The organism is Hyphomicrobium methylovorum (genome assembly GCF_013626205.1).
Classification (GTDB): domain Bacteria; phylum Pseudomonadota; class Alphaproteobacteria; order Rhizobiales; family Hyphomicrobiaceae; genus Hyphomicrobium_B; species Hyphomicrobium_B methylovorum.
Genome location: NZ_QHJE01000001.1, coordinates 1,536,964 through 1,650,690, shown reverse-complemented (window position 1 = coordinate 1,650,690; position 113,727 = coordinate 1,536,964). Strand labels below are relative to the sequence as shown.

Here is a 113,727-nt window from a genome sequence, read left to right as displayed (position 1 = left end):
CGAGCTTTTCCGCGCCTTTTTGCCTTTCGCAATATGTGCGGTGCAATACGATCCGCTAAATACCGGGCGGAAAATGAATATAGTCAGTCGGGCACGACGTTTGCCCGGCCAATTAGGCGGCGGCGCGCGCGGCCCAGGCAATGGCTTGGTCCAAACGGTCATCGCCCCAAAAGAGCTCGTTGTCGTCCGTCGTGAAACTCGGCGCCCCGAAAATACCCCGAGCCTGAGCGTCTTCGGTGTTTGACCGCAGCGCCCCCTTCACATCGTCTCCGAGGCTCTCGGCCCAAACGCTTTCCACCGGAAGCTGCGCAGCGGCAAGGCAACCCCGCAACACATCATCGTTGCCAATATCCAAGCCACGCCCGAACGCAGCCCCATAGACGGCGCGCGAAAAGTCCGCCGTGCCATCCCAATGCGAAGCCGCGATTGCAAGCCGCGCCGCTTTTAACCCATTCGCGGGAAAGACCGGCGGCATTTGAAACTCGAGCCCACGCGCGGCCGCAACGCGTTCGATATCCCGAACCATGTAGCGGCCCTTGAGCGGGTAGATATTGAAAGGCGACGTCGTCCACCCCTGCGATTTGAATATCGGCCCGAGCAGAAATGGCCGCCAGACAACGCGAACGCCACTGCGTTTCGCCACCGCCTCGATCCGCATCGCGGCGAGATAGCTATAAGTCGAAGCAAATTCATACCAGAACTGAACCGTGGGCTGCATTTGACCCTCATAATCCTGTCATGCATCTGTCTTAACGGCTGAGCCGTGTCGCGTTGCCGCTTTCGAGACTCTTGCGAGGCGCGGCTCTCTCCCTATAGTGCCGCGCGTTTCCCTTAAGCCATTCGCGAAAGTCAGATCACCTATGAGCGCCGCCTCCAAATCCGTAAAGAAAGTCGTTCTCGCCTATTCGGGCGGCCTCGATACGTCGATTATTCTGAAATGGCTGCAGGAAACCTACGGCGCCGAAGTCGTAACCTTCACGGCCGATCTTGGTCAGGGCGAAGAACTTGCCCCCGCCCGGGAAAAGGCCCTGATGCTCGGCATCAAGGAAGAGAACATCTTCATCGAAGACCTGCGCGAGGAATTCGTTCGTGACTACGTGTTCCCGATGTTCCGCGCCAACGCCGTCTACGAGGGCGTCTACCTTCTCGGCACCTCGATCGCCCGGCCGCTGATCTCGAAAAAGCAGATTGAGATCGCCCGCAAGGTTGGCGCCGATGCCGTCTGTCACGGCGCGACCGGCAAGGGCAACGACCAGGTTCGTTTCGAACTCGGCTACTATGCGCTGGAGCCGGGCATCAAGATTATTGCCCCCTGGCGCGAATGGACGTTCAAGGGTCGCGATGACCTGCTGGACTTCGCACGCCGCAATCAGATTCCCGTTGCCAAGGACAAGGAAGGCGAAGCGCCGTTCTCGGTTGACGCCAACCTGCTGCACTCCTCCTCCGAGGGCAAAGTGCTGGAAGACCCGGCCAAGAAAGCGCCCGAGATCGTCTATCAGCGCACCATCTCGCCGATGGACGCTCCCGACAAGGTGACGACGATCCGCATCGGCTTCTCGAAGGGCGATGCCGTCTCTATCGACGGCAAGAAGCTCTCGCCCGCGACTTTGTTGAAGGCCCTGAATGACCTCGGCCGCGACAACGGCATCGGCCGCCTCGACCTCGTCGAAAACCGCTTCGTCGGCATGAAATCTCGCGGCGTGTATGAAACCCCCGGCGGCACGATCCTTTTGACGGCGCACCGCGCCATCGAGTCCGTCACGCTCGACCGTGGCGCGGCCCATCTCAAGGACGAGATCATGCCGCGCTACGCCGAGCTGATTTACAATGGCTTCTGGTTCGCCCCCGAGCGCGAGATGCTTCAAGCCCTCATCGACAAGAGCCAGGAGCATGTCGAAGGCGAAGTTACCCTCGAACTCTACAAGGGCAACGTCATCGTCACCGGCCGCGAAAGTCCGAAATCCCTTTATGCGCCAACGCTCGTCACGTTCGAGGACGACAAGGGCGCCTACGACCAGAAGGACGCCCAGGGCTTCATCAAGCTCAATGCGCTCCGCCTGAGGACGCTGGGAAAACGCGATCGTTGATCGTCTCTATGCGTCACAAATTAGTCGCGCGAGAATAATTGCGTAACCGGTTGCAATCGTTACGCGCGTAATGAAGAGTGTGCGTCTTCCTATTGGAGACGCACAAACCCTAATGGTGCACGAAACACCGCTAGTCGCTACAATTGTCGCCGGATTGAGCCTCGCGTTCATTTTCGGGGCTATCGCTCAGCGGCTTCGTGCATCTCCACTGGTCGGATACCTGCTCGCAGGCGTCGTCCTGGGGCCAAGAACCCCCGGCTTCGTTGCCGACCAGGCCATCGCGTCAGAGTTGGCCGAAGTCGGCATCATCCTTCTGATGTTTGGCGTCGGCCTGCATTTTTCGCTGCAGGAGCTTTGGTCGGTCCGCAAAATCGCGATCCCCGGCGCCATCGTTCAAATCTGCGTCGCCACCATTCTTGGCGTCCTACTTTCGTACTTCATCGGCTGGGACCCGGGCGCTGGCTTCGTGCTTGGCCTCTCGCTCTCTTGCGCCAGCACAGTCGTTCTGCTGCGCGCGATGCAGGCCCGGCGCCTGCTCAACACCGACCGCGGTCGCATTGCCGTCGGCTGGCTGATCGTCGAAGACCTCGTCATGGTTCTGACGCTGGTCCTTCTGCCCGCGATCGTCGGCCTGCTCGGCGCTGGAAAATCTGCCGGAAAGATGCCCCAGAGCGACGTCCTGATGACGTTCGCATTCACGATGGCTCAGATCGTGACGTTCTTTATCGCGATGCTGTTTATCGGCCGTCGCGTCATCCCCTGGATCCTCCACTACGCCGCGCACACGGGATCCCGCGAGTTGTTCCGCCTCGCCGTGTTGGCCATCGCGCTCGGAACGGCGTTCGTGTCGGCTCACCTGTTCGGCGTGTCGTTTGCGCTTGGTGCGTTCTTCGCCGGCATGATCCTGAGTGAATCGACGCTCAGTCAGCAGGCCGCCACCGAGACGCTGCCTCTGCGCGACGCGTTTGCCGTGCTCTTCTTCATATCCGTCGGCATGCTGTTCGACCCCGCGATCCTGGTGCGCGAACCTCTCATCGTGCTCGCGACGCTAGGGATCATCCTGTTCGGCAAATCGATAGCGGCCTTCGCCATTGTGCGCATTTTCGGCTACAGCACGATGACGGCGCTGACGATCTCCGTCAGTCTGGCGCAGATCGGCGAGTTCTCATTTATCCTCGCAGGCCTTGGCACCGCGCTCGGTGTCTTGCCGGATCTCGGCCGCGAGTTGATTCTCGCCGGTGCGCTCGTGTCGATCATGTTGAACCCGTTCCTGTTCCATGCACTCGATCGCTATCAAGCCTACAGGGCCAAGCACGCGCCGCCCGAACTCGCGGCGCCCGAGCCGGACGATCCGGTCGTCAAAATCGATAAGTCGACGCTGACCGGGCATGCGGTTTTGGTTGGTTACGACCGGGTTGGTCATCGCATCGGCGACGCACTCGAAAGTCGCGGCATAGCGCTTTACGTCATCGACGAAAACGACGGCGCCGTTGCCAAGCTCAACGAGCGCAACGTCGAAGCCGTGGCTGGAAACGGCGTCGAACTGCTGCAGTATTCCAACATCGAGCAGGCAAGGTGGCTGCTGGTGGCAGTGCCCGACGGCTTCGAAGGCGGCCAGATCGTGGCTCAGGCGCGAGCCGCCAATCCGACGCTGCCGATCATCGCCCGCGGCCGCTCCGACGACGAGGTCGACCATCTGACGGCCTGTGGCGCAACTCATGTGGTCCAGGGACCGCAGGAAATCGCTGACGCAATGGTCGTCATGGTAACCTGATAATAAATGCCTTGAGCCGTTGGGCTTGACACCTCGCGCGCGGTCCACGACATGCGGTCACGCGGCACCAGGCGGCGCGCGTTGCGCCGTGCTACGCCCACCAAAAGCCGAAGACCCGCTGAAGTCATGGAGACTGCATTGTCCAGCGCCGCCGTCACGACCCCCGCCGAATGGGCGCCGCAGAAAGCAATCTGGACGGCATGGCCCGCGAACGCCGACGAATGGAACGGCGACCTCGAAACGCCGCGGCGTGACGTGGCGGCCCTCGTACGCGCGCTCAGCGTGGCAGGCAATAAAGTTCGCATCCTCGCCAACGGCCCTGAGGCCGAGGCGACTGCACACGCCGCGTTCTCAACCGACATCGCCGAAGTCATCCCGGCCAAGTACGGCGACATCTGGCTACGCGATACGGGTCCGATTTTCGCGCACGACGGCGCAGCGCCCGTCGCCCTCCGTTTTGCGACCAATAGCTGGGGTGGCAAATACGATTTGCCGGACGACGCGACCGTGGGCGACGACATCGCTCGCTTAGCGAAAACGAACGTCCGCCGCTTTCCGTTCGTGCTCGAAGGCGGCGCGGTCGATCATGACGGCCAGGGCACCATTCTAACGACGCGACAGACGCTGCTGAATCCCAATCGCAACGGATGGTCCAACGCGGACGCGGAAGCGGCCCTCACCGAAGCCTTTGGTGCGAAAAAGATCATCTGGATCGACGAAGGACTTCAGAACGACCACACCGATGGTCACATCGATAACATCGCCCGCTTCGTCGCTCCGGGTCGCGTTGTCTGCCAGGCGCCCGCCGGTCCCGATGACCCCAACGCTGCGACGCTCGACGCGATCGCTGCAACACTTGAACGCGAAACCGATGCAACCGGCCGCAAGCTCGAAGTCGTGCGCATTCCGGGCGTCGGACTTTACCGCAATGCTTTGGGCGACATCTCACCGGCCTCGCATATGAATTTCGTCATCGCCAATGGCGTCGTCGTCGTTCCAATCTATGGCACCGAAACGGAAGCCGCAGCGCTTCAAGCACTGCAAACCGTCTTCACCACCCGCGCCGTCGTCGGAGTATCTTCGCGCGGCCTTCTTGGATGCGGCACAGCGGGCGGCGGATCTTTTCATTGCATCACCCAGCAGGAGCCGGCCTGATGTCGAAGCGGACTCGTGAGATCACCGTCGGAGCGATTCAAACCTCCTACGGACATGATCTCGAAGCCAACATCGCCAAGACCGAGCGCCTCGTTCGCGACGCTGCGAAGAAGGGCGCGCAAGTCATTCTGCCGTCGGAACTGTTCCAGGGCATCTACTTCTGCACGCGCCAGGATCCGAAATGGTTCGCAACGGCTCACGCGGCCGCCGAGCATCCCTGCGTCCTGAGATTCAAGGATCTCGCCAAAGAACTCGGCGTCGTCATTCCGATCTCGTTCTTCGAGAAGGACGGCCCGCGTTATTACAACAGCATCGCAATTGCCGACGCTGACGGCACGATCCTTGGCATCTATCGCAAAAGCCATATTCCTGATGGCCCGGGCTACCAGGAGAAATATTACTTCCGTCCTGGCGATACCGGCTTCAAAGCCTGGACGACGAAGCATGGACGGATCGGCGTCGGCATCTGCTGGGACCAGTGGTACCCGGAATGCGCACGCGCAATGGTGCTCGAAGGCGCGGAAATTCTGTTCTATCCAACCGCGATCGGATCGGAGCCTTACGACTCGACACTCGATACCCATCTGCAATGGCAGCGCGCCATGCAGGGCCACGCTGTTTCAAACGCAATTCCGGTCGTTGCAGCCAACCGCCTCGGCGAGGAAGACAACGACGGCGCGCGTCAGAAATTCTACGGCCACTCGTTCATCGTCGATCACACAGGCGAAGTTGTTGAGTCGCTCGGCGCGACCGACGAAGGCACTCTCGCGCACACCTTCAATCTCGATGAGATTGCGAACTACCGCGCCGACTGGGGTTTCTTCCGCGATCGCCGCACAGACCTCTACGCAAAAAGCATCATCTAGGATCTGATGGAAAACTCAGGAGCCAATTCGCGAATTCTTTGCTAGCCTGCCGTTCACAACTGATGAGACCTGGAGTCCCCCATGAAGATCAGCGCACGAAACGTCCTCAAAGGCACAATCGTCGACGTCGTCAAAGGAACGACGACGGCTCACGTCCGCATTGATGTTGGCGGCGCAATCGTAACCGCGTCGATCACCAATGAATCGGTTGATGACCTCGGCTTGAAGAAGGGCCAGACCGCCTCTGCTATCATCAAGTCGTCGGACGTTATGGTTGCGATCGACTGATGAAACACAATACCGTTTGCGCGCGGATCATCTGCGCAGGTTTGTTCGCCCTTCCGCTCAGCGTCGGCACGTTTGCTGCCGAGCCGGGCGGCTGCGCGTCATTTGCCTGGCCCGTTACAACGGAAATCGAATGGTTGAAGGCGTCCGACGCCGAGCCCGCCGCGTCCGGTGCCACGCTTGCCACCTTGCCGGGCAAAGCCATCGCGCTGAGCCTCGTGCCAATTGCAAAGGCGGGCTTAACAGCGGCGGATTCCGACAAAGCCAAGGACGCGCCAGCGGACGCCTTGGGCGGTGTCGTGCATTTTGCAGGCCTGTCAGACGCAGCCACGTATCAAATCTCGCTGCCGAAGAAGGGCTGGATCAACGTCGTCCAGAACGGCAAAGCGCTTAAGTCGTCGTCTTCACTCAGGCAAAACCGATTGTGAGGGCCTGCGAAAGAGTGTCCGCTTTGAGATTGCGCCCGGCCCCTTCGCGGTCGAATTGAGTGGCTTCGGCGAAGACGCGATCAAGTTCACGATCCGCCGCGCCGAGTAGCGGAGGATCGAATTTGATCCCGGATCGGGCCGGAGTTCAGGCCTTCAGGCCGCGGAGGGTTGCTCTGCGGCCATAACGCGGCCTTGAAACGTCCGTCAAACTTGACCCGACGCCCCCGCTCCCCTCGCGAGAGGGCTAAGGTGCGCCATCACGGCCAATCTCGATGGCATCCCCAACGGCGAACCCATGACCCGCGTTTCCGTAAACCGCACGCTGACGCGCCTTTACTGGCTGCTGGCGATCGTATTGATACTTTTGCTCGCGTCGAAGTTCGCCGAAGACGTCCCCGGCCTGCCGCCGTTCGTCATTTCCGCAGCCAACAAAATCTACGACTTCATGCGCGATATGTCGTTGCTGATTGCCACCGGCGGCGTCGCCTACATTTCCAACATTTTCCAGAAGCGCTCGAAGTTCGTCGAAAGCCTCGAAGAGGAATGGCGCAACATCGTCCGCACCAAATCGCTGCTGCTCAGCACCTGCGAGAAGCCTTATCTCGCGACCGATGACTATCTCGCGGCCTTCTACAAGGTCAGCGAAACCATCGACACGATGCGCATCGTCTACCGCAACGCGGGCGAAACCGGCGGCCTGATCGGCCTCTACCCCTATGCCCCGCTGCACGACATGCGCCGGGCGCTTGAAACGCTCGATCCGCGCCGCACGGCGGGCGAAGTGACGATCGAGCAAAAGACCCTCGTCCGCGACGCGATCCTCCAGGCGTTCTATGCCCTGCGCGAAACGTTCCTCGAAGAACTGGACCTCGAAGAGCCAAACCACCCTCTGCTGATTTCGGGAGCACGGCGCCTGAAGACCGCTGGGGCGGACGTGTCCGCTCGCGTGATGGAAGAAAACCAGCGCCGCCGCTTGGAGCGCGATCCGACGTCCAGACCGGACTTGGACACCTTTTTGAACGGACTTCGGGCCAACGAGCAGGATGAGCGCCCCCGGAGCTGACCCTGCGACAGATACGCCGCAGGGCGCGTCTCGCACGCGCGCCTAGCCGCGCACCCATTGGCTGTGCTAGTTGCCAACCCTTATTGCGCCGCAGCAGCTGGCGCTTCTGAATTCGGGATAAAGATGGCAGCCCTTCGCAACATCGCGATCATTGCACACGTCGACCATGGCAAAACGACACTCGTCGACGAACTTCTGAAACAGTCCGGCTCCTTCCGCGAGAATCAGAAGGTCGCGGAACGGGCCATGGACTCCAACGACATCGAGCGCGAGCGCGGCATTACCATTCTCGCCAAGTGCACGAGCGTCGAGTGGAAAGGCACGCACATCAACATCGTTGATACGCCGGGCCACGCCGACTTCGGCGGCGAGGTCGAACGCATCCTCAACATGGTCGACGGCGTCATCGTTCTGGTCGACGCTTCGGAAGGCCCGCTTCCGCAGACGAAATTCGTCGTCTCCAAAGCGCTGAAGCGCGGTCTCCGCCCGATCGTCGCCATCAACAAGATCGACCGCCCCGACGAGCGCCACCTCGACGTGCTCAATGAAGTCTTCGACCTGTTCGCCAATCTCGACGCCACCGACGAGCAGCTCGACTTTCCCATTCTCTACGGATCCGGCCGCAACGGCTGGATGGCGCGCGATCCTTCGGGTCCGCAAGAAAACCTCGCGCCGATGTTCGATCTCATCCTCGATCACGTGCCGCCGCCGGCAGTCGACGACGGTCCGTTCCGCATGCTTGCGACGACCCTCGACGCCGACCCGTTCCTCGGTCGAATTCTGACCGGCCGCGTCACATCGGGAACCGTCAAGCCGAACCAATCTCTCAAAGCCCTCGATCGCGACGGCAACGTGCTTGAGCAGTTCCGCGTGCAAAAAGTGCTTGCGTTTCGCGGCTTGGAAAGAAGTCCGGTCGAATCCGCTGGCGCTGGAGACATCATCGCACTGGCCGGAATGAGCTTGGCGAACGTCGCCGATACGTTGTGCGATCCTTCTGTCGAAGAGCCGCTTCCCGCGCAGCCCGTCGATCCGCCGACGCTGTCGATGAACTTCCGCATCAACGACGGCCCCTTTGCCGGTCAGGAAGGCGACAAGGTTCAGAGCCGCGTGATCCGCGACCGCTTGCTGAAGGAAGCTGAGCGCAACATCGCCATCCGCGTTGTTGAAAATGAAGACAAGGACAGCTTCACCGTCTCCGGCCGCGGCGAGCTTCAGCTTGCAATTCTGCTTGAGAACATGCGCCGCGAAGGCTTCGAGCTGACGGTCTCGCGACCCAAGGTCGTGTTTGAAATCGATCCCGAATCCGGGCAGCGCCTCGAACCCATCGAAGAAGTCATCGTCGACGTCGACGACGGATATACCGGCGTCGTCGTATCGAAGCTCTCCGAGCGCAAAGGCGACTTGCTGGAAATGCGCCCGTCAGGCGGCGGACGCACGCGCATGGTGCTTCATGTTCCGACGCGCGGCCTGCTTGGCTATCAGGCAGAGCTGCTGTCGGACACGCGCGGCACTGGCATCATGAACAAGCTCTTTCACGCCTACAAACCGTTCAAAGGCGACATCGCCGGACGCCGCACAGGCGTGCTTATTTCGAACGGAACAGGCGAAGCAGTTGCTTACGCGATCTTCAATTTGCAGGACCGCGGCCCCTTCATGGTCAGCCCGCAAGATCGCGTCTACGAAGGTATGATCGTCGGCGAGCACTCGCGCGAGAATGATCTCGAGGTCAACGTTCTCAAAGGCAAGAAGCTCACGAACGTCCGCGCTTCCGGCAAAGACGATGCTGTGTTGCTGACACCGCCGATGCGCCTCACGCTTGAAAAGGCAATGAGCTACATCACCGACGAAGAGTTGGTGGAGATCACGCCGAAATCGATCCGCCTGCGGAAGCGTTGGCTCGATCCCAATGAGCGCAAACGTCAAGAACGCAAACGTGAAACGGAACGCGGCGCAGCTTAATGCGCCGCCGTGCCTCATGAGTGAGTCTCGCTAGGGAACTTATAGAAACACGTCGGGAACTTGTTCCCGCTCCATGTGTTAAACTTCGAACCCTACCGAAGGAGACCTCCATGAACCGTTCTGCAATTGCAGCTTGTGCTTTGTTCGCTCTGTCTGCCCCTGCGTTCGCAGACACACCACTCAGCGATGAGGAAGCGAAAAGCGCAACCGCAGCGGCTGCAGCCTGGGGCTGCGAAGGCGGCAAGTGGGAAAAGGAAACCGAAGGCACCGGCGTGTATGAACTTGACGACGCCAAGTGCAAGGACGGCCGCAACTACGACCTGAAGTTCGACAAGGACTTCAAGTTGATCGTCCTCTCGGCTGACTAATCTCTCCGACAGTCATTTTCGCGGGCGGTCCCAATCGGGCCGCCCGTTTTGTATCGCGTCCAGCCACTCTCTGGATTTGACTTCTCCGGGCTGCTTTGTTTCTCTTTTGACAATCCAACTGAATCGGCCGCTGGGCCATTGCCCGGCGAGCGCCCAAGGCCAGCTCCGCTTCCATGACCCAATTTTCCGGATGGTAGCGTGATCGCTTGGCCAAAAGACGTGACGCCCACTCCCGCATTCGAGCGCGCGGCGGCTTTTCTTGAAGAGCGCGGCGGCGGCAATCTATTCGTGACGGGACGCGCGGGCACCGGCAAATCAACCCTGCTGAAAGCGCTCCGCGACGCCTATGCCGAACGCATGGTTGTTCTGGCGCCGACCGGTCTCGCCGCGATCAACATCGGCGGACAGACGATCCATTCGTTTTTCGGATTTCCACCGCGTCTCGTGCAGGAAAGCGACATTCGCCGGAGCCGCAACGGCCGCGTGATGCGCAAACTCGAATACCTCGTCATCGACGAAGCATCGATGGTCCGCTCCGACCTGATGTGGGCAATCGACAAAGCACTGAGAGTAAATCGCGGACGCGCGCGCGAACCGTTCGGCGGCGTGCGAATGCTGCTATTTGCCGATCTGCATCAACTGCCGCCTGTCGTGCAGGAACCCGAAGTCCTGACGCACCTGATCGAAACCCATGGCAGTCCCTTTTTCTTTCGCGTGCCCGCTCTGCAGGAAGGACCTGGCACGGCACTGCTGGAACTCGAACAGATCTTCCGCCAGACGGATTCAAGCCTGATCCGTGTCCTTAACGCCGTCCGTGACGGCAACGTCAGCGACGAAGATCTCGCTTTCATCAACAAACGCGTCAGCCCGATCCGAACGCTTTCGGAAGGCGAACCTTATGTCATCCTGACCACCACCAACGCCGCCGCGCGCCGCATCAACAGCCGCTATCTCGCAGCCCTCGAAGGGCCCGTCCAGCGTTTCGACGCGACGGTAACCGGCGACTTTTCAACCACCGTCGAACCGGCCGAAACAGCACTTGAACTCAAGCCCGGCGCCAAAGTGATGTTGCTGCGGAACGATCCCGACAAGCGTTGGGTGAACGGAACGATTGCCCGCATTTCTCGCCTCACACACAATCAGGTGTTCGTTGAGATTGGTGACCGCGAGCATGAGGTCGAACCCGCCGCGTGGGAACATCGGCGTTACGCCTTCGACCAAGCGTCGGAAAAAATTGTCGAGACGGTCGCCGGCACCTTCAAGCAGTTTCCGCTGCGCCTCGCTTGGGCTCTCACGATTCACAAGGCGCAGGGGCTGACGCTCGACAAGGTCTATGTTGATCTGGGCGGGGGAACCTTCGCGCATGGCCAGACTTATGTAGCTTTGTCGCGGTGCCGGACCCTCGAAGGCCTCGCTCTGGCCCGTCCGCTAACCCGCCGCGACGTCATGTTCGATCCAGAGGCACTTGGGTATCGTGATGTATTTCCGAGACTTGCAGCTGCACATTGAGTCGCAGACTCCGTTTCGCAAATGCGAAGCGTGGGGTAGGGACAAACCTGCCCAGAAGAGTTAATATAGGACTATAGTCGAGACATAATGTCTTAAAAATCGGCTTCCGCAGACCGCTTTTTGGAAGGCACCGCAAAAAACATATTGCGCTGCACAACGGACTGAGCTATATCACGGGCATGGTTTCGCCGCAGGGCGTCCACCCGCAGCATTCAAGACACAAGCCGCTTTTCAGAGATTAGGAGTGTCCCCCATGAACGACGTCTTCACCCGTCAAGTCCAAGACTTTACCCGTCAGGCTCAAGAGATGTTTACCGCTGGCAAAGACGCCAAGGTTCCGGAAAACATTTCGGCTTTCGCAGAAGACGCGATCGCTAAGTCGCGCGACGCGTACCACAAGTTCGCTTCGCTCGCGAAAGACAACGCCAAGGTCGCTGAGGAAGTCCTCCTGACGACGCAGGCTGGCGCTAAGTCGATCAGCGAGAAGATCGTCGCCAACACGTTCGCAAACACCGAAGCCGCTTTCGAAGCTGCTCAGGCAATTGCTCGTGCACGCACGTTCCCGGAAATCGCCCGTCTCCAGGCCAACTACTGGCAGCAGCAGTTTGCAGTCGCCGGTTCGCAGTCGAAGGAACTCTTCGAACTGTCGAGCAAGGTTACGAAGCAGGCTCTCGAAACGGTTGGCGCCGCGACGACGAAGTCCTTCGACCAGTTCAAGAACGCCGGCTGATTTCGACGCTCCCGCTCTGCGGGGGCTTCGTAACGGGGCACTCCACGACGTTACTCGACGCGAGGCTAATATTGCCTCGCGTTTTTTATTGCCGATCCCTCGATACGAGAGATGCACAAAGCTCAAGTTGGCGCTAGACTGCGCCCATGTTGAACCAACGTCTCGATGTTTCAGTCCGACATGCACTCCCGAGCGACGCTTCGGCACTCGCCCGCATTTTTTCCGAATCCTGGCGCCTTGCCTACACTGGCATCCTCCCCTCCCAGCATATCGAGCATGAGATCCTGCGGCGCGATCCCGCCTGGTGGCGGCGCACGATCTCGACCGAACGCAACCTCATCGTGCTGCAGCATGGCGAGTTCGTCGTCGGTTACGCGTCCTGCGGCCGCGCCCGCGGCGGGCGGCGCGATACCGGGGAAATCTATGAGCTGTATCTTGCTCCCGTTTACCAAGGCTTTGGCCTCGGAGAGCATTTGTTCGAGACCTGCCGCGCCACCCTGGACGACCTTGGGTTCGAACGCCTCGTCGTCTGGGCTCTGACCGAGAACGAAGGCGCGCGCAATTTTTACCTTCGATGCGGCGGCCGCCCCGGCCGCAGCTCGTGCATACGCACCGGAAAAGTCATCACCACACGCATTTCCTACGAGTGGTAAGAACGACGCCCTTGTGACACGGCAGCGCCCCCTCCAGGGTGCGACTTAAGCTCGGTTGTACGGGATGGCGTTTCGCTGCATTCCATCGCTCAAGCACACCACCAGAAACATGAAGAAGGCCAGCCATGCGTCTCGACGCGATCAAAGTCGGCATCACGCCCCCCGAAGACATCAATGTCGTTGTCGAAGTACCCGTCGGTGGCGAGCCGATTAAATATGAGATGGACAAAGCATCCGGCGCGCTCGTCGTCGACCGCTTCCTCTACACGCCAATGCGCTATCCCGGGAACTACGGCTTCGTACCCCACACCCTCTCCCGCGACGGCGACCCGATCGACGTTCTCGTCTGCAATACGCGCGCAATCGTCCCGGGCGCGGTCATCAATTGCCGGCCTGTCGGCGTCCTGGTGATGGAAGATGACGGCGGCGGCGACGAGAAAATTATTGCCGTACCGTCAAGAGCCCTCACGAAGCGCTACGACTCGATCAAAACCTTCACCGATCTGCCGCCGATTTCGCTGGAACAGATCGAGCACTTTTTCGCCCACTACAAAGACCTCGAACCCGGCAAGTGGGTGAAGATCAAGCACTGGGGCCATGTCGACGAAGCCAAGTCGCTGATCGTCGAGGCGATGGGCCGCGTCTCGGGGCAGAAATCCCCGGTTTAAAGCGGTCGCGCGAGCGCTGAAACACTCTGAACAGACAATTTCAGCGCCGCCAGCCTTCCTCTCACCCGGTAGCATTGCTATATCGGCTCGCCGGGGTTGCCGGTTCACGACACGAATGGAGCAGCAATGAAGATTGCCGTCATGGGCGCGGCCGGCCGTATGGGTCGCGAACTGATCTTGGCGATCGCAGCTGAGCCCGGCTGTACCGTTAGTGGCGCAACCGAAAGCGCTGGCTCTCCGGAGCTTGGCAAGGATGCGGGCGAGCTCGCCGGCACCGAACGTCTCGGCGTAACCGTCACGAGCGACGCGGCCGCTGTCATCGCCGCCGCCGACGCCATCGTCGATTTCACGGTTCCGAAAGCCAGCGTTGAATTCGCGCGCCTCGCCGCGCAATCGCGCACCGCGCATATTTTGGGAACCACAGGTTTCGATGCGGCAGGCGAGCGCGCAATCGCAGACGCTGCGAAGCAGACAGCGATCGTCAAAGCCGGAAACATGAGCCTCGGTGTCAATCTGCTTGCCGCGCTGACGAAGCGCGTCGCGGCCGTGCTCGGGAACGAATACGACATCGAAATAGTAGAAATGCATCACCGGATGAAGGTCGACGCGCCCTCCGGAACGGCGCTTATGCTCGGAGACGCGGCGGCTGCCGGACGCAACATCGGCCTTGAAGACCATTCCGTCCGCGTCCGTGACGGGCATACGGGCGCACGCAAACCCGGAGACATCGGGTTCGCCACCTTGCGCGGCGGCAATGTCGTCGGCGAGCACACCGTTTATTTCGCCGGGCCGGGCGAACGGATCGAACTCACGCACCGCGCCACCGACCGCGGAATATTCGCCCGCGGTGCCGTGAAAGCCGCCGTCTGGACGAAGGACCGGCCGCCCGGTCTCTACAGCATGGCTGACGTTCTCGGGATCTGATCGACGTAGAAACACAACGCTGAGGTAATAACTGACTGCGATATGACAGACGCGCTCACAGACAATATCCTCGTTCTTGTTCGCCATGGCGAAAGCGAATGGAATCGCCTCAACCTTTTCACCGGTTGGCGCAATCCAGATCTCACCGAGAAGGGTGTCATCGAAGCACGCGTCGCAGGCCGCATGATCCGCGACCATCGCGTCAAATTCGATATCGGCTTTACGAGTTCGCTCAAGCGCGCCCAGCGCACACTCGACATCATCCTGTCCGAACTTCATCAGACGGATCTTCCCATCATTCGAAACGAGGCGCTCAACGAACGCGACTACGGCGAACTGTCCGGCTTGAACAAAGACGAAGCGCGCAAGAAGTGGGGCGAACCGCAGGTGCAGCTCTGGCGCCGCTCGTACGACATTCCCCCGCCCGGCGGCGAAAGTCTGAAAGATACGCTCGCGCGCGTGCAGCCTTATTACGACAAGGCGATCTGGCCGCAGATTACGCAGGGCAAGAACGTCATCATCACCGCGCACGGCAATTCGCTGCGCGCACTCCTCATGATCCTCGAGGGCTTGTCAGGCGACGAAATCCTGCAGCGCGAACTCGCGACTGGGGCCCCCATTCTCTATCGCCTCGGCGCCGACGGCCGCGCCATCGACCGCAAGGATCTGCTGCCCGCGCGATCACTCGCGGCGCCACCGGAAGATCGCATCATTTAAAAGCTGTCTGAGAGGGGGAAACGCGAGATGGCTTTGGAGGAATTGGGGCTCGACTCAGACCGCGAGAACATGAGAACGCGCGACCGGCTCGTCGGCGTCTATATCGGCATTCTCGCCGTCATCCTCGCGATTTGCAGCTTAGGCGCCAGCAACGCCGATCAAGACTCCAATCGCCAGAACATCGCCGCTTCGAACGTCTGGGCCTTTTTTCAAGCCAAGAATGCGCGCCGCCAGGCTCTCCGGCTGCACGTTGACGAACTCGACATCCGCTTGAAAGCGACGCCGGGAATGCCCGAAGACGTCCGCAAACTCATCGAAGCAAAAATCAGCGACTACAAAGAGCAGGACAAGAAGCTCACGTCCGATCCCGTAAGCGGCGAGGGCCTCGACGAACTCTTCAATAAGGGCAAGGCGCTCGAGGGCGAGCGCGATGAAGCGATCAAACGCGGACCGTATTTCGATTACGGACAAGCGCTGTTGCAGATCGCAATCGTGTTGGCATCCGTGGCGATCATCTCGGGCGGAAACTTCCTGCTATTTGGCAGCTTCCTTCTCGGTGGGTTGGGAATCCTCTCGACGGTCGGCGGCTTCACGCTGGCCTTCCCCTTGCCGTTCGCGGGCTAGGCACGGCGCACCCCGCTGTGCCACATCCCGCACATCACGCCGCCTTCACCGTGACATGCGCCAAAGTGTTCTTTTTTCCCTGAGCCGCTTGCTCGGCGCGGGTCGGAGGGCTAGCACTCGGACCACTCCATTCCTCCGCAGCCCTGCCAGAGGCTTTCCTCCATGACCACACACGCGCTTCTTCTCCTTCCAGGTGACGGCATTGGCGTCGAGACCATCGCCGAAGTCGAACGCGTGATCGCGTTCTTCAACGCCCGCAGCAACACAGCGCGCTTTGAAATCGATCGCGATCTGGTCGGTGGTGCCGCCTATGACGCGCACGGCGTGGCGATCACTGACGCAGCGATGGCCAAGGCCGAGCGTGCCGGGGCCGTCATTTTCGGCTCGGTCGGTGGACCGAAGTGGGCCGGCGTTCCCTATCAGCATCGCCCGGAAGCGGGTCTTCTGCGCCTGCGCAAGGATCTCGGTCTCTTCGCCAACTTGCGCCCGGCAATCTGCTATCCGGCCCTCGCGGACGCATCGAGCCTGAAGCGCGAACTCGTCGAAGGCCTCGACCTGATGATCGTGCGCGAACTGACCGGCGGCGTTTACTTCGGAGAGCCGAAGGAAATCGTCACGCTCGAAAACGGTGAAAAACGCGCCGTCGATACGCAGATCTACAGCACGCATGAAATCGAGCGCATCGCCAAGGTCGCCTTCGACCTCGCCCGCAAGCGCGGCGGCAAGGTGCACTCCGCTGAGAAGCACAACGTCATGCGCACCGGCGTCCTCTGGAAGGAAGTCGTGACGGCCGTACACGCGGCTTACGCGCCGGACGTGCAGCTTGAGCACATCTTGGCTGATAACTGCGCCATGCAGCTCATTCGCAATCCGAAGCAGTTCGACGTCATCGTCACCGACAATCTCTTCGGCGACGTGCTGTCCGATGAAGCCGCGATGATGACGGGCTCGCTCGGCATGCTGCCGTCCGCTTCTCTCGGTTCAGTTGATCCCGAAACGGGCCGCCGCAAAGCACTTTACGAGCCGGTGCACGGCTCCGCTCCCGACATCGCAGGCAAGGGCCTCGCCAATCCGATAGCCACCATTGCCTCCTTCGGCATGGCCCTGCGCTACTCCTTCGATATGGGTGCCGAAGCCGATCTCGTGGATCAGGCCATCGCGCGCGTGCTCGATAAGGGGCTTCGCACGAGCGACATCATGCAGGACGGCATGACCAAAGTCGGCACGAGCGGCATGGGCCAAGCGATCGAAACCGAGCTCAAGGCACTCGCGGCCTAAGCCCACAATCCGCGTTCGCGCCTTCCGGCTGGCTCTCTCTAAGAAGGTCGGAAGGTCGGAAGGCGCAACCGAAAACTCGACCATCAAACCGACGGTTCGTCCCGGCACGCGCTTGGGCGGCCTTGGATGGCTCCCCGCGCCGTCCAGCGTGGTTTGCCACCCGGCGGACCCGGCGCCGCTTCCTCGGTGCGGGATACGAAATAGAACTCGAAGCAGTTGGTATCGACACGCGCCACCCGGTAACAGCCGCCGGACGCGTCAGACTGGTAGATCGTGCACAGCGTGCCTTCGGTGGCGGACCAATGGCCCGTCATCGTCACCCCGCGCTCGATGTATGTCAGCCGCCCATCGCGATCATAGCGCTCCGTAAACGCCCGTCCGCTGGCATAGCGGCCATCGATCGTCGTATCGGCGAAATGCTCGGTTATCTCGCTGTCGGTCAGCCAAACGGTCTGCACCGCCTGCGCCCGCTGGCTCAACCCAGCGCCAACAAGCGCCAACGCAAGAAAAACGGCAGCTAGTCTCGGCAGCATGGCATCCCTCGCGATCACTGTGATTGGAGCGCCAAATGGTGAATAGAATGTGACGCGTGACGCTGGCGACACCCGCGCTGACCTTGAATCTCGAACCCGGGCCGCGTATGTGATCGAACCGGAACTATGCGTCGCGCGGATCGGACGTCCGCGCACCCCGGCAATTCAAGGACATGCACTTATGGGCTACAAGGTCGCCATCGTCGGCGCTACCGGTAACGTCGGCCGCGAAATGCTGAACGTGCTCGCGGAACGTAATTTCCCGGTTAGCGAACTCTATCCCCTCGCCTCGCGCCGTTCCATCGGAACGGAAGTCTCCTACGGCGATAAGGTTCTCAAATGCCGCGACCTTGAGACGTTCGACTTCAAGGGCGTCGACTTCTGCCTCATGTCGGCCGGTTCGACCGTCTCGAAGGAATGGTCGCCGCGCATTGGTGCGCAGGGCACGATCGTCATCGATAACTCGTCGTGCTGGCGCTACGACCAGGACGTGCCGTTGGTCGTGCCTGAGGTCAACGCCGACGCGCTGGCTGGCTTCACGAAGAAGAACATCATTGCCAATCCGAACTGCTCCACCGCGCAGCTCGTCGTCACGCTGAAGCCGTTGCACGATGCTGCAACGATCAAGCGCGTCACCGTCTCGACCTATCAGTCGGTGTCAGGTGCGGGCAAGGACGCAATGGACGAACTCTGGCAGCAGACCAAGGGCAAGTATGTGCCCGGCCAGGAAGTCGAACCGAAGAAGTTTCCGAAGCAGATCGCCTTCAACTGCATTCCTCACATCGACGTCTTCATGGAAGACGGCTACACGAAAGAGGAATGGAAGATGCTGGTCGAGACGAAGAAGATTCTCGATCCCAAGATCAAGCTCACGGCCACGTGCGTGCGCGTGCCGGTGTTCGTCGGCCATTCGGAAGCGGTCAACATCGAATTCGAAAAGCCGATTTCATCGGATGAGGCCCGCGAGATTCTGCGCTCGGCGCCTGGCATCATGGTTGTCGATAAGCGTGAACCCGGCGGCTACGTCACGCCGGTCGAGTCGGCTGGCGAATTCTCGACGTTCGTGTCCCGCATCCGCGAAGACGCAACGGTCGAGAACGGCCTCTCGATGTGGATCGTATCGGACAACCTCTTGAAGGGCGCCGCCCTCAACGCGGTGCAGATCGCCGAAACGCTCATCAACCAGCGTCTTGTGCGTCAGGCCGCTTGATACGTTTACGGCGCCGGATCGTCAGATCGGCGCCGTATGAAAGCATCGCTAAATATGCTGCGAGGCTGGTGGTGACACCAGCCTCAATACTTTGCCTTCCCGTCAACTTTCGTCTTCGTCCGACCCGTCGCCTGAACAATCGCGTTCAGGTTTTTGACGAAACGATCGCGATCCGAAGCGGACAGCGTCGAAAGCAGGCGCTCGTCGACACGACGCGCCAGCGGATCATGGCTCTTCAGCGTCTTAACGCCGAGCTCCGTCAGCTTCACAGCGTAAGCTCGCGCATCGTCCCGCGTCCGTCGCCGCTGTAGCAAACCCTTCTTCATCATCCGCCGCACCACGTCGGCGAGCGTCGAACGATCGATACCGGTCAACTCGACAAGCTGCGTCTGGCTCAAGCCCTCGTTATTGGCGACAACCACCAGCAACGCATACTGCCGAGGTGTCAGCGTCTCGCCTGCAGTCTCCAGCTGAAAAAGCTCCGCCGCGCATTGTCCTGCCCGATGCAACAAATGCAGCGGCGAACGCTCCAGACGGTTGTTCGGAGAATCTCGTCCCATTCATGTGCCCCACACGTTTCGCTCACGCGCCCAGAATCCCTGCGAGCACCCGCCCGTCCCGCAGGTTTCGCAAAGTGAAACGCTTCTTTTGAGAAGTTTTCCTTCAGCTCAAAAACACGATGAGCAGCATCTCGTCTAGTCGAATTTCTATTCTACAAGAAAAAAAATCTAATGCGCAAGGGAACCCGACGCATACTGATAAACGCCAAGTTAAATACGTAAAATACACTTACAATTATCTGCTTCCTGAGGTTGAAAGCTCATATTTTTTCAGTATCCCAACTTGTGCTAGCGCAAAAACAAAGGTGATCGGCATAATCGCGAACACCTTGAAGGCGACCCACGTATCGGTGGTGCACGTCCGCCAAACCACTTCATTCAGCCCGGCGAGAAACACGAAGAACAGCGCCCAGCGCACGGTAAGAATGCGCCAGCCTTCCTCTTCCAAACGCATAACGTCGCCAAATACGATTTTGAGAAACAGCCGGTTGGCCAAGAGCCCGCCAAACAGAATGGCAGCAAACAAGCCGTTCACGATCGTCGGCTTCACCTTGATGAAGTGATCGTCCTGCAGCCATAGCGTCAGCGCGCCGAACACCATGACAAACACGCCGGTGACCAGCGGCATCGTTGCGATCTTGCCGAGCAGCGACCACGACGCAATCAGCGACACCACGGTCGCCACCATAAACGCCGCGGTTCCGGCGAAGATGCCGTACTGACTGTTCGCGAAGAAGAACACCACCAGCGGCCCAAACTCGATCGCCATCTTGAGGAGTTGCTTGCGATCGAACTGCGGCCCGCTGTTCTCCTCGGCCTCGGCGCCGGACGGTTTGTCTTGCTCGCTCATAGCCGCTCAGCCTCGCTCTTGGGACGGATCGGGAATCCGATATTTCTGAAGGTGCCGCGTCATGACCCAGGCATAGAGTCCCGTCACCGGCAGCACGATCGCAACCTTGAACAAAATCCAGACGTTCACGCCATTCATTTCATGTCCGAACAGGTTGTAGAACTGATCGTCGTGATAGACGCGGCGCACATACTCATTCGCGATGGCTGTCAGGAAAAAGAAGATCGCAAAGCTCCAGGTGAACTTATTCCAACCTTCGTCGGTGTAGTGGAACGTCTTCTCGAAGACATACTTGAAAAAGTTCTTCTTCAGCCAAAGGCCCGAAACCAGGAACGCACCGAACAGCGCGTTGAAGATCGTCACCTTGATTTGGATCCACATCGGATCCTGCGTCGCGATCGTGAGCGCGCCAAACACCACCGTCACGGTCGATGCGATGAGCGGAAAGATCGGCGGGCGGCGGAACATATAAAACATCACCGCGATCGCCATCACGGTCGTGACAATCAGCGCCCACGTGCCCGCGTTGATGCCGTAGAAGGCATTTATGACGAACATCGTCACGAGCGGGCCGAACTCGCTCAGCAGGTTGATCGTCTGCTCAGCATTGAAGGGAAACCAGCGCTTGCGCGCGGGCCTGTTCGTGGTCGTCCCCATGTTGGCGTCTTGCGTCATTCGAGCCTCAGTTCCCCTCGTCATCTCAGGTGCCGGCAATAGCCTGCGCGAACTCACCCGCCGCGAATGGCTGCAGGTCGTCCACGCCCTCCCCAATACCAATGGCATGCACTGGCAAAGCAAACTTCTCCGCAATAGCGACCAGAATTCCGCCGCGCGCGGTGCCGTCGAGCTTCGTCATAACCAACCCGGTGACACCCGCGCGATCGCGGAACACCTCGACCTGCTGCAGCGCATTTTGCCCGGTGGTCGCATCAAGCACGAGAACGACGTCATGCGGAGCAGTTGAATCGAGCTTTTTTAGAACGCGGATGACTTTTTCAAGTTCTTCCATAAGTGCTTGTTTGTTCTGGAGCCGACCTGCGGTATCGAGCAAAAGCACATCGGCGCCAGAGGCTTGCGCGGATTTCAGCGCGTCATACGCGAGCCCCGCGGCGTCACCGCCAACCTCGCGCGCGACAACTGGACACCCCGTGCGCTCGCCCCAAACCTTGAGCTGGTCGATCGCTGCAGCGCGAAAGGTATCGCCCGCCGCCAGGACCACAGACTTACCCTCGGCCCGAAGTTTCTGCGCAAGTTTGCCGATCGTCGTCGTCTTGCCGGTACCGTTCACGCCCACCATCATCACGACGTGCGGCTTGCGCTCTGATGAAATCGATAAGGGCTTCGCCACCGGCTGCAGCACGCGCTCAACTTCGCGCGCCAGAATCCCGCGAACCTCTTCGGGCGGGATCCCCTTTTCAAAACGGCCCTTGCCGATGGCCGCCGTGATGCGCGACGCCGTCGCGATGCCAAGATCCGACTGGATCAGCAGATCTTCGAGATCGTCGATCGTCTCCGCGTCGAGCTTCTTCTTGGAAAACAGATCCGTGATGCCGGTCGTCAGCTTCGACGACGTCCGGCCGAGGCCAGATTTCAGCCGTTGAAACCATCCGCCAGACGCCGCTGCAGGAGCAGCGGGGACGGTAGCCGCCGGAGCGACAACAACGGCTTTCACCGGCTCAGTCGGCGTCACCGTCTCTGCGGGTGTATCCGCGGCAACTTCCGGCGTCTCTTGCGCCGGATCGGGAGCCGTCGAACGTCCGACGCCAAGAAGCCGCCCGAACAATCCCTTCTTTTCACGCGGTTCCGTCACTGCACGGCCTCACCCATCAAGCGCGTCGCCGTTTTGCCGGTGATGCGCGCTCGAACTACGGCGCCAACGCGGTACGCGTTGAGACCTGGCATTTCAACTTCCGCAAATTGCGGCGTGCGTCCTTTGCCGCCTTTTTCCATCAGAATGTCGGCGACCTGGCCAATTTGCCCAGAGAAATAATCCCCGAGCACCCGCTCACCTTCAGCACGAAGCCGCATCGCACGCTCTTTGATTACCGGACCAGGAACACGCGGCATGCGCGCCGCGGGCGTTCCCTCGCGCGCTGAATAGGGGAAAACGTGAAGGTAGGTCAAACCGCACTCATCGACGATACGTCGCGAATTTTCAAACATCTCATCCGTTTCCGTCGGAAACCCTGCAATCAGATCCGCGCCAAACACGACGTCTGGTCGAAGCGCTCGAGCGTCTCGGCAGAACGCAATCGCTTCGGCGCGGCTATGGCGGCGTTTCATACGCTTGAGTGTCATGTCGTCGCCTGCCTGAAGCGACAAATGCAGATGCGGCATAAACCGGTCTTCCTCGGCAAGCGCGCGCATCAGATCGGCATCAACTTCCACCTGATCGATGGACGATAGCCGCAGGCGCGCAAGCTCCGGCACATGCTTCAGAACCTGGCGCACGAGCGTTCCGAGCGTCATCTCGCCGGGAAGCTCTCGCCCGTAGGATGTAACATCGACGCCGGTCAATACAATCTCTGCGTAACCGTTCTGGACCAGCCGCCGCACCTGATCGACGACGGCGCCAGCCGGTACGGAGCGCGACGGGCCGCGGCCGAATGGGATGATGCAAAACGTGCAACGGTGATCGCAACCGTTCTGAATTTCGACGTAGGCCCGCGTCTGCGATCCAAATCCGTCGATCATGTGCAGAGCCTGCTCACGCACGCGCATGATGTCGTTGACTTGCACCCGCGCGCTCGTTTCCGTTGAAAGCCCCGCGAATGTTTCCGCCCGCATCTTCTCCGCGTTGCCGATCACATGATCGACCTCCGGCATAGCCGCGAACCGCTGCGCTTCCGTCTGCGCCGCGCATCCCGTCACGATGATCCGCGCGTTCGGCTTATCGCGCCGCAGCCGCCGGATTGTTTGCGCGGCCTGACGCACCGCTTCGGCGGTAACGGCGCAAGTGTTGACGATGATCGCATCGTCGAGCCCCGCTTCGCGCGCGTGTCGGCCCATCACCTCCGACTCATACGCATTGAGCCGGCAACCGAGCGTTATGACTTCTGGATCACGCATGACGTGAATTTCGCGTGTGCAATGTAGTACCTATGCGAGATGAAGCCGAACGCGTGAGCATGCGCTGATGCCGCGATTAAACCGCTGCGGCCAACTTCGAAAGATCGATAGCGCCTTCGTACTCGAATTCGACCGGTCCGGTCATGAGAATATGATCGTCGGGCCGCCACTCGATAGTAAGCGATCCACCCGGCAGCATCACATTTACCTTGCGATCGGTCAGCCGCTTGCGCGCCGCCGTCACCGCACTTGCACAAGCCGCCGATCCACAGGCCTTGGTGAGGCCCGCTCCGCGTTCCCATGTCCTGACCCGCAACGCATCGCGCGACAACACTTGCGCAAGCGATATGTTCGCTCGCTCCGGAAAGATCGGATGATTTTCCAGCAGCGGTCCGAAGCGCTCAAGATCGTAGGCCTCGACGTCATCGACCCAAAAAATCGCATGCGGATTGCCGACATTCACGACAGACGGCGAATGCAGCACGGGATCATCAATCGGACCAACCTGCAGCTCAATCGAGCGCGTATCGCGAAACTCTTCTGCGAGCGGAATATCCTGCCAATCGAACCGCGGCTTCCCCATGTCGACCGTGATCGCGGTTTCGTCAGCGACGACTGCAGAAAGCCGCCCTGCCCGCGTCTCAACCGCGAACGTCTTGCCGCTGCCCGCGCGCTCCAGCATCCAGGCGACACAGCGCATGCCATTTCCGCACGCACCAGCCTCCGATCCATCCGCATTGTAGATGCGAACGAACGCCTCGGTGCCGGAGAGCTTTGGATCGTGCAGCACCATGAGCTGGTCGAACCGCGACCCGCGATCCGCGGCGATCGCCGCCGCTTCGCCCGGCGCAAAAATCTTCGAGCTGCCACGCAGATCCACGACGACAATCTCGTTTCCGAGGCCGTTCATTTTCAGAAAGGGAAGGGGCGGGGTCGGGCTCATGTCGCCATATATGGCGAGAAGCGTTGCAATTGACAATTCGCTGCGGCCCCAGAGCGAATTTCTTGTAATCCCATGGCTGCGCCACCGTAAATCGGAACAATCGTCAGCAACCCGCCGTTAGCCGATCATCCCCACGCCTTCCTTGAGCCCAACGCCTTTTTTGAGACCGCAATCGCGAGCAGCCGCATGGCCCTACCTCCCGCCCGTCAATCTCCCCTGCGCGACCGCCCCCGGTCACTGCTTTTCCGCGTTGCCTATGCCCGCGCCCGGCCGTGCTACTGCTACGGCTGCATCTGCCTCACGCGCGAAGAACGCCGCTACGAACGCCGCGTATTCCGGCTGGCCCGCGCATGGAGCCGGGCATTGAAATACGAAGCCGATCGCCTCGCGCACGAACGTCTCAAACACGCCTCCTGAACACGACAATCTCTGGCTGTGGCGTGCACCCCACGCGGCCGAGATTTCGATTGGCGCCGCTTGTGACCCGCTAAAAATGGGCGCACATCTTCCTGCGCGTCTATTAGGGGAAACGGCCGCCAATGATCGCGCTCGCTCGGCTTGTCATCGGGATCGCGGTTCTAGTTTGCCTCATCGCAGTCCCTGCCGAAGCGGGTGATTTGCTGTACGCCGTAAAACTCGGCGCACTTGCGCACGATGTTCCCGATCTTTGGAGCGGCTTCCAAGTCGAACACGACACGGTCGACATCAATATCGAAGCGCAGTTCGCGGCCGCCTGGGCGCTTCCCTGGGGTGCGATCCGCCCCGTCATCGGCGGCACGATCAACACCCGCGGCGACACCAGTCATGCCTACATCGACGCCCGGTGGCAGGGCGACTGCCCATCCGGCCTGTTTTTCGGCATAGGCCTCGGCGCGGCCGTGCATGACGGCGAGACCGGCGGCGTCAATGCCGATCCAGACAGCAAATGGCTGGGCTCACGCGTGCTCTTCCATATCCCCGCCGAAGTTGGCTATCACCTTGATGAGCACAACGATCTCTCGGTCTATTTCGAGCACACCTCGAACGCCTACACCCAGAAATACAACGAGGGCCTGGACCGCATTGGTGTCCGCTACGGATACCGCTTCTAGGCACGTGTCGACCGGGCCCCGTTAACCGCTGTTAACCCTCTTGGGCAGCCTTGGGCGGGGGAAAACCGGCGACCGGGCGCGCAATTGACTTTCCGCCCTCCTTCCCGCATATCCACGCCATTCCGACGGCCCTGAACCCAGAGCCGCCGCCCTGCACATGGCCAGAACTGGTCCGGGAGGCAGGGGGGTTAACATCCGGCAGCGCGTGGCGCCCCCGGGTGCGTTCGTGTTTTGCGCGGTCTTGAAGGAGCAGAGTGACGACATCACCTCGAAAAAATGCCGCCCCAAGCGGGCAGCCAAGTGATCTCGGCATAAGCGGATAATATGTTTCAAAGCCTCTCAGACCGACTTTCTGGTGTTCTCGATAAGCTGACGCGCCGCGGCGCGCTCACAGAAAGCGACGTCGCGGAAGCAATGCGCGAAGTTCGCCGCGCGCTGCTGGAAGCCGACGTGGCGCTCGACGTCGTCAAAGACTTCACCGAGAAGGTCAAAGCCAAGGCTATCGGCTCGGAAGTCCTGCGCTCGGTCACGCCAGGCCAGATGGTCGTCAAGATCGTCAACGACGAACTCGTTGCGGTTCTGGGCTCCGAAGCGGACCCGATCGACCTGCGCGCCACTCCGCCCCTCGGCATCCTGATGGTCGGCCTGCAAGGCTCCGGTAAAACCACGACCACGGCGAAAATCGCTTACCGCCTGACGAACCGCGACCGCAAAAAAGTTCTTATGGCGTCGCTCGACACACGCCGCCCGGCTGCGCAGGAGCAGCTTCGCGTTCTCGGCGAGCAGACCAACGTCGCAACGCTTCCGATCATCGCCGGGCAAACGCCGCTGCAGATCGCGCGGCGCGCTGAAGACGCTGCAAAGCTCGGCGGCTTCGACGTTATCATCTACGACACCGCAGGCCGCGTAACGGTCGACGACGAGTTGATGGATGAGGTTCGCGACGTCAAAGCCGCAACCCATCCGCACGAAGTACTGCTCGTCGCAGACTCGCTAACCGGCCAAGACGCGGTCAACACCGCGAAAGCATTCGATGGCCGCATCGGTGTCACCGGCATCGTGCTGACCCGCGCCGACGGTGACGGACGCGGCGGCGCCGCGCTTTCGATGCGCGCCGTCACCGGCAAGCCGATCAAGCTGATCGGTACCGGCGAACGCTGGGACGCACTCGAAGACTTCCACCCAGGCCGCATTGCTTCGCGCATCCTCGGCATGGGCGACGTCGTCAGCCTCGTCGAGAAAGCCGCACAAACGATCGACGTCGAAAAAGCGACGAAGATCGCCGAAAAAATGAAGAAGGGGTCGTTCGACCTCGAAGATCTTTCCGAGCAGCTCAAGCAGATGCAGAAGCTCGGCGGCATGGGCGGCATCCTCGGCATGATGCCGGGCGTCTCGAAAATCAAAGGCAAGATCAACGAAGCGGGCCTCGACAAGAGCCTCGTGCACCAACGCGCCATCATCTCTTCGATGACGCCGCAGGAGCGCCGCAGCCCGAAAGTTCTCGACGCCAAAAGGAAGCGGCGCATCGCGGCCGGATCCGGAACCAAAGTCGAGGACATCAACAAGCTTCTGAAGATGCACCGTCAGATGGCGGACATGATGAAGACGATGGGCAAGAACGGCGGCATGCTGAACAAGTTTCTCGGCCGCACCGGCGCTGGTCCTTCGGAAGCCGACATGCAGTCGATGCAGGCCGAACTCGCCAAGATGGATCCCAAGGCGCTGGAGCAATTGCCGCCAGAACTCAAGGATCAGGTGGCTAAAGGACTGGGCGGCTCACTGCCGTCCATCGGACGCGGCCTTGCCGGTCTTGGCGGCGGACTTCCCAAAGGATTACCGGGCCTCGGCGGCTCACTACCGAAATTCCCAGGGCTGCCTGGGAAGAAGAAATAAACGCATACGCATACACAGAACAAACTGATCATCAGGAGAAACGAGAATGGCCGTAAAAATTCGTCTTTCGCGCGGCGGCGCCAAGAAGCGCCCTTACTATTACGTCGTCGTTGCACACGCCACGAGCCCGCGTGACGGACGCTACATCGAGCAGATCGGCACGTTCGATCCGATGCTCAAGAAGGACGATCCCAACCGCGCGAAGTTTCTCGAAGACCGCGTGAAGCATTGGATCAGCGTTGGCGCGCAGCCGACCGATCGCGTGCTGCGTCTGCTCGACGCGCAAGGCCTCGCAAAGCGCACGCCGTCCAACAATCCGAACAAAGCAAAGCCGAAGAAGAAGGCTCAGGAACGCGCCGCCGCTGCCGAAGAAAAGGCAAAGGCAGCAGCAGAGGCCGCCGCAGCACCGGCCGACGCCACCTGATCGAATTTTATTACAATTGCAAATGTAACCTCTCGGATAACTTCCGAGGGGTTTTTTGCATTTAACGACCCAATTGGCCCGAGACTTGGAGATATCGATTCAAAAGGATACTATCCAAAAAGGATACGGAATTGACTCGGACCCAGGACATTTACGGGCTATATGAAATAGCAATTCGAAAAAGCCCCACATCGAATAGGCCAAAGCGATACGTTATTATCGCATGTCGCGGCGGGCAGTTGTTCGGAGCCGATTACAGCGGTCGTATATATAGCGGCAAACTGAAGCGCGGCAGCAGCCTCAGTGCCGTATGTGAGCAGCCCCGCTGGAGATCGCCTCAAAGTGTGGGAACGCCCGCCTCGGTCACGAGAATTCCGATTTCTGGTGAAATCGATCTTTCCGAACCCAAACAAAATACACGGGAAGCACGATAAAATGGCAAATGAACAAAAGGCCAAACTCATACTTCTCGGCGAAATAACGGGCGTGCATGGAATTCGCGGCGATCTAATGGTTCGCAGCTATACCGACCCTTTAGACGCAATTGCGACATACGGTCCGCTTTTGGATGGAATGGGGAATAAGAAACTTTCGCTCACCGTCCATCGCGTGACGGACAAAGGCATCGTCGCACGCGTCGAGGGCATCAAGGACCGCACGGCCGCGGAGGGCCTGCGCGGCACGAAGCTCTATGTCGAGCGCAGCCAATTGCCGGAAGCCAGCGCGTCGGAATTTTATCATGCCGATCTCATCGGCCTCAAAGCGCTTAATCCGGATGGGTCCGCGCTCGGCGAAATCGTATCGATGCAGAACTTCGGCGGCGGCGATCTTCTGGAACTGAAGCCAGCCAGCGGCGCGCCGTCAGAGTTCATCCCCTTCGAAACTCAGTGGGTGCCCACGATCGATCTCGAACAGCGCACCGCCGTCATCATCATACCCACCACGACAGGCAATGATGAAAACGACGAAGGCGAAGTCGACGCTTCGAGTGACGACGAAAATTGAAAGTCGTGCCTCGCGCCGTTGCTACACCGGCAATCCGCGCGCCAGCTTCGGTAACTCACCCGTTAGTCCGGCAGCTTCGGCCAGGATCGTTTTCTTGACCGCTCCAAGCCGGTCAACAAGTCCCAGCGCAGCCCCACGCCCAGCACGCAGCATCATATCGTCGACGCCGAATACCCGATTGATTCCGTCGTAAATCGACGCCGACATCAGAGAGTCAAACCGGCGCCACCGCTGATAACGCTCGAGATGCACGCCATCTCCGAAATCGCCACCGACACGCGCCGCATCCGACAAAACTTCAATCAAAGCAGCCGCATCACGTAACGCAAGGTTCACACCCTGCCCGGCGACGGGATGCACACCGTGCGCCGCGTCACCCATCAGCACAAACCGGCGCGCGATGAGCGCACGCGGAAGAACAATATCGAGCGGCCAAGACTGACGCGGCCCGGCAAGCGAAACCGCACCAAAGCGTCCGCCGATGCGCATATCGAGTTCGGCCTGGAAAGCCGCGTCGTCGAGGGCGAGCACACGCTCCGCATCGCTCCGCGCTGCACTCCAGGTGATGCACGCGCGATTGTTCTGCAGCGGCAGAATGGCAAACGGTCCACCCGGAAAAAAATGCTGAATCGCAACGCCGTCATGCGGCTCGCTGAATGCGACGGTGGCCACGATGCCCGTCTGCTCATAGCCATGCCCGACGGTCTTGATGCCCGCGGCGTCGCGCAGTTTCGACGTCTTTCCGTCCGCCGCCACACAGAGCGCCGCCTCGATCACGCGGCCATCACGCAAACCGATCCGCGCACCGCGCTCACCGAGCGTCAGCGTCTCGGCCTCCGCCGGTGCGATCCACGTAATCGACGGACGATCGGCAATGCTTGCGCGCAGCGCTTCGCTCAACACCGAGGCCGGGACCATAAAGGCCGCCGGCTCTCCGCTCTCCGTTTTAGCGTCGTATGTGAGGCGCGTTTGCTTGATGCCGTCCGAGACAACCGAATCCGAAATCTCGATGGACGTCAGCGGCTGCGCGACATTTGCAATCGCGCTCCACACGCCAAGGCTATCGAGCGTTGCCTTTGCACCGGCCCAGACGGCAAACGCCCGGCCATCGTTGATCGGTGCAGCGGGCGCCGCGGAACGATCCACGATAGCGATCCGAACATCCGGTCCGAGCGCCTGCAAAAGCCCGCGCGCCAACGCGAGGCCAGCGAAACTGCCCCCGGCAATCGCAACGTCATATCTTGTGGTATCAGCGCCGCCTGGCACGTGGCATTACCTCAACTTGCATTTCACGATATCGGTGCCAGCTTAGGCGGTCCGACGCGCACTGTCTCCGCCTGCCGCAGTCCACCCCGAACGAACCGGAACATCGATTATGACCGCAACGCCCGCTCCCGGCCGCTCGGCTCTCGATACGCTGCTGGCAACGCTGACGCTCGAACCGCTTGAAGACAACCTTTTTCGCGGCCCGAAGTCGAACGAAGGCTGGCAACGGGTATACGGCGGGCTCGTTCTAAGCCAATCCCTTGTCGCCGCGGCGTTAACGGTCGACCCCACGCGAACCATCCACTCGTTGCACGGCTACTTCCTGCTCGCGGGCGATCCGAAGCGCGAGATCATCTACGATAGCGAACGCATCCGCGATGGCGGCAGCTTCACGACGCGCCGCGTCCGCGCGATTCAGCACGGGCAGGCCATCTTCTCGATGAGCGCCTCGTTCCATAAGACTGAAGACGGCTTTCAACACCAATCGGCGATGCCGGAGGTGCCCTCGCCGGAATCCTTGCCCAGCGCCAAGGATCTCATGACGGGCATGATGGCCAATCTTCCAGAGAACATGAGCGCCTATTGGCGCCGCGAGCACCCGATCGACGTCCGCATCGTCGACCCCTCGCGCTACATCAGCCGCCGCCCGCAGGCCGCCGCCCAGTCCCTATGGCTGAAAGCAAACGGAACCCTGCCGGACAGCCCCTACCTGCACCAGGCCGTCCTGGCCTATGCGTCGGATTTCACGCTGCTCGACACCGCGCTGATTGCGCACGGGAAGCTTCTTTTCGACAGCGACGTCCAACTGGCGAGCCTCGATCACGCGATGTGGTTTCATCGCAGTTTCCGGGCCGATGATTGGCTTCTGTACGTCCAGGACAGCCCCAGCGCCGATGGCGCCCGGGCCTTCTGCAGGGGCTCTGTATTCGATCGTGAGGGCCGCTTGATCGCGTCCGTCGCGCAGGAAGGTTTGATGCGCCGCCGCGAGACCGCCTTCATGCTGAAATAATATGCACACCATTTTCATTGCATAATTTTCAAGCATAAATCGCGCTCATCGCGCCCGCCCAAAATTCCAAGAATCTATTTTCTATATTATATTTCAATAGCTTGCTGAGATATCTCTCAGTTGGCACGCGATTTGACTCCCTCTTAACGTTTCGTCGCCCAACCGCGCGGCGGAACCGTTCGTCAGGCACCCGGCAATGGCCGGTCCAAAGAGGGGACGCTCATGAAGCTCATCACTGCGATTATCAAACCGTTCAAGCTGGAAGAGGTGCGGTCGGCTCTCACGGACCTCGGCCTCCAAGGGATGACGGTCACCGAAGTCAAAGGCTACGGCCGCCAGAAGGGCCATACGGAAATCTACCGCGGCGCCGAATACGCCGTCAGCTTCCTGCCCAAACTCAAGATCGAGGTCGTCGTCACGGCCGGCGAAGTCAACAAGGCGCTCGCTGCGATCCAGCGTGCCGCGAAAACCGGTCAGATCGGCGACGGAAAAATCTTCGTGTCGCCCATCGAGAACACCGTGCGCATCCGCACCGGAGAAGTCGATGACGACGCACTCTGACCCCACCCCACCGAGCTTTCATGACATCAATCAGGGAGAACACCATATGAAGTTCAGAAAGATAGCGCGATGCGCAGGGGTGCTAGGGGCCCTCGGCGCGATCGCGTTGGTCAGTCCGGCTTTGGCTCAGGAAGCCGCTCCGGCAGCAGCACCCGCTCCAACGCTCGATAGCGGCGACACGGCATGGATGCTGACATCATCCGTCATCGTGCTGATGATGAGCTTGCCAGGACTGGCGTTGTTCTACGGCGGCATGGTCCGCAAAAAGAACATCCTCAACACCTCGCTGATGGTCTTCGCGACCGTCTGTCTGATGTCGATCATCTGGACGTTCTTTGGTTATTCGCTCGCCTTCACGGATGGCGGCGAGATGAACGCCTACATCGGCGGCCTGAGCAAGGCCATGCTGGCAGGCGTCACCAAGGACAGCCTGCAGGGAACGATCCCGGAAGCGCTGTTCGTCTTCTTCCAGATGACGTTCGCAGCCATCACACCGGCACTCATCATCGGTGCCGTTGTCGACCGCATGAAGTTTTCGACATTGCTCGTCTTCATGTGCCTTTGGCTCGTGATCGTTTACCTCCCTGTTTGCCACTGGGTATGGGGCGGCGGCTTCCTGAGCAAGGACGGCGTCCTTGACTTCGCAGGCGGCACAGTCGTGCACATCAACGCCGGTATCGCCGGTCTCGTGGCGTGCATCATGGTCGGACGCCGCAAGGGCTACGGCCACGAAAACATGATGCCGCACAATCTCGTGCTCACGATGATCGGCGCCTCGTTGCTGTGGGTCGGTTGGTTCGGCTTCAACGCGGGTTCTGCCGTCAGCGCAGGAACCTCTGCATCGATGGCCGCGCTCGCCACCCAGGTCGCGACGGCGGCAGCAGCTCTCGGCTGGATGTTCACCGAATGGCTGATCCATCGTAAGCCGACGATCCTCGGCATCACGTCGGGTGCGGTTGCTGGCCTCGTCGCCATCACGCCTGCAGCTGGCTTTGTCGATGCCAAGGGCGCGATGCTCATCGGCCTCGCAGCAGGCGTCGGCTGCTATTTCGCAGCGACGACTCTCAAGAAGGCCCTGGGTTACGACGACAGCCTTGACGTCTTCGGCGTCCACGGCGTCGGCGGCATCATCGGCGCACTTCTCACCGGCGTCTTCGCCGTCAAGGAAATCGGCGGCACTGCCGGCGTCCTGGAAGGCAACGCGGCGCAGTTTGGCATCCAGGTCTACGGCGTTCTGGCCACCATCATCTGGTGTGCGGTCGCGACGTTCGTGATCCTTCTGGTGCTGAAGGTCATCATGGGCTTGCGCGTACCGGAAGACGTCGAGATCGAAGGTCTCGATGCTCGGCTCCACGGCGAAACCGTTCCGTAACGCACAAATCCAACGCGGTCGCATTCGCAAATCGGATGCGGCCGCGCTGCCCGCCCTCCCGAGCACGCATCTCGACAACACGTGCTCAACTTGCCCGGCGCTTTCCCAAGTGCCGGGTTTTTTATACGCTCAAACCGCTATGACGATATCGCTGCCACGATGAAGGTTGCACAGCATACGTCGCAAATCGCTGGCACGAAGAGCAACGCACCCTTCCGTCGGCGTAAATCCCTCGCGAGCAACATGAATGAAGATCGCACTGCCGCGTCCACGCACGCGCGGCACATCGTTGTATCCAAGCACAACGATAACGTCGTAAAGCCGATCCGCGCGCCATAGCGGTTCCGTGCTTTGCGGATACGGCAGCGAAACACGGCGATTGTAGTTGCGATCATTGACGCTATCGCACCATCCATCCATCTTGCGGATGGCCCTAACCGGCAAACCCGAGCGCGGCCTTTTGCCATCGGGCCGGTAAAAAACGCTGAGCAATCGAAACCGCCCGCGCGGCGCAGCGCCATCGCCTTCGCGCTTGATCGCCCGAATTCCGCCGGTCCCAAGCGCACACGGCACCAAATTCGTGCCAAACTGCAAATATCCGCGCTGCGCGGACGCATTCAGGGCTCTAACGATGAGCCGCCCCGCCGTTCGTTGTTGGTGTTCCGGCTTGGGACGGATCATCGGAACCGCCAATCCTCTTGTCTGTTCGCCATCAAAGCCTATGTTGCCCTCGCACGCGATGCTAGTGTTTGGCGTTGCGAACGACCGCAAAAGAAAATGGAGTTTGATCCATGAGCACGGCCCGCAAGGTCCTCCTCGTAGACGACGATGAAGATCTCCGCACCTCGCTGAAGGATCAACTGGTCTTACACGACGAATTCGAAGTTTCCGAAGCGGGCACGGCCAGCAAGGGCATGGAAGCCGCAAAAGCCGGACGGTTCGACCTCGTCGTTTTCGATGTCGGCCTGCCGGATATGGACGGTCGCGAAGCCGTCAAGCTGCTCCGCAAATCCGGATTCAAAACGCCGATCGTCATGCTGACCGGCAATACCTCCGACGCCGATCAGATCCTCGGCCTTGACGCCGGTGCCAATGACTATGTTCTGAAGCCTTTCAAATTCGCAGTGTTTCTCGCACGAGTGCGTGCTCAGTTGCGTCAGCACGAGCAGAGCGAAGACGCCGTATTCGCGATCGGCCACTACACGTTCCGTCCCGCATCGAAACTTCTCGTCGATCACTCCGGCAACAAAATCCGGCTGACCGAGAAAGAAACATCGATCCTGAAATACCTCTATCGCTCAGGCGACAAGGTGGTATCGCGCGATGTGCTGCTGCACGAAGTTTGGGGATATAACGCGGGCGTGACGACACACACGCTCGAAACCCACATCTATCGCCTGCGCCAGAAGATCGAGAAAGATCCGTCGAACGCAGAGCTCCTGATCACGGAAAGCGGCGGCTACAAACTCGCGCCTTGACGCGCGTGTTGCGCACGCCGCGCGATGTAGTCTCTCCACACGCCATCCAAGTCCGTCCACAGGCCGACACCCTTCGATTGGTTATGGGTGTCTCTCGTCGCGCAGTTGGTGTATGAAGTGCGCGGCCCGTATGGCTTCTGTTTCGTTGTGTTTGAGTCCGGTTTTAGTCATCCATGGATTCACCCAATGGCGATAGAAGCCCTGGTCAAACCATTTTTAGCGCTTCCGATTTTTCGCAATTTGAAGCCAGCACAGCTCGAAGCGATCGTGAACAGTGCTGAGCGCATCGTGTATCGTCCGGGCGATATGATCGTTATGGAAAATCACACAAGCGAAGCGGCAATTCTCGTTGTGTCAGGACGGTGTGTGCGATTGAGTGAAGACGCGGAGATGCGGGAAGACATCGTTCCGGAAGGCTCGCTGATTGCAGAGCTTGCAATGGTTGTCGAAACGGTTCACCCCGCAACGATCATTGCGAAGGATCAGGTGCGAGCGCTCAGATTGACTCGGGAAAAAATGCACGACGCGATGATGCAGGACCCAAGCCTCGCGAGGCATTTCTCGTCCTGCATACTTTCGCGATTACAACTGTTGGCTGAAGACCTGACGACGATCGATGCGGTGCTCGCGAATGCAGCCGACCCTGCACGTCTGCCACGCGTTTCTGAATTGAGCAGTCTTTCTCTATCCTGAGGATTACGACACCACGCGCAACGTCATCGGATTTTACAAACTGCGTCTCGGAAAAAATTCACGAGAGCACGCTGCGAAAAAAAATATCAAAGGGGTGCCTGAAAAGAGTGCGCCCAGTCCCGGGGGGAGGGACTGGGCGCTATGCGCTTATCGCGCTCGGTATCGGGAGGGAAACCGATACCAGAGGCGGCGTCTTCGGCTAGACGGGGGGCACTACCGAATACAGGGTGACGCCGCCTGCATGCTCATGAGTTAAGCGCAAAGCCCGCAAATTCAATAGGGGGCCTTTGAGGACTTCACGAAATTGTGATCGGCTACACAAAAATATCCACAGATTGCGCATTGCCAAGCGGCAAATACGCAACGGACTGATTTCGCTCACGAATCGTCAGTTTGGCGTCGTGCGATGCGGCCCAAGCGGTTGAATTTTAAATAAATTTCCGTCGAGATCGTCTGTTTGAACCAGACCCGACACTTCGATTCGCGTGTCCAAGCCCTGGGCGTCCGTCGTCACCCACTCCTTCAATTCCATCGTCGGCTTGGTCGCGATGAAGAGCTTGATGTGGCCCGGCGCGTCGGGATTTTTATCTTCGAGACCCAGCACGATCAGGTCGTCCGAGTGCTGCACCTCGGTGATTTTCGCATCGCGCAACAGATCGACGTCTTTGCGCAAGAGCAGCCGGAAAGGAGTCTGATCGATCGACACACGATCTTCGTTGTTCAGATCGAGATCCTGAATGGCTAGATTTTGACCATCGGAAACGATGACCTGGCGCGACGGCAATGCGTAGTCAAAACGGAATCGGCCTGGCCGTTTGACGAAAAATTTTCCGCGCATCCGCTTGTTCGCGGAATCGATCTGCACGAACGCACCCTTCAGGTTCGTCAGCGACCCAAAGTACGCGCTCACATCATGAACGAGTTTCGTTTGGCTATCGTCGAGCACGATGCCTTCGTTCTTGGCGGTGGCGACCTTTCCGGTCCATCCCTGCACGGCCGTCGCCTTGACGGCGGGCACTGATTTCAATGCTTCGCTTGGACCATTCGCATCTTCGGCCAGCGTGGCACCCCCGCAGAGAGTCACAAGTGCTGCGGTCGCCAAAAGGCGCTGACAAAATCTCATGCTTGATCCCATTGCGTGGCCCCCACAGCCCCCCGAACCCTCACGGGCTCAATTCGCAGATTACCGTTTCAACAAAGATTGCGTCGAGAACTTGGCAAATCAGCGTGCTCGTTGCCTGCCTAGCCCGGCAACCATCGAAATGGCAACTCAATCTGTGTGTCATCGGTGTGAGTTATCCGCGAACGCGACTACGCGGATGACTCTTCGCGTCAGGCAGCAAGAATTTCCCGCTTGCCCACGCTGTTCGCCGCCGAGATCAAACCCTCACGCTCCATGCGCTCAATCAAGTCGGCGGCGCGATTGTAGCCGATCGAAAGACGACGCTGGATGTAGCTCGTCGAGGCTTTGCCATCTTTGAGCACAATGGCAACGGCGCGATCATAGAGATCCTGATCGCCCCCTTCGCGTCCGCTCGGCGCAATCTCTGATTGCGGCGGCGCGTCGGTGATGCCTTCGACATAATTAGGCGGCGCCGCAGCGCGCAACGCATCCGAGAACGCAACGACTTCCTCGTCCGACACGAAGGCACCGTGTACACGCACAGACTGCCCCGCCCCGTTCGAATAGAGCATATCGCCCTGACCGAGCAGCTGCTCTGCGCCCTGCTCGTTGAGGATCGTCCGGCTATCGATCTTCGACGTGACCTTGAAAGAGATGCGCGTCGGGAAATTCGCCTTGATCGTACCGGTGATGATATCGACCGACGGACGCTGCGTCGCCATGATGAGATGAATGCCCGCCGCCCGCGCCATCTGCGCCAACCGCTGCACGGAACCTTCGACTTCGCGCCCTGCAACCAGCATCAGGTCGGCGAACTCATCGACGATGACAACGATGCGCGGGAACGGCTCGAGTTCCATCTGCTGCGTTTCGAAACGCGCCTGTCCCGACTTATCGAATCCGGTCTGAACCGTGCGAGACAGAATTTCGCCGCGCTTCTTCGCGTTGCGAACGCGGTTGTTGAAGACGTCGATGTTACGAACCGAGATTGCCGCCATGCGCTTGTAGCGCTCTTCCATCTCGCGCACGACCCAGTTGAGTGCGGCCACCGCCTTGTGCGGGTCGGTGATGACGGGCGTCAACAGATGCGGAATTCCATTGTAGACGGAAAGCTCCAGCATTTTCGGATCGATCATCAGCATGCGGCAGTCTTCCGGCGCGTGCCGATAGAGCAGCGAAAGCACCATCGAGTTGATGCCGACCGATTTACCGGAGCCGGTCGTACCAGCCACCAGCAGATGCGGCATGCGTGCGAGATCGACAACGACGGGATCGCCACCGATCGACTTGCCAAGACCAAGCGGCAACCCAGCGCCATCCGATTTGAACGTATCGGACTCAAGAATTTCGCGTAACAGAACCGTTTCGCGCCGCGCGTTCGGCAATTCCAATCCGATCGCATTCCGGCCCGAGACAACAGCCGCACGCACGCTTCCGATGCTCATCGAGCGCGCAATGTCTTCTGCAAGACCAATGACACGCGATGACTTCGTTCCGCGCGACGGCTCGAACTCGAACAGCGTCACGACCGGACCCGGCCGAATATCTCTCACTTCGCCCTTGACGCCGAAATCCGCCAGCACGTCTTCAAGCAGCCGCGCATTGCCGCGCATAACCGTCTGCGAAAGTTCGGGCTTCGGTTTCGATGGGCCTGGCCGCTTGAACACATTCAGCGACGGCCGCTTCCATTCCGACTCCGCGCGACCGCGCACAAATCCACCAAGTAATCCGCTCGCTTTTGCGAGAGCTGCCTCAGGTGGCGGCGGAGGAGGAGGAGGCGAAGGCGGCTCCGCAGCGCGCGGCGCGGGGCGTGGTGTCCGAACCGGGGCTGCAATCGGCAGCGACTCTTCTAACGGCGCATGTGGCCGCGCATTCTTTGCCGATTCCGGCGCAAAGCGGCGTGCAATTGCGATGCTACTTGCGTCTGAGCCAAGATCCACTTCGATCTCGTCGTCAACGAAGTCTTCCAGGCCATCGTCGTCGGAGCGACGACGCTCGACCGTCTGCAGCCCGGCGGACAGGCTAGGTCTCGCCTTTGGCTGAGGCGCAAAAGTCTCGACGGGATCGTCGATCGACAACGTAGGACGCGAACTGCTTCGACGCTCGAACGCAGGCTCCTGGCGATCGGTTGCCGCCTCATGTTCGATGGACGGCTCCGCCAGCTCAAGTGAGTCGAATGACGAACGATGCACGCGAGCCGCAACAACGCTTTCCTTGGCCGCCGCCTGCGAGCGCGTAACCAGAGAACGAAGAGCACTCAAAAGACCCTTGATGAGAGACTCGCCCTCAAAGCCGATGGCCTTTCCAGCCATCTGCACCGCCGCCGCGCCGAGAATAACGCCCGCCGCCAATCCCGCGCGGTCCGCATTGATGAAGGAGAAGACTTTCGTAAAGAGATGCAACACGCCGTCGCCCAGCAGCCCGCCGTAGCCATGACGCAGCGGCCAACCCTCAAACAGAGGCAGCGCCGATATCGCTCCCGAAATAGCAAGCACAGAAAGCGGATAAAACCCGAGCTTCGTACGGCCGCCGGACACGCGCTCCGAGCGCAGCATCTCAACGCTCCACACCAGCGGGGCAACAAGCGCCAGCACCGCAGCAAAGCCCAGCATCTGAAAGAGAAGGTCGGAGATAATTGCTCCGACCGGCCCAGCGAAATTGCGCGCTGAGGCTGTCGTCGTGTGCGTCAAGCTTGGATCGAACACAGACCAGGAGACGAGGCTCGCCCAGATGGCGACCGTCGCGACGAGGAGCGCCGCGCCGCCGCAGCGGCCCAGCCAACCTAAAAGCCGATCTTCCAAGGACTGCGGAAGCAGCCGCTGGGGATCGATCCCTCGTGCATCAAGCGACATCGCAGCGAACGTACTCTTTGGACGCGGCACGAAAATCGTGCGTTCGAGCGCTGTCCAACCACTACGACGGACCGTTGAAGCGCGCGCCGATCATGCGCGCAGGAGCTACGGAATCGCAGCAGCCGGATAGGCAACTACGGTAACCTTGACGGGAGTGGGTTGCGATAAGGTTACCGGCCCAAGCAGAAAGCCGGATGACGTTGAGAAAAACGGAATATCTGGTGTTTCAGGACCAGAAAGTCGGCCGAGAGCCCGCAACTTTGGCCGAACATGCGTTGTGCCAGCACCCATAAGGGGCACGCAACGGCCGAACGCGTAGCAAAGCTGGATGAAAAAAGATCAGGGAGGCCGGGCAGGCCACATGGCCTGCCCCCGTAACCACCCGCACTTAGCCGACGCGGAAGACGGCTCCGGCAACAGAGCGTGCGCGCTCACGAACGGCGTTGCCGTCGTTGCCCGACTTAACGATCCATTTACCGTTGGCAGCACGTCCCGTGATGATGCCGACGTGATGCGGCCATACGACAACGGCTCCAACGCGCGGGCCGCTTGCGCGACCGTAACGCCGCCAGTTCGCGGCCAGATTGAATTCAGGACCGCCGCCAAGCTGGGTGCGCATCCACCATCCGCACCAAGCGCGCGGACGTCCACCACTGGCGTACCGGCGACCCGTGTGCTGGGCGTAGTGCCGCTGTCCACGGTACTGGTTTCCATATCTGCGATGGGAACTCGAGCGTGATGCGTAGCGGTTTGAATAACGATGTCCACGCTGCGAATAACGATTGCCACGTTGCGAATAGGCGCGGTTCGAATAGCGCCGCTTTCCATTCCAATTCGCTGGAGTGCCATGGGCCCGGGAATGTTTATACCCATGGGACGGATGCGCTTCGACGGACGGCGCGCCGGCAAGTCCTGCCAAAAGCGCTGCAGCCGCGAACAAGCTCAGTCGCATAGTAACTCTCCTTAACTGTCTTCACAAACGGCGCGCATCCAGCCGTCTAATGCGGCGAAAACAAGAGAGGATTCGCCGCGCGACATATCGTCATTCGCGGCCGCAACCGTTGCGAGCTGGGAGATTCGTTCTGGAATTTTCAGGGGTTAGTTGCGAGCAATCCGTATCCGGAAAGTCCGTTCGCTACCAATAAGCGAAAAAATTGTGAAGATTGAGAGCGATTTTATTCGTTCTGTGATCGGCTTTTGCCGAATACCACGTGCTTAATATCGATATAGATGCGGCGATCCTACACATCGAATGCGCATTGGCATTCATCCGGAATTCATATCGCAATTAGAGGGAACCCGAATGGAATATCGCCAACTGGGAGCGTCCGGACTAGCCGTTCCGCTCCTGAGTTTCGGAGCCGCCACATTCGGCGGAACATCGGAGTTCTTCAAAGAATGGGGCGCGACGGGACCGGCGGAAGCCCGTCGCCTTGTCGATCTGTGCCTCGATGCCGGTGTCACACTGTTCGACACCGCTGACATCTATTCGGATGGCGCTTCGGAATCCGTTCTTGGCGAAGCGCTGAAGGGACGCCGCGATAAGGTTCTCATTTCAACGAAGGCCACATTCCGCTTCGGTAATGGTCCAAACGCCGTCGGCTCCTCGCGTTTCCACCTCATCAAGTCTTGCGAAGACGCATTGAAACGCCTCGCAACCGATCACATCGACATCTTTCAGCTTCACGGCTTTGACGCGCGCACACCAGCGGAAGAAATGTTGTCGACGCTCGACCAGTTGGTGCGCGCCGGTAAGATCCGATACGTCGGCGTATCGAACTTTTCCGGCTGGCACATTATGAAGTCGCTCGCCGTGGCCGACCGATACGGCTACCCGCGCTACGTCGCCAATCAGACATACTATTCGTTGCTCGGCCGCGACTATGAATGGGAGCTGATGCCTCTCGGGCTCGATCAAGGGCTCGGCGCGATTGTCTGGAGCCCGCTTGGATGGGGTCGCTTAACAGGCAAAATTCGGCGCGGCAGTCCCCTGCCCAAAGTCAGCCGTCTTCATAAAACGGCCGACAAAGGACCGCCCGTCAGCGACGAGCACGTCTATCGCATCGTTGACGCGCTTGATGAAATCGCGAGCGAGACCGGCAAAACAATCCCGCAGATTGCGCTCAATTGGCTGTTCCAGCGCCCAACTGTTGCAAGCGTCATCATCGGCGCGCGCAGCGAAGCGCAATTGAAGGAAAACCTCGGCGCGATCGGTTGGAACTTGAACTCTGAGCAAATTAAAAAACTCGACGAAGCAAGCGCAACCACGAAGCCCTATCCATACTGGCACCAGGACGGCTTTTCCGAGCGCAACCCCCCGCCCGTCTAGCGCACGACAAGCAAAGTGGGGAACTCCGCCCACGGCCAATTTGTTGTGTTGGATTAAGCAACGCAAATACCGGGAGGCCACCGTGTCGCGTATTGCAGCAATGTCATGGGCCGCGGGATTGGCATTTTTGATTACGAGCCCCGCCGTAGCAGAAACGCGTTACGCGCCAGGCTTCGGACCGAATCCCGAATTGCCAGCGCCCCAATCGACATTCCTCCCGACGATGAAAGTCGCGCGCGCGACCGGCTGGCCAGATGGGGTGAAGCCCGCCGCTTCCGCCGATCTCACGGTGACGTCCTACGCATCGGGACTATTGCACCCGCGCTGGCTCTATGTTCTGCCAAACGGGGACGTTCTCGTCGCCGAAACAAATGCGCCAGAGCGTCCGAAAGACGGCACCGGGCTGAAAGCCTGGGTCGCTAGTCTTTTTCAGAAGCATGCCGGCGCCAAAGTTCCGAGCGCAAATCGCATAACACTCCTCCGGGGTTTGAAGCCCGACGGGAGCGCAGAGATGCGCACGACATTCCTTGAAAATCTGAATTCGCCCTTTGGCATGACGCTCGTCGGCAATACGCTTTACGTCGCGAACGCGGATGCACTCGTCAAATTCAATTATCGCCCCGGCGACACGCAGATCACGGCGCCGGCTGTGAAAGTCGCAGACCTTCCCGGCGGCCCGATCAATCATCACTGGACCAAGAACGTCATCGCCAATGCCGACGGAACGAAACTTTACGTCACCGTCGGATCGAACAGCAACGTCGCCGAGAACGGAATGGATGCCGAAGTCAATCGCGCGGGCATTCTTGAAATAGATCCCGCAACAGGCGCTTCGCGCCAATTTGCGTCCGGCTTGCGCAATCCAAACGGTCTTGCTTGGGAACCGGAAACCAAAAGCCTCTGGACCGTTGTCAACGAGCGCGATGAAATCGGTGACAACCTCGTGCCCGATTATCTGACGTCAGTAAAAGACGGCGCATTCTACGGTTGGCCTTATAGCTACTTCGGTCAGCACGTTGACGAGAGGGTCAAGCCTCAAAAACCCGATCTCGTCGCGAAGGCGATTCCACCCGACTACGCGATCGGCGCGCATACCGCGTCACTGGGGCTCGCATTTTCACCGGAGCATTCCGCACTTCCGGCTCGGCTGGCGCACGGCGCATTCATCGGCCAGCACGGATCCTGGAACCGCAGCGAATTGAGCGGATACAAAGTGATTTTCGTTCCGTTCGCGAACGGCAAGCCCAGCGGTCCGCCCGAAGACATTCTCACCGATTTCGTCGATAGCAAGAGTGACGCCCGCGGACGCCCGGTTGGCGTTGCGTTCGGCAAGGATGGAGCTCTGCTTGTCGCTGATGACGTCGGCAATAAGATTTGGCGCGTTGTGTCCGCCGATCGCAAGTCGAGTTCGGTGAAGAATCCAGTCGCCGTCGAATAGAGCGTTCGAATGAGCGAAAGCGTTCAGCGCACGCGGCGCGGATTGAGATAGAGATCCGCTTCCTGCCGCTCGATATCGGGCGTCACGACACCGTCGCGGATATCTCGCGCCATCTGCTTCACATGCTTCCGCGCCTGGCGATTGAACGCGATCATCCCGACGAACAACTTCAGCACCATGATGAGCCGCGGATCGGCATGATCGCCGCGCACCTTGCAGCGCCACTTCCCGCCAATCGTTAGGATCGCGCCATCAAGATGGCCAACGTGTTCGCCCCGGGCGTCGATCAGCGTGTAGTCACCGCCGATATTTATGAAGTCACGCCGCAAGCGATAGAACTTCGGCTGACCGCGCTCCATCAGAAAGAACGAAAAGTTTTCCGGCATGAACGGCCACTTGTTCGCGGAGCGTTCGAGATAGACGATGTAATCATCCGGACTGGTATTCACGGAATAGGCCGTGACAGGCAAGCCGCGCGCACCAAGCGTCTGCTGGATAGAGCGGCCCAGCATCAAGTCCATACTCGCGCGCCAATTGAGCGTTTCGGAAAAGAGCTTGAGCACGAGGCGCTTCTTCATGCCCTCCGCATCTTTCCAAAGCTCTTTGCGATATCCGAGCACGCCGGTGCGCTGCCCGTTCTCCACCACCTCCGCGAAGATATCCATATCGCTGGTGAACTGCCGCGACTTACCGCGATTGCGATCGCGCTTCCAGAAACCGAATTCGATCGAATTGAAATTCGTGAGCCAGACTTGAATATCGAAATCATGCCACTTGGTGCGCGCGGCCTTTGAAGCGTCCCCCGCTGACTTCTCGAGCTTCGAAACAGCAGTCTTCGCCGCTGTCGTCTCCGCCTTCTCTGTCTTCGCTTTCTCCAGCACTTCGGCACGTGCATCGCGCGCTGCTTCGGCAGCTGCGGCGTTCGCTTCTGCCACCAACGGATCTTTCTTCTGCGAAGACGCGGTCATATCGGAACCCCTGTCGTGCGCTTACGACGCTTCATGGCGAATCAGCGTGGAAGGCTAACACCGCCAATCAGGCTCCAAGTGGCGAAGAGAAATTTTGTGGTGGGAAACGCCTCAACGGTGACCGAAAATCGCTGAGCCGACGCGAACATGCGTCGCACCGAGCGCGATGGCAGCTTCAAAATCGCCGCTCATGCCCATGCTCAACGCGTCAAGTCCGGCTTCACGCGCCAGCTTCGCCAAAAAGGCAAAATGGACGGAAGGCTCTTCCTCGACCGGCGGAATACACATCAATCCGCGAATCGTGAGCTGCAGATCGTTGCGGCAAAAATCGACGAACGCCTTCGCTTCGCGCGGAAACACACCGGCCTTTTGTGCCTCCTCGCCCGTATTCACTTGAACGAATAGGTCGAGCCGGCGCTGCTGGCTTGCAACTTCAGCGGCAACCGCACGCGCAATCTTTTCACGATCGATCGTATGGATGGCATCGAACAGCGCCACCGCATCTTTCACCTTGTTCGATTGCAGCGGCCCGATGAGATGAAGTGTGACGTCGGGAAATTTGGAACGAAGACCGGGCCATTTACGTTCGGCTTCCTGAACTCGGTTTTCGCCGAACTGGCGATGTCCCGCTGCGAGAACGGGTTCGACAGCATCCGCATCGAACGTCTTGGAAACAGCAATCAACGTGACATCCGAAGCGCTCCGCCCAGCGCCTTTAGCCGCGTCCGCAATCTCGACTTTAATGCGCTTTAACCTCTCGGGCGCTGTTTCCTGGTATTCGTCGCCGGTCACGGTATCTCCTAAATCTACTCCTGACGTCTTTATACGCCCTTCGTATCAGGCCCGAGCGAACAAGTGTCGCAATTTATAAGGCCTATAGGGCACCTACATGCTGCATCTCGAATACAGAGGACACATTCATGCTGACACTCGCTGACGCCCGCCGCATCATTGACGCCGCAGAAAAGAAGGCCGCCGAAATCGGTCAGCCGATGAATATCGCCGTTGTCGACGAGGGCGCGAACCTCATTTCCCACATTCGCATGGATAAGGCCTGGATCGGTTCGATCAACATCGCAATCAACAAGGCTTTCACCGCGCGCGCGTTCAACATTTCGACCAAGGAGCTTGCTGAGAACAGCCAGCCCGGCGACCAGTTCTATGGCATTCATGTATCGAACCATGACCGCGTAATGATCTTTGCTGGCGGCATTCCGCTCAAGGATCAGCACGGTGTCGTCATCGGCGCGATCGGCGTATCGGGCGGAAGCGGCGTGCAGGATCAGCAAGTCGCCGAGGCAGGCGCGAGCGCGCATACGTGTTGATCGGACGCTCGTCGTTACGATCAGATCTCACGAAGGGTCGCGCTTAGGCGCGGCCCTTTTTGTTGCGCGCGCGATCGACCTGCGTTTGCTTGATCTCCGGAAACGGCTCCCACGTATTGGCATCATTGCCGAGAAGAGCCGCATATCTGACATTGAGGAAGAGCTTTTCGCGCCCGACTTTGATTTCACGCAGCACGCCGATCGACACGAGCTGCTTCAGGTCTCTCGACGCCTTTTCCCGATGCGCAAGCCCGCGCTCGACAACGTTTTGAATGCGGCTGTATGGCTGCATGAAAATCACGTCGACAAGTTCGCGCGTGTAGGTTTTCGGCGCTGCATCCCGAACGTATGAAACCGTCACATCCATGAGATCGTGAATCGCGCCGATCTTGGCAGCCGTCCATCGCGCCGTATTCTCGATACCGTCGAGCATAAAGAGCACCCACGGCTCCCACGCTTGCTTCGTCGTCACCTCGAGAAGAAGGCGGTAGTAATCCGCGCGGTTCGCCAAAATATACCGGCTGAGATAGAGCGTCGGGAGCTCGAGCAATCCCTGTTCGATCAGAAACAGAATGTTGATGACCCGGCCTGTGCGGCCGTTTCCGTCAATGAACGGATGAATAGCTTCGAACTGATAGTGTCCGACGGCCATCCGAACGACAGGATCGAGTTCAGTCGCATCGTTCAGGAAGCGCTCCCAATTTGTCAGCAGCTCGCGCAGCAGCGTTTCACCTTCAGGCGGCGTATAAATAACGTCGCCGGTATTCGCATTTCTCAGCTTGGTCCCTGGAACACTCCGCACGTTGAGATCGACGCCCTTGAGATCGGAGCAAATATCGACGGCGGTGCGAGTCGTGATCGGCCGATGTGCGAGCGCATGAAAACCGAGTTGAAGTGCTGATCGATAACGCGATGCCTCCTTCGTCGCAGGGTCCGCGTCGCTGTCATCGCTAAGACTCTGGTCGCGAAACAACGCGTCGCTCGTCGTGACGATGTTTTCAATCGCCGAGCTGTCTTTGGCTTCCATGATGGGGATGGCATTGATGAGCACGGTCTGGTCGGGAATGCGGCGGCCTCGCTCCTTCAGAGCGGCAAGCGCGGCATGGACGGAAGCGCACTTCTTCAAGACGGCCTTCGTCTCCAGATCACCCGGAGGCGGCAGCTTGGGCAGGCTATTGTGCGGAATTGTAGGATCGAAGACTTTCATCTGTCGCAAAATCCGTGGTTTGGCGACACCTCACGCGGATATGTCGGCAACGGCGACATATAGCAGGAATATGTCGCAAAATATGAATTTCTACGACATATAAACCGAAACGTGTCGCCACTCACGACATGTTCTCAAAACATGTCGCAATAATCAGATTTTTACGACATGTGTCAAAAACGCGGGCGACTTGACCCTCTCGACCTTTCAGGCTTCTTACGCGCTAACCAATTCAAATTTCCCAGAAAGAACGGGCCCCATGGCCATAGAACGCTACAACGCCCCCGACCGTGAACGCCATTGGCAACAGGTGTGGGAAAAAAATCAGATCTTCCGCGCAACAGAAGATCCTGCAAAGCCAAAGTGTTACGTCCTTGAGATGTTCCCGTATCCGTCGGGACGCATCCACATGGGGCATGTGCGCAACTATGCGATGGGCGACGTTTTTGCCCGCTACAAGCGCGCTAAGGGCTTCAACGTTCTCCATCCGATGGGATGGGACGCATTCGGCATGCCGGCGGAAAATGCCGCCATGGAACGCAAGGTCCATCCGGGCAAGTGGACCTACGCCAACATCGACACAATGCGCGGCCAGCTCAAGTCGATGGGCCTGTCGCTCGATTGGTCGCGCGAGATCGCAACCTGCTCGCCCACATACTACCGGCATCAGCAGAAGCTGTTTCTCGATTTGCTGGCCAAGGGGCTCGCCTACCGGAAATCTTCGAAGGTCAATTGGGACCCGGTCGACCACACCGTGCTCGCCAACGAACAGGTGATCGACGGCCGCGGCTGGCGGTCCGGCGCGCTCGTTGAAAGCCGCGAGCTGACGCAGTGGTTCTTCAAAATCACCGACTACGCCGACGAACTGCTCACCGGCCTCGACACGCTCGTCAACTGGCCGGAAAAAGTGCGCCTGATGCAGGCGAACTGGATCGGTCGCTCGGAAGGCCTCGCCGTCCGTTGGGCGCTCGACAAGGACGCCGCTCCGAAAGGCTTCACCGAGCTCGAAGTCTACACGACACGCCCCGACACACTTTTCGGAGCGTCATTCCTCGCAGTCGCCGCCGATCATCCGCTCGCGAAGCAGGCCGCCGAAAACAATCCCGAACTGGCAGCCTTCTGCGACGAATGCCGGCGCATGGGAACGTCAGTCGCTGACATCGAGGCCGCCGAAAAGCGCGGCTTCGACACCGGCATCCGCGCCGTCCATCCATTCGACAAGAGCTGGCAGCTTCCGGTTTACGTCGCGAACTTCATCCTGATGGATTACGGCACCGGCGCCATCTTTGGCTGTCCCTCGGGCGATCAGCGCGACATGGATTTCGCGACTCGCTACGAACTGCCAACCGTCCCCGTCGTTCTACCGCCCGGCGAAAAGGCGGAAACATTCGACCTCAAAGGCAAAGCCTACGAGGACGAAGGAACGATGATCAACTCGCGCTTCCTCGATGGGCTGACCACCAAGGCCGCGTTCGAAGAAGCCGCATCGCGTCTTGAAAAACAAAAGCTTGCCGGCCGTCCGCAGGGCAGCCGCAAGGTCAACTTCCGCCTGCGCGATTGGGGCATTTCGCGCCAGCGCTATTGGGGCTGCCCCATCCCGATCGTTCATTGCAAAACGTGCGGCGTGGTTCCGGTTCCGGCGAAAGATTTGCCGGTCGTCCTTCCCGAGGACGCAACGTTCGACAAACCCGGCAACCCGCTCGAACGTCATCCGACGTGGAAGCATGTGCCCTGCCCGAAGTGCGGAGCGGAAGCGACGCGCGAAACCGACACGATGGATACGTTCGTCGACTCGTCTTGGTATTACGTTCGCTTCACCGCACCCGAAGCGACAACGCCGGTCGATCAGGACGCGGCGAAATACTGGCTGCCGGTCGATCAATACATCGGCGGCATCGAGCACGCGATTCTGCATCTGCTCTATTCGCGCTTCTTCTCCCGTGCGATCTCCGACACGGGCCATCTCGCGTTTGCAACGAACACGCGCGAGCCGTTCAACGCGCTCTTCACGCAGGGAATGGTGACGCACGAAACGTACAAATCGGAAGACGGCTTCTGGCTCCTGCCGGGCGACGTCACGCTCGAAGGCGAAGGCGCAAACCGGCGCGCGATCGAAACGTCAACAGGCCGTCCCGCTTCGATCGGCAGCATCGAGAAGATGTCGAAATCGAAAAAGAACCTCGTCGACCCGGACGACATCATCGCCCACTTCGGTGCCGACTGCGCGCGCTGGTTCATGCTGTCCGACAGCCCCCCGGAACGCGACGTGATCTGGACCGAAGCAGGCGTGACCGGCGCTGGCCGTTTCATTCAGCGTCTCTGGCGCATCATCGAAGACATTGCTGAAACAGCACCGGACAAGACGGCCGCCAAGCCGACAACGTTCGGACCCGACGCGTTGGCGATCCGCAAAGCGGGCCACCGCGCCATTGATCAGGTCGGACGCGCCATCGAAGCCCTCAGGTTCAACGTCGCGGTCGCTCACATCCATGAGTTCTGCAATGTTCTCCAGACCGGCCTAACGAAGAGCGGTCCCGACGTGCAGTGGGCGGCCCGGGAAGCGGGCGGCTACCTTTCCATCCTCATCGGCCCGATGATGCCGCATTTGGCGGAAGAATGCTGGGCGCGGCTGGGATACAACACGCTGCTCGCGAACGAACCCTGGCCGGCCGTTGAACCGGACCTACTCGTTGACGATCAAGTGACCATTGCCGTACAGGTGAATGGTAAGCGACGGGACGAACTTGTGGTTTCGCGAACAGCGAAATCCGAAGAAGTAGAAGCGGCGGCATTGCAGCTTGATTCGGTCGTGCGTGCACTTGATGGGCGCACTCCGAAAAAAGTCATCGTCGTTCCGCAAAGGATCGTGAATGTCGTTGGCTGAGGGGCTTTACGGACGGACAAGCAACTGCAGGGCGCAGAGCCGGAGACTGGTTCTCTCGGCTTTGGGGCTCGCGGCGCTTTGCGTCCTGGGTGGATGCGGCGACGCCGGGTTCCGTCCGCTTTACGGCACCGCCAGCCTTGGCGGCGTCGGCGCTCAGGAGAAGCTGGCGACGGTGGATATCGCGCCGATCCCGGGCCGCGTTGGTCAGCGCATCCGCAACGAACTCATCTTCCAGACGACGGGCGGCGGAACGCCAGCCCCGCCGAAATACCGCCTCGACATCGCAATCCGTGAAACCGTCATCTCGACGATGGTTCGCAAAGACGGCAACGCTGGCGGCCAGATCTACAACATCGAAGCGGCGTACAACCTGATCCGCATCGAAGACAAAACTGTCGTCGCCTCGGGCAAGAGCTTTGGCCGCGCGTCCTTCGACCGTGTGTCGTCGGTTTTCGCCAACGTCGAAGCCCGTCAGGACGCGGAGAACCGCGCTGCACAGACGGTTGGCGAAGAGCTGAGAACCCGTCTCCTTGCAATCCTGTCGACGACCGCCTGAGTAATCGCCAGCCGCATCGTTTCTCGTAAGCGGACTTGACGCATGGTCGCCATCAAAGCCCATCAAGCGCACGCCTTTCTGCAAGCGCCACCCGCAAGCCTCGTAGCAGTGCTGTTCTTCGGCACCGATCCCGGTCTCGTCAGCGAACGCTCCGCCGTGCTCGCGCGCACGCTTGCCCAACGCGAAAACCCGCCCGGCGAAATCTTGCGGCTTGATGATACGGACGTCGACCAAACCCCCGACCGCCTCGAGACCGAGTTGCAAATGCGGCCGATGTTTTCGTCGCGGCGCATCGTTCGCGCCATCGCTGGACGCCGCATAGCCGCCGCGATGCTCAAACCTTTGCTATCCGGTGCGCCGCTCGAAGGCTTCTTGATCGTCGAAGCGGGCAACTTGAAACCCGACGATGCATTGCGCGCGCTGTTCGAAAAGAATCCGGCGTGCGCAGCGGTTGCTTGTTATCCTGACACCGAAGCCGACATCGAAAACCTCATCCAGGAAACCCTCGCCCCGTTTTCTCTGACGATCGGCATGGATGCGCGGATGCTACTGCAGAGCCGCCTCGGCGCTGACCGCGCGTTGTCACGCGCCGAAATCGAGAAGCTCGCGCTCTTCTGCACAGGCCGCGAACAAATCACCCTCGAAGATGTTGAAACGATCGTCGGCGATGCCGCCGACCTCGCGTTGGAGCGCATTGCCGAAGCCGTTGCCGAAGGCCGCACCAAAGCGGCTATTTCCGATTTTGGCCGGGCGCTCGCGTCCGGCGAAAGCGCGGAAGCCGTCATCGCCATCACGCAGCGGTATTTCCTGAAGCTGCATAAAGTGCGCGGGGATGTGGACGCTGGCCAGCGCCTCGACGACGCCTTGAAATCACTCAGGCCACCGCTGTTTTTCAAACAACGCGACGCCTTCGCTCGACAGGTTCGCGGCTGGGCCGCCCCGCAGCTCAATCAGGCCCTGAAGCGCATCGCCGAAACGGCGAAGACAGCACGCCTTTCGCCAACGCAGCGCGACGTTCACACCGAGCGCCTGCTGCTTGCCCTCGGATCGATGGCCGCCGCCGCATCTGCCGCGGCCCAGCGCCGCTGACACGCCTTGCGGCCTAGGCCTCGCTTCCTATAGTGCCCGCAAAACCAAACGGGGAACCCAAAAATGGCTGACGCACGCCACGACGTCATCGGTATCGGCAATGCAATTGTCGACATCATTGGACGCTGCGATGAATCGTATTTGACCGAGATCGGCGCTGCGAAAGGCAGCATGCGCCTGGTCGAAGCCGGCGACGTCCAGAAGATCTACCAGACGATGGGACCCGCCGTCGAAATCTCGGGCGGATCAGGCGCGAACACCATCGCAGGCGTCGCGTCGTTCGGCGGACGCGCTGCATATATCGGAACGATCGCCGACGATGAATTCGGCCGGATCTTCTCGCACGATATTCGCTCTCTCGGTGTGACGTACGAATCCCAGCCAATTGCAAATGGCGCACCCACCTCGCGCTCACTCATTCTCGTCACGCCGGATGGCGAGCGCACGATGAATACGTTCCTCGGAATCTCGACGGACCTCGACGAAACGCATCTCAATCTCGATTTAATTCGCGAGTCCGCAATTCTTTATCTCGAAGGATATCTCTTCGATCGCCCGCAAGCTCAGAAAGCATTTCGTCTTGCACTCGACACTGCAAAGAAAGCTGGACGAAAAGTTTCTCTGACGCTGTCGGACGGCTTCTGCGTTGATCGCCATCGCGGCGAATTCCTCGAGCTTATTCGCTCTGGCATCGATATTCTTTTCGCCAATGAATCCGAGATCAAATCGCTCTATCAAACGGAATCGTTCGATCTTGCAGCGAAACAAGCCAGCTCCGACATCCCGCTCGCTGTGCTGACACGGAGTGCCAAGGGCTCGATTATTTTAGCCGATAATAAGAGCGTCGAAATATCTGCCGATCCGATCGAACAGGTCGTCGATACGACCGGCGCCGGTGATTTATATGCAGCAGGATTTCTATTCGGATATGCGCGCGGATTATCACTCGAAACGTCTGGCCAATTGGCCAGTTTGGCCGCAGCCGAAATTATCGGACATTTGGGCGCTCGCCCCGAGGTGCCGCTAGCTGAATTGGCCCGTCAGCGCCGACTCATTCCCTGAGTTCGCCCGCGGCGAAAATAGACGAATCCCGGATATACCCCCTTCTATTCTCCATGAACGATGTTCAAAAGGAGAATGTTTAGGGGGTATTTCGTGTCCAATTCCGAATACTATTTAATCTCCCTGGAATTAACGGAATTAATCGCGCAATCTCCAAACAACGAATCGGATTGGTTTGAGGTTCGCCTGATGATCCAGAATGCAGTACGTCGTGGCCGGCCCAAAGGCACCGGCATTGATGACACCGAACGCCTCGCGCGTATTGGAGAACTGCTACGGATCCATCCTGAGCTGCGTCCAACCACTGCAATTCGCCAAATGGGATATTCCGATCCCTCGGCTATTCGCCGGCTCCGTGACAAATACAAGATCTTCGCTTTGACCGGCGAAACCTCATTTCTCAAAGGTTTCGTCCCGTCATCAAATGCCGGATCTTCGGAGCAGAAACGCACGCCCGCGGCCTCCATTGAGACGCGCTAACGCACACAACTCTCCTCAACTTGAATAAAGAGACCCACCCTGTGATGTCTCGACCGGCCGCTGCCCCAAGCGGCCTTTTTTTTTGCGCGTATACACGCATGCGCTCAGAGCTTTCTCAGCGACGCCTTTTCAACGCTGTGGCTCTCACCCTTTTGCAGAATGAGATGCGCCCGGCTCCGCGTCGGTAGGATGTTTTCTTCGAGGTTCTTGAGATTGATGTCCTGCCAAAGCCGCAAGGCAGAGCGCCGCGCCTCATCCGGAGTCATTTCCGCATACTTGTGAAAATAGGACCCGGGATCGCGAAACGCCGTCGTCCGAAGGCGCATGAATCGCATCAGATACCACTTCTCGATAATGGAAATCTGGGCATCCATATAAATCGAGAAATCGATGAAATCGGAAACAAACGGAATCGTTCCGCCGCCCTTGGGCATCTCTGCAGGCTGAAGAATATTCAGCCCTTCGATGATCAAAATATCCGGCTGCTCAATCAGCAATTTCTGACCGGATAGAATGTCGTATTGGAAATGCGAATAGACCGGCGCCTCGACCTGCGCCATGCCGGATTTGACGTCGCCCAAAAACCGCAAAAGAAGCTCGGTATCGAAGCTTTCGGGAAATCCCTTCCGATCCATCAGACCGAGACGTTGAAGCTCTGCGTTCGGATACAAAAAGCCGTCCGTCGTAATCAGATCGACGCGTGGATGGTCAGGCCAACGCGCCAAAAGCGCCCGCAAAATACGCGCTGTCGTACTCTTCCCGACTGCGACTGACCCCGTCACACCAATGATGAACGGAACCTTCGTATCCTTCCGGCCGAGAAACTCCGTGCTCACGGAATAGAGCTTCTGCGCCGCCGCCACATAGAGATTAAGAAGACGCGAGAGCGGCAGATAAATCTGTTCGACTTCGTCGACAGACACTTCCTCGATTATACCGGAAAGCTGCTCCAGCTCATGCGGTGCAAGCGTCATCGGCGTATCGGCACGCAGCCGCGCCCACTCCTCGCGCGAAAATACACGGTAGGGTGAGAACACGAGATTTTCTCCACCCTCTTCGAGGTCGCTCTCTTTTGCGCTCTTAAGGGCTCGGTGACGTCTGCTCACGAAGGGCTCCGCGGTCGCGATGCCTTTTCGGCAAGGCCGGACATTCCCATGCGCCCGGCCAGCACCCGTAGGACGTCGTCGAAATCGACGCCCCGCGACTCAAGCACAACGAGAAGATGATAAAGTGTATCTGCAGCTTCCGCTGTCAGTTCCTCGGGCGACCCGTCGATGGCCGCGATGACCGTCTCGATCGCTTCCTCGCCGAGCTTCCGCGCACATTTGACCGTGCCCGCGGTCAACAATTGCGCCGTATAGGAGCTGTCGGCGCTTTCGGACCGCCGCGATCGGATCAGTGCAGCCAGACGCTGCAACGTGTCGGTATCACTCATCTACTCAACGTCTCGTGGAACAAAAAATCTCGGTGCGCGTGCGATTGCGGAAATCGGCACACGCACCGGAATATGAACGGCAGCCAGAGTGAACCGCCAAAGTCTTAAAAACTCAGCCGCCTCCAAGCCGCTGACGAATATAATCGAGCTGGTCGAAGCTGCCAAACTTGATGACCATCGTTCCGCTTTCGCCCGAAGCCAGCTTGATCTCAACCTTAAGGCCAAGCAGATCGGTCAGTTCTTTCTCGAACGCCCGGGTATCGGCGTCCTTATCCTTCCGGCGGCGCGCACCGCCTGTTGCGCCCGGCTCACCGAGCCCCTGCACCAAGCTCTCGACATCACGCACATTCAGACCGTCATCGATAATCTTGCGGGCCAGCGTCGCGGCGTCTTCCCGCCCGATTAACGCCCGCGCGTGGCCAGCCGTCAGCCGCCCATCTTGAACCAGCTCCTGCACCTCAGTGGGCAGCTTCAGCAGACGAAGCGTGTTCGCGACGTGGCTGCGGCTCTTGCCGATGATTTCAGACAGCTTCTCCTGGCTGTAGTCGAAACGCTCGACAAGCTCACGATAGCCCGTCGCTTCTTCAATCGAGTTGAGGTCCTGGCGCTGAACGTTTTCGATGATCGCCAGCTCGAGCAATTCGCGATCGGTCAGTTCACGCACAATGACGGGAACGGTATGGATGCCCGCCTTCTGCGCCGCGCGCCAACGCCGCTCGCCTGCAACGATTTCGAATCCACCCGCCATGCCGTTCGGCCGAACGACGATGGGCTGCACCAAACCTTTCGTGCGGATCGATTCGGCAAGCTCAGCCAGTTCTTCGTCGCGAAAATCCTTACGCGGATTGAGCGGGCTCGAACGGATCTCTGCGATCGCAACCATGCGCTGCTCGCCTTCGGGGGGCAGATGATGTCCGAGAGGCGCCGGCTCGCCGATCAAAGAAGCGAGACCGCGGCCAAGCCGACTCTTCGGTACAACGGAGTTCATCTGCTATTCTTCCCCTGCTAGAAATCTATCCCCGCGAAAAGCGCCAAAACACTGCTGTTTTAGGCCGCTTTGTAGCGTCGTTCCCGTTCAATGATCTCCGTCGCCAACCGAATGTACGCTTGGCTTCCGGCGCAATCGTAGTCGTAAAGAAGGATGGGCTTGCCGTGTGATGGCGCCTCCGCCACCCGCGTGTTGCGCGGGATCACCGTGTCGTAGACCTTCGGCCCGAAGAACGCCCGCACGTTATCCGCGACTTCACGCGATAACGACGTTCGCGCATCATGCATCGTCAGCACCACGCCTTGAATTTCGAGGCGCGGATTGAGCGTCGCGCGGATCTGCTCAATAGAATCCTTTAGCTGCGAAATTCCTTCAAGCGCGAAGAACTCACATTGCACCGGAACAATCACCGCATGCGCCGCCGTCATCGCGTTGAGCGTCAAGACATTGAGTGACGGCGGACAATCGATCAGCACGTAGCTGAATTGCGTATCGTTCGGCCGCGCGCGCTGTTGACCGACAAGTGCCGTCACCGCATCACGCAGTTTGAAGGGCCGCGATTGATCGCCAGCAAGCGCACTGTCGATACCGACGAGATCGCTGTTTGCCGGAACGACGAACACACCCGGCACCGCGGTTTTCAGAACGGTGTCGAGAATACTGGCCTTGCCAGCCAGAACATCGAAGGACGTTTTAAAGCGAGATTCCGTATCGATGCCGAGCCCGGTCGAGGCGTTGCCCTGCGAATCGAGATCAAGCACAAGCACGCGCTCGCCAACCGCCGCGAGCGCCGTTCCAAGATTGATAGCGGTTGTGGTCTTGCCGACCCCGCCCTTCTGATTGGCGATCGCGACGACCCGTGGGCCGCCGTTCGCGCCGCCTGCGCCAGAAACATAGCCGGCCACGGGCTCACTCCTCCGTCTTGGACTTCAACGCTTTGAGCAACAGTACGCGACCACTTTCGTCCGTCAGGCTCGGTTGCAGCTCATAGGCGAAGTGCCAGGTTTGAGCCGCTTCGTCGATTTCCGCCGCAACCTCGCGGCCTTTTAGAAACAACCCGAGCGTCGACGGCCCATAATAGGGGGCAGCGAGCTCGACAAGCCGAGGAAGCGGCGCGAGCGCGCGTGCCGTGACGCAGTCCACCGCGCCCACCTTAGCGCGAGTCTCGGAATTTTCGCTGCGCATACACAGGATGTCCACAGCGATGCCCGTCACACGGGCCGCTTCCCGCAAAAATGCCGCCTTTCGATTGTCGCTTTCGACCAGCGTATGACGCGTTTCGCCAGTTTCCGCCCCGAGAATAGCCAAAACAAGGCCCGGAAACCCGGCCCCCGAGCCAAGATCCAGCCACAAGTGTGATTCGGGCGGCCGAAAGCGCCAAAGCTGGGCACTATCCGCCATGTGCCGCTGCCACAAATCCCCGAGCGTTTTGGGCGCCACGAGGTTGATGGCTTTCTGCCAGCGGCCCAGTAGCTCGGCGTAAACGACCAGCCGATCACGGGTTTCACGTGAAATTGGAAAGTTGGCGGCGAATGATTCGGGCCCATCGATCGGGCCGATAACCCCCGTCACGCCGACTGTCTCGTGCGCCGGTCGGCCTTGAGGCGGGCCAACAGCACGAGAAGCGCCGCAGGCGTCATCCCCTCAAGGCGGCCGGCCTGAGCGATGGTCGCCGGCCGATGCCGGATCAGCTTCGCTTTGGCCTCAGCCGACAATCCGGAAATCGACGCAAAATCAAAGTCTTCCGGGATAGCGATAGCTTCGTCTCGCTGCAACTGAGCCACGTCCTCGTCCTGCCGGCTGAGATACACGGCATACCGGGCATCGACTTCAAGCTGCGACCCGATTCGCGAATCCAGTCCCTTGATCTCCGGCCAGACCGATTCGAGTCGCTCCAGAGAAATCTCCGGCAAAGACAGCAACTCGAACGCCGTCCGCCGCCGACCGTCGCGATTAACAGCCAGCCCATGCCGTCCAGCTTCCGTCGGCGTCAACGACAGCCGGTTCAGCAGATCGAAGCCATCAGCCAGCGCTTTCGCCTTGAGATCGAACGCCGCCTTGCGAGTCGCGCCAACGCAACCGATTCCTATGCCTGCGGCCGTAAGCCGTTGATCTGCATTGTCTGCTCGCAATTTCAATCGGAACTCGGCGCGCGACGTAAACATACGATAGGGCTCGGACACACCCCGGGTCACGAGGTCATCGACCATCACGCCGAGATACCCCTCAGTCCGCGAAACGCTGAAGGAGCGGCCACCACCGGACGCCAGCAGAGCAGCATTGATCCCGGCGAGAATGCCCTGCGCACCAGCTTCCTCGTACCCCGTCGTACCGTTGATCTGCCCCGCGAGGAACAGCCCCGGAAGCCGCCGGACTTCCAGCACCGGACTGAGTTCGCGCGGATCGACGTAATCGTATTCGATCGCGTATCCGGGCCGCTTGATGACAACGTGTTCCAAGCCCCGCATCGTACGCAGAAAGGCGTCCTGCACAGCCACCGGCAATGCCGTCGAAACGCCGTTGGGGTAGACCGTGTCGTCGTCCAGCCCCTCGGGTTCGAGAAAGACCTGGTGCGAGGACCGGTCAGCAAACCGAACAACCTTGTCTTCGATCGACGGGCAATAGCGTGGCCCGACGCTTCTGATTTGGCCCGAATAAACAGGCGATTTCTGCAGATTCGCGCGAATGATCTCGTGCGTCGCCGCTGTCGTATGTGTGATCCCGCAGGCGATCTGAGGATTGGCGATTCGCCCGGTCAAAAACGAAAATGGCACGGGCTCGTCGTCCGCCAACTGCATCTCGAGCGCGGACCACTCAATTGAGTCGCGTGCAAGCCGAGCCGGTGTCCCGGTCTTCAGACGCCCGAGCCGCAACCCCAGCGCATAGAGCCGGTCGGACAGCTTGAGCGCCGGCGCTTCCCCAACCCGCCCCGCCGGAATGGTCTCCTCGCCCATATGGATGAGGCCGTTCAGAAACGTGCCGGTCGTCAGGACCACGGCTCCGGCCGAAAGCGTGACCCCGGTCGCCGTTACGACCCCGGCAACCCGGTCGCCAGATGCTCCCGGCACCACGATAAGGTCTTCGACACCGCCCTCAATCACATCAAGTCTAGGCGTCGCCGCGATTTCAGCCTGCATCGCCTGCCGGTAAAGCTTGCGATCCGCCTGGGTCCGCGGCCCATGCACCGCCGGGCCCTTGGATCGGTTCAGCAGTCGAAACTGAATGCCCGCCGCATCGGCGACCCGCCCCATCAGCCCGTCGAGCGCATCGATCTCGCGCACGAGATGGCCCTTCCCGAGCCCCCCGATGGCCGGATTGCAAGACATCTCGCCGATGGTCGCCCGGGAATGGGTTACAAGGGCCGTGCGCGCCCCCATGCGCGCCGCCGCGGCCGCAGCCTCAGTCCCGGCGTGCCCACCCCCGACGACAATGACGTCATAGGTCTGCTTGTTCATGGGCCGTGGATTAGCGCATCGGCCACCGCCGCGAAAGCGGCTTCACGCGCGCCATATCACGGCAGATGCGGGCCGGAATGTCTCAACAAATCTGTTTTGAATGATTCAAAAAGATTCACGTGAAACGGATTCACGTGAAACAATTCATTTACCAATGCAAAAACGGCTGAAAATTTGGTCCAGCACGTCTTCAACGTCGACACGTCCGGTGATCCGCCCAAGCGCGTGAGATGCACGTCGAACGTCCTCAGCCCGCAGCTCGACCGCCTCGACGTTGCCACCAAGAAACGCACGAATGCTTTCGAGGGCCGCTTCCAGATTTTGCCGATGCCGGACTCGCGTCAACGCGGGTTCGCTGCTTGCCCCGACGGCCGTATGGGCGCGCCGAGAAATCTCCCCGATCAGTCTGTCGAGCCCTTCACCGGTCAGAGCCGAAACACGGAGGTCCGAGCCATTTGATTCTCTCGCGAGGTCAGCTTTGGAACAAATTGCAAGGCTTGTTTCACGTGAAATCCCCTGCGGAATGTTTGAGTCGCAGGTTTCGCTCAGCCACACCACCAAATCAGCCTCGCGCGCCACGGCAAGGCTTCGCCGGATCCCTTCTCGCTCGATATCGCTCGCCGCCTCGCGAATACCCGCCGTGTCCGACACGATGACCGGCAGCCCGCCAAGATCCAATCGGACTTCGATCACGTCACGCGTCGTACCCGCCTCGGCGGAAACGATCGCCGCGTCCCGGCGCGCGAGCGCATTGAGCAGGCTCGACTTGCCCGCATTCGGTGCGCCAAGCAGTGCCACGCGAAACCCTTCACGAAGGATCTCACCACGATGCCCGTCGTCCAAGTGCCGAGCGATCTCATCGGACAGCACCGAAGCCCGTTGCCGCGCATCACTGACGGCGGACGCCGCCACATCACCTTCATCTGAAAAATCGATGGCCGCTTCGACGAGCCCGGCAATCTCGATCAATCGCGAGCGCCAGCTCTCGTAGAGTTTCGACAGCGCTCCCGCTGTCTGTGCCACGGCCTGCCGCCGCTGCGATTCCGTTTCCGCATCGATGAGGTCGGCCAATCCCTCAACCTGAGCCAGGTCCAGCTTGCCGTTTTCAAACGCCCGGCGCGCGAATTCGCCAGGCTCCGCCAGGCGGCATCCATCGATCTCTTTCAGCGCCGCAAACATCGCGGTGATAACCGCGCGGCTGCCGTGCACCTGGAATTCGACAACGTCTTCGCCGGTCTCGCTCGAGCGCGCTTCGAACCATAGAACCACGGCACCATCTATGATCTCGTGCGTTCTAGGATGGCGGATCGTGCGGAACGCCCCGTAGCGCGGAAGCGGCGGCGACTTTACCATCTGCACCAACGAAGCATGCGCAGCCGGACCCGAAACACGGATCACCGCGACTCCGGCGCGCCCAGCGCCACTCGACAGCGCATAGATGGTTGAGGCATCTCCCATAGACTTCGCCTACCTGCACATCCTCTCGTGCGCAACCGATCCAGCAAAGGTGCCCTGTCTCGATGAGTGAAAATCGTCTGCAATACGAAACGAGCCCTTACCTTCTGCAGCACAAGGACAACCCGGTTCACTGGTGGGCATGGGAACCGGACGCACTGGCCGAGGCAAAGCGAACCGGCAAACCGATCCTTCTTTCGGTCGGCTATGCGGCCTGCCACTGGTGCCATGTCATGGCGCATGAAAGCTTCGAAGACGTCGGCACCGCGAACGTCATGAACGAGCTGTTCGTGAACATCAAAGTGGACCGCGAGGAACGCCCCGATATCGATGCGATCTACATGGGCGCATTGCATCGTCTCGGAGAGCAAGGCGGTTGGCCGCTGACGATGTTTCTCGACAGCGATGCACGACCCTTCTGGGGCGGAACATACTTCCCGCGTGAGTCCGCATATGGGCGACCGGCATTCGTCGCTGTCCTGTTGCGCATCGCTGAGGCCTTCCAAAGTCAGCCTGAGAACGTGCGCAAGAATGCGGAAGCTCTGATCGCGTCGCTGCGCGCAGACGGACACGAAAGCGATGGTGAAAACACTTCAGCGAAACCTTCCATGAAGGACGTCGCCGCCGCACTCGTCCGCGCCACAGACATCACGCGCGGCGGTCTCTCCGGCGCTCCCAAGTTTCCGCAGCGAAGTATCTTCTGGTTGCTCTGGCGCGCAGGTATCCGCTTCGATGATGAGAGTGCACGTCACGCTGTCATCATCACGTTACGCAACATCTGCCAGGGCGGCATCTACGATCATCTCGGCGGTGGCTTCGCGCGCTATTCGGTCGATGAGAATTGGCTCGTGCCGCACTTCGAGAAAATGCTCTACGACAACGCTCTTTTGATCGATCTGTTGACGGAGGTCTGGCGCGAAACACAGGAGCCGTTATTCGCTGCGCGCGTTGCAGAAACGGTCGCCTGGCTCGAACGCGAAATGATCGGCGAGTCCGGAGGATTTGCGTCATCTCTCGACGCGGACAGCGAAGGCGAAGAAGGCAAGTTCTACGTCTGGAGCGCATCCGAAATCGCAGACGTCCTCGGCTCAGAGGATGCTGCATTCTTCGCGCGCACCTATGGCGTGACGCCGGAAGGAAACTTCGAGGGCGCGACCATCCTCAATCGCCTGGATCAGATGGCGCGTCTTTCACATGAAGAAGAAGCGCACCTCGCAACATTGCGCGCCAAACTTCTTGAGCGTCGCGGGCAGCGCATCCGTCCCGGTTGGGACGACAAGATCCTCGCCGACTGGAACGGATTGATGATCGCCGCCTTGGCCCGCGCCGCGATCGTCTTCGACGAACCGAACTGGTTGAAGGTCGCTGAGCGCGCATTCGAAGCGATCGTCACGAAGCTCGCCGCCACGAAGGACGCGTCCCGGCTCTTTCACGCCTATCGCGCCAATCTCGCCAAAGCGCCAGCCACTGCATCTGATTTCGCGAACATGACGTGGGCGGCCCTCCGCCTGTTTGAAGCCACCGGCTCCGAAACGTATCTCGCGCATGCCAAAGCGTGGACCCGGACGCTCGACGCGCACTATTGGGACGAATCCGCCGGGGGCTATTTCACCTCAGCCGATGACACCACCGATCTCATCGTTCGCATGAAATCGGCGAATGACGATGCGACGCCGAATGCTAACCCCATACAACTTTCAAATCTTCTGGCACTGGCCACCATCACGGGTGACGCCGCTTATGAGAAGCGCGCCCGTGAAATTCAGAAGGCATTCGCTCCGTCTGTCGCCCGCGCGCCGATCGGCCATTGTGGGTTGTTGGCCGCCGAATTGGATTTGGATGGCATGGTTCAAGTGGGCATCTGCCTTGCGAAAGACGATGCTCTCGCAAATGTGCTCAAGACAATCTCGCTGCCAGGCGCGCTTGAGTTCGTCAGCCGCGGAGACCTCGCGGAGACCGGCTCGCCGCTCAGCGGAAAAACCCCAATTGACGGCAAATCAACGGCTTACGTCTGCGTTGGTCCGGTCTGCGGATTGCCCATCCAGACGAATGCCGCCTTGGCCGAAAGGCTGCGGCAAGTCCGCACTGGAACGCCGATGGAAGCATAGGCCTTTACCGCGTTGAAACGTCTCGGAGTTCTAACGCTTGGCGAAAGCCGGCGTACGGGCCAAGATGGAGGCCCTGGAGTTTTGCTGACATGAATGCACTGCGCGCAATTGTTCGATACGGCTACGCCCCCTTCATGATGATCGGGTTGACGGGTGTTGCCTATTGGATTGTTTCGGAGCTCGTCATCGCGGAGGGCCATACATGGGCCTATCTGCTGATACTGCCGTTGCTTGGCGTCGCGTATGTCACCGCGTTCGCCGCAGAGCGCATTGCGCCGTTCTATACCGAATGGAACGACAACGCCGAACACGGCGACACGCAGACGAACATCTTCCACGTCATCGCTTACGAGATGTCAGCGATGAATGGTGTGCTTCTCATTCCTGTCATCTGCTGGCTGTTCCCGTTCCAGGGCTTGTGGCCGACCGAATGGCCGATGTGGGCGCAAGTGCTGATGGCGTTCCTAGTCGCCGACTTCGCCTTCATGATGATGCACTATCTCAGCCACCGCTATCCAACGCTGTGGCGACTGCACTCCGTGCATCATGGCGTCGGCCGCCTCTATGGATTGAATGGCGTCATCCGCCATCCGCTGCATCAGATCCTCGACATGGTGATCGGCAACATGCCGCTCGTCATCATGGGTATGCCCGTGCACGTGGCGGTCGTTCTCGGCTTCCTGATTTCGATCACGCTGATCGTGCAGCATTCCAACGTCGATGCCCGGCTCGGACCGCTGACCCCGCACCTGTCGATCGGCCGGATCCATCACCTCCATCACGTGAACTGGGGCACCGAGGGTGACTGCAACTTTGGCCTCTTGCTGACGGTCTGGGATAAGCTGCTCGGCACGTTCCACGAGAAACCGCCGCGCCCCATCACCTCAAAGGATATGGGCATCGATGAGCTTCCGCATTTCCCGAAGAGCTTCGTCGAACAGATGATGCTGCCGTTCATCTACGAACCCGGGAAGGGCGAGCCCGAACGCTACAAGAAGCTCGCTGAAAAGCAGACGCCCGCGCAGGAAGCCCGCGCCATGATTCAGGCGGCGGAGTAACTTTCCGCTTTCGACCTGCCGGTAGATATCGGTCCGCTGGCAGGTTCCCGGACTGCTCGCAGCACCGATCGTGGTAGGATCCGACAATGCCTGGTAGCCGGATAACCCGGTATCGCCAGCCCCTACCCGAATTTATCCACAGCTCTTACAACTCAGACCGCTTTCTTGAAGCGTTTCATGAGCTTTCGCGCCTGCCATCCCACTGGTTATCTGTGGATAACTTGTGAACTAGGCTGACCCTTGCGTTCCACCGAACATGGGTTGCTGAACCAAGTAGCGCATCCCAAGCAACAAAAAAGCCGCCCAATACGAGGCGGCCTTTTCATATTCGCATACAACCTGAAGCGCTGAGCTTAGGTGTTCATCGACTGGAAGAACTCGCCGTTTGTCTTGGTCGAGCGCAGCTTGTCGATCAGGAACTCGATCGCGTCCATCGTGCCCATCGGGTTCAGGATGCGGCGGAGCACGTAGACCTTCTTGAGCTGATCGCGCGGCACCAGCAGGTCTTCCTTGCGCGTTCCAGAGCGAGCGACGTCGATCGCCGGGAACACGCGCTTGTCGGAGACCTTCCGATCCAGGATGATTTCCGAGTTGCCTGTACCCTTGAACTCTTCGAAGATCACTTCGTCCATGCGCGAGCCGGTATCGATCAGCGCCGTCGCGATGATGGTCAGCGAGCCGCCTTCTTCGATATTGCGCGCCGCGCCGAAGAAGCGCTTCGGCCTCTGCAACGCATTCGAGTCGACGCCGCCCGTCAGCACCTTGCCGGAAGACGGAACAACCGTGTTGTAGGCACGACCAAGACGCGTAATCGAGTCGAGGAGAATAACGACGTCCCGCTTATGCTCAACGAGACGCTTAGCTTTCTCGATCACCATCTCCGAGACCTGAACGTGTCGAGACGGCGGCTCATCGAACGTCGACGAAATGACTTCGCCCTTCACTGAGCGCTGCATGTCTGTGACTTCTTCCGGACGTTCGTCGATCAGCAGAACGATCAGATAGCATTCTGGGTGATTGGCCGTGATCGAATGCGCAATGTTCTGCAGCAGCACGGTCTTACCGGTGCGCGGCGGCGCCACGATCAGTGCGCGCTGGCCCTTGCCGAGTGGCGACACGATATCGATGACACGCGACGAGAAATCCTTGATCGTCGGATCTTCGATTTCGAGCTTCAGCCACTTCGTTGGATAAAGCGGCGTCAGGTTGTCGAAGTGGCTCTTGTGCTTCGCCTTCTCCGGATCTTCGAAATTGACGTTCGAAACCTTGAGCAATGCGAAGTAGCGTTCGCCTTCCTTCGGCGAGCGGATCTGCCCTTCGACGGTATCGCCGGTGCGCAGCGCAAAGCGCCGGATCTGTGAGGGCGAAACATAAATATCATCTGGCCCGGGCAGGTAGTTGGCCTCAGGCGACCGTAGGAAACCGAAACCGTCCTGCAAAACTTCCACGACGCCAACCGCCGTGATTTCCGTTTCTTGCGTGGCGAGCTGTTTCAGCGTCGCGAACATGAGCTCCTGCTTGCGCAGGGTCGAGGCATTCTCAACACCCGCCTCTTCGGCAAAGGTGACGAGCTCGGCGGGGGTTTTCCCCTTCAAGTCCTCGAGCTTCATTTGTTTCATCTGGGAAAGAACTCCGAAGAGCACCGCTCAATGCGGCGTAGATAGTGGTGAGGAAGTGGAATGAGCTGGCCGAACGGCGGCAAGGCGGGCGCCTTGTCATAATGTTGCGGGACGTTGACGGGTTGCATAACCGCGTCGAAACGGGGCCGTCGGCCAAAATCCTTATGAGGACGAGCGCTCTATATCAGATCCGCCAGCGCCTGAAAAGAGATCAATATGGGAGCCTGCGCATCAGTTTGAGCATGGAGAGCCAGCGTCCGTTTTTGCGCTGGGTCTGAACATTCAACCGCTCCAGGGCTTCACGATCGCCAGGATCACAATCCCGATCATCAGCAGGGCCGGGATTTCGTTGACGATCCGCCAATGACGCGCCGTCTTCACGTTTCGGTCATCGCGAAAGGCGCGCGTCGCCGCCGAAAGGTGCCCGTGCAAACCAGACATCAGAATGACCAGCACCAGCTTTCCGTGGAACCACGGCGCCGACCAATACCCGCCGCGCCAGGCAAGCCAGAGACCCAGCACCCAGGCGAAGATCATCGCCGGATTGATGATCAGGCGCAAAAGCCGCCCTTCCATCACTTTGAAAATTTCCGACTGCGGTGAGCCGACAGGCGCTTCAGAGTGATAAACGAACAGCCGCGGCAGATAGAGCATGCCGGCCATCCACGAAATAATCGCGATGACATGCAGCGCTTTGATCCACGGATAGGCCGGATCGCCAATACCGAAAATCAGGATCGCGGCAACAACCGCCGTCACAAGCAGCGCAGCGATGGCGCGCTTCGCAACGTGATCCTGGACCTTCGGTTCAGTCGAACTCATACAGCTTCTCTCAACCGCGAGACGAGCCGCCCGACATTTTCCGGCGGCGTTTCAGGCACGATGCCGTGGCCGAGATTGAAGACGAACGGCAACCCGTTCATGGCCGATCGGATCTCATCAACGCGCCGGTCAAGGGCACTGCCACCTTCGACAAGAAGCAACGGATCGAGATTCCCCTGTGCAACCGTTCCACGTTCCGCAACCTTCTGCATCGCACTCAACGGACAACTCGTATCGCAACTAACCCCATCGACGCCGGTCAGCTCAACGAACCGCTGCAATTCCGCAGTCGATCCGCGCGGAAATCCAATGATCGGAACATGCGGATAGCGCGCCTTCACCCGCATGACGATCTTCGCCGTCGGCTCGATCACCCACCGTGTGAATTGATCTTCAGCCAAGCTCCCGGCCCAACTGTCGAAGATCTGCAAAACATCCGCACCCGCTTCAACCTGGCCCGAAAGATACGCGATCGACGCATCCACCAGCGTATCGATGAGCTGCTGGAAACCAGCCGGATCGCGATAAGCCCATGTCCGCGCCGCGGCCTGATCCGTCGATCCCCGTCCCCCAACCACATAGGTCGCCACCGTCCACGGCGCCCCACAAAAACCAATCAATGCCGTTTCCTGCGGCAGCTCTTGGCGTAACCGTTCGACCGTCTCCCACACGAGCGAAAACTTCGGCCCCGTTCTCGATACGTCGAGTCGGTTCAAATCTTCAACACCGCGAATGGGGTCAAGCCGAGGGCCTTCGCCTTCCGCAAACCGAACCGCCTGCCCCAGCGCATCCGGGACGACCAAAATATCCGAAAACAAAATCGCAGCATCGAACCCGAACCGGCGGATCGGTTGCAGCGTTACCTCGGTGGCGAGCCGCGGCGTGTAGCACAGATCGAGAAATCCCCCGGCCTCGGCACGAACCTGCCGGTACTCCGGCAGATACCGTCCCGCCTGGCGCATCAGCCAGACCGGAGGCGGTGCCATCGGCTTGCCAGTGAAGGGCGCGAGAAACTTTCGCTCGGGGTGCTCCCCGTCCATGTCACGCACCACTTCACTCCCTTCACTTTAGAAAATCAGATTTCTTAAAGGTTACTCTTATGACTCTTAGCGCCGTGGGTTTCGGGGGTTACCCCTCACTCCCCGACTAGCCCACAAGTCATCCACACGGCAAATCCTCAGGCACGACCGATAGTGTGTTTTCGGCCGGTTCGGCAATAGACGCCAATATCGCCAGAAAATCAAAAACTTGCTTCTTTCCTGCATCACCAACCCGCGTGCAGAGGATGTTGACAACACCGGTAGGAGCATCGGACAGATCGCTTGTCCCTTGGGATGCCGGATTGCACGGAGAATGTCTTTCGCCTTTGCCGAGATGTGGGTATCGACGAGGATGAAACGATAGTTGTTCTCTCAACCCGGCCCCGCACGCCCCGCGCCCTGTATAACGAGCGAGTTTTGAACAGGCTCACGTCCTGATATTTGTGAGGTGCCGGCCATGGCGTTGCCCAGCATGTTCCACATGCACCTTGTTTCAGACTCGACCGGCGAAACGCTCGTCGCGATCGCAAAAGCCGCCACGGTGCAGTATCAAAACACCCGCGCAATCGAACACGTGCATCCGTTGGTGCGAACAAACCGCCAGTTGAAACGTGTTCTGACGGACATCGCACAGGAACCCGGCATCGTTCTCTATACGGTCGTCAATAAGGCGCTTGCTGATGAACTCGAGAAGCATTGTCAGGCGCTGAAAATTCCCTGCCTCGCTGTACTCCGGCCGATCATGCAGGTGTTCGAAAGTTATCTCGGAGCGCCGCAAACGCCGACAGTTGCTGGCCAGCATGTTCTCGATGCCGACTATTTCCGTCGCATCGACGCGATGAACTTCACGATGGCGCATGATGATGGACGTTTGCCCGACAACTTGAGCGACGCCGACATTATCCTGCTCGGCATATCGCGCACCTCGAAGACACCGACGAGTCTCTATCTCGCCCAGCGCGGATACAAAACGACGAACCTGCCGCTCGTTCCGCAGGTCGAACTGCCGCACGAACTCTTGGAGCCGCACACCGCTTTTGTTGTCTGTCTTATTGCAAACGTCGATCGAATCGCGGACGTGCGCCGCAACCGCGCGATGCTGATGGCGGATCGCGATCTCGAAACATACGTTGATCGCGACGCGATAACCGCGGAAATCGCATACACGCGTCGGCTAGCGGCGCAGTACGGCTGGCCGATTATAGATGTGACGCGCCGTTCGATCGAAGAATCGGCAACGATGATTCTAAAGCTCCTGCATGATCGCAAAGCTGGCACCAAACCCGAGCCGGAGCGATCTCATGTCTGAGGCGAACCGCCTCATTCTTGCATCCGGAAGCGCCGCTCGCCGATCCATGCTGGAAGCCGCCGGACTGACGTTTCGTGTCGTGCCGGCGGATGTTGATGAACCGGCTATCCGCACCGCCGCAGAAGCCTCGGGCAAAGATGTTTCGCCGGCCGCGATCGCCGGTTTGCTCGCATCGGAAAAAGCTCAGGCCGTATCGCGAGCATATCCCGAAGCATTGGTTATTGGCGCGGATCAGGTGCTGGCTTTCGAAAACCGCATACTGTCGAAAGAGCATTCGATATCCGGCGCACGGCAAACGCTTTTGGAGTTGCGTGGAAAATCACACATGCTCGTCTCTGCGGTAGCGCTCGCGCGCAACGGCGCAGTCGTTTGGCAATCGAGTGACACGGCAAAACTCACGATGCGAAATTTTTCGACGGCATTCCTCGAAAGCTATCTGGAAAATTCTGGCGAGCGTATTCTCTCGTGCGTCGGTTGTTACGAACTGGAAGGTCTCGGCGTGCAGCTATTCGAACGCATCGAAGGCGATTATTTCACCATCCTCGGTTTGCCATTGCTACCGTTGCTCGCATGCCTTCGCGATGAGAACATGGTGCTCGCATGAAACGTGCGTGTGTCATCGGCTGGCCCATCGCGCATTCGCGTTCGCCCCTCATCCATAATTTCTGGCTTCACCTTTACGGCATCGAGGGGTCTTATACGAAAGAGGCCGTCCTTCCGAAGGACCTGAACGCATTTCTGGCCTCGCTCGAAGTGCAGGGTTTTGCTGGCTGCAACGTCACGGTACCGCATAAGGAAAAGACGTTCGCAGCGGCAGTTATCCACGATCCGTCAGCCACTGCAGTCGGCGCCGCCAATACGGTCTGGTTCGAAAACGGGCGCCTGGCGTGCGCCAATACCGACACCTACGGGTTTATGGCCAACCTCGACGCGACCGCTCCGCAATGGCGAGAAAATAGCGGCCCCGTCCTCGTGCTCGGCGCCGGCGGTTCAGCGCGTGCCGTCGTGTACGGACTGCTTCAGGCAGGACGCGAAGACATACGTGTGTTCAATCGCTCGCTGGAACGAGCCACAGAACTCGCCACGCATTTCAGCAAGGGCGTAACGCCGTTGCGCTGGGACGAGCGCAACGATCACGTCTCGAACGCCGCGTTGATTATCAACACAACCACGCTCGGGTTGAATGGCGACGGTAATCCGGACATCGATTTTGCCAATGCTCCGAAAACGGCAGTTGCCGCTGATCTCGTTTATGTGCCGCTCGAAACGCCGTTTCTGAAATCGGCGCGCGAGCAACGTCTCGCAACCGTTGATGGTCTGGGTATGCTGCTGCATCAGGCAGTGCCGGGATTTGAGAAATGGTTCGGCGTTCGCCCGGACGTCACACCCGCTCTGCGCGCGCATATTGTGCAAGAAATCGGCGGGTCGTGATGTTGGTGATAGGACTAACCGGCTCGATCGGCATGGGCAAATCGACCGCCGCCCAGCGCTTCCGCGAACGGGGTATCGCCGTGTTCGATGCCGACGGAGAAGTGCATCGCCTCTATGCTGGTCCGCTCTCGGAAGAGATCAAAAACGCCTTCCCCGGCACGACGCACGACGGCAAGGTCGATCGCGTGGCGCTCTCGGCAGCGCTATTGAAATCACCGGAGCGTTTCAAGGATCTCGAAGCCATCGTCCATCCGCGGGTGCGCGCATCGGAACGTCAGTTTCTGCAGGCGGAACATGCGCGCGGCGCCGAAATGGCCGTTCTTGAAGTGCCGTTGCTGTTCGAAGCAGGTGGTGACTCCGCGGTCGATGTGAAAATCGTCGTCACCACAACGCGCGAGATACAACGCCAGCGCGTTCTCGAAAGGCCTGGCATGACGGCGGAAAAATTCGCAACCGTCGTCGCACGTCAGTTGCCGGAAGACCAAAAGCGCGCCCGCGCTGATTATATTGTGGACACTGGAGAAACCGTCGAAAACTGCCACAGGCAGATCGATCTCATCATCGCTAAGATTCGCGCGCGTAACGGCGAAGCATTCGACCGTTATTGGCGTAACTGATGGGACTCGAAGACTGTGACGATACGCGAAATCGTTCTCGATACGGAAACGACAGGCCTCGATCCAAAGACCGGAGATCGGCTCATTGAAATCGGCGCGGTTGAATTGTTCAACCGCATCCCGACGGGTCGCGAGTACCACTGCTTTATCAATCCCGAACGCAATGTGCCGGAAGAAGCGCAGAGAATTCATGGCATATCGACGGAGTTCCTGATCGGAAAGCCGCTGTTCCGCGATGTCATGAAAGACTTTCTGGCGTTCATCGGCGACGACCAACTCGTCATTCACAACGCTCAGTTTGACGTGATGTTCTTGAATTTCGAACTGCAGCGCGAACGGCAAAATCCACTGAGCTTTGATCGCGTCGTCGATACGCTCGCGCTTGCGCGCCGCCGCCATCCGGCAGGACCGAACTCACTCGATGCGCTCTGCAAACGCTATGGCATCGACAATTCCAAGCGCACGAAGCATGGCGCGTTGGTCGATAGTTTGTTGCTGGCCGAAGTCTATGTGGAGTTGCTTGGAGAGCGTCAGGCGACGTTCGGCCTGCAAACCGCCAACACCGCATTGGCATCCGCTGACCGGCGTCCGGGAAAGCGTGTCGCCGCCAAAGCGCGCCCCACACCATTGCCCTCGCGCGTGACGGAGGCCGATGTCGCGGCACATCACGCGTTTATCGAGGCGATGGGAGAAAAGTCGCTTTGGCTTCGGATCTGGGAAAAGGTTCGGGCTGCTTAAATCAGGCCCGAACTTCTCTGAATGGTCGTCAGCTTAAGCGTTGGCTTTTGACGCTTCGGCCTGCTGCTGTTGCTGCCGGCGCATGTAAAGCGACGCAAAATCGATCGGATCGAGAAGCAGCGGCGGGAACCCGCCTTCGCGCGTCACGTCAGCAACGAGGCGGCGCAGAAATGGGAAAACCATTGTCGGCCCGGAGATGAGCAGGAACGGCTCAAGCGACTCTTCCGGGATGCTTTCGATTTTCATCAGGCCCGCATACACGGTCTCGATGACGTAGATGGTGCCGAGGTTGTTCGTTGCTGTCGCCTTGAACTCGATCGAACTTTCGAACAGATCATTCTCGACGCGCTGGGCGCCGACGTTCACTTCAACCTGAATGTTCGGCTGGTCGCCCTTGCCCGAGATCAGTTTGCGCACGTTCGGATTTTCGAACGAAAGATCCTTCACATACTGGCTGACGATCTTGGCTTGAATCGGCGGCGGTGCCGTCTCAGACGTTGCACCTGCGGCGCCGTTTCCATTCTCAGCCATTCCACCCTCTTGATTATATTTAGCCAATGTTAGCGGGGTCGCTACCACGTCATGCCCAGCCGCGCAACGGAACCCTTCCCGCGCTACGCCGGACATTTCGCAATTGATCAGCCGTTGCGCCGCCGGGGCTGAACCGAGCGTCCCGCGCCAACCGGCCGCTCGCTCACGCGCTCATATTCACCTTCGATCACGATGCCGTCAGCGTCGGCCGCCGGTTCTCCGCGTGAGGCAGACCGGAATGACCCGCGCCCCGCCTCGGCTTGATAGTGAAACAGCCGAACGAGTTTCAACACCCCGGTATGAATAACGAACGAGCGCACCTGCGGGATCAGCAGCACAAGTCCGATTGCGTCCGCGATCACGCCAGGAAAGATCAGAAACAATCCGGCGAGGACCTTCAGGAACCCATCGAACAGCGGCGGAAAACTCTCGCGCTCGGAGCCAAGCCTCGAAAGCCCGCGTTCAAAGACCGATAGCCCGACATGCCGGATAATCCCGGCGCCAAGAAACGCGGTGCCAAGAATAATGACCGCGAGCCAGCCGAGCCCGATTGCCTGGCCGATACGGACCAGCAGCGCGAGCTCGATCAAGGGCAGCGCGCAGAGAAAGAGGACGATCGCAGTTTTGAGGGCTCGGGACATGTGCTCTCGCAGATGGGGCTTGCGGCACCTTAACGCGGACTTAATCCGCCCGTCACCGCCACGGACCCGCCTCCATTAAGCGTTTCAACCGTATTCGTATCGTAAAGTGCCCAAAGACGTTCTTCTTTAGACGAAGCTGTCGGAAGACCAGCCGAACGAAAGCTGTTAGACGTTCAACGTACAAATACCGTCGTCGCATCCCTACATACGGTGCTAGCATGGCGGGCAATTCGACGCGGTATACTCACTCAGCCCCTGCCCACCCGGAGGCATAAGCCTAAAGAAATGTCTGGCCAATTTGATATTATCACCCTGATTGCCCTCGTTGTGGCCGTCGCCGCCATCATTAAGCTGCGCAGCGTGCTCGGCCACCGTACGGATGAGGATGAACAACGTGTTGAGCGCCTGAAGACCCGGGAACGGGAAGCAAGGCAGCGCGCGGGACCGGAATCGGGCTCGGCCGATGTCATCACGATGCCGCGTCGCGACCGGGATGTTCCAGCACCTGCCGCGACGGCTGAGACGCTGACCGCGAACGCCGAAACACGCATCAAGGCCTATCCGGCGACCGATCCTGCGGTAACGGCGGGCCTCCTCGAGATCGCAAAGCTCGATCCGGCGCTCGATCCCGATGCCTTCCTGACGGGCGCTGGCCAAGCCTACGAAATGATCGTCTCCGCCTTTGCGGAAGGCAATCGCCGCATGTTGAGGGACCTGTTGAGCAAGGACGTGCTCGACGGCTTCACTGCGGCCATCGCCGACCGTGAATCGCGCGAAGAAACGGTGGATCAGCAGTTCGTCGGCATCAAGAAGGCTGAGATCATCGAAGCCGAACTCAAGGGCGGCGTCGCCTATTTGACGGTGCGCTTCGCCAGCGAGCTGATTTCGGCGGTCCGCGACAAGACCGGCAACGTCATCTCCGGCGATCCGCAGACCATCACGGACGTGACCGACATCTGGACGTTCTGCCGTGATGTCTCGACCGCGCGTGCCCGCTCCGATCTCAATTGGCGATTGGACGCGACACAAGCGCCGAATTAGGCCAGAATCCGTGCACTGGCGGTCTTAACCGCTGCCAGGGCGGCAGGAAGGCTTGGACAACGGGTCAGGCGACGAGGGCTCGTGATCGGGACGCGACGACGGCGGCTGTTTGTAGGCTTCGCCGCCGTTACGGCGGGGTTGCTGACGGGCACTTTTCCGCTAGACCATGGCAGCTCCAACGCCGCCGAGGCCTCACCCAAAAAGCCCAAAGCCGCCATGCCATCGAATGCGGTCAGCTACGCGCCAATCCCCTATAGCGCCATTCCTGGTTGGCGAGAGGACGATCATCTCCTCGCCTGGAAGGCGTTTCTCTCATCGTGCGACGCAGTGCTCTCTGCGCCGCCGCGCGCCCCAGCCTCTCAGGCCGCGCCACCGGTCTCGGCGCTGTTGAATGTCTGCCGCCGTGCCCTCTCAGCGGGCGCGGCAAAGAAAGTCCGCACCCGCCACGACGCCCGGCACTTTTTCGAAACCCATTTCGCGCCGAACAGGGTCGTTTCTCCGACAGGAACGGGCCTCCTCACCGGCTATTACGAGCCCCTCATCAAAGGGGCACGAAAGCAGGACGCGGAATTTGCGACACCGATTTATCGTCGCCCGTCAGACCTCGTGAACATCGTCGCCGAAAGCGAGCGTGGTGCAACAACCGCGGCCTTCACGCATATGCGTGACTTGGGGAGCGGAACGAAGAAGCCGTATCTGACGCGCGCCGAGATCGAGCAGGGTGGCCTCGAGGGCAAGGGGCTTGAGCTCGTCTACTTCAAGGACCCTGTGGACGTCTTCTTCCTGCAGGTCCAGGGCTCCGGCCGCGTGCAACTGCCGGACGGCACGGAGATCCGCGTCGCCTACGATGGCAAGAATGGATACCCGTATACATCCATCGGCCGCGTGCTGATCGACCGGGGCGAACTCACCGCCGAAACGATGTCGCTGCAGGCGCTGAAGCAATGGTTGCGCGCTGATGCCATCCGCGGCCGAGAGCTGATGTGGCACAACAAGTCGTATGTGTTCTTTCGTGAGCTTACCGGCAGCGACGCGAAGGGGCCGATCGGCGCGAACAACATTCCGCTTCAGACGGGCCGCAGCTTGGCCGTCGACACCGCGTTTCATGTTCTCGGAACGCCGATCTTCGTCGAAGCACCGAAACTCACGCACGCGACCAAGTCCGGTGGCTTTCACCGCCTGATGATCGCGCACGACGTCGGCTCCGCAATCAAAGGTCCCCAGCGCGGCGATATTTATTTCGGTTCGGGAGACAAAGCTGGGCGTCTTGCAGGAATCACAAAGGAACCGGGCACTTTCATCGTCCTCATTCCGCGGGATCAGCCGCTGAGTGGACGCAAAGCGGATCGTCGTCCGTGAAAAAGCCAACCGGTACGCGCAGCCGCAAATCGCCAGCGGTGAGCCACGATGACGATGATGCGGTTTGGAGCTACACGGCGGCCAGCATCGAGCCGCTGAAGCGTGCCAAGGGGCGCGTGCTTCTCGATCAGGCAGAGGCGCTCGCCCTTCCACCCTCGAAGACAAAAACATCTTCAAAAAAACCAGCCAGCCCAACACCTGCCGTCGAACGCGCGCAACCGCGAACCGCACCGGTCAAACGCTCGAGCGAGCCGCCTCCGATCGCCGCGATCGATCGAAAGAACGCACGCAAGATCCGCATCGGCCGTATCGAGATCGAAGCGCGCATAGATTTACACGGGATGCGCCAGGACGAAGCGCACGCTGCGCTCCGCGCATTTTTATTTCGCTGCCAGACGCGCCAATTGCGCTACGTGTTGGTGATTACCGGCAAAGGCAAAACCACGGGCCCAGCCGAGCACGGCGGCATGGAACGCGAGCGCGGCATCCTGAAACGAAATGTACCGCGCTGGCTCGACGAACCGGAACTGCGCGCCATCGTGGTCGGGTACACGGTTGCCGCAATCCAGCACGGCGGCGAGGGTGCGATCTACGTCCACGTGCGATCCAATGGACGAAGCTAGCCGGACTTCAGAAGCAAAGCGTTTGCAGTCTCTGCAGTGCGAGGCCGAGCCCGTAAAGCGAATACGTATCGGTTATGTGTGAGCCATCGTCGGAAGAAGAGGCAACGGTCATCGTGTTGCCCTTGCGCATAGCCTCGATCAACTTCAGCTCTTGCGTTGGCTCGGAGACAAATGCGCGGTGGTCCGTGCCGAATATCTCGAAATTCGCGCTTCCAACAGCGACGTTCCCTTCCGCGCCCTTCTCGAAACGATAGCCCACGCGGAAGCTGACTTCGGCGCGAATGCCATCCTTCGGCCAAGCCGAGATATAGGCGCGGGGTGTCTCGCGATGACTGTCCTTGGGAGAGCTGGCGCGCGCTTCGCTGGTGACGAAGCAGAAGAGATGCGGCGATTCAGAATCGGCAAGCAGCGTCCAGTCGCCGAATGTCTCGACCTGTGACACAGCTTCGTCTCCATGCGCCGCGGTAACGGCGGATAGTGCAACAATCAAGGTCGCAACGAAACGTCGCGTGACCTGCATTCAGGGCCCTCCTTCCCGCACCGGACGATCTGCAAAACGTGCGAGAGATTTCATGCGGTCATACATCACGATTGCCCCCGCCATCGCAACATTGATGCAGAACCGCGAAGGGATTTTGACGACGTAGTCACACCTTTCGACGAGCGGCGGCGACAAAGAGCCAAGCTCCGGCCCGAGCACATAAGCCGCGCGGAGAGGATGACGGAAGCTCGGCAAGTCGATTGCCTCGTCCAGCAGTTCGATGCCGACGAGCTTGCAGCCACCTGGAAGGGCAAGCTCGTCGAGAGTCTGCCAATTGTAGTGCGGCAGGTGCAGCTGGCTCTTGGACGTATCGGCGTGCGCTTCGGCAGCCCGGTATGTCGCACCGACGGTAAACGTGAAGCTCGCGCCAAACGCGTGCGCCGACCGCATCAGGTTTCCGAGATTAAGCGATTTCGACATCCGCTCGGCGCCAATGGCGAAATAGCCCTTGGGAAGCGGAGGCCAAACCGTTGCATTTCTTGACATCGCGTCGCGCTCATGACTGTCAGAGAGGAGAATGGAAGGGGACGTCTCATATGAAGGCCGCTCTATGCAAGACTCTTGACGGACCGCCCGGCCTCGTCATCGAAGATGTGCCAGAGCCGCACGCGAAGCCGGGACAGGCGATCGTGCGCGTGAAAGCGGTGGGCCTCAACTTCGCGGACACGCTGATTACGCGCGGCAAATACCAGTTCAAGCCGGAGCTGCCGTTCTCACCGGGCGCCGAGATCGCCGGAGAAATCGAACACATTTCCGGCGAAGGCGCAGGGCTCGCGCTGGGACAACGCGTCATGGCCTATGTGAACTGGGGCGGTGCCGCCGAGAAGATCGCCGTCGATCTCGAAGCCCTCATCACGGTGCCTGACGCCGTCCCGCTGACGACGGCCGCCGGATTGCCGGTGACGTTCGGAACGGCGATCCATGGCTTGCGTGACCGCGGCAGGTTGCAGCCGGGCGAAACAGTCGTCGTCACCGGCGCAGCAGGCGGCGCGGGCCAAGCCGCCGTCGAGATCGCCAAGCTCATGGGCGCGCGCGTCATTGCCGTTGCGTCCTCGCCGGAAAAATGCGCCATCGCAACCGCTGCGGGCGCGGACGAGACCCTCGAATTTCCATCTACCGATTTGAAGGCCGGTGTTCGCGCGCTGACGGGCGGCGATGGTGCGGACATCATTTACGATTGTGTTGGTGGGCCGGTGTCCGAGCCGTTGCTGCGCGCGCTTCGCTGGCAAGGGCGGTTTCTCGTCGTCGGCTTCGCTTCGGGCGAAATTCCAAAAATCCCGCTCAATCTTCTTATGCTCAAGGGCGCCGAGGCATCGGGCGTCTTCTGGGGTGACTCGGTCCGGCGCGACCCAGCGGGACATCGGGCAAACATGCGCCAGCTTCTGGAGTGGGTCGCAGACGGACGTTTGAAGCCGGTGACCCATGGGCTTTATGCACTCGATTCGATCAAGGATGCGCTTGCGATTTTGGACCGGCGCGAGGCGGCCGGTAAGGTTGTGTTGACGATAGGAACCTGACCACCCGCAGAACGCTTGAATTGTTGATTTCGAATTCAAGCAATCTTTCCACTACCGCGATTATTTCAGGCGTTGCCGAATTTGCGTTTCACAGGCCGCCGGAAATGTCAGTCGCTCCCCACGCTCGACGGCGTATGTCGCGCCAAGCTGCGTTCATCGCGATTGTAAATGCATTCGCAGGCGCGGCCTCGGCGGAGCCACCGATTGATCCCACGGCGAAGACACCATCCGTCGCTTCCGAGCTTTATCAGACGATGTGCGTGCGCTCGTGCGATGGATTTTATTTCCCGATCCGGCAGAATGCCGTGCGCGAAAATTTTGCTGCTGACGCAAATGCCTGCCGTTCGGCCTGTCAATCGGAAGCGCGTCTCTTCTATTTTCCAAGGGGCCGCGGCGCTCCGGCGACGATGATCGATCTCGACGGCCGCAAGTATGCGAACGAAGCGAACGCCTTCGCTTTTCAGGCTGGCGCAAAACCCGGATGTGCCTGCCGCGCAGCGCCCTGGTCAGCGGAAGCCAAGGAGCGCCATCGCGACTACGCTGTCAAAGAGATAGAAGCTCAGCGCAACCGGGACGCTCTTGCGGCCAGCCTGGCTGCAGCGCAGGGCGCGAAAGCCAGCGCCGAGATCTCGGCCGCCGCCGCGCGCGAATACTTTGAAAGCGACACGAGCATGTCCGGCAGAGCCGGCCGTCGCGCACTCTTTCACAAACTGGAAGTGAGCGACGACGCTTGGTGAGTGGGGAGGCAACGCCGCCTCGAGGCCGCCATCACCACGCGGCTTCGCCGTCTCCTGAAAGAAACTCCATTCCGCGCACCGGATACGTGTCTTCGATGCCGTACGGCCCGCCGCCGACACCCGGCCGCGACGACATAAGAACGATGCGCGTTACAAAGAACGGTTCTGACTTATAGCCGCCGTTTCGCGTGAGGAATCGCGCGATCGCTTCAGGGTCCGAATGCCTGAGGCGCGCGAGCGTGACATGCGGACGAAAGGCGCGCGTATCCGGCGGTAGGCCTGCATTTCGGGCCGCCTTCTCATGGGCCCGCGCCAGCTCATCGAGCTTCGGCTCCGGCTCAAGCCCGGCCCAAAGACTGTGCGGATTGTCGCCGCCGAAAACGCCGAGGCCCGAAAGGCGAAGCTCGAACCCGTCAGTCTCGATACGCGCAAGATTGGCCATCAATTCGCGCGCTTCCGCGTTGCCGATGTCGCCCGCAAACCGCAACGTGATGTGGTAGCTCTCGGGCGTGATCCAGCGCGCGCCGGGCAGCGGCACACGCATGCGGTGAAGGTCGTCCCCGATGTCGTCGGGAATTTCGATAGCGCTGAACAATCGGGGCATTTGAACACCTCGCTCGTTGTCGAAACTCGAAACGGACAGCGGCGCGCCGTTACTTTACCGACGTCTTGCGCTGGGCAATCGTCTGCACCAAGGTTTCGACCTCGGGCAGAATGCGTTTCACGATCTCCGCGATGCCCGCTGCTGTCGGATGCAGTCCGTCAGATTGCGAAAAGCTCCGGTCGAGAGCAACGCCATCAAGAAAAAACGGATACAGCGGATAGCCGTATTTCGCCGCGAGATCCGGATAGATTGCATCGAAAGCTTTCGAATAGTCGGCGCCCCAATTGTTCGGCGCACGCATGCCCGCGATCAGCACGGCAATGTTTTTGGCTTTCAGCTTTTCCAGCATGGCGTCGAGATTGGCGCGCGGCTCTTTTGGATCGATGCCGCGCAACGCGTCGTTCGCGCCAAGTTCCAGGATCACGCCATCCGGCGGCGGCTCCAGCGCCCAGTCAAGCCGCTGGGCGCCGCCCGACGTCGTATCCCCGGAAACGCCGCCATTGAGCACGGTGACCTTGTAGCCTTTCGCTTCGAGTGCCATCTGAAGCTGCGCCGGGAAGGCCTCCGTGGCCTTTACGCCGTAACCCGCCGTCAGGCTGTCGCCGAACGCCAGGATCGTAACAGGCGTCGTTGGTACGTCCGCGGCGTCCACTGCCGACAAGGGGGAGGAAAGCAACGAGAGTACGATTGCCAAAGCCAGCATCCGGATCGGTTCGAGCACGTTCATTTTTCGGCCCCACCCATCGCGCACATCATGATGCTGACGTATAGCCTCGAATTCGGCGAAACAAGTCCGGGCGTCGAGATTCTTTCATTCAAACAAAGGCACGCAGCTTGAGCGACCCCATCATCGAACTCGATAATGTCCAATTGACGCTGACAAGCAAAGCCGGGCCCGTGCACATTTTACGCGGCGTTTCGTTGACGGTGCCGCGAGGTCAGTCGGCCGCGATCCTCGGCCCGTCGGGATCGGGCAAGACGTCGCTCTTGATGGTGATGGCGGGGCTCGAACAGGCAACGGGCGGCAAGGTCGTCGCCGCAGGGAAGTCCCTGGCTGCGATGTCGGAAGACGAACTCGCCCTGCTCCGTGGCGCTGACATGGGCGTCATATTCCAGTCATTCCATCTGGTACCGACGATGACGGCGCTCGAAAACGTCGCGCTCCCCATGGAGCTCGCAGGCGAAGCGAACGCGTTCGACAACGCGCATCAGCTCTTGAAAGAGGTGGGGCTGGCTGAACGCGTCGATCATTTCCCGGCGGAGTTGTCTGGCGGTGAACAGCAACGGGTGGCGATTGCCCGCGCGCTCGTGCGCCAGCCGCGCATCGTGCTGGCCGATGAGCCGACCGGCAACTTGGACGGCCGCACAGGCCGCCAGATCGTAGAGCTTCTTTTCGGCGCGCACGCCCGGCGCAACGCGACGATGATTATCGTTACGCACGACGAACGCCTCGCAGCTATGGCTGATCGCGTCATCCGCATGGCCGACGGCAACATCGTTTCCGACGAACTGACCAATGTGGCCACCCGCGCGGTATCGTCATGACGATGGCTTCGACGACGGAGTCGACGCGCGCCGTCCGCCGCGCAGGGACCGTTGATATTCTGCGACTTGGCCTTCGCGAATTGCGTGCGGGCTTCAAAGGGTTTCGCATTTTCATCGCCTGTCTTGCGCTGGGCGTCATGGTCATCGCCGCGGTCGGCGCGCTTGCCGACGCGTTGCGCGCCGGTCTCGCCAGCCAGGGCGAAACGATCCTCGGAGGCGACGTCACCTTTGCGCGCTCGCATACGCGGGCAACGGCGCAGGAGCTGGAGACATTACACGCCCTAGGTCGCGTGAGCGAAACGGCAACAATGCGCTCGATGGCGCGGCGTCTCGATGGATCCGATCAAGCGCTGACAGAGCTGAAAGCCGTCGACGACGCATATCCGCTCACCGGATCCGTCACGCTGGAAGGCGACAAACCATTCGCCGCCGCGATCGCCGGCAACGGCGCCGTGCTCGATCCGATGCTCGCCGAAAGGCTGAACATCAAAATCGGTGACAATGTCCGCATCGGCGACGCTGAGGTGAAGGTCGCCGGGATTCTGGCGTCAGAACCAGACGCCGTGGCCGATCGCATGACGTACGGTCCACGCATGTTCATGTCGCTCGCAACGCTCGAGCAGACGGGGTTGGTGAAACCCGGAACGCTTATTCGCTGGCGGTACGCTTTGAAACTTCCGGCTGACGCGCCGTCGGATGCTGAGGCGCTTGCTCAGCTTCGCAAATCCGTCAGCGAAAAATTGCCCGAAGCGGGCTTTTCCAGCATTGACCGCTACAACCCGTCGCCGCAGGTGACGCGCACGCTCGAACGTCTGCGCCAATTCCTTATTCTGATCGGCCTCGCGTCGCTGCTCGTCGGCGGTGTCGGCATTGCCAATGCCGTCGCGACATACGTGGACAAACGCGTGAAGGTGATCGCCACATTGCGCAGCGTCGGCGCGACGGGCAGCCAGATCATCTCGATTTTTCTCGTCCAGATCCTTTTGATGAGCGCGATCGGCATAGGCATTGGCTTGCTTTGCGGCATGGCGGTGCCTCCGCTCGTCGATTATTTCTACGGGGATCTCTTGCCTGTTCGCGCGGACCTTGTCGTCTCGCCGCGAAGCTTGGGAATCGCAACGCTCTATGGCGTCCTCGTCGCGCTGGTCTTCGCGCTTTGGCCCCTTGGCCGGGTTGAGAACGTGCGCGCGGCGGTCTTGTTTCGCAATTCCATGAGCACGGCCGGAGGACGTCCGCGCGCCGCGATCATGGCGGCAACGGCGGTCACGGTTGCACTGCTGGTCGGTGTTGCGGTTCTGACGTCTGATCCTCCGAAGATCGCGCTCTACGTCGCCGCCGGTCTTGCTTTGATGCTGGCGGTCTTCGGCTGGCTTGGCGGATTTGTTGCTCGCTTGGCGGCGCGTCTGCCGCGACCGCGTTCACCCGAGCTGGCGCTCGCGTTGCGCAATATCGCGGCGCCCGACGGGCTAACGCGGTCTGTCGTCCTGTCGCTCGGCACGGGTTTGTCGATCCTTGTAGCCGTGGCGCTTTCCAACGCGGCGCTCGTCGCCGACCTTCAAGAGCGGCTACCTGAAGAAGCGCCCGATTATTTCCTGCTCGACATAAGTCCTAATGACTTCGGCGCTTTGAAAACGCGGATCGATACGTTCGTTCCAAAGGCGAAGCTGTACGACGCGCCGATGCTGCGCGGACGCATGGTCGCCGTGCGTGGTGTTCCGGTCGAAAATCTGAAAGTTCCGGCCGACATCGGCTGGGTGATGAATGGAGACCGCGGCCTCAGCTACTCCGACACTGTGCCGGACGGATCGAAAGTTACGGAAGGCACGTGGTGGAGCAAAGACTACGACGGTCCGCCGCTCGTTTCGTTTGAAACCGAAATCGCGCACAAGCTGGGCTTAAAGATCGGCGACTCGGTAACCGTCAACGTGCTTGGCCGGAACGTCGACGCAAAAGTCGCAAATCTCAGAGAGGTGAACTGGGAAAGTTTGTCACTGAACTTTGTGATGGTGTTCACGCCGAATACGCTTCGCGCCGCGCCGCATAATCTCCTGGCGACGTTGCGTCTGCCGGAAGGCACCTCGCGCCAGGACGAGTCGGCCATGGTCCGCGACCTTGGAAAGACGTTCCCGTCCGTCAGCGCTGTGCGCGTGCGCGACGCCATCGAGCAATTCAGCAAAATTTTCGAAAAGGTCATGATCGCCGTTGAGGCGGCAGGCAGCGTCACGCTGGCGGCCGGAGCATTGGTGCTTGCCGGGGCACTCGCGGCCGCGCAGCGGCGGCGAACGCTCGAAGCGGTAATTTTGAAAACCATCGGCGCGCGCCGTCGCCAAATCCTCAAAGTGCATGGCTATGAATATGCGCTGCTGGCCCTCATTGCGGCCCTGGTATCGACGGTTGTGGGAGGTCTCGTGGCCTGGATCGCGGTCACACGCATCCTGGAGCTCGATTTCGTCTTTACACCAGCCGCGGTTTTGACCACCCTGACTGTTGCTGCACTGATGATCTCTGTTTTTGGTGCGCTGGGAACCTGGGCCGTGCTTCGGGCCCGGCCAGTGCCATACTTAAGAGCAGATTAGGTAAGGTTTTCTAACGCCTGCCACCTTGAAACGGTGATCCCCCGGGGTCATATGTTGGACAAATCCGGCGGGTTGTGCCGGTTAACGTGAGGAAAAGACCACAATGGCTGAAGTTTTTACGCGACCGACAGGGCCTCTCGGCGGCGCGAGAACATCCGGCGCAATCGATCAGGGCCTTCGCTCGTTCATGCTGGGTACCTACAATTATATGGCGCTCGGCGTTGCCGGAACGGCCGTCGTCGTCATGTTGTTGATGGCAAACCCCGCAGTGATGCAGGCGATTGCCGTCGGACCCATGAAGTGGGTCTTGTTTGCTGCAATTTTTGGCCTCGGCTGGTTTGCACCCCGGTTGTTCTTCTCGGGTAGCGCCGCCGTCGCACACGGTGCCTATTGGCTCTACTGCGCGCTCTGGGGCGCGCTTATGGCGCCGATGATCTCGCTGTTCGTATCGCAGGGCCTCGCTGGCCTCGTCGGTCAGGCATTCTTCATCGCGGCGGCAACGTTCGCGGCGACGAGCCTCATCGGCTACACGACCAAGAAGGACATGACGGGCTGGAGCGGCTTCCTCTCCATGGCGTCGATCGGCATGATCATCGTCATGCTGGTGAGCTTCTTCTTCGTCACCGATCCGGGCACGAGCAAAACCGTTAGCCTGCTGATCTCCAGCGTCGTTGTTCTGCTCTTCTCTGTCATCACGGCCTTCGAAACACAGGCCATCAAGTCGATGTACATCGAGAATGCTCAGTACGGCGGTGAAGCACAGCTGAAGCGTTCGTCGATCTTCGGCGCCTTCATGCTCTACGGTTCGTTCGTGACGCTGTTCATCCACATCCTGAACATCTTGGGCATCATGAACAGCAACGATTAAGCCGCTGATCACTCATCATTTCGCAAAGGGCCTCGGAAACGGGGCCCTTTGTTTTTGCGCGTTTTGCTAAGGAAACGCTGCGAAATCAGCGCTGCACGAGGCCAGGCTTGTCTTCCAGAACGCTAAGGACGCGCTTGAGATCGTGGCCGCGCTTCATGATAAGTCCGCCAGCCGCAATCACGCTGTAGGCGCCTTGCTTCCGCGCCAGCCGCATATCTTTCTCGATGCGGTAAAGCGCATACTCGCTGGCTCTGCGGTAGACCGAGAACACAGCGCGATCCTTCAAATGATCGATTGCGTAATCGCGCCACAGACCCAAGGCAACCTTGCGCCCATATAGATCAAGAATGGCTGCGAGTTCGTAGCGGTCGAAGGCGGTGCGCCGCCCAGGCTCAGCCGCAACGTGTGGCTCGGAAGCCGGAACTTCGCCCGCACGCCGCGGGCGAAAAAGTATCGGTTCAGATGTTTCGCTCAATCGCGTCATCCATCGCTGATGTACGAAGGATTGCGCCAATGCCGGGCGAAAGCAAGAGGCGTCTCAGACTCTTGCGCAGCCGTCGTGTGCTTTCACGTGAATCAACGGCACGGAAATACCCCGCGCCCGTCAAATTGGCGACCGATCCGCGGCCACAAACGGCCGCATTAAATCGCGATAGAGATAACCGTTGCCCGGGACCCTTCTTCAATGTCGGCTCTGGACACTCAGCCCCCCAGCCCCCCGGGGCCAGTTTCGGGGTTGGGTCCCTGGGCAACTCTCCCCGATGCCCTCCCGTCTCGAGAGTCCCCACTCGAGCCGGTCCGAAACCTAACTACGATTAAGCCTCGAAGGACCGGAATTTCCGGTCCTTCTTTTTTTGCGCATCCGCTTTGCCAAATAGCCTACCCGATCGGCTCCATGTGCCTATATAATGTAACACATCGGACGCACTCGGAGATCGAGCGTTACATGACGAAAAAAGGTAAGACCGCAAACACGGCGCCACGGAAATCCCGCTCTAACCCCTTGCTGGCGAAGTGGAATGGTGAATTCGCACTTCCCCCATTCGAGAAAATCGAAGTCCGCCATTTCAAGCCCGCGCTAGAGGCGGCCTTTCGCGAACACAAGGCAGAGATCGAGAAAATTGCGGCCAACAAGGCCAAGCCGACATTCGCAAACACCATCGTCGCGCTCGAAAAAAGCGGCACGCAGTTGTCGCGCATCGCCTCCGCTTTCTGGAATTTGGAAGCGGCGAACTCTTCACCTGAATTGCAAGAAGTCGCGCGGGATATGGCCCCCCGCTTCGCAGCGCATGAGACGCGCATCCGGCTCGACAAGCGCTTATTCAAACGCGTCGATGATCTCTACGCTGAGCGTGATGCGCTCAAGCTCAACGACGAAGAACGCCGCGTTCTAGAACGTCATCATCTCGAATTCGAGCGAGCAGGCGCCAAGCTGTCTCCGGCAGACAAATCACGGGTCAAAGAAATCAACGCCCGCCTCGCGACGCTCGTAACGCAGTTCATGCAGAACGTTCTCAAGGACGAACAAACCTGGCAGCTTGTTCTCGAATCCGAGAATGATCGCGCCGGCCTGCCGCCCGCCTTGCGCGAAAGTGCGGAACGCGCCGCCACGGATGCGGGGCTACCGGGAAAAGCAATCATCACTTTGGCGCGGTCAAGCGTTGAAGGTTTCCTGACGTTCTCTGCGCGGCGCGATCTGCGTGAAAAAGCATTTACCGCCTGGATTTCCCGCGGTGCGCACGATGGCGATACCGATAACAGACGGATCGTCTCGGAAGCCGTGGCGCTTCGGGGCGAATATGCGCGTCTGATGGGCTTCAAAACCTACGCAGATTTTTCCCTACAGGACACGATGGCGAAAACGCCCGGAACAGCCGCTGAGCTGTTGCAGGCAGTTTGGGAAAAGGCCGTCGCACGGGCCAAAGATGAGCGCGCCGCGCTTGAGACGCAGGCCCGCGATTCCGGCGATAACGCACCGATCATGCCGTCGGACTGGCGCTATTATTCGGAAAAGGTCCGCGCCGCGAAATATGATTTCGACGAAGGGCGCTTAAAGCCATACCTCGCCCTCGACAACATGATTGCCGCTGCGTTTGGATGCGCGACGCGCTTGTTCGGCTTGCAGTTCAAGCCTCGACCCGATCTTCCGCGTTACCATCCTGAAGTGCGCGCCTGGGAGGTTCAAGACCGAAACGGCGAGCACATCGGCATCTTCATGGGCGATTATTTCGCCCGGCCGGAAAAGCGCTCGGGCGCATGGATGTCCGATTTCCGCGCGCAGCATAAGCTTGCGAAAGGCCAGAAGCCGGTCATCGTCAACGTGATGAACTTCACCAAAGGGGGCGACGGCGAACCCGCATTGTTGTCCTTCGACGATGCGCGCACGCTGTTTCACGAGTTCGGTCATGCGCTGCACGGCCTGCTCTCGGACGTCACGTATCCGTCGATCTCGGGCACGGCCGTGTCCCGCGATTTCGTAGAGCTTCCATCGCAGCTCTACGAGCATTGGCTATCAACGCCGGAAGTGCTCGAAAAGTACGCGCTTCACTACAAGACGGGCGAACCGATGCCGAAAGACTTGCGTGACCGGCTGTTCGCCGCGCGTAATTTCAATCAGGGATTTGCAACGGTCGAATACACCTCGTCCGCGCTTGTCGACATGGCGCTCTATTCGGCCGAAGGCACCGAGATCGGCGACATCGAGCGCTTTGAACGCGAGACGCTGAACGGCATCGGCATGCCCGATGAAATCGTTATGCGGCACCGCCTTCCGCATTTCATGCACATCATGTCCGGCTATGCGGCGGGCTATTACAGCTATCTTTGGTCTGAAGTTATGGATGCGGACGCGTTCGCAGCCTTCGAAGAGGCGGGCGACGTGTTCCACCGTTCGACGGCCAAGAAGCTTTACGAATACATCTATTCCGCAGGCAACCGTCGAGACCCGCACGCGGCGTACGTTGCGTTCCGCGGCCGTCCGCCAAAGATCGATCGCTTGCTTGAAAAACGTGGCCTCGCGGCTTGAATCGCGCGGCTTGATTGCGCCGGGGAAACGGGCGACGGCTACCAGAGTCCGGCTAGCATACCGCCGATGATCGCGCCGCTGCGCCCTTCCTGCAGCAGCACAACGATCTTCTGAACCTCCGCCTGCATCAGCGCTGCGCGGGGCAGTTGGATCTCCATCGGCTGGCCTTTCCAAATGCCGATGGGCGTGAGTTCGCGCACGATGTTCGTATAGGTGAGTTTCTTACCCTCGTTCTCCCCTTCCTTGATTTCGACGTCTCCGGTCGACTGAACGACGCCGAGCCAGATCGTTGCCTCGCGCCGGGAATGTCCGGGCTCTTCTCCGCCGAGCGAAAAATTGAGCGTGTTACTCTGCTGACGGAACAGCACCGGAATGTGTTGCGGTCCCGCCTTGTCCGACGTCATCGCCAGAGCTTGCTCGATTGACGGACGCGAACTGCCGTTCACCGGCATTACGCCATTGACCACCGCTTGCGGTGTAAAGATCGAGCCGTCGCCCCGCGCGCGCGCATAATTGCGCTGCCGCTCGCTGTTGCGCGGTGAGCCGAACGTGTCCTTCCAGCCCAGATAGTTCCAGTAGTCGACCGGAAGGGAGAGGGCGATCAGCGAGGGGTCGGTTGCGAGCGCTTTAAGCACCGCGTCAGCCGGGGGACAGGCGGCGCACCCTTGGCTCGTGAAAAGTTCGATCACGCCGCGAAGCTGCACCGGAGGCTCCGGCGTATGGACTTCATTCTCGTCGGCGGCAGCAGGCAAAGCCAGCGCAAGCATTGCCAGAGCGGCAGCGGCAAGAAGTTCCAGAAATCGGTGGCGCGAACGCATTGCAGGAAGCCTGATCGGATCCGGTGACGCGAGTGTTGATGTTACTTTATCCGTCCGGCGCGCAATGAAAAAGTGAAAGACGGGAAAGGCGGCTCACGAAGGGGTGAGCGGAAACATAAAGGCCACCGCCATTGGTGAATGGCGATGGCCTGTGAGACGTCACAACCGGTAGAGGGCGAATGCCTAAGCCGCCAGATTTCGCAGCACGTACTGCAAAATACCGCCGTTCCGGAAATATTCGAGCTCGTCCAGGGTATCGATGCGGCACAGAATGGGAACGGTGAACGAGGAGCCGTCCGCGCGCACGACGTTGAGGTCGAGCACCGCGCGGGGCTTCACGCGCTCCAGTCCAGCAATGGAAACGCGCTCGTCTCCCTTGAGGCCAAGCGATTCCCACGAGGCATCGTTGGTAAAGGTAAACGGAACGACGCCCATGCCGACCAGATTCGAGCGATGAATGCGTTCGAACGACTGCGCAATGACGGCGCGCACCCCGAGAAGGTTCGTGCCTTTGGCTGCCCAGTCTCGCGATGAGCCGTTGCCATATTCGACACCGGCAAACACGACGAGCGGCACATTTTCTTTCGCGTAGAGCATCGCGGCGTCATAGATCGGCATTTCCTGGCCCGACGGATAATGAATCGTCAGACCGCCTTCTTTCACGTTGCCGTTCGCGTCACGAACCATGTGGTTCTTAATGCGAATGTTCGCGAACGTGCCGCGCATCATCACCTCATGGTTTCCGCGCCGCGTGCCGTACTGATTGAAATCAATCGGCTGCACGCCGTGGTCGATGAGATACTTTCCGGCCGGGCTCGAAGCCTTGATCGAGCCAGCAGGCGAGATGTGGTCCGTCGTGATCTTATCGCCGAAGAGGCCAAGAATACGCGCATCGGCGATGTCGGTCACGGTTTTGGCTTCGCGCGCGAGCGTGCGGAAGTACGGTGGATTCTGCACATAGGTGGACTCGCCGTCCCAGCCGTATGTCAGCCCGCCGCCGATCGCGATGGCCTGCCAGTTTTCGTCGCCCTTGAACACGTCTGCATATCGAGACTTGAACATCTCGCGCGTAACGTTCTCGGCGATGAACTGCTGAATCTCCTGCGCAGACGGCCAGATGTCCTTGAGATAGACGTCGCGGCCATCCGAACCTTTGCCAAGTGGCTCCTTGGTCAGATCCTTGGCAACGGTTCCAGCGAGCGCATGCGCCACGACGAGCGGCGGCGAAGCGAGATAGTTCGCCTGCACGTCGGGGCTTACGCGGCCTTCGAAGTTGCGGTTGCCCGAAAGAACCGCAGCGGCGACGAGACCATTGTCGTTGATCGACTTCGAAATCTCGGGCGCTAGCGGGCCTGAATTTCCGATGCACGTTGTGCAGCCGAATCCGACGAGATTGAACCCAAGCTGGTCGAGGTACGTTTGCAGACCCGACTTCTCAAGATATGCCGCCACGACCTGCGATCCCGGTGCCAGAGAAGTCTTGACCCACGGCTTGCGCGCCAAGCCGAGCTTGACCGCGTTGCGCGCCAAAAGACCGGCCGCGATCAGCACGCTCGGATTCGACGTATTGGTGCAGCTCGTAATGGCGGCGATGACGACGTCGCCGTGCCCGAGTTGGAACGGCTTCCCTTCAACGGGAACGCGCTTATCCAATTCGCCCGGTTTACGGTATTCGGTTTCGAGCGCGGTCTTAAATCCGGTGCCGATATCTGCCAGCGCCAGCCGCCCTTCCGGCCGCTTCGGTCCCGCCATCGACGGAACGACGTCCGCGAGATCGAGCGACAGCGTATCGGTGAAGACAGGTTCCGCGGATTTCGAGTCGCGGAAGAGGCCCTGCGCCTTGCAATAGGCTTCAACCAGCGCGATGCGGTGCGACTCGCGGCCCGACATCGTGAGATAGTTGATCGTCTCTTTGTCGACCGGGAAGAATCCGCATGTCGCGCCGTACTCTGGCGCCATGTTTCCGATCGTCGCGCGGTCCGCCAGCGTCATGCTGTCGAGACCTGGTCCGTAGAATTCTACGAACTTGTTCACGACGCCCTTCTTGCGCAGCATCTGCGTAACGGTCAGGACGAGGTCGGTCGCGGTCACGCCCTCTTTCAGGCGGCCCGTCAGGCGGAAGCCAATGACTTCCGGAATGAGCATCGACTGCGGTTGGCCCAACATCGCAGCTTCCGCCTCGATACCGCCGACACCCCAGCCAAGCACAGCGAGGCCATTGACCATTGTTGTATGGCTATCCGTGCCAACGAGCGTATCCGGGAATGCAACGGTGGAACCGTCAGCAAGCTGATTGGTCCAGACGGTCTGCGACAGATATTCGAGATTGACCTGATGGCAGATGCCGGTGCCGGGCGGCACGACGCGGAAGTTTTGAAACGCGCCCTGGCCCCACTTCAGAAAATTATATCGCTCACCATTGCGCTCGTATTCGAGCGTGACGTTATCGGAGAGCGCTCGGGGTGTGCCGAACTCATCGACGATGACGGAGTGATCGATAACCAGATCGACGGGAACGAGCGGATTGATTTTCGCCGGATCGCCGCCGAGCTTCGTCATGCCGTCGCGCATCGCGGCGAGATCGACAACCGCCGGAACGCCGGTGAAGTCTTGCATAAGAACGCGCGCGGGCCGGAAGCCGATTTCTTTTCCGGCCTTGCCTTTGTTCTCCAGCCACTCGGAAATGGCGACGATGTCCGCCTTGGTGACGGTGCGTCCGTCTTCATGGCGAAGCAGGTTCTCAAGAAGAACCTTCATCGAATAGGGAAGCTGGGAAATGCCCTTGAGGCCGTTGGCCTCAGCATCGGGCAGCGAATAGTAAACGTATTCCTTGCCATCGACTGTGAGAGTCTTGCGGCAACTGAAGCTGTCGTCGGAATTAGGTGTGAGTGCGCTCATGGGTCAGGCCTCCGAAGCATAAAACGAAGGGCTGCGCCGCCGGAGCGCCGACGGAATCGAGGACATCATGTGTCGGCCCGAATGGCAGTCACACGACCCTCGCTTTTGCGCTAGCGAAGGATAGTAGCTCTCTTTTATATAATCTCATTCAAAAGTGGAACCCTTCACGATTTGGCGATTTGGCGCGGGCAGTCTTCCGCGACGTCTGACCGCAGAAAGGTTTGAGGGCTGGGTGCGACTGGAAGCCGAAGACTTGGTTGTGGAACGCGGTGGCCGCCGGGTGATCGACGGCATGTCGTTTGCTGTCGGCTCCGGAGAAGCCGTCGTTCTTGCTGGTCCGAACGGAGCGGGAAAGACGACGCTGCTGCGCACGCTCGCAGGCTTTCTGCGGCCATTGGCTGGATCGATCCGTCTTCAAGGCGGCGATCCGGAGTTAACGCTGAGCGAACAGGCCCACGTCGTCGGTCATGCGAACGCGGTGAAATCGAGCATGACAGTTGGCGAGAATACAACCTTCTGGTCAGAGTATCTGACGGGCCCAGCACCGCGGCCGGAACGCGTTTCAAAGGCGCTCCAGCATTTCGGCCTCGAAGATCTGGTTGAATTTCCTGCGGCCATTCTCTCCGCCGGGCAGAAACGCCGCCTTGGTCTCGCGCGGCTTCTCGCTGCACATCGCCCGCTCTGGCTTCTCGACGAGCCGACTGTTTCGCTCGACTCGGCCTCTGCCGAACGCTTCGCCGCTGCCGTCAACGAGCACACACTGGCTGGCGGATTGGCTGTCATCGCAACACATCTTCCGCTCGGCCTCGAACGCGCCCGCACCCTGCGCATCGCATCCGGAAAGATGACGGCGTGAAGAGTTTCTGGGTTCTCGTTCGCCGCGATCTTCGTCTTGCCGTGCGTGAAGGTGGTGCGATCGGCACGGCGCTGGGTTTCTTCGTGATTGTCGTCTCGCTGATGCCGCTCGGGCTCGGGCCAGACCTCAATCTATTGTCGCGAATTGCGCCGGGTGTCTTGTGGATCGCTCTGCTTCTCGCAGCGCTTCTTTCGCTCAACAGGATCTTCGAAGCCGACTACGACGATGGCACACTCGACGTGCTCGCCACCGGGCGACTGCCGCTTGAACTCGTTGCGGCGGCGAAGTCTCTCGCCCACTGGCTGACGACGGGCGTGCCGCTCGCAGTGTGTGCGCCGTTGCTCGGGATTCTTCTCAATCTCGACCTGAGCGCTTATCCTGTGCTGATGGCAACAACGCTCATCGGCACGCCAGCCGTCAGTTTTCTTGGTGCGATCGGTGCAGCGTTAACGGTCAAAGCGCGCCGCGGCGGGCTGTTGCTTGCTCTCGTGGTTCTTCCGCTTTACGTGCCAACGCTCATTTTTGGCATTACGGCAATCGCCGCCATCGCCAGCCCGGCTGGCGCTTCCCCGTCGCTGCTGATCTTGGCCGCCGTATCTCTGATTGCGGTTGTTCTCGGTCCCGTCGCATCTGCGGCAGCGCTGCGCGTGCAACTTCAATGAACCGTAATGTTCGCGTTCGTTGCGTCTTACATTAGAACAGCTTAAATCGAGAAAATGCAGACCGTCACGCAGCGCCTCGCGAACCCGACCCGTTTCATGGAGCTTTCCGCTCGCCTGTTGCCGTTTATCTCGGCAACCGCCGCGGCTTTGCTCGTCTATGGATTGTATCTCGCGTTCTTCGCATCTCCCGCTGACTATCAGCAGGGCGAAACCGTACGCATCATGTACATCCATGTGCCATGCGCTTGGCTGGCAATGATGATCTACAGCCTGATTGCGATGTCGAGCTTTGGGCTATTGGTTTTCCGCCATCCGCTCGCAGACGTATCGGCCAAAGCCGCCGCGCCACTTGGCGCTGCATTCACGTTCCTCGCACTTCTGACCGGCTCCCTTTGGGGCAAACCGATGTGGGGAACGTATTGGGTGTGGGACGCGCGTTTGACGTCGGTCCTCATCTTGTTCTTCCTTTACATCGGCCTGATCGCACTCCGCTCGTCGATCGAAGACGAGTCGTCGGCCGCGAAGTTGGCGGCTGTTCTCGCGCTCGTCGGCGTCACGCTTCTGCCGATCATCAAGTTCTCGGTCGATTGGTGGAATACGCTGCATCAGCCATCGACGGGCTTCACCTCGAGCGTCGATCCGAGCATGCGTCTGCCGCTTCTTATCATGGCGCTGGGGTTCACGCTGATGTTCTTCGCCATGCACCTCAAAGCGATGCGCAACGAAATCATGCGCCGCAGGCTCAAATCGCTTCAGGCCCAGGCCGTGGCCGGACGCGACCGTTTGGCGACGCAAGGGGTTTCGGAATAAGCCATGGATCTTGGACAGCACGCCGCCTTTATCATCCTCTCCTATCTCGCCGTAGCGATCACGGTTGCCGGACTGATCGTCTGGCTGGTGATGGACGGACGAAAGCAAGCTCGCGGGCTTGCGGAACTTCAGCAGCGTGGCATTCGTCGCCGCCAAGTCGGCACGCCGGAGTAACATCGTGAGTGAAGGCCGATCCTCCCTCGTGCGTCTGGTGCCGGTTCTGATTTTCGCGCTCGTCGCGGGCTTCTTTGCACTCGCGCTACGGTCGGGCGACCCATCGCTATTGCCGTCGACAATGGTGGGCAAGCAGGTCCCCGAAAGCAAATTCCCGCCACTCGAAGGCTTGGAAACGAACGGCAAGCCGGATCAGGGTTTCACCAGCGCCGACCTCGCCAAGGGCAAGGTGTCGGTCGTGAACTATTGGGCGTCCTGGTGTGGTCCCTGCGTTGAAGAGCACCCGCTGCTCGAGCGTCTGAAAGAGACCGCAGACGTCGACGTGTTTGGCGTCAATTACAAAGACCGGGCGTCCGCGGCGCGCCGTTTCATCGGTCGGTATGGCAACCCCTACACGGCTGTCGGCACCGATTTACAGGGCCGCACCGCGATCGACTGGGGCGTCTATGGAACGCCCGAAACGTTTGTCGTGAACGGCCGAGGCGAAATCGTCTACAAACACGTCGGCCCGATTTCAGAACAATCCCTGAAGATGAAATTGCTTCCGGCTATCGAAAAAGCCAGAGCATCCGCGGCGCTCCCCCAAGGCTGAAGCGCCGCGACGGCGTCGTGTTAGGCGAGCGCAAAAAACTCGCCGCGCGAATCGTTCAGCACATTGAGCGAACCCGTTTTGATATCGAAAACGGCGCCGTGCAGCGAAAGCCGCCCGCTCTCTTCCTGCTGGCTGACGAATGGAAACGTCCGCAGGTTGGTGATGGTCTGCTTGACACCTTCCTGTTCCAGCGCCGTCTGCCGGGCAGCATTCGGTCCATCGGGATATTTGTTGACGACGGCAATGCGTGCTTCATCGAGCATCGACATCCAGCGCGAAATGAAATGCGCTTCCGTTTGGATTGCCGCGCTCTGATCGAGTGCCGCTTTGATGCCGCCGCATCCCGAATGTCCAAGAACGATCAGGTGGCGGATCCGCAAATTGAGAACCGCAAATTCGATGGCCGAGCTGACGCCGTGAAATTTACCGCCGGTTTCGTAAGGCGGCACGAGCGCGGCGACATTCCGCAGAACGAACAGTTCGCCGGGCAACGCGCTGAAAATGGTTTCCGGATCGACGCGGCTGTCGGAACACGCAATGACCATCGTGTCGGGGTTCTGGCCAAGCGTCGCAAGTTCTTCATAGTGCGCCGCGTTAGGCACGAAATGACGGTTCTTGAAGCGGCGGTAACGGTCTGTAAGATTTTCCGGAAAACTACCCATTAAATATGTGCCTCCTAAGGGAGCCCGCGCGCGTCGGGCCCGTTATCGTTCATGCAGTAGGACGTCGGGATAAAACGAGGTAGCCGGCGGTCGCGGAAACGAGCGAACCGGCTAGAACGCCCAATCGTACATCGGCGCTGGTATACGGATCAGGGAACGCCAACATGCCGATGAATAAGCTCATAGTGAAGCCGATACCGCCGAGAATTGCCGCGCCGAATAGCTGCATGTCCGTTGCGCCAGCGGGCTTTTCACACGCCCCACTGGCAATTGCCAAGCGGGAAAAACCATAGATACCCAATGGCTTTCCAATGATAAGTCCAAGCGCAATACCGAGCGGTATTGGCGATAGAAGATTTGCAGCAGACATTCCGGCGAATGAAACGCCGGCATTTGCAAAAGCGAATATCGGAAGAATGAGAAAGGTGACCCACGGGCTGAGCCAATGTTCGAGCGTTTCAAGCGGGCCGCTCGTGCTGCCACGTTGCCCCTTGAGCGGTACGGCAAGCGCAGTAACCACACCGGCGATCGTTGCGTGAACGCCGGAATTCAATACGGCCAGCCAAACGAAAAAGCCGACCAGAAGATAAGGCCACACGCGCATCACGTTTGACGCGTTCAGCAGAAACAGCGCCGCACCGCCGGCCGCCGCGAGTGCCAGCGCGGAAAGCGAAAGATCGCTCGCGTAAAAGAACGCGATGATGAGAATTGCGCCGAGATCGTCGATGATTGCGAGTGCCAGCAGGAATACTTTCAGCGCAATCGGCACGCGCGATCCAAGCGCCGCCATTACGCCAACGGCAAATGCAATATCGGTCGCCGCCGGTATTGCCCATCCCTTGAGCGCAATGGGATTGCTCCAATTGAACGCGGTATAAATGAGCGCGGGCATCGCCATGCCACCGACCGCTGCAATAACCGGAAGCATCGCAGTTTTTCGCTTCGCCAGCGCGCCAGCGAGAAGTTCGCGTTTGATCTCAAGACCGACGACGAAAAAGAAAATCACCATCAGGCCGTCGTTGATCCAATGCAGCAACGACTTCGACAGAACCAGCGGCGCAATCCCGATCGACACGCGCGTATCGAACAGCCGCGTATAGCCTTCCCCCAGCGATGAATTGGCGACGATCAGCGCAAGCACGGCGGAAATCAGCAGCACCAATCCGGCCAAAGCCTCGCGGCTGATGCCTGTCGCGTGTGTCTCTGGTTTCATGGGATGATCTCGGTGAAGCCGATCGGCCGATTTAACCAGCGTGAGAAGTCCAACGCAAGGAAGCGGCGCAGGAAGGTCTTAAGGAAGCGCAGACAGAAGCAGCCTGTCCTGGCCGCGGCTTGCGGTTAAAACAGCTTCCACACTGGCGACGGCATGAGTCAGAGCAGCCTCTGCCGAGCGTCCTTGCAGCAAATCCGAAATAAGAAGCCCGGCGAAGAGATCGCCCGTTCCATGCGGCACGTCAGGGAGTTTCGTCACCTCCCGCATAATCACGCGGCCGTCGGACAGCAGGATGTTGGCCAGTTTGGCGACACCAACCGGTATCGACGTCGCGGCCATTGTAGGGCGCCCGAGCGTCGCGGCCGCGCGCATTGCATCTTGCACCGACAGAATGTTTTGCCCCGTCAGCCAACCGAGTTCAAACCTGTTGGGCGTCAAAATATCGGCCATCGGAACGAGCGCGTCGCGGACAGCCTCCGCTGCAGCGTCATCGATGTAAACGCCTTCCGGATCGTCGCCGATAATCGGGTCGCAGATATATGTGATGGCCGGATTGAGCGCTCTCAGATGCGTGACGAGATCGCGAACCCACTGAACGTGCGCAAGCGATGGCAGATAGCCCGAATAGATCGCGTCGAACGTGCCGAGCCAGCGGTTCGCTTCGATCGCATCGGTCATTTCGCCGAGAATTGTTGGCGTAATCCGCGTTCCGCCGACATGTTCGCGCGCCGGGTGGTTGGACAGAACGATCGTCGGCAGTTGCACGACGTCGAACCCAGCACGCTGCATTGGCGCGACTGCTGGCGCGAGCCCGATGGGGTCGAATGCAACGTAAGATGAGATGACGAGAATTCGGGTCATGGCCCTCTGCAGTCTTCAAATGGTGCCGGCAACTTATGGACTGCCCGTGTTTAAACTCTTAGCACGCGCCGCCTGCGCACAAAGCCGCGCGGCCGAAGTTGATATTTCGCAGTCGGCGCGATTCCGCTATGTTGCGTCGCAGCAAGATTAGCCGGAGTGAGACCGATGACGCTTCCGATGAAACCCCGCCGAAGTGTCCTTTACGTGCCGGGAGACAAGGAGCACGCGCTCGAAAAAGCGAAAACGCTGCCGACCGATTCGATCATCATCGATCTTGAAGACTCGGTCGCCCCGGCGAACAAGGAACTCGCCCGAAAGCAGGCGGCAGCCATTGTCCGCGAGGGCGGATTCGGCACGCGCGAGGTCGTAATCCGGGTCAATCCGCTCGAGACGCCGTGGGGCATGGTCGATCTCCATGCCGCGATTGCGGTCGCGCCAGACGCGATCCTCATCCCGAAGGTCTCTCAGCCCGGCGATATTCTTGGAACGGCCAAAGTCGTGAAGGCGGCGGACGGAAATCCGCGCACGCGCCTCTGGGCCATGATCGAAACGCCGATGGGCATTATCAATGCGCGTGAGATCGCGGCCTGCGCTCCTGACCAGGACAACCGCCTCGCCTGCTTCGTCCTCGGCACCAACGATCTGCTGAAGGAAAGCCGCGCGCGCTCCAGCAACCGGCGCTTCGCCGTTGTGCCATGGCTGGCCATGACACTGGTCGCCGCTCGCGCATATGGCCTGGATGTGATTGACGGTGTCTACAACGATTTCCGCGACGACTCGGGGTTCCGCGCCGAATGCGAGCACGGACGCACCCTTGGCATGGACGGCAAGACGCTGATCCACCCGTCACAAGTCATTCCCTGCAACGAGGTATTCTCCCCAACCGACGAAGAGATCGATTGGGCGAAGAAGATCATCCGCGCGTTCGAGGAGCCGGAAAATGCTCGTAAAGGGGTGATCACCGTCGAAGGTCGAATGGTCGAGCGCTTGCATTTGGTCATGGCGAAGCGCGTCGCGGCGATTGCCGACTCCATTGCCGCTCGCTCCAGGGTCGAAGAGCCCTGGTTCTGACCTGGCAAACATCGTTACCGGCTTCTGCGGCCCTAGAGCGCGTCCAGTTGGCCCGAAAAGGGTTGCGATTGCCGTCGCACATCCCGAAAAAGGGCCGAAACGAATAGCGATAGCGAAGGCAGGGCGATGTCGGGCACGAAAACCAACGCAGGCAATTTCTTCGAAGACTTTTCCTTTGGCCAGATCATCAACCACGCGACGCCGCGCACAGTCACCGTCGGCGACGCGGCACTCTATACCGCGCTCTATGGCTCGCGCTTCGCCGTTCAGTCCGCCGACACGTTCGCCAAGGCGATCGGCTATCCGCGTTCGCCGCTTGACGACCTGCTGACCTTTCACGTCGTCTTCGGGAAAACGACGCCGGACATCTCGCTCAACGCTATCGCCAACCTCGGATACGCGGACTGCAAATTTTTGCGCCCCGTCTATCCCGGCGATACGCTGACGTCGGTTTCGGAAGTCATCGGCCTCAAGGAAAACTCAAACGGCGAAACGGGCACCGTTTACGTGCGCTCAACCGGACGCGATCAGGACGGTCAGATCGTTCTGCAGTATTGCCGCTGGGTCATGGTCAGGAAGCGCTCGAAGGGATCACCGGCGCCCGAAGCAATCGTGCCGAAGCTGCCAGAGCGCGTTGATCCGAAAGATCTGGCGCTGGGCGTGCCCGCGCTCGACGTTGCAAAATACGACCTGGCCCTTGCCGGTTCTCCTCATCGTTGGGGTGATTACGATGTGGGCGAAAAAATCGATCACGTCGATGGCATGACGCTGGAAGAAGCCGAGCACCAGACGGCGACGCGCCTCTATCAGAATACCGCGAAGGTACATTTCAACCAGCACACCGAATCCAAGGGCCGCTTCGGTAAGCGCATTGTTTATGGCGGCGTCGTCATCTCGCTCGTGCGCGCTCTGTCGTACAACGGCCTTGGCAATGCCTTCCATCTGGCGGCCATCAACGGCGGCCGCCACGTCGCCCCAACCTTTGCTGGCGATACGATCTACGCGTGGTCCGAAGTTCTCGAGAAAGCCGAGATCCCGGAACGCCGGGACATTGGCGCGCTGCGCGTCCGTCTCGTTGGCGTCAAGAATCAGGATTGTTCTGCCTTCCCGTTGAAAACGGAAGGCGGCGAGTATGCTGAAGGTGTTGTGCTCGATCTGGATACGTGGCTCATCCTGCCGCGTTGAGGCGGTCGCAACCTCGACCAAGGCCGGACATCGGAGGGATCCCATGACAGTGAGCCACGTTCAAGCCGCGCTGCTGATCGCGGCAACGGCCTGCTTCGCACTCGCCCCTCTAAGGGCTTCGGCCGAGAGTAACACCGCGAGCGCCACGCTGAAGCTCGTCGACGGCGCCGACGCGGGCACAGTCAAGTTCATGGAAACGTCCGCCGGGGTACTGCTAAAGGTCGAACTGAAGGGCTTGAAGCCCGGACCGCACGGCTTTCACGTGCATTCCGTCGGCAAGTGCGAAGGAGATTTTTCCTCAGCTGGCGAGATTTTTAATCCTCTCGGCGCCGGGCACGGATTCATGAATGAGGAAGGCCCGATGGCGGGTGATCTTCCAAATGTGCACGCTGCGGCCGACGGCACGGCAACGGCGGAAATGTTATCGCCGTTCATTCATCTGAGAACGGACGCCGAAGACGCGCTGATCGACTCCGATGGCGCGGCAATCGTCGTGTTTGCGAATCCGGATGACTATCGCACCGACCCGGAAGGCGGTGCAGAACCGCGCGTCGCCTGCGGAATTTTGAAAAAAGACTGACGGCACTCGATGTTTCTGCTACAGGCGTCGCAATAATCCGTATGCGGCCTTAATTGCGCATCGTTCAGCACCTTAGTTCAATTACCTCAAAACTTTGATTTCCGTAATTTGATATCCCATAGGACTCGGATCGGATTTCGTGGCAGGCAAGACAGCAATCATTGGTGCAGGGCTCGCTGGTCTTTCCTGCGCTCAAACCCTGAAAAACGCTCGCTTGCCCGTCGAGATCTTTGAGCGAACCGCAAGCATCGGCGGCCGCATCGCGACGATGCGGGTGAACAGCCTGACCTTCGATCACGGCGCTCAGTACGTTTCGGCACGCACGCCTCAATTCTCCGAGCTGTTGACGGATCTCACGGGTCTCGGCTGCGCTGCGGGCTGGTCTCCGCGCGTCGAACAAGGCGAAACGCAAAGTAATGGCGCGCCGGAATCGTCCCCATGGATCGTCGGAACACCGGGCATGGCCTCGCTTCTGCGTCCTCTGGCGGAAGGTATGCGCATCACCACCGGGCGCCGCGTCAGACAATTGGAGCGAAGAGGCAAGGATTGGCATCTTTGGTTTGACGATGAGAGTTCGGCGGGGCCGTTTCAAGCCGTCGCCGTAACCGTTCCGGCAAATGAAACGGCGCGTCTCCTCGTGCACGTTCCCGTCCTTTCGGATGCGCTTGCCAGTGTGCGCATGGAGCCGTGCTGGACACTGATGATCGCAACGCAGAACCACGTGATGCCGCCGATCGACGTCATGCATAACGTCTCCAAATCCATCCGCTGGCTCACGCGTGACAACACGAAGCCGGGTCGCAACCCGCGCGGCGACGCGATGGTCATCCTCGGATCGGCGCAATGGAACGAGGGCGCGAGACACCTCGACCCGCAGGCGGCCGCGGAAGAATTATGGGCCGACGCGTGCGACGCACTCTCGCTAGCGCCTCTGCGGCCGTCGCATATGATCGCTCATCTCTGGCGAGACGGGTTGACCACCTCGGCACTCGGCCAATCGCATCTCTTTGCGAAGGATCAGAACGCAGGCGTGGCCGGTGACTGGTGCCGAGGCGCGACCGCGGAAGATGCGTTCGAAAGCGGCACCAGCCTGGGTCGCGCTATGGTTGCGGCGTTGACCTGATCGGGCTAGCGGCCGCCCGCCCCAGAATGTGGCATTTGGTGAATTGCCGCTTCGATTGCGAGGGGTTAGAACCACTCTCTACCAATCGAGAAGGTATCCGATGCAAGCCACCCCAGGCAGGACCGCGCGTGAGCGTCCGCTCTCACCGCATCTTCAGGTTTACTCGCCGCTCATCAATATGATGATGTCGATTCTTCATCGCATCACAGGCGCGGCGCTGTACTTCGGCTCGGTGATTCTCGCTATTTGGCTGATCGCGGCGGCAACGGGTCCGGAGTGCTACGCTTACGTGTCGAGCTGGCTGGTGACCATTCCTGTGCAGCTCATTCTCTTGGGATACACCTGGGCGTTGATGCATCACCTGGTCGGCGGCGTTCGGCATTTCATCTGGGATACCGGCGCAGGCTACGATCTGAAGACGATCGATCTACTGTCCTGGGGCTCCTTGGCGCTGTCTCTCGCACTCACCGCGCTGATCTGGATTGGCGTCGTCGGCTTCGGATTTGGAGGCGCCTGACAATGTCCATGCGAACCCCGCTCAAATCCGTGCGCTATCTTGGATCCGCCAAGGAAGGTGCTGACCATTTCTGGCAGATGCGCCTCACCGCCGTCGCCAACCTTTTTCTCGTGATCTTTCTCGTCTGGCTGATCGCATCGACCGTTGGCGCTGATTACGCCGTTGTGAAACAGCGCTTAGCGAACCCCTTCGTCGATCTTGCTCTGATCGCGCTCGTCGTGTCGGGCACAGTCCATATGCGCATGGGCATGCAAACGATCATCGAAGATTACGTCCATAGCGAAGGGCTGAAGATCGTGGCGCTGATGCTGAACACGTTCTTCGCCGGTGCCATCGCGCTCGCCTGCATCTTCTCAATCTTGAAACTAAGTCTCGGAGCCTAAGCCGCATGTCTGGAACGAATGGCAAGGGTAACGGAACGTCGGCACCGGCCGTCACGGGCAACGCCTACCCGATCGTCGATCATCAATATGACGTCGTCGTTGTCGGCGCAGGCGGCGCTGGTTTGCGCGCCACGCTCGGATGCGCCGAAGCAGGTCTGAAAACGGCGTGCGTGACGAAAGTTTTCCCGACGCGCTCGCACACCGTGGCGGCGCAGGGTGGCGTTGCAGCCGCGCTGGGCAACATGGGGCCGGACGACTGGCGTTGGCATATGTTCGATACCGTCAAAGGGTCGGATTGGCTCGGCGACCAAGATGCAATCGAATATCTGTGCCGCAACGCGCCCGCCGCCGTATACGAGATGGAGCATTACGGCGTGCCGTTCTCCCGTACGGAAGACGGCAAGATCTATCAGCGCCCGTTCGGCGGCATGACGACCGATTACGGCGAAGGCCCTCCGGCGCAGCGCACATGCGCCGCCGCCGACCGCACCGGCCACGCCATGCTGCACACGCTTTATGGCCAGTCATTGCGCTATTCGGCAGAGTTTTTCGTCGAGTACTTCGCGCTCGATCTAATTATGGATTCGGACGGCGCTTGCCGCGGTCTGCTGGCCTTGAACCTTGATGACGGCACGATCCACCGCTTCCGCGCCAGCAAGACGATTCTCGCGACAGGCGGTTACGGACGCACCTACTTCTCTTGCACGTCGGCACATACGTGCACGGGCGACGGCAACGCGATGGTTCTGCGCGCAGGCCTTCCGCTGCAGGATATGGAGTTCGTGCAGTTCCATCCCACCGGCGTTTATGGCGCGGGCGTGCTGATCACTGAAGGCGCTCGCGGCGAAGGCGGCTATCTGACGAATTCCAAGGGTGAGCGCTTCATGGAGCGCTACGCGCCGCACGCCAAGGATTTGGCGTCACGCGATGTCGTTTCGCGCTCGATGACGATCGAGATCCGCGAAGGCCGTGGCGTTGGCCCTGAGGGCGATCACATCTTCCTCCACCTGGACCATCTCGATCCGAAAATCCTCGCGGAACGTCTGCCAGGCATCACCGAAAGCGCAAAGGTGTTCGCAGGTGTCGATCTCCGTCGCCAGCCGATACCCGTTCTGCCGACGGTTCACTACAACATGGGCGGCATTCCGACGAACTATCACGGTGAGGTTCTGACCAAGAAGGGCGCCGATCCCGACCATGTCGTGCCAGGACTGATGGCGATCGGCGAAGCGGCCTGCGTGTCGGTGCATGGCGCGAACCGCCTCGGCTCAAACTCGCTGATCGACCTCGTTGTGTTTGGACGCGCAGCCGGGTTGCGCTGTGCCGAAACGATCGAAAACGGGGGCTTTCAGCCTGAACTCTCCAAGACGGCGCATGAACCGGCGCTCGCCCGTCTCGACAAGCTGCGTTACGCGAAAGGCAAAACGCCGACGTCCGCCCTCCGGCTGCGAATGCAGAAGACAATGCAGACCTATTGCGCCGTCTTCCGCGACGGCCCGGTTCTGAAGGAAGGCATCGAAAAAATCGGTGAGGTCTGGCGCGACGTAGCGGATATTTCCGTCACCGACCGTTCGCTGATCTGGAATTCGGATCTCGTCGAAACACTCGAATTCGACAACTTGATCGCGCAGGCTGCGGTGACGGTCGTTGGTGCGGAGAACCGCAAAGAAAGCCGCGGCGCACACGCTCGCGAAGATTTCCCGAAGCGTGACGACGTCAATTGGATGAAGCACACGCTCGCCTGGGTCGACCACGAGACGCGCTCAGTGAAGCTCGACGAGCGCCCCGTTCATACAGTCACGATGACCAACGAGGTCAAATACATTGAGCCGAAGGCCCGCGTATATTGATTGGTGGACCTCAGGCAGCCCGAGGCAAGCGGCGCGGCGAGTGACGAGTCCGTCGCGCCCGTCCGGAACGAGGCTTTGATCCGTTGAGCAAGTCCCACCCCGACAACGAAGATCAAGATACCCGGATGCCGCCCGATCCGTTCGCGGCCGTTTTGCCTGCTCTTTCGGCACTCGGCGCAATCGCGTCGATCGCTGCCATCAATTGGGCGGGTGAAAGCAAGATCGCAACGCGCACCCGCACGAAACGAAAAACCGGCGCGGCGCTCCGCGATCTCGAAACCTGCGCGATGGGTCTCGTCGAAATCTTTCGCCGCTTTCAGCGCCATCCTCGCGTCTTTGCGGGAGAAGGCGGACAGGCCGCCGCGCCGCTGAAATTCGGTGTTCACGGCCAGCGCATTCGCGCCGATGCGCAGAGGCTCTATCTGCAACTTATGAACGACATCGCCTCGATGCTCGTGCTCGCCGCAACAAACGCCTTCGACGTCATGACGGCGATAGAGGACGGCGATATCGACGCACCGGAGGAGATCTTCTTTGGCTTCGGCGAGGAGCAGGACCGCCTGAATTCCCTCATCCAGTCTCGTCCCACGCTGCGTGTCGTCGTGGATACGGGCACCGAGATCGCCGAGCGTCTGGTGGCCCTGGTGCGCGAAATGAAAAAGTATCAGAAGACCGGCTGAGGCCGCACGCGGCGCCTGCCAAGAGGCGACGTTGACAGCAGCCCTCGTTGGAGCTTCTTTCGATCACAATAGACCTTGTACGGGACGTCCGGCTCAGATGGTGCAGCTCACTCTTCCAAAGAATTCAAAGATTCGCGCAGGAAAAACCTGGAACGCGCCGGATCGCGACGGCGACTGGAAGGAATTTCGCATCTATCGCTGGAATCCGGACGATAGCGAAAATCCCCATATCGACATCTACCATGTGGACCGCAAGCAATGCGGACCCATGGTTCTCGACGCTCTCATCAAGATCAAGAATGAGATTGATCCGACGTTGACGTTCCGTCGGTCATGTCGCGAGGGCATCTGCGGCTCATGCGCGATGAATATCGACGGCACCAACACGCTCGCCTGCCTCAAGGGGATCGACGACATCAGCGGCGCCGTGAAAATCTATCCGCTCCCGCACATGGAGGTCATCAAAGACCTCGTGCCGGACATGACGAACTTCTACGCCCAGCATCAATCGATCGAGCCGTGGTTGAAGACCGACACGCCGACTCCGCCAAAAGAGTGGAAGCAGTCGCGTGAAGATCGCAGCAAGCTGGATGGCCTCTACGAGTGCATTCTGTGCGCCTGTTGCTCAACGTCATGCCCGAGCTACTGGTGGAATTCCGATCGCTATCTGGGACCGGCAATCCTCTTGCAGGCATATCGGTGGGTGATCGATAGTCGCGACGAAGCAACCGGCGATCGTCTCGATAACCTCGAAGACCCATTCCGTCTTTACCGCTGCCACACCATCCTGAATTGCGCCAAAGCCTGCCCGAAGGGGCTGTCTCCGGCGAAAGCAATTGCGGAATTGAAGAAATTGATGGTGGAGCGCCGGGTCTGACGTACGATGACGGCCGCTGTCGGTTTTCGAACATAGGTTGCGAATGGACATCCTTGATCACGTCGGCTTTCCCGTCAGCGATTTCGCCAAGTCCCTCGCCTTTTACAAGGCTGCCTTGGCGCCGCTTGGCATCAAGCTCCTGAAGGAGTTCAGTCTGTCGGAAGACGGGCGCGACGGTTACGCAGGGTTCGGGCGCGAGCGACCGCAGTTCTGGATCGGAACCGGCAGCGTCCTCTCAGGGCGGCTGCACGTCGCGTTTGCGGCCCTGGACCGCGAGCAGGTGCAAGAGTTTTATGACGCCGCATTGGCCGCTGGCGGCCGCGATAACGGCGCCCCTGGCCTCAGGCCGCACTACCACGCGAACTACTATGGCGGCTTTGTACTCGACCCTGACGGCCACAATATCGAGGCCGTGACCCATCTGCCGGAATGATCGCCCAGATGGCGCGAGATGGAAGCGGGCAAAAAAATATGGCCGGTGACGCGTATCGCAATCGCCGGCCATTTGAATAAGATTGGCGCGTTTTGCGCCTCTCTGCCGTTGTTCGGTTCGGTTTTCGGTCCCGAATGCCCAGTCCAGAACCCGGAAACCGTTGAACCGACTTAGGCCGCCCGGCGCTTTGCGGCCTTCTTAGCCGGCTTGCGAACCGTCTTCTTGGCGGCTGCCTTCTTGGCAACGGGTTTCTTTCTTTTTGCCGGAGCCTTCGTCTTGGCGGCGGTCTTAGATGCGGTTTTCTTTGCTGCTTTAGCCATAGGATTAGTCTCCCTCTAGGGTTCGAATCAGCTCGAACAAACTAAACATGAGCAACTTCTCGAAATTTGTGGACGGAGAAGTTTGATTCAACGAATAAAAAGGCGTTTATTAACCAGAATTGTTGCATGAATGTCGCAACTTTTCTTATTTTTGGCAGCCTCTTGGACTTTCAGCCGACTCGGAAATGAGATTCCGGCCCTGTTTGAATCAAAATTCGAATCGCAATTCGATTGCCGATATCGCTCAACAGGTCGTCCAATTAGAAATCGATCGCTCCCCGAACACGCTTTTGCATGTCGAACGCCGAGTGCAGATACGTGAGCGGTTCGTCGATGATTTCCGACACCATCGATCCATAGTCGGCGCGTCGTGGAATGATGTCGGCAACGACCGATCCGTCTTCGACTTTGAGATCGGCGCCATAGTGACGAGCGATCGCCTGCATCTTCGCGTTCTCTGGCAAGCAGACGAGAATGAGATGACGAAAGCCGCGGTTTCGCGCTGTTCGGATGACTCGGCTCATCAGTTGCGTAGCGATGCCGCGATTGACGAACGGCTGTTCAACGGAGAACGCAACTTCCGCATTGTCCGTCTGCATCAACGAGCCGGGGCGAAATTCTGCAACGCCGCGTATCTCGCCTTCAACGAAGTATCCGAACGTAACATTTCCGAAATCGCTTGCTCCGCGAGCATGCTCACTGATGAATGCGTCTGAAACATCATGCCCGAAACGGCGATGGCGTGCTTCGGAGTTAAGGCGCAGGAGATGATCGCGCAGCAAATAGCTTTCGCTTGCGAGAAGGCGCCGAATAAAGCCAAACCCCATTTCCTCGCCGCCGTTTTGTGCGTCTTGGGTCATGGTAATAATCCTCGTGTCGAACCGGCTGCCCCCGCGGACAGCCGAAGTCGCTTTGGTAAACGAGAGATGGTGCGTTTTTTGTGCGAAGCGATACATTATGCTGCATTGCAGCAATGCAAATTTGTACGACGGACCGGGAAAATGAGCCCGAACGCGCGGGAAACGGGTGTTATGCGGCCGCGCGCACGCTGGTGACATTCGGTCGCGCGATCGAAATCGGGCAAAGCGCGCCAATGAGTTGCGCTCGTCACGGCCTCGCTATTACCGAGGTGCAGAAATCTCCCGTGGGGACGAATGGGCACGATCATTGACGTCTATCAGCAGCGCCTCGCTGATCGTGAAATAGAGCCTGACGCAGCCCAAATGGATCTTGCGCGCCGTCTCGATGCCCTGCAGGTCGAGTTGATGACGGCGCAGCGATCGCAGACGACGCTCGCGCGCCTTCTCGGCCGAAGGGCCACGCCTCCGAAGGGACTGTACATTTGGGGTTCGGTCGGCCGCGGCAAGTCGATGTTGATGGATCTCTTCTTCGAGGAAACCGAATTCGAAAGGAAGCGCCGCGCCCACTTTCATGAATTCATGGCGGACGTTCACGAACGCATCGCGGCAGCGCGTGAGGAAACGCCGGGCGATCCCATCCCGCACGTCGCACGCGCCCTTACGAAAGACGCGCAACTGTTATGCTTCGACGAACTCCAGGTGACGGATATCGCCGACGCAATGATCCTGGGCCGCTTGTTCGATGGTCTTTTCGCGGGTGGCACGACGGTTGTCGCAACGTCGAACGCACACCCGACCGAACTTTATAAGAATGGCCTCAATCGGCAGCTTTTCCTGCCCTTCATCGATCATCTGACCGCGCATCTCGATGTCGTCGAGCTCAAGTCCGAGAAGGATTTCCGACTCGATAAGCTCTCTGGCGCGCAGCTCTACTTCTATCCAGACGATGACGCCGCGCGGGCTGAGCTTGACGCGCATTGGCTTAAGCTGACGGGCAAACGAGACGGCAAGCCGCGCGCGCTGGAGGTCAAAGGACGGACTTTGGTGGTCCCGAGCGCCGCAGCGGGCGTGGCGCGATTTCCGTTCGAAGATTTATGCGATCGCCCTCTCGGCACCGGCGATTATCTCGCCATCGCGCACGCATTCCATACCGTCATCATCGACCACATCCCGATCCTGTCACCGGAGCGTCGCGATATCGCGCGCCGGTTCATCAATCTGGTGGACGCTCTCTATGATGGACGCATCTGCCTGATTGCCTCGGCCGCAGCCAAGCCCGCGGCACTCTATCCCAAGGGCGATGGCGCAGACCTCTTTCAGCGCACGGCATCGCGCCTGATGGAGATGCGGTCTGAGGCCTATCTAGCGGGTCATTCGGGGGGACGTTGGCGCCGCTGACCATGTTTCATCAAGTACGTCTTCGCAATTGCACTATCGGACGAAAGTTGCGGCTTGCGTTTGGGCCGCTGACCAATTTGAGTAGCAGCGGGATCGCCGATCCCGTCGGGTGGAAACAATAATAACTTCAAAGGAAGTCGCTATGGCGCGCGCCAAAATCGCATTGATCGGCTCGGGACAAATTGGCGGCACGCTGGCGCTGCTCGCTGGCCTGAAAGAACTCGGCGACATCGTGCTGACGGACATCATGCCGGGCGTGGCCAAAGGCAAAGCGCTGGATCTCGCGCAGGCGGCGTCTGTCGAAGGGTATGACGCAAAGCTCTCCGGCGCCGGCACCGATGAGTATGCCGCGATCGCTGGCGCAGACGTCTGCATCGTGACGGCCGGTATTCCGCGCAAGCCCGGCATGAGCCGCGACGATCTTCTGGGCGTGAATCTCAAGGTGATGGCAGACGTCGGTAGCGCGATAAAAGAGCATGCACCGAAAGCATTCGTCGTCTGCATTACAAACCCGCTGGATGCGATGGTTTGGGCATTGCGCAAATTCTCCGGCCTGCCGTCGCACATGGTCGTCGGCATGGCGGGCGTTCTCGATAGTGCGCGCTTTTCGTGCTTCCTGGCCGAAGCGGCCGGTGTTTCGATTGAAGATGTGCGCGCCATCACGCTCGGCGGACATGGCGACGACATGGTGCCGCTCATCCGATATTCGACGATCGGCGGTGTTCCGCTTCCGGATTGTGTGAAGCTCGGATTCTTTACTCAGGAAAGCCTCGACGCCATGATCAAACGCACGCGCGGCGGCGGTGGTGAAATCGTCGGGCTGCTCGGCAACGGTTCGGCGTTTTATGCGCCCGCAGCGTCGGCCATCGCCATGGCGGAAAGCTATCTGCGCGATAAGAAACGTATGCTGCCCTGCGCCGCCTATCTCAACGGAGAGTACGGCGTCTCAGATACGTATGTGGGCGTTCCGGCAGTCATCGGAGCGGGCGGCGTCGAGAGAGTGATCGAGTTACCGCTCGAAGGCGACGAGAAGACCGGGTTCGCCAAATCCGTGGCGTCCGTTCAGGGGTTGATCGAGGCTTGCCGCAAAATCAATCCCGCATTGGCTGGCTAAAAAAAGTGAGGCGCCACTCATTGTCAGCGCGGCGCCTCGACTTTTGTTCGCGTGGTTCGGTTCAGCTGCAGTCCAGCCGGGTTCGACGCTCAGCCGAACCGGAAGATTTTCTTGAGGCTATGAGAAAGCGCTCCACGCTTTTCCTTGCGCGCGACATCGGCTTCGCTTCTGAGCCACGTCATCTGCACAACGCGACGCTCACCAACAAACGGTGTGTGCCCGTGCCAGGACTGGTCCGAGCGCCGGAAGGCGAAGACGGTTCCCGTCAGCGGGCTGATCTGCTCGACGTAGTCTTCGAAGTCTTTTTCGCCATTGAGAACTCTGAGACAGCCAGCACCGGTGCCGTCCCAATTGTCATTGAGATACGTCAGCATTGTCGCGATCTTCGCTTCGCCGTCGGTATGGATGCGGCCATCCTTCGCCTGCGAGATCTTGCGAATGGTGATCATCTTCGGCTTGTCGACGAGATCGATATCGAGCTTCTCGGACACGATCTTCGAAACTTCCGGGCTCTTGAGATCGGCCAGCAGCTTCGCAAACACGCCGTGGAGCTTGTCCCCAATGTCCGTCTCGGTGAAAAAGCCCGGCTCCTTGATCGCCGGATAGTCCGCCTTCAACGGGTCGACCGCTTGCGACTGAATGAAATTGTCGCCGACGAGAAAATTGTATGGAGCACGGCCCGTGCGAGCCGCCTTCAAACCATCGATATTGATGCAAGAAAACTGCGTAGACATGGACGCTCCCCGATGTTGATCAAACAAATTAAAAATTGGGACTTAAAACGGCGCCCGACCGCGGCTCAAGCGACGTGCGCCGGTTTTCCAGACACTTTGGCGAGAGCCGTATCTGTTACGGCCGCTAAAGTGGGCATAAAGACGGCATCCCACGTTCAGAAATAACGACAAAGACCCCTACGGAGCTAACGTATGAATATCCACGAACACCAAGCCAAGGACCTGTATCGCGAATACGCGGTGCCAACCCCAAACGGTTTTGCGGCGTTTTCCGTCGAAGAAGCGGTGGAAGCGGCCAAAAAATTGCCCGGGCCAGTATGGGTCGTAAAGGCGCAAATTCATGCCGGCGGACGCGGCAAGGGAAAATTCAAGGAAGCAGCCGCCGGAGATAAAGGCGGCGTCCGGATCGCGAAGTCGATCGACGAAGTGCGCACCGCTGCCACGGAAATGCTGGGGCACACACTGGTGACGGCTCAGACAGGAGCCAACGGACGCGTCGTCAATCGCCTCTATATAGAAGACGGTTCGGCAATCGAACGTGAGCTCTATCTCTCAGCATTGGTCGACCGCGAGACGTCTCGCGTCGCGTTCATCGCCAGCGAAGCGGGCGGCATGAACATCGAAGAGGTCGCGCACGACACGCCCGAAAAGATCCACACGCTGACGATTGATCCCGCGACGGGCTACCAGCCGTTCCATGGTCGCAAAGTCGCTTCGGCGCTGGGCCTCAAAGGAGATGCCGCGAAACAGTGCGGCACCCTTATCGCAAATCTCTACCGGATGGTGGTCGAGAAGGACATGAGCCTGCTCGAAATCAATCCGCTCGTCGTCACGAAAGACGGCCGGCTCGTGTGCCTCGACGGAAAGATGAACTTTGATTCGAATGCGCTCTATCGCCATCCTGAGATCGTGGCCCTCCGCGACCTCGGCGAAGAAGATCCGACCGAAATCGAAGCGTCGAAACACGACCTCGCATTCGTCAAACTCGATGGCAACATCGGCTGCCTCGTCAACGGCGCGGGCCTTGCGATGGCCACGATGGACATCATCAAGCTCTATGGCGCGGAACCGGCGAACTTTCTCGATGTCGGCGGCGGCGCATCAAAGGAAAAGGTACGCGAGGCCTTCAAGATCATCCTCGCTGACCCGTCCGTGAAGGGCATCCTGGTCAACATCTTCGGCGGCATCATGCGTTGTGACATCATCGCGGAAGGCGTCATCGCGGCGGCTCGGGAAATGGACATCAAGGTTCCGCTCGTCGTGCGTCTGGAAGGCACCAACGTCGAACTCGGCAAGAAAATTCTGAAGGACTCGGGACTTAAGATCATCCCTGCCGACGACCTGGGAGACGCTGCCGAGAAAATCACGGCCGAACTTAAAAAGGCGGCGTGAGCGGCTTCAGGGTGTCTCCGCACCCCAAAGTTCCGCTTGAGACCAGCACGTAGGACGAGAGTCTATCTTGCTGCACTGCAAAAAATGCGCAACATTGCCGTTACGACGGCAGGCTAATGCGGGAATGGCATGTCAATTCTAGTCGACCGAAATACGAAGGTGATCTGTCAGGGTATTACTGGCAGCCAGGGCACGTTCCACACCAAGCAATCGAAAGAGTACGGCACCCAAATCGTCGGCGGCGTGACGCCGGGGAAGGGCGGCAGCAAGCACCCCGATGCAGAGCTCGGCAGCGTGCCGCTGTTCGACAGCGTCGCTGAGGCCGTTGCGAAGACCGGTGCGAATGCAACTTCGATTTATGTGCCGCCGCCATTCGCGGCCGACGCAATTCTCGAAGCGATCGATGCCGAGGTGCCGCTCATCATCTGCATCACCGAAGGCATTCCAGTCATGGACATGGTGCGCGTCAAGCGCGCGCTCGACGGTTCGAAATCGCGCCTCGTTGGTCCCAACTGCCCCGGAGTTCTAACGCCGGACGAATGCAAAATCGGGATCATGCCGGGAAATATCTTCCGCGCAGGAACGGTTGGCATTGTTTCTCGCTCTGGAACGCTCACATACGAAGCAGTGAAACAGACGACGGATGTCGAACTTGGCCAGACGACGGCGGTGGGCATTGGTGGCGATCCCGTCAAAGGCACGGAATTTATCGACGTTTTGGATCTGTTTCTGTCTGATGAGCACACGCAATCCATCATCATGATCGGCGAAATTGGCGGCTCGGCAGAAGAAGACGCGGCCGAATTCCTGGTGCGTGAAGCACGCAAGGGTCGCAAGAAGCCGATGGTCGGTTTCATCGCCGGAGTTACCGCGCCTCCCGGTCGGCGCATGGGTCACGCTGGCGCCATCATTTCCGGAGGCAAGGGTAAGGCCGAGGACAAACTTGAGGCCATGAAAGCGGCAGGTATCGCAATTGCGCCGAGCCCCGCCGCGCTTGGCCGTACTCTGATCGAAGTGTTGCGTGCGTAAGGCGCATTATTAGCGGAATTGCAATGGCGGGCGGGTAACCCGCCTTTGCAGCTCGTCGTTCGCCGCTTGCGGCGTTGACATTCCGAAGCATGAGAGGCCGAATTCCATGTCGCGAAATGTCCAGAATGAAGCTTTCCTGAGAACGTCGTTTCTCAGTGCGGCGAACGCACCTTACATCGAGGATATGCAAGCCGAGTACGAGCGCAATCCGGGCGCCGTAAGCGACGAATGGCGGCGCTTCTTCGAAAGCATCAAAGAGCCGCTTCCCGCATCGTCCACTGCCGCGGATGGGCCCGCATGGGCGCCGCCGCTCGAAAGCCTCGTCAACCGCGAGGCGAATAGCGTCGAACGCGACCTTGTCGGCGCGCTCACCGGCGATTACGGCGAGCTTGAACGCACAATCCGCAACAAGATCGAACGACGCGCGCAATCGGTTGGCTTTGAAATGTCGCCAGCCGTTTCGTTCCGCGCGACGCAGGATTCAATCCGCGCGCTGATGCTGATCCGCGCCTATCGCTTCATTGGCCATCTCGCGGCTGATCTCGACCCGCTCGGTCTCGCCGACCGTCGCATTCATCGCGAATTGTTGCCGGAAACGTATGGTTTCACCGAAGCTGATCTTGATCGACCGATTTTCATTGATCGCATCATGGGTCTTGAAACGGCATCGATGCGCCAGATTCTGACGATCCTCCGGCGCACATACTGTCGACAGGTCGGCTTCCAGTTCGCGCACATCACAGACCCGACGCAGAAGGCGTGGATTCAGGAACGGATCGAAGGTCCAGAAAAGGACATTCGCTTCACGCCGGAAGGCCAGAAGGCAATCCTGAACAAGCTGATCGAAACGGAAACGTTCGAGAAGTTCTGTGATTTGAAATATACGGGCACCAAGCGTTTCGGCCTGGATGGCGCGGAAGCCATGATTCCGGCTCTGGAGCAGATCATCAAGCGCGGCGGTCACTTGGGCGTGCGCGACATCGCGCTGGGTATGGCCCACCGTGGCCGCTTGAACGTGCTCGCGAACGTTATGTCGAAGCCGTTGCGCGCCATCTTCAAGGAGTTCAAGGGCGGTTCGTTCAAGCCGGATGATGTGGAAGGCTCCGGTGACGTGAAGTACCACCTCGGCGCGTCGTCAGACCGTATGTTCGACGGCAACACGGTACACTTGTCACTCACGGCGAACCCGTCGCATCTCGAAATCGTCGATCCTGTCGTGCTCGGAAAAGTGCGCGCGAAACAAGATCAATACGGCTGCTCAGGGAACGAGCGCGGACCGGTTCTCCCGCTCCTCATTCATGGGGACGCCGCGTTCGCGGGTCAGGGCGTCGTAGCGGAATGCTTCGGCCTTTCGGGTCTGCGGGGGCATCGCACCGGCGGCTCGATCCATTTCATCATCAACAACCAGATCGGCTTCACGACAGCGCCGCACCATTCGCGCTCGTCTCCCTATTGTTCCGACGTTGCACTGATGATCGAAGCGCCGATTTTCCACGTGAACGGTGACAGCCCCGAAGCCGTCGTTCATGTCGCCAAGATTGCGACCGAGTTCCGTCAGCGCTTCCAGAAGCCTGTCGTCATCGACATGTTCTGCTATCGCCGTCACGGTCACAACGAAACCGACGAGCCGATGTTCACGCAGCCGGCCATGTATCGTCGTATCAAAGCGCATCCGACGGTCGTCGAAATTTATTCGAAGTATCTGATCGATGAAGGCGTGCTGACAGCGGCCGAATTCACCGAGATGAAAGATACGGTACGCGCGAACCTCGACAACGAGTTCAGCTTTTCGGACGGCTACAAGCCGAACAAAGCCGATTGGCTCGACGGTCGCTGGTCCGGCTTCACCCGATCCGACAGCGACGACTGGCGCGGCAACACCGGCATTCCGATCGAAACGCTGAAAGACGTCGGGCGCCGACTGACCGCCATTCCAAACGATTTTCACATCCACAAAACGGTGAGCCGCCTTTTGGAGCGCCGCCGTGAAATGGTTGAGAAGGGCACCGGCATCGATTGGGCAATGGGCGAACACCTAGCGTTCGCATCACTGCTGATGGAAGGTTTCCGCGTCCGCCTTTCCGGGCAGGACTGTGAACGCGGCACGTTCTCCCAACGCCATGCCGTTTTTATCGATCAAGAAACCGAACGCCGATTTGCGCCGCTGAAGCATCTCGCGCCCAACCAGGCGCGGTTCGAAATCGTCAACTCGATGCTGTCGGAAGAAGCCGTTCTCGGTTTCGAATACGGCTACTCGCTCGCCGAGCCGAACGCGCTGACACTTTGGGAGGCCCAGTTCGGAGACTTCGCCAACGGCGCACAAGTCATCTTCGATCAGTTCATCTCGTCGGCCGAGCGCAAATGGCTCCGCATGTCCGGCCTCGTCTGCTTGCTGCCGCACGGATATGAAGGTCAAGGCCCGGAGCACTCATCGGCTCGCCTCGAACGCTTCCTGCAGCTTTCCGCCGAGGATAACTGGCAGGTTGCAAACTGCACGACGCCCGCAAATTACTTCCATATCCTGCGGCGTCAGCTTCATCGCAACTTCCGCAAGCCGCTGATCCTGATGACGCCGAAATCGCTTTTGCGTCACA

Annotated in this window: 113 protein-coding genes (1 of these 113 only partly in view); 72 read left to right on the top strand and 41 right to left on the bottom strand. The window is 59.6% G+C overall.

Annotated elements, in window-relative coordinates; all coding sequences use genetic code 11:
• Positions 1-112 precede the first annotated feature (112 nt).
• Positions 113-718 carry a 2-hydroxychromene-2-carboxylate isomerase gene (locus tag DLM45_RS08060; RefSeq protein WP_181336639.1) on the bottom strand — a complete coding sequence of 202 codons (606 nt, stop codon included), beginning with the start codon at positions 716-718 and terminating at the stop codon, positions 113-115.
• 142 nt (positions 719-860) lie between these two features.
• Here DLM45_RS08060 and DLM45_RS08055 point away from each other — a divergent pair, with 142 nt between their 5' ends.
• From DLM45_RS08055 to leuB, 17 genes are all read left to right on the top strand, one after another.
• Positions 861-2,087 carry an argininosuccinate synthase gene (locus tag DLM45_RS08055; protein WP_181336638.1) on the top strand — a complete coding sequence of 409 codons (1,227 nt, stop codon included), beginning with the start codon at positions 861-863 and terminating at the stop codon, positions 2,085-2,087.
• A gap of 112 nt (positions 2,088-2,199) precedes the next feature.
• Complete coding sequence (gene ybaL / locus DLM45_RS08050) at positions 2,200-3,861, top strand: YbaL family putative K(+) efflux transporter (protein WP_181336637.1); 1,662 nt, start codon at positions 2,200-2,202, stop codon at positions 3,859-3,861.
• Between the two features lie 138 nt (positions 3,862-3,999).
• The gene (locus DLM45_RS08045) at positions 4,000-5,016 is read left to right on the top strand and encodes an agmatine deiminase family protein (RefSeq protein WP_246317230.1); all 1,017 of its coding nucleotides are present in this window, start codon (positions 4,000-4,002) and stop codon (positions 5,014-5,016) included.
• On the top strand, positions 5,016-5,882 hold the full coding sequence (gene aguB / locus DLM45_RS08040; RefSeq protein WP_181336635.1) for an N-carbamoylputrescine amidase: 867 nt from the start codon (positions 5,016-5,018) through the stop codon (positions 5,880-5,882). The genes DLM45_RS08045 and aguB overlap by 1 nt, the downstream gene beginning before the upstream one ends.
• Before the next feature lie 81 nt (positions 5,883-5,963).
• Entirely contained in the window at positions 5,964-6,170 is a 207-nt protein-coding gene (locus tag DLM45_RS08035) for a TOBE domain-containing protein (RefSeq protein WP_181336634.1), read from the top strand.
• Positions 6,170-6,595 (top strand): hypothetical protein, encoded by a 426-nt coding sequence (locus DLM45_RS08030; protein WP_246317229.1) that lies wholly within the window; start codon positions 6,170-6,172, stop codon positions 6,593-6,595. The genes DLM45_RS08035 and DLM45_RS08030 overlap by 1 nt, the downstream gene beginning before the upstream one ends.
• A 295-nt stretch (positions 6,596-6,890) precedes the next feature.
• Positions 6,891-7,658, top strand: a complete 768-nt coding sequence (locus DLM45_RS08025; protein WP_181336633.1) for a hypothetical protein — start codon at positions 6,891-6,893, stop codon at positions 7,656-7,658.
• A gap of 123 nt (positions 7,659-7,781) precedes the next feature.
• Positions 7,782-9,617, top strand: coding sequence for a translational GTPase TypA (gene typA, locus DLM45_RS08020; protein ID WP_181336632.1), 1,836 nt, complete (start codon positions 7,782-7,784; stop codon positions 9,615-9,617).
• 110 nt (positions 9,618-9,727) lie between these two features.
• Entirely contained in the window at positions 9,728-9,985 is a 258-nt protein-coding gene (locus DLM45_RS08015; protein WP_181336631.1) for a PepSY domain-containing protein, read from the top strand.
• A 198-nt stretch (positions 9,986-10,183) separates the two neighbouring features.
• Positions 10,184-11,494, top strand: a complete 1,311-nt coding sequence (locus DLM45_RS16670) for an AAA family ATPase (protein ID WP_181336630.1) — start codon at positions 10,184-10,186, stop codon at positions 11,492-11,494.
• 253 nt (positions 11,495-11,747) lie between these two features.
• Positions 11,748-12,224: a phasin family protein gene (locus DLM45_RS08005; RefSeq protein WP_181336629.1), complete on the top strand. Its 477-nt coding sequence runs from the start codon at positions 11,748-11,750 to the stop codon at positions 12,222-12,224.
• A gap of 146 nt (positions 12,225-12,370) precedes the next feature.
• On the top strand, positions 12,371-12,877 hold the full coding sequence (locus DLM45_RS08000; protein ID WP_181336628.1) for a GNAT family N-acetyltransferase: 507 nt from the start codon (positions 12,371-12,373) through the stop codon (positions 12,875-12,877).
• Positions 12,878-13,002: 125 nt separating this feature from the next.
• Positions 13,003-13,545 carry an inorganic diphosphatase gene (gene ppa / locus DLM45_RS07995; RefSeq protein ID WP_181336627.1) on the top strand — a complete coding sequence of 181 codons (543 nt, stop codon included), beginning with the start codon at positions 13,003-13,005 and terminating at the stop codon, positions 13,543-13,545.
• A 126-nt stretch (positions 13,546-13,671) separates the two neighbouring features.
• Positions 13,672-14,469, top strand: a complete 798-nt coding sequence (gene dapB, locus DLM45_RS07990; protein WP_181336626.1) for a 4-hydroxy-tetrahydrodipicolinate reductase — start codon at positions 13,672-13,674, stop codon at positions 14,467-14,469.
• A gap of 42 nt (positions 14,470-14,511) precedes the next feature.
• The gene (locus tag DLM45_RS07985; RefSeq protein WP_181336625.1) at positions 14,512-15,186 is read left to right on the top strand and encodes a 2,3-bisphosphoglycerate-dependent phosphoglycerate mutase; all 675 of its coding nucleotides are present in this window, start codon (positions 14,512-14,514) and stop codon (positions 15,184-15,186) included.
• Between the two features lie 27 nt (positions 15,187-15,213).
• Complete coding sequence (locus DLM45_RS07980; RefSeq protein WP_181336624.1) at positions 15,214-15,810, top strand: DUF4337 domain-containing protein; 597 nt, start codon at positions 15,214-15,216, stop codon at positions 15,808-15,810.
• Positions 15,811-15,972: 162 nt separating this feature from the next.
• Positions 15,973-17,088, top strand: a complete 1,116-nt coding sequence (gene leuB / locus DLM45_RS07975) for a 3-isopropylmalate dehydrogenase (RefSeq protein ID WP_181336623.1) — start codon at positions 15,973-15,975, stop codon at positions 17,086-17,088.
• Between the two features lie 83 nt (positions 17,089-17,171).
• Here leuB and DLM45_RS07970 read toward each other — a convergent pair whose 3' ends face one another.
• The gene (locus tag DLM45_RS07970) at positions 17,172-17,621 is read right to left on the bottom strand and encodes a hypothetical protein (RefSeq protein ID WP_246317227.1); all 450 of its coding nucleotides are present in this window, start codon (positions 17,619-17,621) and stop codon (positions 17,172-17,174) included.
• A gap of 181 nt (positions 17,622-17,802) precedes the next feature.
• Here DLM45_RS07970 and DLM45_RS07965 point away from each other — a divergent pair, with 181 nt between their 5' ends.
• On the top strand, positions 17,803-18,831 hold the full coding sequence (locus DLM45_RS07965; RefSeq protein WP_181338236.1) for an aspartate-semialdehyde dehydrogenase: 1,029 nt from the start codon (positions 17,803-17,805) through the stop codon (positions 18,829-18,831).
• Positions 18,832-18,914: 83 nt separating this feature from the next.
• Here the strand turns inward: DLM45_RS07965 and DLM45_RS07960 are convergent, their stop codons facing one another.
• From DLM45_RS07960 to dapF, 6 genes are all read right to left on the bottom strand, one after another.
• Positions 18,915-19,391: a MarR family winged helix-turn-helix transcriptional regulator gene (locus tag DLM45_RS07960; protein ID WP_181336622.1), complete on the bottom strand. Its 477-nt coding sequence runs from the start codon at positions 19,389-19,391 to the stop codon at positions 18,915-18,917.
• A 235-nt stretch (positions 19,392-19,626) separates the two neighbouring features.
• The gene (locus tag DLM45_RS07955) at positions 19,627-20,241 is read right to left on the bottom strand and encodes a septation protein A (RefSeq protein WP_181336621.1); all 615 of its coding nucleotides are present in this window, start codon (positions 20,239-20,241) and stop codon (positions 19,627-19,629) included.
• Between the two features lie 6 nt (positions 20,242-20,247).
• The gene (locus tag DLM45_RS07950; protein ID WP_181336620.1) at positions 20,248-20,916 is read right to left on the bottom strand and encodes an inner membrane-spanning protein YciB; all 669 of its coding nucleotides are present in this window, start codon (positions 20,914-20,916) and stop codon (positions 20,248-20,250) included.
• A 25-nt stretch (positions 20,917-20,941) separates the two neighbouring features.
• Complete coding sequence (gene ftsY, locus DLM45_RS07945; RefSeq protein ID WP_181336619.1) at positions 20,942-22,051, bottom strand: signal recognition particle-docking protein FtsY; 1,110 nt, start codon at positions 22,049-22,051, stop codon at positions 20,942-20,944.
• Positions 22,048-23,310, bottom strand: a complete 1,263-nt coding sequence (mtaB, locus tag DLM45_RS07940; protein ID WP_181336618.1) for a tRNA (N(6)-L-threonylcarbamoyladenosine(37)-C(2))-methylthiotransferase MtaB — start codon at positions 23,308-23,310, stop codon at positions 22,048-22,050. The genes ftsY and mtaB overlap by 4 nt, the downstream gene beginning before the upstream one ends.
• A 76-nt stretch (positions 23,311-23,386) precedes the next feature.
• Entirely contained in the window at positions 23,387-24,253 is an 867-nt protein-coding gene (gene dapF / locus DLM45_RS07935; RefSeq protein WP_181336617.1) for a diaminopimelate epimerase, read from the bottom strand.
• Between the two features lie 186 nt (positions 24,254-24,439).
• Between dapF and DLM45_RS16395 the strand changes: the two genes are divergently transcribed.
• The 5 genes from DLM45_RS16395 to rimM all read left to right on the top strand — a co-directional run bounded on the left by DLM45_RS16395 (position 24,440) and on the right by rimM (position 28,666).
• Positions 24,440-24,670, top strand: a complete 231-nt coding sequence (locus DLM45_RS16395; RefSeq protein ID WP_210269815.1) for a hypothetical protein — start codon at positions 24,440-24,442, stop codon at positions 24,668-24,670.
• A gap of 122 nt (positions 24,671-24,792) precedes the next feature.
• Complete coding sequence (locus tag DLM45_RS07925; RefSeq protein WP_181336615.1) at positions 24,793-25,344, top strand: acyloxyacyl hydrolase; 552 nt, start codon at positions 24,793-24,795, stop codon at positions 25,342-25,344.
• Between the two features lie 324 nt (positions 25,345-25,668).
• The gene (gene ffh / locus DLM45_RS07920) at positions 25,669-27,237 is read left to right on the top strand and encodes a signal recognition particle protein (protein ID WP_181336614.1); all 1,569 of its coding nucleotides are present in this window, start codon (positions 25,669-25,671) and stop codon (positions 27,235-27,237) included.
• 46 nt (positions 27,238-27,283) lie between these two features.
• A complete protein-coding gene (gene rpsP / locus DLM45_RS07915; RefSeq protein ID WP_181336613.1) occupies positions 27,284-27,661 on the top strand; it encodes a 30S ribosomal protein S16 in 378 nt (125 codons plus the stop codon).
• Between the two features lie 435 nt (positions 27,662-28,096).
• Positions 28,097-28,666, top strand: a complete 570-nt coding sequence (gene rimM / locus DLM45_RS07910) for a ribosome maturation factor RimM (RefSeq protein ID WP_181336612.1) — start codon at positions 28,097-28,099, stop codon at positions 28,664-28,666.
• Positions 28,667-28,687: 21 nt separating this feature from the next.
• Here the strand turns inward: rimM and DLM45_RS07905 are convergent, their stop codons facing one another.
• Positions 28,688-29,932: an FAD-dependent monooxygenase gene (locus DLM45_RS07905; RefSeq protein WP_181336611.1), complete on the bottom strand. Its 1,245-nt coding sequence runs from the start codon at positions 29,930-29,932 to the stop codon at positions 28,688-28,690.
• A 109-nt stretch (positions 29,933-30,041) separates the two neighbouring features.
• Here DLM45_RS07905 and tesB point away from each other — a divergent pair, with 109 nt between their 5' ends.
• The 3 genes from tesB to DLM45_RS07890 all read left to right on the top strand — a co-directional run bounded on the left by tesB (position 30,042) and on the right by DLM45_RS07890 (position 32,874).
• On the top strand, positions 30,042-30,941 hold the full coding sequence (tesB, locus tag DLM45_RS07900; RefSeq protein ID WP_181336610.1) for an acyl-CoA thioesterase II: 900 nt from the start codon (positions 30,042-30,044) through the stop codon (positions 30,939-30,941).
• A 222-nt stretch (positions 30,942-31,163) separates the two neighbouring features.
• Positions 31,164-31,502: a P-II family nitrogen regulator gene (locus DLM45_RS07895; RefSeq protein WP_181336609.1), complete on the top strand. Its 339-nt coding sequence runs from the start codon at positions 31,164-31,166 to the stop codon at positions 31,500-31,502.
• 46 nt (positions 31,503-31,548) lie between these two features.
• Complete coding sequence (locus DLM45_RS07890) at positions 31,549-32,874, top strand: ammonium transporter (RefSeq protein ID WP_181336608.1); 1,326 nt, start codon at positions 31,549-31,551, stop codon at positions 32,872-32,874.
• A 129-nt stretch (positions 32,875-33,003) separates the two neighbouring features.
• Here DLM45_RS07890 and DLM45_RS07885 read toward each other — a convergent pair whose 3' ends face one another.
• Positions 33,004-33,555 carry a L,D-transpeptidase family protein gene (locus DLM45_RS07885; protein WP_181336607.1) on the bottom strand — a complete coding sequence of 184 codons (552 nt, stop codon included), beginning with the start codon at positions 33,553-33,555 and terminating at the stop codon, positions 33,004-33,006.
• 110 nt (positions 33,556-33,665) lie between these two features.
• Here DLM45_RS07885 and DLM45_RS07880 point away from each other — a divergent pair, with 110 nt between their 5' ends.
• Both DLM45_RS07880 and DLM45_RS07875 read left to right on the top strand, forming a co-directional pair.
• A complete protein-coding gene (locus DLM45_RS07880) occupies positions 33,666-34,352 on the top strand; it encodes a response regulator transcription factor (RefSeq protein ID WP_181336606.1) in 687 nt (228 codons plus the stop codon).
• A 186-nt stretch (positions 34,353-34,538) separates the two neighbouring features.
• Positions 34,539-35,045: a cyclic nucleotide-binding domain-containing protein gene (locus tag DLM45_RS07875; protein WP_181336605.1), complete on the top strand. Its 507-nt coding sequence runs from the start codon at positions 34,539-34,541 to the stop codon at positions 35,043-35,045.
• Between the two features lie 388 nt (positions 35,046-35,433).
• Here DLM45_RS07875 and DLM45_RS07870 read toward each other — a convergent pair whose 3' ends face one another.
• The 3 genes from DLM45_RS07870 to DLM45_RS16500 form a co-directional block, all read right to left on the bottom strand.
• Entirely contained in the window at positions 35,434-36,168 is a 735-nt protein-coding gene (locus tag DLM45_RS07870) for a LolA family protein (protein WP_246317225.1), read from the bottom strand.
• A gap of 209 nt (positions 36,169-36,377) precedes the next feature.
• Complete coding sequence (locus DLM45_RS07865) at positions 36,378-39,020, bottom strand: DNA translocase FtsK (RefSeq protein ID WP_181336603.1); 2,643 nt, start codon at positions 39,018-39,020, stop codon at positions 36,378-36,380.
• A 388-nt stretch (positions 39,021-39,408) separates the two neighbouring features.
• Complete coding sequence (locus DLM45_RS16500) at positions 39,409-39,639, bottom strand: C40 family peptidase (protein ID WP_246317223.1); 231 nt, start codon at positions 39,637-39,639, stop codon at positions 39,409-39,411.
• A gap of 684 nt (positions 39,640-40,323) precedes the next feature.
• On the opposite strand from DLM45_RS16500, the gene DLM45_RS07855 reads away from it, so the two are divergent.
• Positions 40,324-41,349 (top strand): aldo/keto reductase, encoded by a 1,026-nt coding sequence (locus DLM45_RS07855; RefSeq protein ID WP_181336601.1) that lies wholly within the window; start codon positions 40,324-40,326, stop codon positions 41,347-41,349.
• Positions 41,350-41,449: 100 nt separating this feature from the next.
• A complete protein-coding gene (locus tag DLM45_RS07850) occupies positions 41,450-42,787 on the top strand; it encodes a PQQ-dependent sugar dehydrogenase (RefSeq protein WP_181338235.1) in 1,338 nt (445 codons plus the stop codon).
• 23 nt (positions 42,788-42,810) lie between these two features.
• Here the strand turns inward: DLM45_RS07850 and DLM45_RS07845 are convergent, their stop codons facing one another.
• The gene (locus DLM45_RS07845) at positions 42,811-43,755 is read right to left on the bottom strand and encodes a hypothetical protein (RefSeq protein ID WP_181336600.1); all 945 of its coding nucleotides are present in this window, start codon (positions 43,753-43,755) and stop codon (positions 42,811-42,813) included.
• 111 nt (positions 43,756-43,866) lie between these two features.
• Entirely contained in the window at positions 43,867-44,547 is a 681-nt protein-coding gene (locus DLM45_RS07840; protein ID WP_181336599.1) for a YggS family pyridoxal phosphate-dependent enzyme, read from the bottom strand.
• Positions 44,548-44,675: 128 nt separating this feature from the next.
• On the opposite strand from DLM45_RS07840, the gene DLM45_RS07835 reads away from it, so the two are divergent.
• A complete protein-coding gene (locus tag DLM45_RS07835; RefSeq protein ID WP_181336598.1) occupies positions 44,676-45,080 on the top strand; it encodes a GlcG/HbpS family heme-binding protein in 405 nt (134 codons plus the stop codon).
• A 43-nt stretch (positions 45,081-45,123) separates the two neighbouring features.
• Here the strand turns inward: DLM45_RS07835 and fic are convergent, their stop codons facing one another.
• The gene (gene fic / locus DLM45_RS07830) at positions 45,124-46,287 is read right to left on the bottom strand and encodes a protein adenylyltransferase Fic (protein ID WP_181336597.1); all 1,164 of its coding nucleotides are present in this window, start codon (positions 46,285-46,287) and stop codon (positions 45,124-45,126) included.
• Between the two features lie 259 nt (positions 46,288-46,546).
• Here fic and leuS point away from each other — a divergent pair, with 259 nt between their 5' ends.
• From leuS to DLM45_RS07805, 5 genes are all read left to right on the top strand, one after another.
• Positions 46,547-49,171, top strand: a complete 2,625-nt coding sequence (gene leuS, locus DLM45_RS07825) for a leucine--tRNA ligase (RefSeq protein WP_181336596.1) — start codon at positions 46,547-46,549, stop codon at positions 49,169-49,171.
• Complete coding sequence (locus DLM45_RS07820; protein ID WP_181336595.1) at positions 49,158-49,727, top strand: hypothetical protein; 570 nt, start codon at positions 49,158-49,160, stop codon at positions 49,725-49,727. Before leuS ends, DLM45_RS07820 begins: the two co-directional genes overlap by 14 nt.
• Positions 49,728-49,769: 42 nt before the next feature.
• Positions 49,770-50,816 (top strand): DNA polymerase III subunit delta, encoded by a 1,047-nt coding sequence (gene holA, locus DLM45_RS07815; RefSeq protein ID WP_181336594.1) that lies wholly within the window; start codon positions 49,770-49,772, stop codon positions 50,814-50,816.
• A gap of 63 nt (positions 50,817-50,879) precedes the next feature.
• On the top strand, positions 50,880-51,878 hold the full coding sequence (locus DLM45_RS07810; RefSeq protein WP_181336593.1) for an adenosine kinase: 999 nt from the start codon (positions 50,880-50,882) through the stop codon (positions 51,876-51,878).
• A gap of 93 nt (positions 51,879-51,971) precedes the next feature.
• A complete protein-coding gene (locus tag DLM45_RS07805) occupies positions 51,972-52,358 on the top strand; it encodes a hypothetical protein (protein WP_246317215.1) in 387 nt (128 codons plus the stop codon).
• Between the two features lie 104 nt (positions 52,359-52,462).
• Here DLM45_RS07805 and coaA read toward each other — a convergent pair whose 3' ends face one another.
• From coaA to mnmE, 7 genes are all read right to left on the bottom strand, one after another.
• Positions 52,463-53,395, bottom strand: a complete 933-nt coding sequence (gene coaA, locus DLM45_RS07800) for a type I pantothenate kinase (protein ID WP_343062339.1) — start codon at positions 53,393-53,395, stop codon at positions 52,463-52,465.
• 65 nt (positions 53,396-53,460) lie between these two features.
• Positions 53,461-53,793, bottom strand: a complete 333-nt coding sequence (locus DLM45_RS07795; RefSeq protein WP_181336591.1) for a phosphoribosyl-ATP diphosphatase — start codon at positions 53,791-53,793, stop codon at positions 53,461-53,463.
• A gap of 112 nt (positions 53,794-53,905) precedes the next feature.
• Positions 53,906-54,781: a ParB/RepB/Spo0J family partition protein gene (locus DLM45_RS07790; RefSeq protein WP_181336590.1), complete on the bottom strand. Its 876-nt coding sequence runs from the start codon at positions 54,779-54,781 to the stop codon at positions 53,906-53,908.
• Between the two features lie 59 nt (positions 54,782-54,840).
• On the bottom strand, positions 54,841-55,686 hold the full coding sequence (locus DLM45_RS07785) for an AAA family ATPase (RefSeq protein ID WP_181336589.1): 846 nt from the start codon (positions 55,684-55,686) through the stop codon (positions 54,841-54,843).
• 4 nt (positions 55,687-55,690) lie between these two features.
• The gene (gene rsmG / locus DLM45_RS07780) at positions 55,691-56,353 is read right to left on the bottom strand and encodes a 16S rRNA (guanine(527)-N(7))-methyltransferase RsmG (RefSeq protein ID WP_343062258.1); all 663 of its coding nucleotides are present in this window, start codon (positions 56,351-56,353) and stop codon (positions 55,691-55,693) included.
• The gene (gene mnmG / locus DLM45_RS07775; RefSeq protein ID WP_181336588.1) at positions 56,350-58,236 is read right to left on the bottom strand and encodes a tRNA uridine-5-carboxymethylaminomethyl(34) synthesis enzyme MnmG; all 1,887 of its coding nucleotides are present in this window, start codon (positions 58,234-58,236) and stop codon (positions 56,350-56,352) included. The genes rsmG and mnmG overlap by 4 nt, the downstream gene beginning before the upstream one ends.
• 144 nt (positions 58,237-58,380) lie before the next feature.
• Positions 58,381-59,694 carry a tRNA uridine-5-carboxymethylaminomethyl(34) synthesis GTPase MnmE gene (gene mnmE, locus DLM45_RS07770; protein WP_181336587.1) on the bottom strand — a complete coding sequence of 438 codons (1,314 nt, stop codon included), beginning with the start codon at positions 59,692-59,694 and terminating at the stop codon, positions 58,381-58,383.
• 62 nt (positions 59,695-59,756) lie between these two features.
• Here mnmE and DLM45_RS07765 point away from each other — a divergent pair, with 62 nt between their 5' ends.
• Entirely contained in the window at positions 59,757-61,799 is a 2,043-nt protein-coding gene (locus tag DLM45_RS07765; protein WP_181336586.1) for a thioredoxin domain-containing protein, read from the top strand.
• An 89-nt stretch (positions 61,800-61,888) separates the two neighbouring features.
• Positions 61,889-62,857, top strand: a complete 969-nt coding sequence (locus DLM45_RS07760; protein WP_181336585.1) for a sterol desaturase family protein — start codon at positions 61,889-61,891, stop codon at positions 62,855-62,857.
• Positions 62,858-63,210: 353 nt separating this feature from the next.
• On the opposite strand, the gene rho is transcribed toward DLM45_RS07760, so the two are convergent.
• The 3 genes from rho to hemE form a co-directional block, all read right to left on the bottom strand.
• The gene (gene rho / locus DLM45_RS07755; RefSeq protein ID WP_181336584.1) at positions 63,211-64,476 is read right to left on the bottom strand and encodes a transcription termination factor Rho; all 1,266 of its coding nucleotides are present in this window, start codon (positions 64,474-64,476) and stop codon (positions 63,211-63,213) included.
• Positions 64,477-64,758: 282 nt separating this feature from the next.
• Positions 64,759-65,298: a protoporphyrinogen oxidase HemJ gene (gene hemJ, locus DLM45_RS07750; protein WP_181336583.1), complete on the bottom strand. Its 540-nt coding sequence runs from the start codon at positions 65,296-65,298 to the stop codon at positions 64,759-64,761.
• Positions 65,295-66,338: a uroporphyrinogen decarboxylase gene (gene hemE, locus DLM45_RS07745; RefSeq protein WP_181338232.1), complete on the bottom strand. Its 1,044-nt coding sequence runs from the start codon at positions 66,336-66,338 to the stop codon at positions 65,295-65,297. Before hemE ends, hemJ begins: the two co-directional genes overlap by 4 nt.
• A 457-nt stretch (positions 66,339-66,795) precedes the next feature.
• Here hemE and DLM45_RS07740 point away from each other — a divergent pair, with 457 nt between their 5' ends.
• Genes DLM45_RS07740 through dnaQ form a run of 5 tightly spaced genes read left to right on the top strand, consistent with a single transcriptional unit; the run spans position 66,796 to position 70,433 of the window.
• Positions 66,796-67,647: a pyruvate, water dikinase regulatory protein gene (locus tag DLM45_RS07740; protein ID WP_181336582.1), complete on the top strand. Its 852-nt coding sequence runs from the start codon at positions 66,796-66,798 to the stop codon at positions 67,645-67,647.
• Complete coding sequence (locus DLM45_RS07735; protein ID WP_181336581.1) at positions 67,640-68,251, top strand: Maf family protein; 612 nt, start codon at positions 67,640-67,642, stop codon at positions 68,249-68,251. The genes DLM45_RS07740 and DLM45_RS07735 overlap by 8 nt, the downstream gene beginning before the upstream one ends.
• Entirely contained in the window at positions 68,248-69,078 is an 831-nt protein-coding gene (locus DLM45_RS07730; RefSeq protein WP_181336580.1) for a shikimate dehydrogenase, read from the top strand. The genes DLM45_RS07735 and DLM45_RS07730 overlap by 4 nt, the downstream gene beginning before the upstream one ends.
• A complete protein-coding gene (gene coaE / locus DLM45_RS07725; protein WP_181338231.1) occupies positions 69,078-69,695 on the top strand; it encodes a dephospho-CoA kinase in 618 nt (205 codons plus the stop codon). The genes DLM45_RS07730 and coaE overlap by 1 nt, the downstream gene beginning before the upstream one ends.
• Positions 69,696-69,716: 21 nt before the next feature.
• Entirely contained in the window at positions 69,717-70,433 is a 717-nt protein-coding gene (gene dnaQ / locus DLM45_RS07720; RefSeq protein ID WP_181338230.1) for a DNA polymerase III subunit epsilon, read from the top strand.
• A 33-nt stretch (positions 70,434-70,466) separates the two neighbouring features.
• Here dnaQ and secB read toward each other — a convergent pair whose 3' ends face one another.
• On the bottom strand, positions 70,467-70,964 hold the full coding sequence (gene secB, locus DLM45_RS07715) for a protein-export chaperone SecB (protein WP_181336579.1): 498 nt from the start codon (positions 70,962-70,964) through the stop codon (positions 70,467-70,469).
• Between the two features lie 107 nt (positions 70,965-71,071).
• On the bottom strand, positions 71,072-71,605 hold the full coding sequence (locus DLM45_RS07710) for an FxsA family protein (protein ID WP_181336578.1): 534 nt from the start codon (positions 71,603-71,605) through the stop codon (positions 71,072-71,074).
• Between the two features lie 285 nt (positions 71,606-71,890).
• Here DLM45_RS07710 and DLM45_RS07705 point away from each other — a divergent pair, with 285 nt between their 5' ends.
• The 3 genes from DLM45_RS07705 (at position 71,891) to DLM45_RS16630 (ending at position 74,628) form a co-directional block, all read left to right on the top strand.
• A complete protein-coding gene (locus tag DLM45_RS07705) occupies positions 71,891-72,646 on the top strand; it encodes a Tim44/TimA family putative adaptor protein (protein ID WP_181336577.1) in 756 nt (251 codons plus the stop codon).
• Between the two features lie 81 nt (positions 72,647-72,727).
• Positions 72,728-74,005 (top strand): murein transglycosylase A, encoded by a 1,278-nt coding sequence (gene mltA, locus DLM45_RS07700; protein WP_343062256.1) that lies wholly within the window; start codon positions 72,728-72,730, stop codon positions 74,003-74,005.
• Positions 74,002-74,628, top strand: coding sequence for a Smr/MutS family protein (locus DLM45_RS16630; protein WP_181336576.1), 627 nt, complete (start codon positions 74,002-74,004; stop codon positions 74,626-74,628). Before mltA ends, DLM45_RS16630 begins: the two co-directional genes overlap by 4 nt.
• 7 nt (positions 74,629-74,635) lie before the next feature.
• Here the strand turns inward: DLM45_RS16630 and DLM45_RS07690 are convergent, their stop codons facing one another.
• Positions 74,636-75,148 (bottom strand): invasion associated locus B family protein, encoded by a 513-nt coding sequence (locus DLM45_RS07690; protein WP_181336575.1) that lies wholly within the window; start codon positions 75,146-75,148, stop codon positions 74,636-74,638.
• Entirely contained in the window at positions 75,149-75,655 is a 507-nt protein-coding gene (locus DLM45_RS07685) for an RNA methyltransferase (RefSeq protein WP_181336574.1), read from the bottom strand.
• Between the two features lie 50 nt (positions 75,656-75,705).
• Between DLM45_RS07685 and DLM45_RS07680 the strand changes: the two genes are divergently transcribed.
• Positions 75,706-76,686, top strand: a complete 981-nt coding sequence (locus tag DLM45_RS07680) for an NADPH:quinone oxidoreductase family protein (protein ID WP_181336573.1) — start codon at positions 75,706-75,708, stop codon at positions 76,684-76,686.
• Positions 76,687-76,820: 134 nt separating this feature from the next.
• Positions 76,821-77,423 carry a DUF2865 domain-containing protein gene (locus DLM45_RS07675; protein WP_181336572.1) on the top strand — a complete coding sequence of 201 codons (603 nt, stop codon included), beginning with the start codon at positions 76,821-76,823 and terminating at the stop codon, positions 77,421-77,423.
• A gap of 31 nt (positions 77,424-77,454) precedes the next feature.
• Here the strand turns inward: DLM45_RS07675 and thpR are convergent, their stop codons facing one another.
• Positions 77,455-78,027 (bottom strand): RNA 2',3'-cyclic phosphodiesterase, encoded by a 573-nt coding sequence (thpR, locus tag DLM45_RS07670; protein ID WP_181336571.1) that lies wholly within the window; start codon positions 78,025-78,027, stop codon positions 77,455-77,457.
• Positions 78,028-78,076: 49 nt separating this feature from the next.
• Entirely contained in the window at positions 78,077-78,754 is a 678-nt protein-coding gene (locus DLM45_RS07665) for an arylesterase (protein ID WP_181336570.1), read from the bottom strand.
• Positions 78,755-78,861: 107 nt separating this feature from the next.
• Between DLM45_RS07665 and DLM45_RS07660 the strand changes: the two genes are divergently transcribed.
• From DLM45_RS07660 to DLM45_RS07650, 3 genes are all read left to right on the top strand, one after another.
• Positions 78,862-79,572: an ABC transporter ATP-binding protein gene (locus DLM45_RS07660; protein ID WP_181336569.1), complete on the top strand. Its 711-nt coding sequence runs from the start codon at positions 78,862-78,864 to the stop codon at positions 79,570-79,572.
• Entirely contained in the window at positions 79,569-82,148 is a 2,580-nt protein-coding gene (locus DLM45_RS07655) for an ABC transporter permease (protein WP_181336568.1), read from the top strand. Before DLM45_RS07660 ends, DLM45_RS07655 begins: the two co-directional genes overlap by 4 nt.
• Positions 82,149-82,251: 103 nt before the next feature.
• Entirely contained in the window at positions 82,252-83,016 is a 765-nt protein-coding gene (locus tag DLM45_RS07650) for a Bax inhibitor-1/YccA family protein (RefSeq protein ID WP_181336567.1), read from the top strand.
• Between the two features lie 85 nt (positions 83,017-83,101).
• Here DLM45_RS07650 and DLM45_RS07645 read toward each other — a convergent pair whose 3' ends face one another.
• Positions 83,102-83,500 (bottom strand): DUF2794 domain-containing protein, encoded by a 399-nt coding sequence (locus DLM45_RS07645; RefSeq protein WP_181336566.1) that lies wholly within the window; start codon positions 83,498-83,500, stop codon positions 83,102-83,104.
• A gap of 462 nt (positions 83,501-83,962) precedes the next feature.
• On the opposite strand from DLM45_RS07645, the gene DLM45_RS07640 reads away from it, so the two are divergent.
• Entirely contained in the window at positions 83,963-86,041 is a 2,079-nt protein-coding gene (locus tag DLM45_RS07640) for a M3 family metallopeptidase (protein ID WP_181336565.1), read from the top strand.
• A gap of 38 nt (positions 86,042-86,079) precedes the next feature.
• On the opposite strand, the gene DLM45_RS07635 is transcribed toward DLM45_RS07640, so the two are convergent.
• Positions 86,080-86,859, bottom strand: a complete 780-nt coding sequence (locus DLM45_RS07635) for a DUF1223 domain-containing protein (protein ID WP_181336564.1) — start codon at positions 86,857-86,859, stop codon at positions 86,080-86,082.
• A 183-nt stretch (positions 86,860-87,042) separates the two neighbouring features.
• Positions 87,043-89,757, bottom strand: a complete 2,715-nt coding sequence (gene acnA, locus DLM45_RS07630; RefSeq protein ID WP_181336563.1) for an aconitate hydratase AcnA — start codon at positions 89,755-89,757, stop codon at positions 87,043-87,045.
• A gap of 232 nt (positions 89,758-89,989) precedes the next feature.
• On the opposite strand from acnA, the gene ccmA reads away from it, so the two are divergent.
• The 5 genes from ccmA to DLM45_RS07605 are packed head-to-tail and all read left to right on the top strand — an operon-like array spanning position 89,990 to position 92,851.
• The gene (gene ccmA, locus DLM45_RS07625; protein ID WP_181336562.1) at positions 89,990-90,613 is read left to right on the top strand and encodes a heme ABC exporter ATP-binding protein CcmA; all 624 of its coding nucleotides are present in this window, start codon (positions 89,990-89,992) and stop codon (positions 90,611-90,613) included.
• Positions 90,610-91,275: a heme exporter protein CcmB gene (ccmB, locus tag DLM45_RS07620; RefSeq protein ID WP_181336561.1), complete on the top strand. Its 666-nt coding sequence runs from the start codon at positions 90,610-90,612 to the stop codon at positions 91,273-91,275. Before ccmA ends, ccmB begins: the two co-directional genes overlap by 4 nt.
• A gap of 54 nt (positions 91,276-91,329) precedes the next feature.
• Positions 91,330-92,085, top strand: a complete 756-nt coding sequence (locus DLM45_RS07615; RefSeq protein WP_181336560.1) for a heme ABC transporter permease — start codon at positions 91,330-91,332, stop codon at positions 92,083-92,085.
• A gap of 3 nt (positions 92,086-92,088) precedes the next feature.
• Positions 92,089-92,259, top strand: coding sequence for a heme exporter protein CcmD (ccmD, locus tag DLM45_RS07610; RefSeq protein WP_181336559.1), 171 nt, complete (start codon positions 92,089-92,091; stop codon positions 92,257-92,259).
• A gap of 4 nt (positions 92,260-92,263) precedes the next feature.
• Positions 92,264-92,851 (top strand): DsbE family thiol:disulfide interchange protein, encoded by a 588-nt coding sequence (locus tag DLM45_RS07605; RefSeq protein ID WP_343062255.1) that lies wholly within the window; start codon positions 92,264-92,266, stop codon positions 92,849-92,851.
• Between the two features lie 20 nt (positions 92,852-92,871).
• Here DLM45_RS07605 and DLM45_RS07600 read toward each other — a convergent pair whose 3' ends face one another.
• The 3 genes from DLM45_RS07600 to pdxY form a co-directional block, all read right to left on the bottom strand.
• On the bottom strand, positions 92,872-93,513 hold the full coding sequence (locus DLM45_RS07600; protein WP_181336558.1) for a carbonic anhydrase: 642 nt from the start codon (positions 93,511-93,513) through the stop codon (positions 92,872-92,874).
• 49 nt (positions 93,514-93,562) lie between these two features.
• Positions 93,563-94,726, bottom strand: a complete 1,164-nt coding sequence (gene nhaA / locus DLM45_RS07595) for a Na+/H+ antiporter NhaA (RefSeq protein ID WP_181336557.1) — start codon at positions 94,724-94,726, stop codon at positions 93,563-93,565.
• A gap of 78 nt (positions 94,727-94,804) precedes the next feature.
• Positions 94,805-95,587 (bottom strand): pyridoxal kinase, encoded by a 783-nt coding sequence (pdxY, locus tag DLM45_RS07590; RefSeq protein WP_181336556.1) that lies wholly within the window; start codon positions 95,585-95,587, stop codon positions 94,805-94,807.
• 165 nt (positions 95,588-95,752) lie between these two features.
• Between pdxY and DLM45_RS07585 the strand changes: the two genes are divergently transcribed.
• The 10 genes from DLM45_RS07585 (at position 95,753) to DLM45_RS07540 (ending at position 104,286) form a co-directional block, all read left to right on the top strand.
• On the top strand, positions 95,753-96,658 hold the full coding sequence (locus tag DLM45_RS07585) for an HpcH/HpaI aldolase/citrate lyase family protein (protein WP_181336555.1): 906 nt from the start codon (positions 95,753-95,755) through the stop codon (positions 96,656-96,658).
• A 126-nt stretch (positions 96,659-96,784) separates the two neighbouring features.
• The gene (locus DLM45_RS07580; protein ID WP_181336554.1) at positions 96,785-97,843 is read left to right on the top strand and encodes a MaoC family dehydratase; all 1,059 of its coding nucleotides are present in this window, start codon (positions 96,785-96,787) and stop codon (positions 97,841-97,843) included.
• A 43-nt stretch (positions 97,844-97,886) separates the two neighbouring features.
• Positions 97,887-98,423 carry a superoxide dismutase family protein gene (locus tag DLM45_RS07575; RefSeq protein ID WP_181336553.1) on the top strand — a complete coding sequence of 179 codons (537 nt, stop codon included), beginning with the start codon at positions 97,887-97,889 and terminating at the stop codon, positions 98,421-98,423.
• 139 nt (positions 98,424-98,562) lie between these two features.
• On the top strand, positions 98,563-99,546 hold the full coding sequence (locus DLM45_RS07570; RefSeq protein WP_181336552.1) for an FAD-dependent oxidoreductase: 984 nt from the start codon (positions 98,563-98,565) through the stop codon (positions 99,544-99,546).
• Between the two features lie 100 nt (positions 99,547-99,646).
• The gene (gene sdhC, locus DLM45_RS07565; protein WP_181336551.1) at positions 99,647-100,063 is read left to right on the top strand and encodes a succinate dehydrogenase, cytochrome b556 subunit; all 417 of its coding nucleotides are present in this window, start codon (positions 99,647-99,649) and stop codon (positions 100,061-100,063) included.
• Positions 100,064-100,065: 2 nt separating this feature from the next.
• Positions 100,066-100,446, top strand: a complete 381-nt coding sequence (sdhD, locus tag DLM45_RS07560; RefSeq protein ID WP_181336550.1) for a succinate dehydrogenase, hydrophobic membrane anchor protein — start codon at positions 100,066-100,068, stop codon at positions 100,444-100,446.
• Between the two features lie 5 nt (positions 100,447-100,451).
• Entirely contained in the window at positions 100,452-102,296 is a 1,845-nt protein-coding gene (gene sdhA, locus DLM45_RS07555) for a succinate dehydrogenase flavoprotein subunit (RefSeq protein WP_181336549.1), read from the top strand.
• A gap of 83 nt (positions 102,297-102,379) precedes the next feature.
• On the top strand, positions 102,380-102,976 hold the full coding sequence (locus DLM45_RS07550; protein WP_181336548.1) for a hypothetical protein: 597 nt from the start codon (positions 102,380-102,382) through the stop codon (positions 102,974-102,976).
• Between the two features lie 97 nt (positions 102,977-103,073).
• The gene (locus DLM45_RS07545) at positions 103,074-103,853 is read left to right on the top strand and encodes a succinate dehydrogenase iron-sulfur subunit (protein ID WP_181336547.1); all 780 of its coding nucleotides are present in this window, start codon (positions 103,074-103,076) and stop codon (positions 103,851-103,853) included.
• A 49-nt stretch (positions 103,854-103,902) separates the two neighbouring features.
• Positions 103,903-104,286, top strand: coding sequence for a VOC family protein (locus tag DLM45_RS07540; RefSeq protein WP_181338227.1), 384 nt, complete (start codon positions 103,903-103,905; stop codon positions 104,284-104,286).
• 170 nt (positions 104,287-104,456) lie between these two features.
• Here DLM45_RS07540 and DLM45_RS07535 read toward each other — a convergent pair whose 3' ends face one another.
• Both DLM45_RS07535 and DLM45_RS07530 read right to left on the bottom strand, forming a co-directional pair.
• Entirely contained in the window at positions 104,457-104,606 is a 150-nt protein-coding gene (locus DLM45_RS07535; RefSeq protein WP_181336546.1) for a hypothetical protein, read from the bottom strand.
• Between the two features lie 260 nt (positions 104,607-104,866).
• Entirely contained in the window at positions 104,867-105,466 is a 600-nt protein-coding gene (locus DLM45_RS07530; protein WP_246317213.1) for a GNAT family N-acetyltransferase, read from the bottom strand.
• A 294-nt stretch (positions 105,467-105,760) separates the two neighbouring features.
• Here DLM45_RS07530 and zapE point away from each other — a divergent pair, with 294 nt between their 5' ends.
• Both zapE and mdh read left to right on the top strand, forming a co-directional pair.
• Positions 105,761-106,864 carry a cell division protein ZapE gene (gene zapE, locus DLM45_RS07525; RefSeq protein WP_181336545.1) on the top strand — a complete coding sequence of 368 codons (1,104 nt, stop codon included), beginning with the start codon at positions 105,761-105,763 and terminating at the stop codon, positions 106,862-106,864.
• A gap of 142 nt (positions 106,865-107,006) precedes the next feature.
• A complete protein-coding gene (mdh, locus tag DLM45_RS07520; protein WP_181336544.1) occupies positions 107,007-107,978 on the top strand; it encodes a malate dehydrogenase in 972 nt (323 codons plus the stop codon).
• A gap of 89 nt (positions 107,979-108,067) precedes the next feature.
• Here mdh and DLM45_RS07515 read toward each other — a convergent pair whose 3' ends face one another.
• Positions 108,068-108,712, bottom strand: coding sequence for a 2OG-Fe(II) oxygenase family protein (locus tag DLM45_RS07515; RefSeq protein WP_181336543.1), 645 nt, complete (start codon positions 108,710-108,712; stop codon positions 108,068-108,070).
• Between the two features lie 192 nt (positions 108,713-108,904).
• Here DLM45_RS07515 and sucC point away from each other — a divergent pair, with 192 nt between their 5' ends.
• The 3 genes from sucC to DLM45_RS07500 all read left to right on the top strand — a co-directional run.
• Positions 108,905-110,104 (top strand): ADP-forming succinate--CoA ligase subunit beta, encoded by a 1,200-nt coding sequence (gene sucC, locus DLM45_RS07510; protein WP_181336542.1) that lies wholly within the window; start codon positions 108,905-108,907, stop codon positions 110,102-110,104.
• 129 nt (positions 110,105-110,233) lie between these two features.
• Complete coding sequence (gene sucD, locus DLM45_RS07505; RefSeq protein WP_181336541.1) at positions 110,234-111,133, top strand: succinate--CoA ligase subunit alpha; 900 nt, start codon at positions 110,234-110,236, stop codon at positions 111,131-111,133.
• A 106-nt stretch (positions 111,134-111,239) separates the two neighbouring features.
• Positions 111,240-113,727, top strand: the 5' portion of a protein-coding gene (locus tag DLM45_RS07500) for a 2-oxoglutarate dehydrogenase E1 component (RefSeq protein WP_181336540.1). 482 nt of this gene lie beyond the right edge of the window; 2,488 of the gene's 2,970 nt are visible here — the first part of the coding sequence; it begins with the start codon at positions 111,240-111,242; its stop codon lies beyond the right edge, outside the window.

Bases quoted from the DNA above. Each gene is read 5' to 3' on its own strand.
- DLM45_RS08060 (WP_181336639.1), bottom strand. From the start codon at position 718: ATGCAGCCCACGGTTCAGTTCTGGTATGAATTTGCTTCGACTTATAGC.
- DLM45_RS08055 (WP_181336638.1), top strand. From the start codon at position 861: ATGAGCGCCGCCTCCAAATCCGTAAAGAAAGTCGTTCTCGCCTATTCG.
- ybaL (WP_181336637.1), top strand. From the start codon at position 2,200: ATGGTGCACGAAACACCGCTAGTCGCTACAATTGTCGCCGGATTGAGC.
- aguB (WP_181336635.1), top strand. From the start codon at position 5,016: ATGTCGAAGCGGACTCGTGAGATCACCGTCGGAGCGATTCAAACCTCC.
- DLM45_RS08035 (WP_181336634.1), top strand. From the start codon at position 5,964: ATGAAGATCAGCGCACGAAACGTCCTCAAAGGCACAATCGTCGACGTC.
- DLM45_RS08030 (WP_246317229.1), top strand. From the start codon at position 6,170: ATGAAACACAATACCGTTTGCGCGCGGATCATCTGCGCAGGTTTGTTC.
- DLM45_RS08025 (WP_181336633.1), top strand. From the start codon at position 6,891: ATGACCCGCGTTTCCGTAAACCGCACGCTGACGCGCCTTTACTGGCTG.
- typA (WP_181336632.1), top strand. From the start codon at position 7,782: ATGGCAGCCCTTCGCAACATCGCGATCATTGCACACGTCGACCATGGC.
- DLM45_RS08015 (WP_181336631.1), top strand. From the start codon at position 9,728: ATGAACCGTTCTGCAATTGCAGCTTGTGCTTTGTTCGCTCTGTCTGCC.
- DLM45_RS08005 (WP_181336629.1), top strand. From the start codon at position 11,748: ATGAACGACGTCTTCACCCGTCAAGTCCAAGACTTTACCCGTCAGGCT.
- DLM45_RS08000 (WP_181336628.1), top strand. From the start codon at position 12,371: ATGTTGAACCAACGTCTCGATGTTTCAGTCCGACATGCACTCCCGAGC.
- ppa (WP_181336627.1), top strand. From the start codon at position 13,003: ATGCGTCTCGACGCGATCAAAGTCGGCATCACGCCCCCCGAAGACATC.
- dapB (WP_181336626.1), top strand. From the start codon at position 13,672: ATGAAGATTGCCGTCATGGGCGCGGCCGGCCGTATGGGTCGCGAACTG.
- DLM45_RS07985 (WP_181336625.1), top strand. From the start codon at position 14,512: ATGACAGACGCGCTCACAGACAATATCCTCGTTCTTGTTCGCCATGGC.
- DLM45_RS07980 (WP_181336624.1), top strand. From the start codon at position 15,214: ATGGCTTTGGAGGAATTGGGGCTCGACTCAGACCGCGAGAACATGAGA.
- leuB (WP_181336623.1), top strand. From the start codon at position 15,973: ATGACCACACACGCGCTTCTTCTCCTTCCAGGTGACGGCATTGGCGTC.
- DLM45_RS07970 (WP_246317227.1), bottom strand. From the start codon at position 17,621: ATGCTGCCGAGACTAGCTGCCGTTTTTCTTGCGTTGGCGCTTGTTGGC.
- DLM45_RS07965 (WP_181338236.1), top strand. From the start codon at position 17,803: ATGGGCTACAAGGTCGCCATCGTCGGCGCTACCGGTAACGTCGGCCGC.
- DLM45_RS07960 (WP_181336622.1), bottom strand. From the start codon at position 19,391: ATGGGACGAGATTCTCCGAACAACCGTCTGGAGCGTTCGCCGCTGCAT.
- DLM45_RS07955 (WP_181336621.1), bottom strand. From the start codon at position 20,241: ATGAGCGAGCAAGACAAACCGTCCGGCGCCGAGGCCGAGGAGAACAGC.
- DLM45_RS07950 (WP_181336620.1), bottom strand. From the start codon at position 20,916: ATGACGCAAGACGCCAACATGGGGACGACCACGAACAGGCCCGCGCGC.
- mtaB (WP_181336618.1), bottom strand. From the start codon at position 23,310: ATGCGTGATCCAGAAGTCATAACGCTCGGTTGCCGGCTCAATGCGTAT.
- dapF (WP_181336617.1), bottom strand. From the start codon at position 24,253: ATGAGCCCGACCCCGCCCCTTCCCTTTCTGAAAATGAACGGCCTCGGA.
- DLM45_RS16395 (WP_210269815.1), top strand. From the start codon at position 24,440: ATGGCCCTACCTCCCGCCCGTCAATCTCCCCTGCGCGACCGCCCCCGG.
- DLM45_RS07925 (WP_181336615.1), top strand. From the start codon at position 24,793: ATGATCGCGCTCGCTCGGCTTGTCATCGGGATCGCGGTTCTAGTTTGC.
- ffh (WP_181336614.1), top strand. From the start codon at position 25,669: ATGTTTCAAAGCCTCTCAGACCGACTTTCTGGTGTTCTCGATAAGCTG.
- rpsP (WP_181336613.1), top strand. From the start codon at position 27,284: ATGGCCGTAAAAATTCGTCTTTCGCGCGGCGGCGCCAAGAAGCGCCCT.
- rimM (WP_181336612.1), top strand. From the start codon at position 28,097: ATGGCAAATGAACAAAAGGCCAAACTCATACTTCTCGGCGAAATAACG.
- tesB (WP_181336610.1), top strand. From the start codon at position 30,042: ATGACCGCAACGCCCGCTCCCGGCCGCTCGGCTCTCGATACGCTGCTG.
- DLM45_RS07895 (WP_181336609.1), top strand. From the start codon at position 31,164: ATGAAGCTCATCACTGCGATTATCAAACCGTTCAAGCTGGAAGAGGTG.
- DLM45_RS07890 (WP_181336608.1), top strand. From the start codon at position 31,549: ATGAAGTTCAGAAAGATAGCGCGATGCGCAGGGGTGCTAGGGGCCCTC.
- DLM45_RS07885 (WP_181336607.1), bottom strand. From the start codon at position 33,555: ATGATCCGTCCCAAGCCGGAACACCAACAACGAACGGCGGGGCGGCTC.
- DLM45_RS07880 (WP_181336606.1), top strand. From the start codon at position 33,666: ATGAGCACGGCCCGCAAGGTCCTCCTCGTAGACGACGATGAAGATCTC.
- DLM45_RS07875 (WP_181336605.1), top strand. From the start codon at position 34,539: ATGGCGATAGAAGCCCTGGTCAAACCATTTTTAGCGCTTCCGATTTTT.
- DLM45_RS07870 (WP_246317225.1), bottom strand. From the start codon at position 36,168: ATGAGATTTTGTCAGCGCCTTTTGGCGACCGCAGCACTTGTGACTCTC.
- DLM45_RS07865 (WP_181336603.1), bottom strand. From the start codon at position 39,020: ATGTCGCTTGATGCACGAGGGATCGATCCCCAGCGGCTGCTTCCGCAG.
- DLM45_RS16500 (WP_246317223.1), bottom strand. From the start codon at position 39,639: ATGCGCACCCAGCTTGGCGGCGGTCCTGAATTCAATCTGGCCGCGAAC.
- DLM45_RS07855 (WP_181336601.1), top strand. From the start codon at position 40,324: ATGGAATATCGCCAACTGGGAGCGTCCGGACTAGCCGTTCCGCTCCTG.
- DLM45_RS07850 (WP_181338235.1), top strand. From the start codon at position 41,450: ATGTCATGGGCCGCGGGATTGGCATTTTTGATTACGAGCCCCGCCGTA.
- DLM45_RS07845 (WP_181336600.1), bottom strand. From the start codon at position 43,755: ATGACCGCGTCTTCGCAGAAGAAAGATCCGTTGGTGGCAGAAGCGAAC.
- DLM45_RS07835 (WP_181336598.1), top strand. From the start codon at position 44,676: ATGCTGACACTCGCTGACGCCCGCCGCATCATTGACGCCGCAGAAAAG.
- fic (WP_181336597.1), bottom strand. From the start codon at position 46,287: ATGAAAGTCTTCGATCCTACAATTCCGCACAATAGCCTGCCCAAGCTG.
- leuS (WP_181336596.1), top strand. From the start codon at position 46,547: ATGGCCATAGAACGCTACAACGCCCCCGACCGTGAACGCCATTGGCAA.
- DLM45_RS07820 (WP_181336595.1), top strand. From the start codon at position 49,158: ATGTCGTTGGCTGAGGGGCTTTACGGACGGACAAGCAACTGCAGGGCG.
- holA (WP_181336594.1), top strand. From the start codon at position 49,770: ATGGTCGCCATCAAAGCCCATCAAGCGCACGCCTTTCTGCAAGCGCCA.
- DLM45_RS07810 (WP_181336593.1), top strand. From the start codon at position 50,880: ATGGCTGACGCACGCCACGACGTCATCGGTATCGGCAATGCAATTGTC.
- DLM45_RS07795 (WP_181336591.1), bottom strand. From the start codon at position 53,793: ATGAGTGATACCGACACGTTGCAGCGTCTGGCTGCACTGATCCGATCG.
- DLM45_RS07790 (WP_181336590.1), bottom strand. From the start codon at position 54,781: ATGAACTCCGTTGTACCGAAGAGTCGGCTTGGCCGCGGTCTCGCTTCT.
- mnmG (WP_181336588.1), bottom strand. From the start codon at position 58,236: ATGAACAAGCAGACCTATGACGTCATTGTCGTCGGGGGTGGGCACGCC.
- mnmE (WP_181336587.1), bottom strand. From the start codon at position 59,694: ATGGGAGATGCCTCAACCATCTATGCGCTGTCGAGTGGCGCTGGGCGC.
- DLM45_RS07765 (WP_181336586.1), top strand. From the start codon at position 59,757: ATGAGTGAAAATCGTCTGCAATACGAAACGAGCCCTTACCTTCTGCAG.
- DLM45_RS07760 (WP_181336585.1), top strand. From the start codon at position 61,889: ATGAATGCACTGCGCGCAATTGTTCGATACGGCTACGCCCCCTTCATG.
- rho (WP_181336584.1), bottom strand. From the start codon at position 64,476: ATGAAACAAATGAAGCTCGAGGACTTGAAGGGGAAAACCCCCGCCGAG.
- hemJ (WP_181336583.1), bottom strand. From the start codon at position 65,298: ATGAGTTCGACTGAACCGAAGGTCCAGGATCACGTTGCGAAGCGCGCC.
- hemE (WP_181338232.1), bottom strand. From the start codon at position 66,338: ATGGACGGGGAGCACCCCGAGCGAAAGTTTCTCGCGCCCTTCACTGGC.
- DLM45_RS07740 (WP_181336582.1), top strand. From the start codon at position 66,796: ATGGCGTTGCCCAGCATGTTCCACATGCACCTTGTTTCAGACTCGACC.
- DLM45_RS07735 (WP_181336581.1), top strand. From the start codon at position 67,640: ATGTCTGAGGCGAACCGCCTCATTCTTGCATCCGGAAGCGCCGCTCGC.
- DLM45_RS07730 (WP_181336580.1), top strand. From the start codon at position 68,248: ATGAAACGTGCGTGTGTCATCGGCTGGCCCATCGCGCATTCGCGTTCG.
- coaE (WP_181338231.1), top strand. From the start codon at position 69,078: ATGTTGGTGATAGGACTAACCGGCTCGATCGGCATGGGCAAATCGACC.
- secB (WP_181336579.1), bottom strand. From the start codon at position 70,964: ATGGCTGAGAATGGAAACGGCGCCGCAGGTGCAACGTCTGAGACGGCA.
- DLM45_RS07710 (WP_181336578.1), bottom strand. From the start codon at position 71,605: ATGTCCCGAGCCCTCAAAACTGCGATCGTCCTCTTTCTCTGCGCGCTG.
- DLM45_RS07705 (WP_181336577.1), top strand. From the start codon at position 71,891: ATGTCTGGCCAATTTGATATTATCACCCTGATTGCCCTCGTTGTGGCC.
- DLM45_RS07690 (WP_181336575.1), bottom strand. From the start codon at position 75,148: ATGCAGGTCACGCGACGTTTCGTTGCGACCTTGATTGTTGCACTATCC.
- DLM45_RS07685 (WP_181336574.1), bottom strand. From the start codon at position 75,655: ATGTCAAGAAATGCAACGGTTTGGCCTCCGCTTCCCAAGGGCTATTTC.
- DLM45_RS07680 (WP_181336573.1), top strand. From the start codon at position 75,706: ATGAAGGCCGCTCTATGCAAGACTCTTGACGGACCGCCCGGCCTCGTC.
- DLM45_RS07675 (WP_181336572.1), top strand. From the start codon at position 76,821: ATGTCGCGCCAAGCTGCGTTCATCGCGATTGTAAATGCATTCGCAGGC.
- thpR (WP_181336571.1), bottom strand. From the start codon at position 78,027: ATGCCCCGATTGTTCAGCGCTATCGAAATTCCCGACGACATCGGGGAC.
- DLM45_RS07665 (WP_181336570.1), bottom strand. From the start codon at position 78,754: ATGAACGTGCTCGAACCGATCCGGATGCTGGCTTTGGCAATCGTACTC.
- DLM45_RS07655 (WP_181336568.1), top strand. From the start codon at position 79,569: ATGACGATGGCTTCGACGACGGAGTCGACGCGCGCCGTCCGCCGCGCA.
- DLM45_RS07650 (WP_181336567.1), top strand. From the start codon at position 82,252: ATGGCTGAAGTTTTTACGCGACCGACAGGGCCTCTCGGCGGCGCGAGA.
- DLM45_RS07645 (WP_181336566.1), bottom strand. From the start codon at position 83,500: ATGACGCGATTGAGCGAAACATCTGAACCGATACTTTTTCGCCCGCGG.
- DLM45_RS07640 (WP_181336565.1), top strand. From the start codon at position 83,963: ATGACGAAAAAAGGTAAGACCGCAAACACGGCGCCACGGAAATCCCGC.
- DLM45_RS07635 (WP_181336564.1), bottom strand. From the start codon at position 86,859: ATGCGTTCGCGCCACCGATTTCTGGAACTTCTTGCCGCTGCCGCTCTG.
- acnA (WP_181336563.1), bottom strand. From the start codon at position 89,757: ATGAGCGCACTCACACCTAATTCCGACGACAGCTTCAGTTGCCGCAAG.
- DLM45_RS07615 (WP_181336560.1), top strand. From the start codon at position 91,330: ATGCAGACCGTCACGCAGCGCCTCGCGAACCCGACCCGTTTCATGGAG.
- ccmD (WP_181336559.1), top strand. From the start codon at position 92,089: ATGGATCTTGGACAGCACGCCGCCTTTATCATCCTCTCCTATCTCGCC.
- DLM45_RS07600 (WP_181336558.1), bottom strand. From the start codon at position 93,513: ATGGGTAGTTTTCCGGAAAATCTTACAGACCGTTACCGCCGCTTCAAG.
- nhaA (WP_181336557.1), bottom strand. From the start codon at position 94,726: ATGAAACCAGAGACACACGCGACAGGCATCAGCCGCGAGGCTTTGGCC.
- pdxY (WP_181336556.1), bottom strand. From the start codon at position 95,587: ATGACCCGAATTCTCGTCATCTCATCTTACGTTGCATTCGACCCCATC.
- DLM45_RS07585 (WP_181336555.1), top strand. From the start codon at position 95,753: ATGACGCTTCCGATGAAACCCCGCCGAAGTGTCCTTTACGTGCCGGGA.
- DLM45_RS07580 (WP_181336554.1), top strand. From the start codon at position 96,785: ATGTCGGGCACGAAAACCAACGCAGGCAATTTCTTCGAAGACTTTTCC.
- DLM45_RS07575 (WP_181336553.1), top strand. From the start codon at position 97,887: ATGACAGTGAGCCACGTTCAAGCCGCGCTGCTGATCGCGGCAACGGCC.
- sdhC (WP_181336551.1), top strand. From the start codon at position 99,647: ATGCAAGCCACCCCAGGCAGGACCGCGCGTGAGCGTCCGCTCTCACCG.
- sdhD (WP_181336550.1), top strand. From the start codon at position 100,066: ATGTCCATGCGAACCCCGCTCAAATCCGTGCGCTATCTTGGATCCGCC.
- sdhA (WP_181336549.1), top strand. From the start codon at position 100,452: ATGTCTGGAACGAATGGCAAGGGTAACGGAACGTCGGCACCGGCCGTC.
- DLM45_RS07545 (WP_181336547.1), top strand. From the start codon at position 103,074: ATGGTGCAGCTCACTCTTCCAAAGAATTCAAAGATTCGCGCAGGAAAA.
- DLM45_RS07535 (WP_181336546.1), bottom strand. From the start codon at position 104,606: ATGGCTAAAGCAGCAAAGAAAACCGCATCTAAGACCGCCGCCAAGACG.
- DLM45_RS07530 (WP_246317213.1), bottom strand. From the start codon at position 105,466: ATGACCCAAGACGCACAAAACGGCGGCGAGGAAATGGGGTTTGGCTTT.
- zapE (WP_181336545.1), top strand. From the start codon at position 105,761: ATGGGCACGATCATTGACGTCTATCAGCAGCGCCTCGCTGATCGTGAA.
- mdh (WP_181336544.1), top strand. From the start codon at position 107,007: ATGGCGCGCGCCAAAATCGCATTGATCGGCTCGGGACAAATTGGCGGC.
- DLM45_RS07515 (WP_181336543.1), bottom strand. From the start codon at position 108,712: ATGTCTACGCAGTTTTCTTGCATCAATATCGATGGTTTGAAGGCGGCT.
- sucC (WP_181336542.1), top strand. From the start codon at position 108,905: ATGAATATCCACGAACACCAAGCCAAGGACCTGTATCGCGAATACGCG.
- sucD (WP_181336541.1), top strand. From the start codon at position 110,234: ATGTCAATTCTAGTCGACCGAAATACGAAGGTGATCTGTCAGGGTATT.